Source organism: Chitinophaga sp. ARDCPP14 (assembly GCF_051362515.1).
GTDB lineage: Bacteria > Bacteroidota > Bacteroidia > Chitinophagales > Chitinophagaceae > Chitinophaga.
Genome location: NZ_JBKIXB010000004.1, coordinates 173,015 through 288,357 on the forward strand (window position 1 = coordinate 173,015; position 115,343 = coordinate 288,357).

Sequence of the window (115,343 nt, forward strand, 5' to 3'; positions counted from 1 at the left end):
CGGTAGATGAGGTGGTAAACTATATAGTAACAGAACTGGACCAGTTAGCGCCGGTGTTGCCCATCGATTATACCGATAACCCAGGGGAAACCGGGCGCATAACCCGTGGCGCCGCGATGTCATTAAAAGCTATTACGCTCGCATATGCTGCCAGCCCCTTGTTTAACGGGAATACCATGTACGCCGGCATAAAAAATACAGACGGCGCACAACTCTTTCCACAAACTTATGACAAGGAAAAATGGAAAAAGGCAGCCGATGCAGCAAAGGCAGTATTGGATATGAATGTATATGCGTTGAACAATCCCAATCCATCGAACCCGATAGATAACTATGCACGCCTGTTCTACTCCCGTGAGTATAAGGAAACCATTTTACCCTATTTGATAGGCTCCACCAGGGATTTGGACCAGACGATGCAGCCGAATGGGCAGGATGCACAATCGGCCGGCGGAAATGGTAAATTCAGCGTATTCCAGGAAATGGTAGATGCCTACGAAATGAACAACGGGCTGCCAATTACCGACGTCCATTCGGGTTATACTAAAGATGGTTTCTGGGATGGCCCTCTCTGGGACGGGAAAGCATACCGGCAGGCAAAAAATATTTCCAACATGTACAAAAACAGGGACCCGCGTTTCTATGCCAGCATCAATTTTCAATATGCCTTCTGGGATTCCGCCAACCACAGGCGCCCGTTAAAATATGCCTACTTTGGCAACAATGGCGGGGCTTCTGATGGATGGCCAAAATCAGGCACCAATTGCGAGAGCGGGTATAACTGGAGAAAATGGTGTGACCCTGGTGTAAACCTGAGGGGAGGGGGAAATGGCAACAGGAATTTCCCGGTGATACGACTGGCCGAAATTTATCTTATTTATGCCGAAGCAATGAATGAATACCTGGATGCTCCCAGCCAGGATATGTACGACGCCATCAATAAAGTAAGAGCCCGCGTATCGATGCCGGCATTACCGGTGAGCGGCACAAATGATAATACAAAAGCGGGAATGCGAAAACGAATCCAGAATGAGTGGCGCGTGGAGTTTGCCTTTGAAGGAAAACGTTTTTGGGATGTGCGCCGCTGGCTGATCGCTGAAAATGTAGATAATAGGGATGTGCATGGTATGAATGCCCGGCCCTCCTCAGGCGAACTACAGGCTACCGGATTTGATCCGGGTAGCGAAGAAGCAGGCCTCGCCGTGTTTTACAAGCTCACCACCATACAGCGACGCGTGTTTACAAAGCGGCACTATCTTATGCCAATTCCTCAAACAGAAATAGATAAGGGAGGTGGTAAACTGGTACAAAATTTTGGCTGGTAAAAACAAATAAAAAGCGCCGGTACCTTTGCAAAGATACCGGCGCTTTTTATTATCCTAAAAACGAAAAAAGCATATGCCTGAGCCGGAACTTTAAACGTTCCAGAGCTTTATGGATCTGGTTATCCACTGTTTTTTTGCTGATGTTCAGTGTTTGGGCAATCTCCCTTGAGCTCATTCCTTCTTCCCGGCTGTATTGAAAGATGAGCTTGCATTTTTCCGGTAACTGGTCTATTTCCTTATATACAAGTTCCAGTATCCTCCTGTTATGTACGGCATCACTGATTTCGGGTACTAATTCAGGATGGTTGTCCATAGCAGCATCCATGGTATATTTCCGGGCGTAAGCCTTCTTCCTGATCTGGGTGAGCACCTGGTATTTGACTGCCGTTACCAGGTAGTTTTCGAACTGGCCTATTTCCACCTTCTTCCTGTTGTTCCACAAACTTAAGAATACATCATGTACCACGTCTTCTGCTGCCACTGCATCTTTCAGGTGCTTATTGGCAACAATGAATAATTTTTCCCAATACCGTTTGTATAAGTCGTTAAATGAATCTCTATCACCGTTGGCTAAAAAAGTAGGTGATTCTTCAGACGTGGACATAAATGTAATAACCTATTTAATCACGAATAGATATACTGATCTGGATTTTAAAGAGCTCTTCGCTATAGCACAAATATAGTATATTCCGGGAGCATTATGGCTCCATCATGCGTTTTTTGGTAATGCGGATTTGGGGGAGATAAATAAAATCCGGTATACTTACTTGTCCATTCCCGTTGTTGCATGTGAAACGCCGGTAGATAGGTGGTGCTCCCATACGCCTGGGTAAGTAACCATTTTTTACCTCTTATTTTTGGGGCAACAAACCGGCCCGCTACTTAAAAAGCACTTGCGCAAAGTTGAACAGGTTATTCCGCCATACCGGCCAGGTGTGGCCGCCTGGATATTCGCTATAGGTATGCTTTATATTCAGGTCATCCAATTTTGCCAGCATCAATTGACAATTCTTGTAGGCGATATCTTCCTTTCCTCCCATTGCAATCCACAACGTTTTCAAATTATTGTTAATCGTGGCGGTATTGGCTTTCATAAAATCGTACTGCGCATCCGCAATACCAGCCTGCCGCGACTGTATCCAGCCTGAACTGAATACACCCAGGGAAGAAAACAGATCCGTGTTTTTAATACCTGTATAGAGCGTATGGATGCCGCCCATCGACAATCCGGCTAATGCCCTTTTCTTTGCCGTCGCTTCCACACGATAATTTTTTTCTACCAGGGGAATAATTACCTCCTTCAGTTCCGATTCAAATGTCTTCAAGGCGGATTCGTCGAAAGCAGTGCCACCTACATTGGCATCAGGCATCACCACCAGCATAGGTTCGGCTTTCTTTGCGGCAATCAGGTTATCCAGGATCAGATCCGTTTTACCCTGCGTAGCCCACCCGGTTTGGTCTTCGCCACCACCATGCAAAATATAGAGCACGGGATATTTTCCGTTTGTATTTGCATCATAACCAGGGGGAACGTAGATATACAACTGCCGCCATGAACCGGTAACCTTTGAGAAATATTTTTTGATACGGATATCTCCATGCGGCACATCTCTTAACGCATAATAGTTACCGCCGGCAAACGGTATTTCAATACCGCTTGCCATTCTTCCCATGCCGTAAAAGGTTTCACTGGCGGGGTCCGCAACGGCTACTTCATCTATCAGCAGCGAATAGTAATGAAATCCTTCGCCGATGGAATCTGTTGTTACGGTCCATACACCACCGGTGTCTTTCACCATGTCATATTTGCGGCCCAGGTCAACCTGGACTCTCCGGGCTTCCGGCGCTTTGACGCGGAAAACAACGCGATGGTCTGCCATTACCTGTGGATACTTTGCATTGCGCACATTGGTTGCTGCAGGGGCGCCTACCACCGGGTACTTTGGGAAGGTGGTAGTATCCACCGGTTTAAAGATCAGCTGCGAAAACATAAACAGCCCGTTCTTCCACACTTTAAAGTCATGTACTCCCGGTTCAATGTAATAGATATGCGGCACATCGTTTTTTTTCAGGTAATCATGTGTACGCTTGCTGAAAGAAATTAATCCGTCGCTGGCGCCGCAGGAGATCCAGAGTAGTTTTATTTTCTGCCTGGCACTGGCAGGATCCGGTACCAGTTGCTCCGGTACTTTCGTGTTTGGAGCAGACGAAAAACCGCCGATCCATGCAAATGTATCGAGGTTACCCAGTCCGAAATTCAGTGACTGCCCTCCTCCCATCGACAACCCGGCGATGGCCCGGTGATCCCTGTCGGTATAAACAGGATACTTCTTTTGTATATAGGGAATAAGATCGTTCAATAAATCTTTTTCAAAAGTGGCAAACGCCTGCACCTTATCGGGAGCCATTATATTACCCGTAGCCCGGTCGTCTTTCATGGCCCTTCCGTTAGGCATAACAACGATCATAGGCTCAATTTTCCCTTCGGCATACAGGTTATCGAGTATTACCTGGGGCGTGCCGCCGTTCAGCCATTCTTTTTCGTCGCCGCCAATGCCATGCAACAGGTATAACACAGGGTATTTATGCTTCCTCGAAAATCCCGGCGGCAGGTATATCAGCGCTTTGCGCGGATTGCCTACGGTTACGGAGCTATAGCTGATGGTATCGATCCGGCCATGCGGTATAGCTGCATGCAGGGTATCAAAACCAGGCGGTGCATGCTCAATAATGCCTTGCGTAAAAGCAGTGAGGGTAAACAATAGCAGAATGACAAGATTAAATACTTTCTTTTTCATGTTGAATGATTTTTCCTGTTACAAATGCGCGTAGTGGGTTAAAGCACCTGTTAATAAAACAAAAATACAGGGACCCGCTTTTAACCGATGGCTTATTTGTTGAAATTGATAGTATAATTGTCTTATGGACAATAATTTCCATCATAGGAAACAATTAAAGGGTTAGTGCGGCGTACATCTTAAGCGGGCGGCGTCTCATAGGATCTGAAGCACGCTGCCCGTCAACTGGTATTTGATATCCGTAGTTTTCGACAGGTTATCCATAAATTCCGGCAGCCCTTCTTTTTTGGTAAGCACCCCACTCACCGTGATGTTTTCCGCACCCGGCGCAGTGAATTGTACCTTCACATCAAACAGGCGCCTGATCACCACTGCAATTTCTTTCAGGCTGGTATTCCTGAAGTAATATTTTCCTTCCATCCAGGCAAGCGTATTCCTTGCATTGAATTCATCCACCCTGAAACCATTGCCTTGTTGAGGATTGTAAATGGCTTCATATCCCGGCGACAACTGTACCCTTTGATTACCGGTTTTACTTTTCAGGGAAACCTTACCCGAAGAAAGCGAAAGTCGGGGGCTGTTGCTGCTGTAGGTGTTGATATTAAAAGCAGTACCAAGTACGTTAACAGAAAACTGCCCGGTATGTACAATAAAAGGCCGGTTAATATCTTTGCGGACAGAAAAATAGGCTTCACCGCTTACAAACACTTCACGTGTGCGGCCATTGAACGATACCGGGAACCTGATTTCAGACATCGCATTTAACCATATTTCTGTACTGTCCGGCAACGTAAGTTTATAGTCTTTCCCTGCCGGCACCTGCAACAGGTTCATCGCAGTAGGTGCGTCGGTACCTGCGGCCTCGTATTGCAGGCTTTTGGACGACACCCGCATCTGCGCAGAGCCGATATTGAGCAACGATGACTGTGTGGTATCGGAAAGCACAATGGTTTGTCCGTTGGCCATCTGCAGGATAACACTGTTGGCCGGCGCGGCGCTTTTTATAGCAGCAACCGGTTGCTGCGGCTGTTCCCTGGGAAAAAGAAAGTACAAAGCACTTACAAGCAGCAACAATATGCCGGCAGCAGCCCAATACAATACCTGCATATTGCGGGTATTATTTTTCTTAAACAGGTGTTTTCTTTCTTCCCACAACTGCGATTCATCCATTTGATCGAGGTATTGTTTTGCAGCAGGCTCATTGAGTTGCTGTTGCAAACAACTGAACGCATCTTTCAATGCCGGATCGGCTGCCATGAGCTGCTGCAGCGCATGGTCATCTTCCCCGGAAATACTCCCGGTCAGCTTTTCCAGCATTAATTGATCAATATGTTGTTTATCAGAGGTCATTGATAGTAAACTTAAGAAGATAGGTGAACGCTTGCAGTACATTTCATTCCGACACTGGTGGATGCAGTTTGGTGCGCAGTGTTTTAACGGCCATTTTAAGATGGGTTTTCAGTGAATTGATGCTGATGCCCATATTGTCGGCCACTTCATGATACTTCTTTTGTTGCATGTACACCAGGGTAAATGCCCGCTGACGTTGGGCCGGAAGCTCGCTCAGCAATTCATGCAACTGCCGGTGAAGCTGCTCCTGCGCGCTCCACCGGTCTTCCATATCCCTTTCTTTAAGCATATTCGACTCGTGCTGATAAGACCGGTCAACCGTTTCCGCATACTTCTCAATCTTCTTCAATGCCCTTTGCTTCACCTTATGATAATCATTCACCTGGTTACGGACTGCGGTGAGCAGGTAATTTTTGAGACAGCCCTTGATATTCCGGTACAATTTCTTTTCCCACATACCGCTTAACACCAGCTGCACAAGATCATCCGCCGCCACCGGATCGCTGGTGCCGACATAGGCTTTCGCCCACATTAACCGGTAATATTTCTTGAAAATAAACTCAAAAGCATCACCGGTATTTCCAGTTTGTAATAACGCCAGTATGACTTCATCTCCCGGATATTCAGGCATAAAAATACTTTTTAGGCTGGTTGATCAGATAACGCGGACAATATTCATTTGGGACATAGAAATTAAATATAAGTCGTTTGTCTGATAAAATGTTAGTTTGACAATTATTAATTTTTTTAAGCAAGCGGGATAAAGGTTTTTTCATTCACCCGTTTTTAAAATGTGTCGTCTTAGTATAGTGCACCACAAAAAGCAGGCACCCATCGTTACCACGTTACAGTCATTGTCAACCAAACAAGGAAAATGAAAAGAAGTATCCCGTTATTGAATACTGGCCGGCGTTTTTTTGCCGGGTCCAGGGTGTGTATCACCATTTTTTTGCTCTTTTTTTTACACTTAAATGCACGAAGTCAGCAAATTCCTGCCTCCACGGTAACTATCAAAGGAAGTAATATGACGCTGGAAGGCATTTTCCAGGTGATTGAAAAACAAACAGACCTTACCTTTTTTTACAGCGACGACCTGCTGAAAAACGAGGTAATCAGCGGCCCTATTGACTATACGAATGCCAAAGTGGCCACCGTGCTGAACGAAATACTGAGAGGCCGCAGTTTGTTGTATGAAGTGAAGAAAAACGTGGTGCTGATTAAACGGGGACCCAAACCCGCTGCCGACGATGCCAGTCCGGCCGAAAAAAAGAATCCCGGCGCTGCGCAGGACCGCCAGGTAGCAGGCCTGGTACTTGCCGAAGATACGCGGACGCCTTTGCCCATGGCGACAGTGATGCTGAAAGGAACCACCACCGGCGCTAAAACAGACCAGGACGGCCGTTTTAAACTAAAAATCACCGGTGATAACAGAATATTGGTGGTGCAATACGTAGGCTACGTACCGAGAGAGGTACCCGTTAAAAATATCGTGGGCGATTACGAGATATTACTCTCGCCGAAAGACAACACCATTAAAGATGTGGTGGTAGTAGCTTACGGCACCCAGAAGAAATCCAGTATGGTCAGTTCCATTACCGCCATTGACCCAAAAGAACTGAAAGGACCTACCGGGAACCTCACCACGATGCTCGCCGGCAGAATTCCGGGCGTCATTTCCTACCAGCGCAGTGGCGAACCCGGAGCCGACAATGCACAGTTCTTTGTAAGAGGCGTGGGTACCTTTGGTGCAGGAAAAGTGGACCCGCTTATTTTAATTGACAACATAGAATCCTCCTCCAGGGATCTTGCCCGGCTGCAACCAGATGATATCGCCGGCTTTTCTGTGTTGAAAGACGCGACGGCTTCCTCGCTGTACGGAGCCAGGGGCGCCAACGGCGTGATACTGGTTACTACGAAAACAGGGAACCTGGGAAAAATGCGTTTCAATTTCCGCATGGAAAATTCCACTTCTGCCAACACACAAAATTTTAAACTGTCCGATAATATTACCTATATGAAGCTCGCCAACGAGGCGGTGCTAACCAGGAACCCGTTGGGCGTATTGCCATACTCACAAAATAAGATCGATCATACCGCTGCAGGAGACGACCCGCTATTATATCCTAACAACAACTGGATTCAACAGCTGATCAAGGACCGCACCACCAACCAGCGCTTTAACATCAATGCCAGCGGGGGATCAGACAAGGCAAAGTACTACCTGGCCATGACCTATAATATTGATAACGGTATCCTCAAGGAAAACGCACTGAATAATTTCAACAATAACATCAAACTCCGATCCTATTCCATCTTATCAAACGTTACTTTAAATCTCACCAAAACAACAGAAGCACTGGTGAGCCTGAAAGGGCAGTTCGATGACTATAACGGTCCTATCGGCGGCGGCGCCGCTACCTTTAATAATGCCATCTGGAGCAACCCGGTGGCATTTCCGGCAGTATACCCATCGGACCTCATGCCCTATGCCAAACACCCCCTGTTTGGAAATGCCCTGGTACCGGGTGGCGGCGGGTTATATGTAAACCCTTATGCCCAATCGCTTTCCGGATTCCAGGCCACCAATACCAGCACACTGACAGCCCAGCTCAGTTTGCGCCAGGACCTCGCAGCCATTACCCCCGGCCTTTCCGCAAGGATGATGGCATATACCGGCCGGTACGCAAATTTTGCCGTTTCCCGCCAGTATAGCCCCTATTATTACCAGGCAGGGTCACTGGACGGAAAATTTACCGGCTTAAACCTGATCAACGATGGTAGCGTGGGAAGCGTTGGAACAACTCCCACCGAGTACCTCACCTATACACCAGGCGATAAAAATGTAAACACCACTACCTACGCCGAAGCAGCCGTAAACTATTCCAGGATCTTCGATAAGGTACACAACGTAGGAGGTATGGTGATTGGTACCATCCGCAATTACCTGACCGGCAATGCCTCCACCCTGCAGCTTTCTTTGCCGGCCCGCAACCAGGGCATATCCGGCAGGTTCACCTATGGCTACGACAACCGTTATCTCTTTGAATTTAACTTCGGATACAACGGCTCTGAAAGATTTGCCGCCAACCACCGGTTTGGATTTTTCCCTTCTGTGGGAGGAGGCTGGATCGTATCTAACGAAAAATTCTTTCAGCCGCTGGCGAATACCGTTAACCAGCTGAAGTTCCGGTTCACGTACGGACTGGTGGGTAACGACCAGATAGGCAGCGCCACCGACCGTTTCTTTTATCTCTCGGATGTTAATTTAAACGGCGCTTCAACAGGATACTTCGGTACCAACTTCACCTACAACCGGCCTACCGTAGCCATCAACCGTTACGAGAACCGCGATGTCACCTGGGAGTTGTCGAAACAAACCAATATCGGGATGGATCTCACCCTGTTCAAAGATTTCACTATTACAGTAGATGCTTATGAACAAAACCGTTCCAATATCCTCATGGTAAGAGGCACGGTGCCCAGTTCCATGGGATTACAGGCAAATATTTCATCCAATGCAGGAAAGGCATACAGCAGGGGAATAGACCTGGCAGCCGATTACCGTAAAACATTTAATAATTCCCTCTGGATACAGGCACGCGGTACCTTTACCTATGCTAAAAGTAAGTTGCTGGTAAATGAAGAACCACAGTACGCAGAAAATAACCGGAACCTGTCGAAAGTAGGCAACTCGCTTGGCCAGATCTATGGCCTGATTGCAGAAAAACTGTTTATTGACCAGGCGGAAGTAAATAACTCTCCCCTGCAATATGGCAGTATTATGGGCGGGGACATTAAATACCGGGATATTAACGGAGATGGAAAAATTACCGATGCCGACTATGTACCGATCGGCTATCCTACCACGCCGGAAATTATATACGGTTTCGGTTTCTCTGTTGGATACAAAAATTTTGATCTGAGCACTTTCTTCCAGGGTTCCGCCAGGTCGTCTTTCATCATTAACGCCGCCAATACCACTCCGTTCTATCTGAACGGCGGCTACCAGAATGGTTTGCTGCAAGTTATTGCCGACAGCCACTGGTCGGAAGATAACCGCAACTCCTATGCTTTCTGGCCGCGGTTAAGTAATACCGTCTCCGAAAATAATACGCAACCATCTACCTGGTGGTTAAGGGATGGCTCCTTTTTACGCATGAAATCAGCAGAGATCGGGTATAACCTTACCGGTCAGCTTTTGAAGAAACTACACCTGAGCAGTGGACGCGTTTATGCCAATGGCCTGAATTTATTCAGCATCAGCGCCTTTAAGCTATGGGACCCGGAGATGGGCGCATCAGGATTGGGATACCCTGTTCAAAAGGTATATAACGTTGGGGTAGTTGCAGGTTTCTAACATTCAAATAAAGCATTTAATCATATGAACGATAATAAGTTTAATAGCAACAGCCTGGTAAGCACACCCGCTTACAGTAACACCGGGCATCGTATTGCCGCTTCCATCATCTGCCTGCTCATTATGATCATTTCCGGAATGGCCTGTAAAAAACCTTTCCTGGATGTAGTGCCGGATAATGTAGCCACCATCGATAATGCTTTTACTTCCAAAACGGAAGCAGAAAAATATTTGTTCTCCTGTTATGCATACATTCCTGTAAACTACGATCCTACTTACAACGTAGGGCTTTCGGCCAGTGATGAGGTGTTTGTGCTGGATCCAACCAATGCTATCAGGTCGACCAATATATTAAGGCTGGATTATGGGGACCAGAATACATCAAATCCTATCGCCAACTACATGACCGGCGACAGGGATGGAGTGAGCTGCTACAAGGCTATCAGGGATTGTAATATTTTCCTGGAGAATGTAAGCGATGTAAGTAAAGTAGTAGATCTCGACATCGACACCAGGAACAGGTGGGTGGCGGAAGTCACCTTCCTGAAAGCCTACTATCATTTTCTTATGTTCAGGGCTTATGGTCCTATACCGCTGATAGACAAAAATTTACCCATCAGCGCTTCTCTTGAGCAGATGTTTGTTAAACGCCAGCCGGTAGATTCGGTAGTAGATTATATCGCCGGTTTGCTCGACGCCGCAGCAGTGAACCTGCCGGTAAGTATCGCCAATGTCTCTTCAGAATTAGGGCGTGTTACAAAGCCCGCCGCATTAAGCTTAAAGGCCAAATTGTTAGTAACTGCCGCCAGCCCGTTATTCAACGGCAACTCCGACTACGGGTCTTTTAAAAATAAAGACGGGGCACAACTTTTTAATACTGTTTTCAACGCCGCAAAATGGCAACGCGCGGCAGACGCCTGTAAAGAAGCAGTAGACCTCTGCACTGCACAAGGCATCCGCTTGTATACTTTCCCCACGCAAACGATACCGCTGAGCGACACCACTATGACGCAGATGAGCGTCCGCAATTCCATGAGCGAACCCTGGAACAGCGAACTGGTATGGGGTTCTACCAGCGGTGTTACCTGGGGTTGCACCTTCCTGCAACGCTGTGGTATAGGGCAGTTTGATTTTGTAAATGCAGTGGCTTCAAAAACGGCAGGGCATCCTTTACTGGGACCCACCATCAAGATGGCTAAAATGTTTTACACGCGAAACGGCGTTCCGATTGATGAAGATAAAACGCTTGACTTTTCAAATATCGCTGCACTGCGGGTAGGTTCACATGCCGAAAGATTTAACATCAAGGAAGGTGAAACTACTGCCCGTTTAAATTTCGACCGGGAACCAAGATATTATGCCGACCTGGGATTTGACAGAGGCATCTGGTACATGGCCAACAGCCCGTCGAAAAGCGATGAGAATACCTTCTGGCTGATGGCCCGTGGCAGTGAACTGAGCCAGTCATCGCCGGTGCCCATAGCAGGATTTTATATGAAGAAAGTAGTGAACTGGCATATGGACTGGAACACAGTTACCTACCCGTCTTACCCGTATCCCGAAATACGCCTGGCAGATCTGTACCTGCTCTACGCGGAAGCGCTGAATGAAGCACAGGGGCCTACCGCAGATGTATATGATTATGTTAACAGGATAAGGGCCAGGGCCGGCTTGCAAACCGTGCAAAGCTCATGGGCCAGTTACAGCCGGAACCCTTCCAAATACACTACCAAAGAAGGAATGCGCTCCATCATCCAACGGGAAAGAGCTATTGAACTTTGTTTTGAAGGACATCGTTACTGGGATCTGCTACGCTGGAAAACTGCTGCACAGGAACTCAGCGGCAATATCACCGGCTGGGTAGTAAGCGGTCAAACGGCAGAACTGTATTACCGCGAAATTTCTTTTCTCTCCAGGCATTTCGTAGCCCCCCGCGATTACCTGTGGCCGATAAAAGAAAGCGACCTGCTGGCGAATCCCAACCTGGTGCAAAATCCTAACTGGTAACCTGCACACCGTGCGGATGTATTAACATTAAATCATTAAGAAGTGAAAACAATAAAACCAGGTACAATCTTATATACAGCCTTTTTCCTGATGCTGATATCAGGTTGTAAAAGAGATGAGCTCAACAAAGCCATTATTACCAATACCAATCCTCCCGGCGTGGTAACTGGAATAACAGTAGCGAACACAAATGGTAAGTCAGTGATCACGTATTCCCTGCCGCCCGATGCAGATCTTTCCTATGTAAAAGCCGTGTATGAAACTTCTCCCGGTCATCCGGCAGAGGTGAAAGCTTCGCACTATGAAAATAACCTGACGGTGGATGGTTTCGGCGATACGCTGGCGCACACTATTAAACTGTATTGCGTAAACTCCAGCGAGGTATCCTCCCCGGCCGTAACTGTTACGGTGAATCCCCTGACACCTGCTATTAACCTGGCTTACAGATCCCTGGATATAGAGGCCACGTTCGGCGGATTCAATCTTACCTGTAATAATCCAACGCTGGAAAACTTAGCGATCATTCCCCTGGTGGATACGTCCGGTACCGGGAAATGGGTACAAACATCGGGAATGGACAATGTATACAGCAATGACCCGGTGATCAAAAGCGCAGTGAGGGAACAACCTGCCGTTAAAAGAAATTACGCCTTTGTGGTAAGAGACCGGTGGATGAATTTTTCAGATACCTTGTTTGTATCACTCACCCCATTTTTTGAACAACTGTTACCAAAATCAGATTGGAGCAACTACGTATTGCCAAAAGATGCAGAGATCCTGGATAACGGTGGCAGAACAGATGTACGGTACATCTTCGATGGCGACTTACACCCGGGATGGCCACGTTGCCTGTTTACCGTGGAACAGGCCGGCAGTCCGCAAACAGTAACGCTGGACCTTGGCAAGGCGCACATCTTCAGCCGTATGCAGGTAAATCCCTACAAAGAGGTTGGCGACAACTACTATGTAAGAGGCAATGTGAAAGACTTTGAAATATGGGCTTCCAACGCCCCCAGCCTGAGCGGCGACCTGGATGAAAGCTGGACCAAACTAACTACCTGTCATGTTATAAAACCATCCGGATCTCCTTATGCCACTGAAACCGCATCGGACCAAACACTGGCTTACAACGGCTGGCAGTTTGATTTTCCTGCAGGACAAACCCCTTACCGCTACATCAGGATAAGGAGCTTGTCGAACTGGCAGGGATCTTACTTTATCAATATCGCGGAGTTCACATTGTGGGGTAACTAGTTATGATCAATCAACGAAATTTAAAACAAATGAAACAGCATCAACTTACAGCTTCCTGTATCATTCTGGCACTGGTGTTAATTATAAGCGCCTGCTCTAAAATGGACGATTACAGGGATAAATATATGACCGGCGGAGCCATCACCTATCCCGGAAAAATGGACTCCGTAGTGGCGTTTTCCGGTAAAAGCAGGGTGATGATTACCGGTCTTTTTACCTCAGATCCCAAGATTGCCGGTTACAAAGTATTCTGGAACAGCCGCCAGGATTCTATTGAAGTAGCCGTTAAAAGAACCGCCGGTGTGGACACCGCAAAGGTAATTATCCCCAATTTGCCGGAAGGACTGATGAACTTCGAGATCCGGACTTACGATGCCGCCGGTCACGTTTCTATCCCGGTAAATACTGCCGCCAACGTATACGGACAGCTATACGAAAGCGCGCTCATTAACCGGGGTATCGCCAATGCGGAAATGCAGCCCGACGGCTCCGCCCTGATCAGCTGGGCAGATGTGAATGCAGATGCCGGCGTGGTGAACATGCGGATAAAGTATGAAGATAACGCCGGTAACCTGCACGATACCGTGATTGTGTCCGGCAGTACCGCCTTCACCACTTCGTTGCCCGCTTTTAAATCAGGCAATGCAATCAGTTACCAAACGGCATACCTGCCCAATACAACGGCGTTTGACACCTTTTATGTCGCCTTCCAGGACCATAGCGTAAAAGCCGATGTAACCGTCCAATACCTTCAGAATACCGGTCCTTTTGCAAGGGCCACCTACGACGGCGGCAGATGGGGCACCCTGGCTGCGCCCTGGATCACCAGCGCCAACGTAATGAACCACTCCGGTTTTGGTGGCTACGCAGCAGATGCCGGCGGTTGCCTGGTAATGGAATCCGGATGGAGCGGAACTGCTAATATCATCAATGGTAAAATTTATCAAACGGTTACTTTACCTGCCGGCAATTATATTTTCCTGGTGAACTACTACACAGAAGCGCTTGACCCGGTATACGTGGTAGCCGCCGCCGGCAATACGCTGCCGGACATCAGTGACCTCTCCACTACAGCAGGATACACCGCATTTACCACCACCAGGTTCGTGAACGGAACCGCACAGTGCCAGTTTACCCTCGCCCAGCCACAAACCGTTTCGTTAGGCTTTCTGGCCACTATGACTTCCGGCAACCAATACTGGCGCGTGCCTTCGGTTAAACTGATAAAAAACTGATCCTTTTTACCTATGCCTAAAAGCCTGTTCCGGTAACGGACAGGCTTTTTTTTAAGACTTACTACAGCGGCAATCCACGGCAGGGTTTGTCTTGACCTGATTCGTCCGTAAAAATTACCTGATAAGGATAGTTATATAAAGATTTTTGTAAATTAGGTTTATATACCTATTATTTGTAGCACATGAAAAGAGTAATTCACTCATACTTTACTTCATAACCCCAGGACATAACTTATTGATGCCCGGCCTGTTTTAAAACAAGTGTACAAAACAATACAAAATAATAACCTCTGAAATTAACACCATGAAAAGATTTCTATTTGCATTAGCAGCATTATTCCCCTTAGCGGCTTTCTCCCAGAACGCACCAACAGTAATAGAACCCGGAACAAAACAAATGGCTGCGCAGGCCCTGGTGGAAAAAGGATATACTACTCCTTCCGGATGGACTGTTAAACCGGGCGATGAACTTAAGATAGGAAAGGGATCCATGCCCAATAAAACATTTTCGTTCATTTATCAGTCGCCCGCAGGATTTGCAACAGAAACTTCCGGAGACAATTATAGCAATAAGCGATATGCGGGTACAAATATGGCCGGTAAATCAACAAAGGTAAAATCATTGATTGCTTATGGAAATAAGAAAACAGGGTACACCATTGTTGCAAGGGTTGGCTTTGGAGAGCTGGTTAACTATTGGATCGAAATAGATAATGCCGTTGACGGCGGAGAACTCATTCCACCTGCTGCATATGCCAAAAAAGAGCAGGGTGGTACTTCAACAGGAGGCTCTATTGCCGATGAATTAAAAAAGCTAAAAGAACTTTTAGATTCGGGCGCCCTTACCCAGGAAGAATATAACGCGCAAAAGAAAAAGCTACTGGCACAATAACAACATTGGCTAAATGTATATAAAAAAGCCTGTTCCTTACCGGAACAGGCTTTTTTCGCTATTGGCAATCTCCGCTACAGGCACCCTCCAAAATAGGATAAGCCATAAATAAGCCATAGAAGGGTTCACATATCGGCAATTGCGAATATATCCGGAACACATCCTTAACAATTCCCTAACCCACACTTAACTTCCGTCTAACAATCATTTCCCATCTTGCCGCTGTTACCCCCGCCAGGAAATGCTATCCAATTGAAAAACCCGACTACGTTGTTTGTTTTAGCCATTATTGATGCAGAAGGAAGGAAGAGCAAGCGCCTTCCTTTTTTTATTCCGGCCACCAAACCCCTATCTTTACGTAATTTTTTACTGAGATACTATGGGAACATCAATTACCTGTCCCAGTTGCAAGCACCAGTTTGTCATGGAGGATGCTTTTGCAGCGGATATAGAAAAAGAAATGCGGGGAAAAATGGAAGATGAATGGCGCCGCCGCCTGAAATCTCTCCAGGAGGAAAAAGATACACTTCTTTCTGAAAGGAATAAGATGGCACTCGAACGCCGGCAGATAGAAACGTTAAAGCAGCAGCAGGAAGAAGAAGTGACCCGCCGCGTACTTGCAGAAAAAAAACAGCTCCAGGAGGCCATGGAGCAGGAACTGCGTAAATCCATCACCGCCGATTTCGGCAGCCAGCTGGCAGCACTAAAGGAAGCCAACCAGGAACAGGAGGAAAAGCTCCGGGAAGCCCGCAAACAGGAGCTGGAATTCCTCCGCAAGGAGCAGGACCTGAAAACCAAAGAACAGGAGCTGGAAATTGATCTGCAGAAAAAATTACTGGAAGCCCGGTCGGAACTGGCCGACCAGATACGAAAAGAAGAATCTGAACGTAACTCCCTGAGAGATACAGAACACCAGATGCGCCTCCGTGAGCTGGAAAAGCAACTGGAAGACCAACGCAAACTGGCGGAAGAAATGAAACGCCGGGCAGAACAAGGCTCCACGCAACTGCAGGGGGAGGCACAGGAACTGGTACTGGAAGAAATGCTGCGTCTTCATTTCCCGTTTGATGAAATAACATCGGTGGGCAAAGGCATCCGCGGAGCAGATTGTATACAGCTGATCCGCAATCAATACGGACAGGAATGCGGGCGCATCATCTATGAAAGCAAACGCACGAAAGAATTTATCAAAGACTGGGTAGAAAAACTGAAAGCAGACATGCGCAGCCAGGGAGTGGATGTGGCCATCCTTGTTACCCAAACCATGCCGAAAGACATGGAACGGTTTGGCGAAAAAGAAGGCATCTGGATCTGCACCTTCGCAGAAGTGAAAGCGCTGGCTTATGTGCTGAGAGATGGTATCATCAAAATTTCGGGTAAGCTCCGCTCACAGGAAAACAAAGGGGATAAAATGCATATGCTCTACGAATACCTTACCGGTGGCGAATTTGCAGAACAATGGAAGGCTATCCGGGAAGGGTTTATGTCTATGAAATTATCCATCCAACGCGAGCGCGATGCCATGGAAAAACTCTGGAAAGCACGCGAAAAACAACTCGAAAAAGTATTGCTCAACGCAGCGCATATCAAAGGCTCTATTGAAGGCATTGCCGGCAGCGACTCGGTAGACCTGCAGCTACTTGAAGATGCAGCCGATGAACTTCCTGAATAAATACTAACCTATGCAACACAAAAAGATCAACACAATTATATTTGACCTTGGAGCTGTATTGATCGACTGGAATCCCCGTCATTTGTACCGTAAAATTTTTTCTTCAGAAGAAGAAATGGAAACCTTCCTCCGCGATGTATGCAGCTCCGACTGGAACGAAACACAGGACGAAGGCAGAACCCTCGCAGAAGGCACTGAGCTGTTGGTGAAAACCTTTCCGCACCATGAAGAAAACATCCGCGCCTATTACGGCAGATGGAGTGAAATGCTCGGCGGGGAAATTGAAGGCACAAAAAATATATTGCATCAACTGAAAGAAAGCGGACAATACAAATTATACGCGCTCACCAACTGGTCGGATGAAACTTTCCCCATTGCCTGGGCCATGTATCCGTCCCTCCACTGGTTCGACGGTATCGTAGTGTCTGGCAAAGAAAAAATGCGCAAACCCGACCACGCCTTCTTCCAGCTGCTGCTGGACCGCTATAACGCAGATGCATATACGTCATTGTTTATCGATGATAATTTACGTAATGTAAAAGCTGCGCGTGAGTTTGGTATAGATACCATCCTGTTCGAAAATCCCGAACAGTTAAAAACAGCATTAGAAAACAGATCTATATTAATTTAATCCACTACATTACTTATTGTATTTGTTAACCCCTCGTCCACTTTAAGATTTCATTAACACTCCACAGATAAACTTTCTGTAACAATCAACCATCTAATCCGTTCAAGAAGCATACACGGAAACCGGAATGTCAGGATACCAATCTGCTTGGTTCATGACCGTTAGCCTGTATATTTTATTTTTTTAAATTAATACGCTAGGACATGAAAAGAACTTTGTTTTTATTCAGTGCCGCTGCCGCATTGGTAGCGATGGTTTCATTCAGTAGCTGCCGTAAAGATCCCCTGAAAGATATGACTAATGAAGAGTCGAGGATCTACATCACTAACCACGACAGCACCGCTAATTTCACCTCTTATTCCACTTTTAGCATAGTAGATTCAGTGGCCGTGCTGACACGTAGCAGCGACTCAGCTAAAAAAGAGCTGACTGACTACGACAAAAAACTGATTGCCTCCGTAAGCACTGCTATGCAGCAACGGGGCTACACCCTTGTGAGCAAAGCCGCCAAACCTGATCTGGCTGTCAACCTCACACGTATCGACAACTCCTATACCAACATCTCCTGGAACCCGGGATGGTGGGGCGGCGGCGGCTACTGGGATCCTGGTTACTGGGGATATCCGGGTGGCGGCTGGTACTGGCCTTCCTATTACACGGTTTACCAGGTGAACGAAAGACAGGTAGCCATCGATGTGTTTGACCTCAAAAACCCCAAGAACAATAAGCTGACAGCTGTATGGAATTCATTATGGCGAGGCTCAGGCGTATGGAGTATCGGTAACATCGATTCAATGGTGCAGGCATCTTTTGCCCAATCACCTTACCTGAGTAAAACCGCTAATTAATGTTGATTGACAACTTTTAAACTGACAGGAAATGAAAAAGATAAGAAACTGGATATTGATTTTTGCCGGATGTTTTGCTGCCCAGGCAGTATCCGCACAGGTTCGTCCCCCTTTATCCGTAGATGTGAATTATTCCATTGCACAACCCCTTGGCTCATTAAAGGACTATTCCGATAAAACCAGCTTCCGTGGCTGGAGTGCAGGGCTCCAATATCAATTGAACAACCAGTGGTCCGTAGGATTACGTTCCGGGTTCCAGGACTTTTACGAACGGCTTCCGCGTGCAGTATATCCCGATAAACAAGGCGATGTATCTGCTGTTCAGTCACGCACATTGCAGGTAATCCCGATCCAGGCAACGGTGAGCTATGCGTTCACAAAACCTGCTGCAGCCGTTATTCCATATGCTACCGTAGGTGTAGGTACCGCTAATATGAATTATGAAAAATACTGGGGTGAATTTGTAGAGAAAGATAACAGCTGGCAATTCCTCGTGAGCCCGGAAATAGGCATCAATGTGCCTTTTGGCAAGGCTTCACCGTTGATGTTCAATGCCAATGTACGGTATAACTACGCGCCTTATAAGTATGGCGATATCACCAATTACAATACCGTTCAGGGAAATATTGGATTGAAGTTCTCATTGAACTAAATCCTTTTGAGTCCATATTCTAGGAAGAAAGTGTGCGTGTGAGTCCCGTTCGTGAACCAGCGAACGGGACATTTTTTTTCAGAACTCCATATACGCCTTAAAGCCTTTACTAAAGGCTTCCTTAATGGCGCCATCTGTGCCTTTATAAATATAAATAGCTTCCAGTCCATACTCCGGATGCTGTGCAATATAGGCGAGCCCCTTTTCCACACCCATCAGGATAAGCGGGTTATCAAAAGCATCGGCAGTAAAACAATCTTTTGCAATTACCGTTACGCTGATAATATTATTATGCAGCGCTATCCCTGTTCCCGGATGGATTGTATGCGCAAAACGTGTACGCCCCTGGTCAAAAAAGCGGCGGTAATTTCCGCTGGTAGCGATGCCTTTACCAGGAAGCCGTACCAGCCCCTGTACCGGCTCATAGGTAGTATCGCCGGGCGATGGCCTTTCTATCCCTATACTCCATACTTTATGCTGATGGTTATGCCCTTTTGCACACAACTCCCCTCCTACATCCACCAGGTAATTATCGATTCCCTGTTGCGATAAAAAATGTCCGATCACATCTACCGTATATCCCTGGGCAATACCATTGCAATCGATCTGCACGCCTTTCTTTGCGGCATACAGCTGGTTGCCTTTTACACGGAGATAACGGTAACCAATATACGACATAGCGGCCTTGATACTGTCCGGTGGCGGCACGCCTTTAAAAGAAGGTTTGGTAACGCCAAATCCCCAGAGGTATACCAGCGGCTTTACCGTAATATCAAAGAGGCCATTGGTGGCTTTACTCGTAAACAAGGCTTTCTGGATAACCGCTTTCATGTGCTCATCCATCGTGATATGGCCGGTTTCATTAAACCGGTTGATGGCTGATCCGGGTTTATACAGGGACAACGACTGATCGATTACTCCAAATAAAGAATCAATGCGTTTATCCATTGACGTAGTATCGGCCGATAAATATTTCACGAGATAATAAGTGCCCTGTGCTTTCCCTTCGCAGGTGATCAGCTTCAGGGCAGGCGCCTGCTGCGCCCGGGTGTTGGCAGACCACAGGAGAATGGCCAGGAAAAAAAATCGTTTCATGTACAGCTGTTGGCAGTGAGTATAAGCGGCTAAACGCTTATACCGCTATTTAAATGCGTCTAACCCGGTAACATCCATACCGGTAATGAGTAAATGTATTTCGTGTGTTCCTTCGTAAGTCATTACGCTTTCCAGGTTCATCATATGCCGCATTACCGGGAATTCGCCGGTAATACCCATTCCACCGAGGATACTGCGGGCGTTGCGGGCAATATTGGCAGCCACTTCACAGGAATTGCGCTTGGCCATTGAAATCTGGGCAGCCGTGGCTTTCCCCTCATTTTTTAATACGCCGAGCCGCCAGTTGAGCAACTGCGCTTTAGTGATTTCAGTGATCATCTCCGCCAGTTTTTTCTGCGTAAGCTGAAATCCACCAATAGGACGATCAAACTGGATCCGTTCTTTCGCGTATCTGAGGGCCGTATCGTAGCAATCCATCGCCGCGCCGATCACTCCCCAGGCAATACCATAACGCGCAGAAGAAAGGCAGGTTAACGGGCCTTTTAGCCCGCGGGCTTCCGGCAGAATATTTTCTTTAGGTACTTTTACATTATCAAACACCAGTTCCCCTGTAGCGCTGGCCCGCAAACTCCACTTCCCTTTTGTTTCCGGCGTGGTAAATCCTTCCATCCCTCTTTCCACAATGATACCGCGGATCACACCACCTTCATCCTTTGCCCACACTACGGCGATATCTGCAAATGGCGCATTGGAGATCCACATTTTTGCGCCGTTCAGGATCACATGATCTCCTGCTTCCCGGAAGTTGGTAAGCATTCCTGCAGGGTTGGAACCGTGGTCGGGCTCAGTAAGGCCAAAACAGCCCATCATTTCTCCCGTAGCCAGTTTTGGCAGGTATTTCTTTTTCTGTGCTTCGCTGCCAAAAGTATAGATAGGGAACATCACCAGCGAACCCTGTACCGAAGCAGTAGACCGTATGCCGCTGTCGCCCCGCTCCAGTTCCTGCATCATCAGTCCATAAGCAATATGATCCATTCCGCCACCTCCGTATTCCACCGGGATGGTAGGGCCGAAGCAACCCAGTTCTCCGAGTCCTGCTAAAATCTGTGATGGAAAAGCAGCGCGCTGGCAGTAGTCTTCAATAATGGGGGATACTTCTTTCTTTACCCATTGGCGTACGGCGTCGCGGATCAAAAGGTGTTCTTCTTTCAGCAAATCATCAATGGCAAAATAATCAGGCGACTGAAACAGATCTTGTTGCATTAACTACGGGTTTAATACCCAATATAAGAAATTACCTGTTAGGAACCACGTCCACGGGGAGATTTCAGCCATGGAACCTATATTTTTTTCCTGCAAAATACCTGCACAACAATCACGTTTTTTCATGACAAGTTTGTACCTTTCCATCAAATTCGACAACTATGGCAAGCAAAGTTATACCTGCGCTTTTGCTATTGGGATTTTTAGTCATTGTGATGTTATCATTTCACCCCACACCATTACAATCTGTTGCACTAAGCAAAGTGCTCCCCCCAAAAGTCAAATCAGGCGCACCACCTGAATTAAAAAGGTATTGGATGGTTCTGCTAAAGAAAGGTCCCGTCCGGAACCAGGATACTGCCCTTGCGGCAAAAATCCAACAGGCTCACATGGACAATATCAATAAAATGGCAACTGCCGGCAAATTGCTGGTAGCGGGTCCTTTTGAAAATGATGAAGAACTGCGTGGTATTTTAATTATGGATTGTAAAGACAGCCTGGAGGTAGTGTCGCTGGTGAACAAGGATGCTGCTGTAATAGCGGGCCGGCTGAATTTCGAGGTAAAGCCGTGGTGGACCGTAAAGAACTGTATTTTCAAGTAAAAGATCAGGGAGATGCCGGTACCTGGCGCCTGCTGCAAACCGCAGCTGCCAGGTACCGGTATTAAAAAGTTATTTACACGGTAGCTACAATCTTGTTGAGATACCCGGCCATTTCCACCTGGTATTGTTTTGCTATGCGACGGGCGTCTGTAGCAAAATCGTCTCCATTACCTGCATAAATGATAGCGCGACTGGCGTTTACCAGCAGTCCGCAATCCTTATTCATGGCTTGTGTGGAAATTTCCTCGAGGCTTCCGCCCTGAGCGCCCACACCTGGTACCAAGAAGAAATGGTCAGGTACCAGTTTACGGATATATCCCAGCTGTGAAGACTGGGTAGCCCCGATCACGAACATAAGGTTGTCCGGAGTGCCCCATTCCATGCCGGCTTTCAGCACTTTTTCAAAAAGGAACTCATCTCCGATCTGTTGCATCTGGAAATCCTGGCTGCCTTCATTGGAGGTTAATCCCAGCAGGATCGCCCATTTTTCAGAGAACTGGAGAAAAGGCGTTACACTGTCTTTACCCATGTAAGGCGCAACAGTCACTGAATCGAACTTATAGGTTTCGAAAAATGTTTTGGCGTACTGGGTGGAAGTATTGCCGATATCACCACGTTTGGCGTCTGCAATAGTAAATATCCCGTCCGGGATATACTCAATGGTCCGTTGTAAACTTTCCCAGCCGCGCATGCCCATACTTTCGTAAAAGGCCGTATTAATTTTATACGCCACACAAAGATCTTTGGTAGCGTCAATAATCGCCTTGTTAAAGGCAAACACCGGATCTGCATGAGAAAGCAGGTGTTTTGGAATCTTTTGAATGTCCGTATCCAGTCCTACACACAGGTAAGACTGCTTTTCCTTAATCAGATTCACCAATTCCTGTCGATTCATAGTCGGTTAATTTGGGGCGCAAAGTTAAGAAAAACTTAAGCATTGACGCTTCTTTAAACATATTATGATTACCTGTAATTGAAAAACAACGCTATTTATTCACTGTGGTAGTTGTGGTTTACCGACAATGTTGGATATTTTTTTAACGCGGAAGATTAAAATAAAGATATTCCTTTTTGGGATTACGACCATCAACAAAAATAAAATGTTTCCGTCTATTTTTGGGTTGACCGGCGGGCTTCCATTTCTGCAGCCACACGTAATGAATTTTCATCGCCCAATGCCCGCAGATGAGCGATTACGCTGAAATAATCCGCATCTTTTTTATTCTGGCTGAGCTTATAATTGGCATTTACCTCGCGGATGCTCATTTCAAATCCCACAATAGCTTTTACATTGTTGCTGAGTGTTTTATCATCAATATCGCTGATATGCACCGGGCAGGCAGATGCCGCCTCGTAGTGATCCACCAGCGCGCCCAGCGCCTGTACTACTTCTGCTTCTTCCTGGATACGGATGGTACCGTGAATATGCACGGCCATGTAATTCCAGGTAGGTATCTTTTCCTTTTCATACCACGAGGAAGAAATATACGCATGATGTCCTGAAAACACCGCCAGCGTTTCATTTTTCTCAAACCATTCCCACTGGGGATTGATCCGTGCGATATGTCCGTGTAAAACAAATTCTCCCGGTGTTTTTTCCACCAGGGTCATGGGAATATGCGTAGCATGCGGGGTTCCGGCATTATCTGTATTGATCAGCAATCCAAAACCATTCTCCCTGATAAAATTGGCAATAGCATCCCAGTTGGTTTCCCGGGTGAGTTTTGGTGTATACATACGGAGTTGTTAGAGAAAAAAATTACGGATCACAGATATTCCTATCTGTAATCCGTAACGGATGATTCTTTTATACAATAATTTCTACAATCCTGGTGGGAGCAACATTGGCGTTGCGCATAGCGATGCTGCGTGCAGCTGCACCGGCAACATCCAGGAAAGCCTTGCGGGTTATTTTATCGTCGCCGGCCATAGCGGGCACACCGGCATCACCGCCTTCGCGGATGCTTTGTACCAGCGGAATCTGGCCAAGGAACGGAATATCCATTTCTTCTGCCAGTTGTTTTCCACCTTCTTTTCCAAAAATGTAATATTTATTTTCCGGCAGTTCAGCAGGGGTGAAATAGGCCATATTTTCCACTAATCCGAGAATTGGCACATTAATCTGCTGTCCCATGAACATGGAAATGCCTTTTTTGGCATCTGCCAGGGCTACATCCTGCGGCGTGGTTACAATCACAGCGCCGGTAACAGGCACCGTTTGTACCAGGGTGAGGTGAATATCACCGGTGCCGGGCGGCATATCGATAATGAGGTAATCCAGTTCATCCCAGTATACATCCGTAATAAATTGCTTCAAAGCACTGCTGGCCATAGGTCCGCGCCATACCACCGCCTGTCTTTCATCTATCAGCAAACCGATGGACATCACCTTGATACCAAACTTTTCAATCGGCTGGATCATGCCTTTGCCATCTACATTCACCATCAGGGGCCTTTCGCCGCGTAATCCGAACATAATGGGAACGGAAGGACCATAAATATCCGCATCCATCAGCCCTACTTTGGCGCCATCACGGCCCAAAGCCAGCGCCAGGTTGGCTGCCACAGTGGATTTACCCACTCCTCCCTTTCCGGAGGCCACCACAATGATATTTTTTACATTAGACAGGACACCCTGCCCGTTTGCTCTTTTGGTATTTACATTGGCCGTCATGACAACTTCCACTTCCGCATCCTTGCTTACCAGCATGTGAATAGCGTTCACACAGGCATTGCGGATGAGGTCCTTCAACGGACAGGCCGGCGTGGTAAGAATGACCGTAAATTTCACTTTATTGCCATCAATCTCTATATCTTTTACCATGTTCAGCGTAACGAGATCCTTGCCCAGATCCGGCTCTTCTACGTTGCTCAGGGCCTTTAAAACCTGCTCTTTCGTGATCATAAATTGTTGTTAATTTTGAATCCAGACAGCAAAGTTAACCCAATTGGGATTTAATTTACAATTTCTCTGAGCAGGTGATCAACTGCATGGAAACACGTAATTAAATTTTTATATCTTAGGGCCGGCATGCATCAGAAAAGATCCTACATACTGTCACTCATAATTGTTTTCGTTTTATCTCCTTTCCTTTTGAAAGCTCAGATCGCGGAATTCAGAGACAGCGTTATACAAATTTCGGGTATTACCATGACGGCAGACAGCCTGCGGGCCATCCCCGCGGTGAGCATCCTGGTAAAGGGGCAAAACAGGGGAACTATCTCCAACAGATCCGGTATATTCTCTATCGTTGTATTCAAAGGCGATACCCTGTCGTTCAGTGCAGTGGGTTTCAAGCATAAAAATTACCGCATACCTCCGGATATCAAAGGCAATAGCTTTTCCCTGATACAGCTGATGGTGGAAGATACCACCTATCTCCCTGTAACTATTATCAAACCTTATCTTTCCAGGGAAGAATTTGAAAGGGCCTTTGCCAATATGGACATTCCCGATGATGCCTATGAGGTAGCACGAAAAAATACCAGTAATGCCAGGCTTCGCGCCATGGCCCGTTATACACCTATGGACGGCACGGAAGGCACCAGTCAATACCTCAAAAAACAGGCACAGAGCCTTTATTATGCCGGTCAGCCACCTCCGCAAAATATCTTTAATCCACTGGCATGGGCCCAGTTTATCCAGGCCTGGAAACAGGGCGACTTTAAAAGGAAAGACGATAGTTATGGCAGTTACTAACTGTAACGCGTAATACCTTAAATTAGCGCCTTATTCAATTCCGACAAATCACTACACCATGCAAAAAATTGCGGTTATCGGCGCTGGTACTATGGGAAATGGTATTGCGCATGTATTTGCCCAACACGGCTACGCCGTAAACCTGATAGATGTTTCGGCCCCCGCACTGGATAAGGCGCTGCAAACCATTACCAAAAACCTGGACCGCCAGGTGGCAAAAGGCACTATTACCGAAGCCGTAAAAACGGATACCCTCCGTAATATTTCCCTGCAAACCGACCTGGCAACCGGCGTAAAAGAAGTATCCCTGGTAGTGGAAGCCGCCACAGAAAATATTGCACTTAAACTGAAAATCTTCCAGGACCTCGACCTCCATGCTCCTGCTGACGCCATTCTCGCTACCAACACCTCTTCTATCTCTATTACAAAAATTGCGGCAGTTACCAAACGCCCGGCAAAAGTAATAGGCATGCACTTCATGAATCCCGTACCGGTGATGAAACTGGTAGAAATCATCAATGGCTATGCAACTGATAAAGAAGTAACCAACACGATCGTGGCACTTTCCGAAAAACTGGAAAAAGTTCCCTGCGTAGTAAATGATTATCCCGGCTTTATCGCCAACCGCATCCTGATGCCCATGATCAACGAAGCTATCTGCTCCCTCTTTGAAGGTGTAGCCGGTGTAGCGGAAATTGATACGGTCATGAAACTGGGCATGGCGCATCCGATGGGACCACTGCAGCTGGCCGACTTCATCGGGCTGGATGTTTGCCTCTCTATCCTGCAGGTGCTGCATGACGGCTTTGGCAATCCTAAATATGCACCCTGCCCGCTGCTGGTGAACATGGTGACAGCGGGTTATCTTGGTGTTAAAAGCGGTGAAGGATTTTATAAATATACGCCCGGTAGTAAAGACCTTGTTGTAAGCGGGCGGTTTTAATAAGAAGGCCTTTAGCGATTGACTTTGTCAATTGCTAAAGGCCTTGTATAATGAGATTATATAAAAGGTCGAAATTTGTCAGCTATCATACTACATGCTACAGAGAATAAATGTAACATAACTCCCAAATGCTGTCTTTAGTAGCCTTCAGTCCAAATTTATCAAAGAATGCTTTCATCTCACCTTCCAGATTTGAAAACTCTTTTTCAATCACTGCTTCACATTTCGTTTTGCTCTTCAGCACTTTTACATCATTGTTTGTTACGGCTAAAATCTTCCTGAAAAAAGGTAACAGGTAAGCGGTATATACCTCATGTCTTCTGTTATTGACAGACGGATCTGCCAACTCTTTTTTTGAGGTAGCCAATAATGACGTTAAAGCTCCTTCTTCAATCAGGCGGATGATCTTCTTTTCACAATTCCGGAAAAAATTCTCATCAAGGACTTGGGTGTAGCCAATATCCACCTTAATGTGAGCCGAAAGGCTACTAAGCCCATCATCAGGCCTGTCAATAGGTCCAACCCATAAAGTGGTTTGCAGGGAACCATCCTCCTTATACACCCTGGCGATGACATAACAATAGAAAATATCTTCGATATGTTTACTCAATGCCACCAAATGGGAATACCATAATTTCTTCGGCTGTTTAAAATCAAATTGCTTAATCAGATCTTCAAATTCATTGACTACGCTAAAAAACTCAGACATACTATATCTCTTATTTTAGTGGTGACCAGGGTATGTTTTACCATGTGTACGCGTTATGCCGGCATCATCCATTTTCTTCAGTAAAGCCTTCATTTCTGTCGCTACACCTGGATCATGATCAAAATGCCAGTGCGGATCTGCTCTTCCGGCAACTTTGTTAGCAATATCTTTATCTATCTGTTTATCCATCCTGGCTAAAGATTCTTTTGATCTCGGGCCTTTGGAGAAGTTATCAGATTTGAACTCAATATCTTTGCCGTCGTAATATTTATCGTAGTTACGACCGCTTATAGACCGTCCCTTATTACCTGTTCCAAATATCTCATCGGCACGTTTATCATGCCATTGTTTGGCCCAGTTGAGCCAGCCCCTGCCTGATCCCGCTCCTGCACCACCAGCCAATCCATACACGTCTACCCAGCTATTCGGATCATGCACATAGCTGTAAAATTTCATACCTCCCAGCAATCCAATTGGATCCTGGGAAATATACATGCCGCTTCCGGAGTCGTAGTACCGGAACCTGTTATAACTTAACCCTGTTTCGGCGTCTTCATATTGTCCCTGATAAAGATAATTACAAAATGTTTTATCACCATGCAGGCGTCTCACTTTTCCGTAGCAATCAAGTTCGCGCTCCCAAACTTTATTTCCTGATGTATCAAATGCGTGCACCGGCGTACCAAGGTGATCTGCAACAATACTGTAAGATCCTGCTGCGGTGAGCTTCGCGCAGGGTACCAGGGAACTTTCTTCAAATACCCAGGTTACCAGGTTGTCTACCGGCTCCTGTTCAATCTGCAACGCCCCATCGGCTACTGCTTCCAGGTGTGGTGGATAATCACCCGTATACTGCCATTCATGCAATGGCACATTGCCATCCCATAACCAGCGGGTTACCTCCTGCTTCCGTTTATTTACCTTCGCAATACGCCTTCCCAGCGGATCATAACTGAATACAATTTCTCCTCCTGCCGGTGTGATCACTTTCCACAGCCATCCGTTTGCTTTCCACTCATATACCCAGCCGGTACGGCTTCCCTTCAACACTATTTTGTTTGCTCTGGCCCATGCCTGCTTATCTTCCGCTACCTGGTGGTTGTGACGGAATTCCTTGCAGATAAGATTTCCTTCTCCATCATAGTAATAGAAGTAATCCGGGCATTCCAGTAAGCGTCCGCCTTTGCCATACACGCGATCAGTTCGTGCAGGTGTTCTGAAAAGATGCCCCAGCTTATCGGGTATGCGATAAACGGTATCGACTGCGTTACTGTTTGACTGACCGTAGGAAGCACTTACCAGGTTATCAAATTCATCGTAGGAAAACTGCGCCTGCGCACCACTCAGTTCATTCACCATCCGCCGCAGCTTTGTATTTTTTCCCCATTCATAACGAATACGGCTCTGTTCTGCCTTATGAACCCCGATAGATTGCCTCACCACCTTTCCCTGCTTATCACGCTGTGTTTGCACGGTTACTCCACCGGATAACATCCGCAATACTTCCAATCCACTTTCATTATGTTTCCACTGCGCCTGCCAGGAATTATCGGTTCCATCAGTTGCCTGCATTCCATCTACATATCCTGCGGCATGGTGTTCCAGGTGAATAGCCGCGCCCAACGTACTTCCTACAAAAACCGGTTCTCCCCATTCATTATATTCGCGGGTTACTGCGTAAGCGCCTTGTATTTCACCGATAGTGTGCCCATACGCATCGCGTTGAATGGTAACTACGCCGTCTTCATTGAAGGCGCCTGTCAGCTGCCCGTCTTTGTTATATCCATATGCCGTTACGCTGCCGTCACTGTACTCCTCCCGCACCAGTAAACCGGTACCATCATATTCGCAGGCAGTCCAGCGATTGTCTGGCCGGAATATCTTTTTCACACGGCCTGCGGCATCCCGCTCGTAGTGGTAATGCACACCATCGAAGCCCCATTCATTAATGATATTCCCGTTTGCATCCGGCTCCTGCCGGTACAGCTCTCCACCTTCATTGGCAATACTGCGTAACTGCAACTCCTTGTCATAATTAAACCGGACATTTACGCCATGCTGACTTCTTCCCGTTAACACGCCCAGTGGTCCATAAGTAAAACTTACTTCCCGATGGCCGTCTCCTGCCTTTATCATGTTGTCAGCGGCGTCGTAGCTAAACAGATGAATACTGCCATCGGCTTCTTCCACGCGAATAACATTACCGGCAACATCATACTCATATGCGTACCAGTAACCCGTTTCAGTGGTTTCTTTTATCAACTGCCCCAATTCATCATACTTCCAGTGGCGTTGTGCATTTTCAGGTGACGTAATTTTGCTGAGGTTATGTTGCTCATCATATTCCAGCTCAAAGGTGCGGCCATTTTTATAGGTTACATGGGTAAGATAAGGGCCTGTATACCTGTATTTCGTTACCACTCCCTCCATGTTCTTTTTCCTCACTATCAGCCCTTCGTCGTTGAACATCCATTCCATTCGTTTGCCACCGGGCGTTTTAAGCCCTGTTAAGCGCTGCTCTTCATCAAAATAAAACAAGGTGGATTCCCCGTTACCATTGGTTTCTTTCACTTTATTTCCAAAGGCGTCGTATTCGTATTTCTCAGTGTTGCCGGCAGGATCTACCACTACTTCCAGTTCATCATACCTGTTGTAATGCTGCAGGGTAACACCGCCATTGCCATCAATGAATTTATAAATAAGCTGACGTTCGTCGTAATAGTAAGTTGTCGTGTGCCCGAGACCGTTAGTAACAATGGTTTTCCCTTTTTCATATCGTGCATGGTATTCCAATACGCCTTCATCTCCCCACGTATGCACACAGCGTGCATCATCTCCCTTACCTTCATATTCCCAGTAAAAATTCATTCCGCTCTGGTTCGTTAGCCGCACCAATAAGTGTCCTTTATAAAAAAAGTATTTGTTGACATCCCGCGCATTGGTAGTGCTGCTAAGATTACCGCCTTCATCAAAGGAATAACGTACCAGGTGAATAACTTCTGCTCCTTTGTGGGTGTAAATATCTTCAATGCGGCCATGGTCATCGGTGGTTACCTGTAACAGCCGGTTGCTGCTATCCACGATCCGTTGCAGATAGCCTTGCCCGTTATACCGGAACTGGATATGGAACCCGGCGGGGTTGCGGATTTCAGATAACATACAACTGCCATCGGGCCCGGGCCGGGCGTTGAAGCGATATTGAAGTTGTTCTTTATCTTCCAGGTAATAGCCGCTGCTGTCACGGCGCCACCATAACTGCTCTCCCCTGTTGAAATAGCTGCTGTTTGGCGGTATTGCCGGCATCACGGTTTCGCGGCCGTCTGCCAGGCGGATGCTGAAGTAACCGTTACGCAGGTCATACAGGCTGAGATTGTAGCTATGGTGCCAGTTGTACCCTAAAGGCCCCCGCACTTCTGCGTCGCTGTAATACGTGCGTTCCCATACCAGTGGGATAGGTCCGGGCAATTCAAAATCTATATTGTTGGAAACCACCCTGCCGGTTACGGCATCCACTGGTTCCCCAAATCTTTTACATTTAAAGTCCTGCAGCATACCAGCCAGTTTGGGAAACCGGCTTTCCATTTTATTGACGGTTTTCTGCAAAGCCGCGCCTGCTGCTTTGGACATTCCTTTCAGGCCCAGCTTAAACATCAGCTGAAACAGGTCGATGGTCGGCGGACCGCCTACCAATACCGGTTTTCCGGAGGATGTCATGATCAGCAACATGGACGTGGGCGCCATCAGCGCCATAGCCGTACTTTTTTTATTCAGCCTTGGCGGCGAAGGAAGTCCTACCAGGTTACACGACAATGCCGGATGGAACTGCGTAGAAAAAGGGCCGCCATCTGCCAGCACAGTAGAACTACCCATCCACATTTCAGAAGCCGCTTTGGGCTTCACGATCGGGAAGGGCAAATGTGCAATGATGGCGGGTAAATGCAGGATAGGTGTACCTGCATTGGCTACCCATTGGTTATGAACTTTTACGGAAGGGCTGAGCGCATGCACCAGCATTTGTGCGGTGGCTGCCAGCGAGAATGGTTCCGGTGCGGGTTCTTTCCCTTCCTCCACCGGTGGTGGTGGCGGCGGTAGTGGCACTACACTGGCAATAGCAGCCATAATAGCGCCTATGATATCGAACACCATACCGATGTGCGGCACCGGCAATAACGGCGAAGGAGGAAATACGGAATCGTGAAAGTCGATGCCTATGCCGAGGTCAAAATATTTTGCAGCGGGCATTCCCGGGAAAGCAGGTAAGATACTGGCCATTCCTTTCTGGATATGGTCCAGTGAGTTTTTCTTTTCTGCAAATAATGCCCCAAAGCCTTTGTTTTCTACAGCCATGATATGATTACTTTACTCCCTCTTGGGATAGGATCTTAGTTAAACTCAAACAAGGTTGATTTACGTCTTACAGTGGCTTTATCCATACCGTCTGCCTGTAACAATGTATGCCAGTCGTCGCCCAATAATTCCAGTAAGTTGCTTTCCAGTATTGCCAGATCTTCCGGCCCGCGGATCTTTTCACAGAGGTGTACTGCCATTGCTGCGGCATGCAGGAAAGTGGATTGCCTTCTTACTTCCCGTTCCAGGTAGCTGCCGCCGGTCATTGACAACAACAGGTTTTCAAAAGCCGTATTCATTTGCCCCAGTTCATAATGCAGGTGACCGCAAAGCCGGTATCCTTCCATGATCATAAAAGCATCGCCTTTATTCACGGCTTCCAGCGCCAGCGCTTCATAGAGTGCAATGGCCTGTTTTCGTTTCTTCTTGCCGGCCAATATAGCGGCGCGGATCATCACACAGGATTTCCAGGTGGGATACCCTGCGGGATCATTCCTGTCCATCAGCTGCCTCGACAACCGGATGGCTTTATCAGCGTAGCCTGCGCTCTTATCGGATTCACGCGCCATGAAATAAGCCTGTGCGGCTATCATCATACCAGCTACTTCATGAGGCTCGCCCCCCATTTTTTTGCTCAGTGAAAGCAGCACCGATATTTCCTGGTCCAGCGTGGGTGAATCGGGTTGTGTGGTACAATCCATCACTTTACGGATCTGTTTACGGAAACGTGCATCTACACTGATGGTGTCGGAATTGCCACCGCCTTTATCCATTTCATGGTTAATAGCGGCCACCATTTGCAGTGATGGCTGTAATATCTTTACCTGGTGGGCAAATGTTCTCGGTATGGTTATACGGGAATTAGCCGCTATATCTATCGTAACAAGCCGGATACCGTCCGGCAGTCCTTTTTTCAGTACATCGGCATACCAGGCGCCCGCATCGGGCTGCTCGGGTCTTAAGGGAGGGAAATAAATACAGCACCCGGTTTCTTCCAGTCCGCGCACACAGCCCATAAAACGTCGCAGTTCTTTCCAGATGCTTTGTACTGTTGGTGCGAGGTGGCGGTCGGGCTGATAATCTGTTTTCAGCAGCCCGTCTTTTTTCAGTGCACTGTAAACATCATATTCTTCGCGGGGTACGGGTTCAAACCATTCCAGGAATTCATTCCACAGCGACTGTTCATATGCCTCGTGATCTTCCTGGTAAGGGGAATCGAATCTGAAAAATATCTCTTTAAAAACACCAATGGCGGTACGTTCGGTTTCCAGGAATTTATCGATAATTTCCACATCCGCATACTGTATCAGCCAGATAGCCAGTTTCCATTGGTGATCACGGTCGGCGGCAGCCCATGTTTCCCTTACTTTATAAAACTCCTGCCCGATAGTTGGTGAGGTTGTCATAAGTGAGCTTTAAGGATCAGGAATTTATTTTCACCAGCCCGCCGGAAACTACTACGTCGCCATGCCCGGTCACGGTAACATCTTTTGTACCATTTACCGAAACGGAGGCGCCGGTAACGTTGGCATTTTTGCTTCCGGACGCCAGCAGGTCTTTCGATAACAAGGTGAGTGACTCTCCTCCTTTCACGATCGCGTCTTTACTGTTTACGGTTACCGTTTCGGTGCCTTCCAGGTAGATTCCTTTCTTGGCTGTGATAGAGCCCTGCTCGGAGGCTGCGATGCTGAATTTCTCTGAGGTTATTTCAACTTCTTTGGAAGATATGGACATTTTTGTTTTGGAGAAGAGAGACATTTTATCTGTGCCATCAATGAAGATGGTGTTACCGGCTTTATCTGAAACGGTAACGCTGCCATCGGCATCATTCAGCAAAATGGAGATGCCGGTGCGGGTACGGATGGCTTTCATGTCGTTGTTGGCAGTACCAAATCCCGACTTACCTTCCCCGTTATAAGTGGTTCCCAGCACGAAGGGAAGTTCGGGGTTCCCTCCTTCAAAATCCACTACCACTTCTTCCCCTTTTTCCGGTACCATGTACATGCCTTTGCTGCCACCGGCGTGCGGGCCAACCACCCTCATCCAGGGGGTCATGCCTTGTTGCTGCCATTTGAAACGGGCCCTTACCCTTCCCAGGTCTTTCGGATCATGATTGTCCACTACGATGGCGCTCTGCGCCTCACAGAAAGGCATATTTTCCAGGTTCACCGGCGGAGCGGCCGCATCTGCAGGGATACCTTCAAACTCGTTGTAATAGTCGCCGTTGCCGGTTACGTGATGGGTGAGGCCCCAGATCATGAATTTCCCATGATCATCTTTTGCATATACGTTCTCCTGGATAGAGATATGATCTCCTACGCGGAGCGCAGTATGCCTGCTGCTGCCTTTCAGTTGCACCATAGCGGCCATACGTCCTTTTTTCTGCCGGGTTACCAGCGTATCCAGTTCTGCTTTGGCATTGCTGGTAAAGGCGTGGGTCATTTTATAGGTGGATGTATTGCTGTATAATTTTTCGCTTAGTCCCTGTACATGCGAGGTATAGTCATTGACTTTCCCGGCGGGCTGTGCCACCGTGGTATTTTCCACTACTTTATTGTTCCGGTAGTCAAATCCGTTCAACTGCTGATTGTTGGGTTGCACCTTCATTTCGAGGTCGAAGCTCATGAGGTCAACCAGGTGAACCAACGATACTTCGCGGGGTTGGTATTTCCCAAAAACCAATTGTTGCCCGTTATAAAAAAACCATTCCCCGAACCGCTCGGAGAGCCGGTGGAGGAAATCAAATGATGTTTCTTTGTATTGCACTATATACTTCAGCGGCGATGTGGTATTGGGGTCTACCATCGGGCGTGCCACATATGGGCCGCAGGCTTTCAGCGTTGTGTTTACAATAGCGCCCAGGTCCTGGTTTTCAAAGGTCTGTACATGCAGGTCGTTACTCAGCAGAATAGTGGGGCTGTATCCGCGGATCACGCAAAAGCCGTGGGTGCCGTCACTTTCTTTGCCCGAGCTCACAGACATCACAATACCATTGAAAATAAGCGGTTCATACGTTTGTAATTGTTCAAAGGCCTGTATGGTAATGCTCACTTCTTTTCCCAGAAATGCTTTGGTAGCCGACACTATACCGGGGCCCAGTTCCTGCAGCCAGTCGTAGCCTATTTTTAGCTCAAAATGATGATGTCCCTGTAACTGTTGTTCCAGGCGCAGGGAATGAAATTGTTTAAACTGTTTGTCAGCAATAGATACGGTTGTTATGGTATGTAACATATACAGGGGGGCTTTTAAATTAATATGGTCCTATATCTGATCTGAAAAAGCTGGATGGGTGCTGCTGTATAAGCAACTCTCATCTCAAAAAATACCTGAAAAACGGGTTAAGGAAATCCTAGTTAACAAAATTAAATTTAAGGAAATTTATATTACAACCCCCTCATTTTATGGAAATGGGGAAAATATTTTCGGGGTCATTTTTGGGGGAAGATGATCCTGAAGTACGGATTCCTATCTACATGTTGTAACATCCGCCTGCTTACCAGGATCATCCATTCTTCTTATTAATTTTTTTGTGGTTGCACCTGCAACCCGTAAATATCTTTTAAGCGCAGCAGACAAAGTTCTTCGCCTGATTTCGGAACGCCTATCACCATTTCGCAGAACAACTGAAGTTCCTGTGAGATAACGGTGCAGTTATTTTGCTTTACCACCATCATCACGTCGTTCATGATGGTATAGTCGAAGCTGAGGTGGTATTTTGCTTCTATGTTTTTCTGGATCACGGGGATCAGTTGCAGCACCATAGCGGCGCTCATCTTATAAGCGTTGATAAGCCCCGGTACACCGAGCAGGCTGCCGCCGAAATAACGCACTACTACAATGAGCACATCCGTAATCTGTTTACTGTCTATTTGCCCCAGGATGGGCTTGCCTGCTGAGCCGGAAGGCTCTCCATCGTCGCTGGCGCGGAACTGGAGCCCCGCGGTGCCAAGGCGGTAAGCATAACAGTGATGGGTGGCCTTTGGGTGTTCTTTTTTCACCTCTGCAAGGCATTCTTTTACTTCCTCCGGCGATTTAACAGGAAATGCGTATGCGAGAAATTTGCTGCCCCTGTCTTTGAACTCTGCGACTGCTGTTTTATCAATTGTAAAATAAACCTCCATCAAAATAATTTAATACGCGCTTAAAGCTGCGCGGGATGATAAAAATCGATACGATCGCCCGCTACCTGCAGGGTATGTGTGAGCAATGCGTTGGTGAGTACCGGCGCTACCAGTCCTTCCGGTAGTGTACCCGTACCGGTTATAACACGCGCCTCATCCCACAAACCGGCCGCAATGAATTGCTGCAGCACCGCCTGGCCGCCTTCCACCAGGATGCTCTGGATCTGCCGCCTGTGTAATTGCTGCATCAGTTGCGGCAACAGGGCAGTATTGAAATCCAGTGGCAGGGTTTCGGTAAGACCGTGGGTTTCCGCCGATGCGGCAGTGATAAAGATGGTAGGAATGCTGCCATCCCACACATGATGGGACCGCGGCACTTTCAGATCCCGGTCAATGATCAGGCGTACCGGGTCTTTACCGGTCCACAGCCGGTTGTTGAGCCGGGGGTTATCATTTATGGCAGTGCGGGTACCTGCCAGGATGCCCATTTCTTCGCTACGCCATTTATGCACCAGGCGGTCGCTGTATTGATTGGATATCCGCACGGGCGCCCCGCCTGCGCCGGCGATCAGGCCATTGCTGGTTTGCGCCCACTTCAGTACAATATAAGGCCGTTGTTGTTCATGAAAAGTAAAAAAGCGGCGGTTGATTTGCCGGCAGGCTGCTTCCAGCACGCCTGTTTGCACCTGTACACCGGCTTTCTCCAGTTTTTCAATACCCTTTCCGGCTACTGCTGAAAAGGTATCCACGCAGCCAATCACCACCTGCCGGATGCCCTGTGATACGATAAGATCTGCGCAGGGCGGCGTTTTACCGTGATGCGCGCAGGGTTCCAGACTTACATACATGGTAGCCAGCGGAATGAGCGAACGTTCTTCCGGGGCCACGCTGTTCACACAGTTCACTTCCGCGTGGGCCTGCCCGTACTGCCGGTGATAGCCCTCCCCGATGATACGCCCCTGGTGTACCAGCACGGCGCCCACCATTGGATTAGGCGCTACCTGACCGGCTCCCATAGCAGCCAGTTCAAGGCAACGCTGCATATAAAATTCATTGAACGTGCTATTCATAATCACCGCGCGAAGTAATATTTTTGCAAAAGTATCGTTTTTAACGAATGGAAAATGCCGCTCCCCCAGGTTTGCACTTTTCCTGTCACATGCCTTAAACTGATTATATTGACTATACAAACGGCCTTTACCTATATTACAGGCGCCATCAGTGAACTATATGATGAGCGGGAAGCCGCCAACATCGCACATATCATAATGGAATATCTAACGGGTATGAGTAAACTGGACAGGATTGTCCACAAAACAAAAATCCTTTCCCCCGATCAGAAGCAACGTCTCCAGGCAGCCATAGAAGCGCTGCAACGCCATGAACCGGTACAATATATCACTGGCACCAGCTGGTTTTACGGCATGGAACTCATAGTTAATAAAAATGTACTTATTCCCCGCCCCGAAACAGAAGAACTGGTAGAATGGATGGTGCAGGACGCGGCACACCGCCACCGGCTTCACTTGCTGGACGTAGGCACCGGCAGCGGATGTATTCCGCTGGCACTGAAAAAATCACTGCCGGATGCGCAGGTATCTGCCATTGATGTAAGTGAAGGCGCGCTGGAAGTGGCGCGCAGCAATGCAGCACGCCAACGGCTGGAAGTGGAGTTCCTGCACCTTGATGCGTTGAACCCTGAACAGATGGCCGGTTTACCGGAGTTTGACATGATTGTGAGCAATCCCCCGTATATCACGCAGAGTGAGCAAACCTCCATGCAACAGTTGGTTTGGGGCTTCGAGCCATCACTGGCCCTGTTTGTTCCCGATAATGATGCCCTGCTGTTTTATCGACATATCTCCGAAATGGCACATTCCAGGCTGGTTCCCGGCGGCGCCCTCTATTTTGAAATCAACGAGGCGCTGGGAAAAGAAGTAGTGGCACTGATGGAAAGTATCGGGTTTACCGCAGTAACGCTGAAACAGGATATGTTCGGGAAAGACAGGATGGTAAAAGGAAAGAAGGCATAAAATAAAAAAGACCTGGTGGTATCGCACCACCAGGTCTGCTATACATTAAAGGCATTATTACTTATGAGCGGTGGCCAGTACTACTTTGGCTCCCATCTCCCTGGCCACTTCCATCACGCTCACTACATCTTCCACCGGTACAGATTTTTCCGCATTGATAACAATGGTGGGATCAATCTTTTCATTGCCGATAGAAGGCGCCAGCGCCTGTTTCAGGTGATCAAAGGTTACTTTATTGGTGCCTACAAAAAACTCGCGTTTATCGTTAATACTCACTACTACCGTTTGTTTCGACTTGGTATTGCTCTTTGCTTTTGGCAGCAGCAGTTTGATCACATTCGGATTAGCCAGGGTGGAAACAATAAGGAAGAACAACAACAGAATGAACAGGATGTCATTCAGTGCTGAGTTGTGCATTTCCACCTGTCTCTTATTTCGTCTGCGTAAATTCATGAGGGTGGTTTTAGCGGGTTGGTTCCTGCAAAATATCGATGAATTCAGCAGAAGCGCCTTCCATCTTGTTTACTACCTTGTCTATCTGGGCGTTCAGGTAACTGTAGCCGATAAAGGCCACGATACCGATAATTAAACCGGAAGCGGAAGTAATCATTTTTACATAGATACCGCCGGCAATGGTGCCCAGTGTGATATCAGAGGTGATGGAGATATTAAAAAAGGTTTGGATCATCCCTGCAATCGTACCGAGGAAGCCGAACATAGGGGCAATGCCTGCAATGATAGACAGGATCACCAGGTTCTTTTCCATCCGGTAAATTTCCAGCTTACCCACATTCTCCATGGATTTTTCAATATTCTCAATAGGCTTGCCTATGCGCTGAATCCCTTTCTCGATCATACGGGCGATTGGTCCGTAGGTATTTTTTGCCAGCGATCTGGCAGATTGCATGTTACCCGTGGTGATCTGATCACGGATCATGGGCATAAAGTTATCAGGCAACCGGCCGGCTTTACTGATGGTGATGGCCCTTTCCACGAATACATATACCGCTATCAGCGAAAGTATTCCCAGGGGGATCATCAGCACACCGCCTTTCATCAGCATATCTATCAGATGGATTTCCGGCGCCGGGGCTCCGGCAGCACCAGCTGCCAGGGCTGCTGAATCAGCCGGAAGAGACGATAAAGAATCCTGTAATAATGTAATAAAACCTAACAACATGAACTATATTTTAACGGGTGCATAAGTAGAACACTACTATAAACGGTTAAAGTAATAAAATATTTGCGAATGTGCGCGGCAATATTTTACGCCTTCTCTTCCCAAACCTGTGCCAGATACACAATTGTTTGCACGGCTTTCTGCATATCCTGTATGCTCACGTATTCATGTTTGCTGTGAAGCGCCATTTCACCGGTAAAAATATTGGGGCACGGCAGGCCCATAAACGACAGGCGGGAACCGTCGGTACCACCGCGGATGCTCATTCTCAGGGGCTGTACACCTGCACGGCGAATGGCTTCTGCCGCATTGGCCGTTACCTCGGGGTGATTTACCAGCACCTCTTTCATATTGCGGTATTGTTCTGTTACTTTCAGCGTGGCCTTTGCGCCATGGTGCTTTGCCAGCACCTTATCCATGATCCGGCGCAGGAAAGTTTCATGTGCTTCAAGGTGGTCAGTTTCAAAATCACGTATAATAAAATCGATCTCCGTTTTTTCCACAGTGCCCTGTATGCGAACCGGGTGAATAAAGCCCTCCCGGTCGTCGGTGGTTTCAGGGGAAAGACCGTCTTTCGGTAACGCATCTACGATTTCACCGGCTATTTTGATCGCGCTTACCAGTTTATCTTTTGCAGCACCCGGGTGGGCGCTGATGCCATACACTGTGATCCTGGCGCCGTCAGCCGAAAAGTTTTCATCTTCCAGGGAACCCAGTTCACCGCCGTCCATGGTATAACCAAAATCTGCGGCCAGCTTCTTCATATCCACTTTTTCCACACCGCGGCCCACTTCCTCATCCGGAGTAAACAGGATGCGGATAGCGCCATGCTTCACTTCCGGATGCGTCATCAGGAAGTTGGCGGCATCCATGATTTCGGCCACGCCGGCCTTATCGTCTGCTCCCAGGAGCGTGGTGCCACTGGCTGTAATAATATCGTCGCCTTTTTTGCTGGCCAGGTAAGGATGTTCTTTTGCACTGATCACCACTGTTTCATCGTCGGGCAACACAATATCGCCGCCATTATACTGGCGATGCACAATTGGCTTCACGCCGGTGCCGCTGCTGTCTGAAGAAGTATCCACATGTGAACAAAAGCAGATCACCGGCACTTTTTTGTCGGTGTTGGCCGGAATGGTGGCGTATACATAACCATGTTCGTCCAGTGCTGCATCGGTAATACCCATTTCCTGTAATTCCTTTACCAGCAACCGGGAAAGATCCTTCTGTTTTTCCGTGGTAGGAAAAGTGTTGCTCATCGGGTCCGACTGTGTATCTATCTGTGCGTAACGCATGAAGCGTTTATCTACTGTATATGAGTAATTTGTAAACATATTGCAAACGTAAGGAAAATCATCTTCACACTCCTGCCGTAGATTATTCTGTTTTACCATCTCTCACAATATCATCAACAGTAAATTATTCTTCAAAATGCTACTTTTTTAAGACAAAAAACCAAAATTAACCGGAATGATCGAACAAACACCTAATAATAATAGGTTTGTATAGAATAAAATACATCCTATATATGCTAACCAACATTCCAGGCTATCCGAGAATAGGTAGCCAGCGTGAGCTGAAAAAAGCCTGCGAAAATTACTGGGCCGGAAAAATTTCACTGGAGCGTCTTGAGCTAACGTCAAGGCAGCTACGAAAAGAAAACTGGAGCGGGTTACAGCAAGCCGGTATTGACCTGATCCCTTCCAACGATTTCTCCTGGTACGACCAGGTACTGGATATGTGCATGACCCTGGGCGTAATTCCTTCGCGCTTTAAAGCTTTGCAGCAAACATTTGCCAACCCGGGCTGCCCGGAGCTGTATTTCGCGATGGCAAGGGGTTACCAGAAAAATAACTTCGATATCACCGCCCTGGAAATGACCAAATGGTTTGATACCAACTACCATTACCTGGTCCCTGAATTTGAATCCGCTCAGCAATATACCCTTCACCAGCCCAAGTGTGTGGAAGAATTCAAAGAGGCGCTTAGTCATGGTATCACCACCAAACCTGTACTCATCGGGCCTGTTACCTTTCTCTTATGTGGAAAAATTAAGGGAGATGACCTTACGCACGCGCAGCTGCTGGAAAAACTGCTGCCCGTTTATATTGAATTGCTAAGATCTCTTCAACAGGCCGGCGCTACATGGATCCAGCTGGATGAGCCTTTCCTGGTGACCGACCTGGACCCCGCCACCAGAGACCTTTACCAGGCCGCATATACCGCTATCAGCCAGGCATTACCTGCGCTCAAAGTACTGCTCACCACCTATTTTGGGACGCTGGAAGACAATACCACCCTGGCTTTGCAGCTGCCGGTGCAGGCGGTGCATATCGACCTGGTAAGGGCTCCGGAGCAGCTGGACACCGTACTGGCGGCCCTGCCTGCAGATAAAATGTTGTCACTCGGTGTAGTGGACGGACGCAATATCTGGAAAAATGATTATGCCGCTTCCATTGCGCTGATTGAAAAAGCAATAGGGCAAATCGGCGAAGAACGGGTACTGCTGGGTACTTCCTGCTCCCTCCTGCATGTCCCCTATAACCTGGAAGATGAAACCGCATTAGACCCCGGAATAAAACAGTGGATGGCTTTTGCCAAACAGAAAGTAGCCGAGGTAATAGCGCTGAAACACATTATAGCCGGCGATACTTCCCTGCTTGTGGATAATGAAGCGGTGATGAACAGCCGCAAAACTTCCTCCCGGATACACCGGCCGGAAGTGAAAGCCAGGCTGGAAAGTATTACCACAGCGGATACACAGCGGCACAGCATCTTCCCGCACCGCCAGAAATTACAGCAATCGGTATTACAACTTCCCCTGTTTCCCACCACTACGATCGGCTCTTTCCCGCAAACCACGGAAATAAGGCAACTCCGCGCTGATCTTAAAAAAGGGATCATCACACCGGAAACTTACAACGCCGATATCCGCCATGCCATTACGGAAACCATTTACCGCCAGGAAAGCCTCGGACTGGATGTGCTGGTGCATGGCGAGTTTGAGCGGAATGATATGGTGGAATATTTTGGCGAGCAGCTGGACGGATTTGTATTTACCCAAAATGGTTGGGTACAGAGTTACGGTACACGGTGTGTAAAACCACCGGTTATTTTTGGAGACGTACAACGGCCGGAACCCATGACCATTGCCTGGAGCCGTTTTGCGCAGTCGCTGACCAATAAGCCGGTAAAAGGCATGTTGACCGGCCCCGTCACCATTCTGCAATGGTCGTTTGTAAGAAATGACCAACCCCGTATGCAAACCGCGATGCAAATTGCACTCGCTATCCGTGATGAAGTGAAAGACCTGGAAGATGCCGGTATTACGATCATACAGGTAGATGAACCTGCCCTGCGCGAGGGCCTGCCGCTGCGTAAAGCACAGCGCGCCGCCTATCTGGAACAGGCTGTGAAAGCTTTCCGCCTGGCCGTAAGCACGGTGGATGATTCCACGCAGATCCACACGCATATGTGCTATGCGGAATTCAATGATATTATTGAGCACATCGCCGCAATGGATGCAGATGTGATTACCATCGAAACATCGCGCTCACAGATGGAGCTGCTTGAAGCATTTGCAGGATTTAAATATCCAAATGAAACCGGTCCGGGTGTATACGATATCCACTCGCCAAGAGTACCGGCGGTGGCGGAGATGGAGGCATTACTGCACAAGGCGGCCGCGTTACTGCCGCTGCGCAATATATGGGTAAACCCCGACTGCGGATTGAAAACGCGGAAGTGGCCGGAAACGGAATTGGCGTTGCGTAATATGGTAACTGCTGCAAAGAATGTGCGGCAGGCGGTGAGCAACTAGCGCCGGGGGCGTTGGGTAAATGCAGCGAAAAATCATCTGCGCTGCATTTACTGAATGCTGTGTAAAATCCGTAATTTTAGGGATGGCATGTCATGAAACCGTAACCTGTCCGCGGTGCGAACGCACCTTTGAATGCCGCGTAGGCACTATTCTGCGCTGTCAGTGCCAGGATGTGGTGTTGAGTGAAGAAGAGCGATATTTCATCCAGCAAAAATACAGTGGTTGTCTTTGTGCCGACTGTTTACGTGATATGAAAACAATTTACCAGCAACCGGAAACATCGTCCTGAAACTGTTTCCCTTAATGGGTTTCCGCCGTTGTTCCATCTCCCTGAAAATCAGGCAGCAGCATAAAAAAATTTACGGATGCAAGGGTAGTGTTATCCACCGGTTCCTGCATCCGTAAATCAAAAAAATAACTGAATATTATGCGATTTCAACCAGTTCGAGGTCAAATACCAGGTCTTCGCCAGCCAGCGCGTGGTTAGCATCCAAGGTAATAAATTCGTCGCCGATAGCGGCTACTTTTACCTGGAAAACCTGTCCCTGAGGATTGCTCATCTGCAATTCCATACCTACTTCAGGATTCAGATCAGCCGGGATATTTTCTTTTGGAAAATCCATGATCATTTCATCACTTTTGGGACCATATGCCTGATCAACAGGGATATGAATGGTTTTCTTGTCGCCAACTTTCATGTCCAGCACACCATTCTCAAAACCTTTGATAACCATACCGGCACCTACCTTGAATTCGAGCGGAGCTCTACCTTCGGATGAATCAAAAGTAGTTCCGTTCGTTAAACGGCCATGGTAATGCACCTTCACTGTATCCCCGTTTTTAACAGTTTGCATAAAAATTAATTGTTTAGTGTTAATAATTACGCGCAAGATACAAAAAGCAGCCATAATCCGAGCTTTTTGATACAGTCAATAAAGCTTTGCATTATCTTAACGGTATGAACCGTATTCTCCTTCTTTGCATCTTCCTGGCAGGATGTATTTATGAAACCTCCGCGCAATATGCGGACCATGTATTGCCAGGCGCCACGCAAACAGCGCGTTACCTTCCACTGCTGAAAAACAAGCGGGTAGCGATGATGGTGAATCAAACCGCCACCATCGATAAAACGCACCTGGTAGATTCCCTGTTGAAACTGAATGTAAAAATCCAGAAGATCTTTAGTCCTGAGCACGGCTTCCGCGGCAATGCCGGTCATGGCGAAAAAGTGGCCAACAGTATCGATTCCGCTACCGGCATTCCCATTGTATCGCTCTACGGGCAACACCGTAAAGCTACCGCAGCCGATCTGAAAGATGTGGATATCCTGTTGTTCGATATCCAGGATGTGGGTACCCGCTTTTTCACCTACATTTCGTCCCTGCAGGAACTAATGGAGTCCGCAGCGGAAAATAAAAAAACACTCGTCATACTGGACCGCCCTAATCCCAACGGCGACTATGTAGACGGTCCCATCCTCGATACCGCCTACCGTTCCTTTATTGGCATGCAACCCATTCCTATTGTGCATGGCATGACGGTTGGCGAATACGCCCGGATGCTGAACGGCGAACGCATGCTTCGCAACGGCGTGCAGTGCGATATCAAAGTTATTCCCTGCGAAAACTACAGCCATAAAACATTTTACCGGGTACCTATCAAACCTTCACCCAACCTGCCCAATATGGCCGCTATCAACCTGTATTCCTCCCTCTGCTTTTTTGAAGGCACGGCACTTAGCCTGGGACGTGGTACCGACAAGCCTTTCCAGGTGTATGGCTCACCGGATTTTCCTAAAAAGGGTTACTCATTTACGCCCCGCGCCAGCGCTATCAATCCAACGCCTGTGCTGAAAGACCAGCTGTGCTACGGCTTCGACCTGAGCAATGCGCCTGAAGCCACGCCGCATGCCGGCCGTAAAATTGAATTGAAATGGCTGCTGGAGGCCTATCGCATGTTCCCTGATAAATCTAAATTTTTCATTCCTTTCTTCAGCAAACTTGCCGGTAACAACATACTACAGCAACAGATCGTGAAAGGGCTGTCTGAAGCAGAGATCCGCAAAAGCTGGGAACCCGGACTGGCGAAGTTTAAGGTTATAAGAACAAAATACCTGTTGTATTAAAAAGCAGAAGGGATAGCTTTCCGCTATCCCTTCGCTAAAATCCGCGAAAGGTCGTTATTTTTGCATCCTATGAGTAAAGATCTTCGCATTGTTTTTATGGGTACCCCTGATTTTGCAGTGGCCTCCCTCGATATATTAGTACAGAACGGATTTAACGTAGTGGGTGTGATCACAGCGCCCGATAAACCCGCCGGTCGTGGTTTACAGCTGCAGGAAAGCGCAGTGAAACAATACGCAGTAAGTAAAGGACTTACTGTTTTACAACCGGAGAAACTGAAAAATCCCGATTTTATTGCAGCCTTAAAAGACCTGAAAGCTGACCTGCAGGTAGTAGTGGCCTTCCGCATGTTGCCTGAAATAGTATGGAATATGCCGCCGGAAGGCACTATCAATGTACACGCCTCGCTGCTGCCCAACTACCGCGGCGCCGCGCCTATCAACTGGGCTATCATTAACGGCGAAAAAGAGTCCGGCGTTACCACTTTCAAACTACAGCATGAAATAGATACCGGCGACATCCTGTTTAGCGACAAAGTAGCCATCCGTGAAGATGAAACCGCCGGTGAACTGCATGATGCCCTCATGCAAACAGGCGCCCGCTTACTGCTGAGAACTGTACAAGCCATTGCTGCCGGCGATATCAAGGAAACACCGCAGGCCAATATTCCCGCGGCAGCAATAAAACATGCGCCAAAAATTTTCAAGGAAACCTGCCAGATCAACTGGCAGGAGCCATTAAATAACATCTACAACCTGGTACGCGGCCTTAGTCCCTACCCCGCTGCCTGGACTACCTTCCAGGGCAAAACGCTGAAGATATACAAAGCCCATAAGGAACTTACTACACCCGCAAAAGCACCGGGCGACTTCGACACCGATCAAAAAACCTATATAAAAATAGCAGCGCCGGACGGTTATCTCTACCTGGATGAAATCCAGCTGGAAGGCAAGAAGAAAATGGATGTGGAGTCGTTCCTCCGGGGTTATCGCTTCTAATCGCGCGGATTTTGTCTTGGCTCAGGATTACGCTGATTATACTGATTACTCGGATTTTTACTTTTGGATTTTTTTGGATTTTTAGATTAATAATTAAGGGAGATAAGAGCGAATATATCCGCTTCTATCTCCCTTAATCCTTTATAAAATCCAAAAGTAAAAATCCGAGTAATCAGTATAATCAGCGTAATCCTGAGAAAGACAAAATCCGCGATCATTAATCCTCGTAGCTCAGTTCGCAGTAGAACTTCGTTTCGTTGCTGCCGAGTGCCTGCATGGCGCTGTCGCTCAACTTGATGATGAGGCCTGCATTGGCTTTCATCTGTGGTATTACGTCCAGTACTTTGGCGTATACCGCTTTGCCGTTGAGAGGGTTGGTTACTTTGATGATGGTGCCGCGTGGTGCAGTGTTGTGCAGCGCATAGTATTTGCCTACCGCATTGCTCTTAAACCAGGTACCAGGGCCCTTTTCGGAAGTAGTTTTCTTGCCGTTATTGGTTTGCTGCTCATACAATTGTTCAAAATCAGTGCTGCTGCTAACAGGTGCAGTTTTAACCGGGGCAGGCGCAGGAGTTTCTGTTACTTCTGCTACGGGGCGTGTTTCAGGTTCTTTCTTAGCTGTTTCTTTTTCTACCGGAGGTGGGGGTGGTGGTGGTGCTTGTGTAACCACTGGTTCAGGCGCCGGTGTGGCTTTCTCCTTTACTTTTTCAGGGCGGGGAGTTGCTTCTGCGGCAGCTCCGCCGGCTTTCATAAAGCCCACAACTATGTAGCTGTTTTTTTTGAGTCCATCTCCGGAAAAATTATTCCATTGACGGATATTATCCAGCGGCACTTTATTGTAGTTTACGCTTACACGGTATAAAGTTTCTTTTTCGGATACTTTATGATATACGGGTTTGCCGGATGCATCCGCCTTTTGTGAGAAATTGGCGGTAGTGAGCGGGATGTGAAGCTTGTGGCCAAGCTGTAATCCCTGTTCCATATTCACTTTATTGGCCGCAGCAATTTCCTTCGGTGGTAATCCGTAAGCGCGGCTAAGGCTATAAAAATTTTCTCCTTTTTTAACAACATGGGATATATAGAGAGCGGGGGAAGTACCTTGTACTTCCAGCGTGTCCTGCGCCTGCGCCGCCGCTGCACTAAAACCAAACAAGACGATTGATAGAATCGATTTTATCATACTAACTCTGTTTATGATGGATATGCTGACTACTGCTCTCTTTCATTTTACGGAAACATCTGTTCCGCAAAGCATATTAATCCGGTATCACAGCAGCAGCAGATCCTGAATTTTTATCTGCTATTTCGGGCAACGAATATATGCGTTAAAATTGACAAAATTATTTAATAAACCAAACGGAGAAAATCCCTTTTTGTTGTGGCCACCGGTATAAACGGCGCCCCGTTGGCACTGTATTTCAAAGTTGGTATCATTCCCGGATAAATAGCGCCCGGCTGTTTTTTACACCCCGGTAATTTCTTTCAGGATGCGCAATTCTTTGGGGTAGTAATTGTTCATGCGGTTGGGTAAAATTTTCGCCCAGCCGAGGTTCATGTCCTCATATCTTACCAGTGCCCAGCCACGCACCCTTGTATTCACTCCCGGATCCTCCTTTCTCAGGTATTGTAATGCCTGGCGCAAATCCAGGGATACCACCGGCAGTTCATCGGATACCAATGTACTGGCTGCCAGCTGATGATCCGGAATTAATTCCTTCGCACTGGGATGCCCCGCTTTTACACCCGCCTTGCGAATATACAATTGTTGCCGCAACAATGGTATTTCTGTTGCCACCAAAGGTGGCAAAATAAATACTTCTTCCTGGTGCATGAAATACTGGTAGTTGTCGGGTATATCTATCCAGGGGGTAATCACTTCCTGCTGGCGGGCAGTTAATGCTGTTGATTTATGCTGCTTCGGTTTACGCGGAGTTTCGCTGCTGCGCTTACGGAAGGCAGCTATAAAAAACCCTTCTCCCTTCAGTTTGTCCGGGTAAAACCGGTAACCGGTACAATTTCGTTTGTGCGTTACCGTTGTAACAATACTCCATTCCGGGTTCAGGGTAACCGGGATATTTTCCAGTTCAAAATGATCCGCCAGCCAATCCAGGATCGCTTCATCTTCTTCTGCAGAAAAAGAACAGGTGGAATAAATGACAACGCCGCCTTCTTTTACACTTGGCAGCATATCTGCCATAATCCTTTGCTGCCGCTGGCTGCACAGCGTTACATTTTCCGGCGACCATTCCTCCACCAGTTCCGGATCGCGACGGAATAAACCGGAGCCGGAGCAAGGCGCATCCACTACTGCCAGGTCGAAATAACCAGGCAATCGTGAAAAGTCACGCGGATCATTATTACTCACCACTACATTCGCAGCGCCCCATTTTGTGAGATTGTCTGACAGCAGCGCAGCGCGTGGCTTAATTACCTCATTGGCTACCAACAGGCTATCCTGGCTGATCAGGGATTGCAGTAAAGTGGATTTTCCGCCCGGAGCAGCGCAAAGATCCAACACCTTCAGTGGTTGCGAAAGATCCACTGTTGCCCGCACCATTTGTTCCAGGAACATAGAAGATGCCTCCTGCACATAATAAGCGCCCGCATGAAAATAAGGATCAAAAGTAAAGGAAGGCCGCTCCGGTAAATAATATCCCTCCCTGCTCCAGGGGACCGGGGTGGCGCCGGTGACAGACAAGGATTGCAGTACGGCTGCCGCCCGTTCCGGCGTTTTTATTTTATTGGGATTCAATCGCAGTGAAGTAATCTTTTCGGCGGCGGCATGCACCTGCTCAAATGTTTCCCGGTTATAACCCGGAAGTCCCGCTAACGAATCTAATAGCGCTGCTGGTAATTGACTGGACAAAGGAAATTTTTTTCCGCAAATTTAGCAAAAATGCGGAGATATGAGCGTAGGTTGTCTTTCTCGCTGATTACGCTGATTTTACTGATTAACTGGATTTGATCACGTTGGATTTTAAAGGATTTGGGGAGATGGAAGCGGATTTTGTCTTTCTCAGGATTACGCTGATTTTACTGATTTAGGGATTTGATCACTTTAGATTTTAAAGGATTTGGGTAGATATAAGCGGACATATTCGCTTTTATCTACCCAAATCTTCTTAAATCCTTTATAAAATCCAAAAAGTAAAATCAAACAAATCAGTAAAATCAGCGTAATCCTGAGAAAGACAAAATTCGCGCGTTAGACCTCCTTGATAGCGGAAAGTAGCTCCTGCAACACCTTCTTGGCGTCGCCGAAAAGCATGGAGGTTTTGGGTTGGAAAAAGAGGTCGTTTTCGATACCCGCATAGCCAGGTTTCATACTGCGTTTATTGACTATTACCACTTTGGCGTTTTCAACTTCCAGGATAGGCATGCCGTAAATAGGGCTGGCGGGATCGCTTTTGGCTGCCGGGTTTACCACATCATTGGCGCCTAAGATCAATACTGCATCTGTTGTGGGGAATTCGGCGTTGGCATCTTCCATTTCCAACAACTTTTCATAGGGCACATCTGCTTCGGCCAGCAGCACATTCATATGCCCGGGCATACGGCCTGCTACCGGGTGGATCGCATATTTTACTTCCACACCTTTCTCTTCCAGCTGCTTCTCCAACTCGTGACAGGCATGCTGGGCCTGTGCCACCGCCAAACCATAACCCGGTACAATGATCACTTTATTGGCATATGCCAGTACTACGGCGGCATCATTCAAACTAATTTCTTTATAGTTGCCCTGCTCCTTTCCGGAGGCAGCAGCGCCGGTCGCACCACCGCCGAAAGAGCCTATCAGCACGTTTTTCAGGGAGCGGTTCATCGCCTTACACATGAGGATGGTGAGGATAGTTCCGGCTGAACCTACCAGGATACCACCGGTGAGCATTACTGGATTACTGTACAGGAATCCGCCGCAAGCTGCGGCTACGCCTGTAAATGAATTCAACAGGGAAATCACCACCGGCATATCCGCCCCGCCAATCGGCAGCACGAATAATACCCCATAGAACAACGCCAGCAGGAAAATAACATAAAATACAACGATGCCTGTTCCAGGCGACAAACCAAAGACACACACCAGCCAAACAGACAGCCCTACTATCAGCGCCAATATGCCCATGTTGAGGAAGTGCTGTCCATTGAAGGAAAAATCCTTCACCTTTCCGGTGAGCTTTCCCCAGGCAACAATGCTGCCTGCACAGGATACCGCGCCAATGATCAGGCTCAGCAAAATGATGATCACCATTCCTTTGGATGCAGACGACTCCAGTAACTGAAGTGCCAGATGATCGTCAGAAACAGGTGCATATAAATTCTTTATCAGCTTGATCAGGTGGTCAAATTCCACGATAGAAATAAGCGCCGCACATGCACCGCCCATCCCGTTGAACATGCTTACCATTTCTGGCATCGCCGTCATCTTCACTTTCTTTGCGGACAACACGCCTATTACACCACCGATGACCAGCCCGGTGAATATCCAGCCATAATTATGCAGGGGGGCATCATTTACCCGGTAGAGAAAGATAGTGCCGAGGATAGCCAGCGACATTCCTGCGGCAGCCACCAGATTGCCTTTTCGGGCAGTATCCGGTTTACTTAACATTTTCAGTCCGAGGATAAAAGTAACAGAGCCGATCAGGTAAATAATTGATAAAATGCTGGATCCCATAAGTATTATACTTTTAGCCGTTAGCTATTTCTTTTTGCCTTTGAACATTTCCAGCATACGGTCGGTGACTACAAAACCACCTACCACATTGATCGTACCCAGGATCACCGCCAGGAAGCCGATGATCAGCGCGGGATAATTATCCGCTTCGGCCTTCCCCATCACAATGATGGCCCCGATAATTACAACGCCGTGAATAGCGTTGGCGCCGCTCATTAATGGTGTATGCAATACAGACGGCACCCTCGAAATCACTTCTATTCCTAAAAAAACAGACAGGATAACGATGTAGATAAGATCGATATGCTGGTGAAGAAAAGTTAAAATATATTCCATATCAGACGGGTATTTTTACGATCTCGACTACTAAGCTGGCTGCATCAGGTTTTTCACACGGTCATTCACAATTTCACCGTTGTGCGTAATACAGGCGCCTTTCACAATATCATCTTCAAAGTTCAGGTGCAACGCTCCCTCTTTTGTTAATATCAGTTTCAGGAAATTGAATAGATTCTTTGCATATAGCTTGCTGGCATCCGCCGGCATAGTGGCAGGCAGGTTGGAATTCCCGATGATGGTAACTCCTTTGTACTGCACGGTTTCATTGTTCTTTGTAACGCCGGTGTTACCACCCGTAGCGGCGGCAAGATCTACGATCACAGAACCTGCACGCATGCGATCCAGCATTTCACTGCTTACCAGCACAGGTGCGGCTTTACCCGGAATCTGCGCAGTGGTGATCACAATATCTGCTTTCGCAATGCTCTCCGCAATACGTTGTTGTTGCTGCTGCTTATAGGTTTCGCTTTGTTCTACCGCATAGCCGCCGGCGGAGGAAGCATCTGCCGCTCCTTCCACTTCCACAAATTTGGCACCCAGGCTCATCACTTCTTCTTTTACCGCAGGCCTGGTGTCAAATACTTCCACTACAGCGCCTAAACGGCGGGCAGTGGCAATAGCCTGCAAACCAGCTACCCCGGCGCCTAATATCAATACTTTAGCGGGAGCAATACTGCCTGCTGCAGTCATGAACATGGGAAAGTAACGGGAATAGCTATACGCAGCCAGCAATACCGCCTTATAACCGGCTATATTGGCCTGGGAACTAAGCACATCCATTACCTGCGCACGGGTGGTGCGGGGGATGGTATCCAGGCTGAATGCGGTGATGTTACGGGAAGCCCAGTGCTCCACTTCGTTTACACGGTACAGCGGTTGCAGAATACCCGCGATAATTTTCCCGGAAGGGATCTGGTCTGTTATTTCTTTTGACGGAGGCTGCAGCGTAAAGATGATATCTGCCCCGGTGAGAATGTCCGCAGCTGTTTTTATTTCCGCACCCGCCTGCATATAGGCGTCGTCGTTATAAAAAGCATTGTCGCCGGCTCCCTGCTCCACCCACACGGTTACCGACATTTGCTGCAGTTGCTTTACTACTTCAGGGACAAGAGACACCCTGGTTTCGCCGTTTTTTTCTTTTAAAATTCCTGCAATCATCTGGTGGAAATTTATAATGGAATTTAAAGAAAAAACGGCAACAACGAACTATTTTTCTGTTTAATTTTTCTTCAGCGAAGCGGCCAAAGCAGCCGCATGTTGCAGTAAAGCCGGGATGGCTACGCCTTGCAGGTAGTTTCCTGCAATATGAATACCTGGATATTTTTTTTCAAAGTCTGTTACGGCATTCCGCAACTTAACATGACCAACATTCAACTGCGGGATAGCCTTATTCCAGGTGCTGAACCGCTGCATCACCGGCGGAGCCGACAGGTGCAGTAAAGTCTGTACTTCCGAAACCACCTGCTGTTGCAAGGCTTCCGGAGCCATCTGGTCAAACAGGCGCTCCTGCCTCGCTCCTCCCAGGAATACCGTAAACAGGATTTTTCCTGCAGGCGCCTTATCCGGGAAGATAGCAGAGTTGCAGATAGCACCGAGGAAATGCATATTTTCTGCATTCGGCACCAGGAAACCAAAGCCTTCCAGCGGCTGTGGCAGCGCAGCAGCGTCGAAGCCCAGGTGCAGCACGCCCATGCGGGGATAATGAATGTTGTTTAATAAGGCGGCGGTGGCCGCATCAAGTTGGGTGATGGTTTCTGCGGTGCTGTATGCGGGAGTGGTCAGTACAACTTTTGAAGCAGCATAACTTTCCGAAACACCGTTCTCCACAGCACTCACAATGTACCCGCCATTGGCAGCCGTGATGCCGGTTACGTTGCAATTAAAGCGTACAGGGGTAGTGAGCAACTGTTGTAAACGGTTTGTGAGCAGCTGGTTGCCGCCTTTAAAGCTGATAATTTTCCGGCCACCCATAGCGCCTTTATCTTTCATCAGTCCTTTCGTTACGCTGCCGTATTCCCGCTCCCACCGCGGGAGGGCAGGTAATACTTCCGCTACGCTCATCAGATCGGGATTACCGGCATAAATGCCTGATAATACCGGATCAAAAACATATTCAGCAATCTCTTTATTAAATCTTCTTGTTACAAAATCACTGACGGTTTCTTCTCCAGATACGGTTGCCGGTTTACGGAAGCGCTCTGTAAACAGCCGCCACTTGCTGCTCCGGCTGAGATACGGGGAAGCCATGATCTTAAAAGGGTGGGGAGAAACTGCATGCAGTTGTTTTCTTCTTACCAGGAAGCGGTTCTTGCTGGCGGCAGCAGCGGTCAGGATTTCCTTGTCCAGCCCCAGTTCTGTAAAGTATTGCAGCAATTCAGGAGAGGCTGCAATGGTATTGGCGCCTGCATCCAGCTCAAAACCATCTTCCCGTATAGATTTGATTACGCCCCCGCTATGATCGGAAACCTCCAGTACCTGGTAGGGCACCTGCAGTTTCTGCAATTCATATGCAATGCTCAGCCCGGACAGGCCGGCGCCGACAATCAATACGGGTTGATCGGACATATGTTAAATTTAAACGGCTTCGGTTGCGATTATCTGCGTGCAATATTTAACCACTGCTTTTACCCACAACGGGTGAATATTCAAACACGGAATCATGGTGAAGGATTCACCGCCGCTGTTCAGGAAAGAATGCTTCCCTTCTACTGCAATCTCCTCCAGCGTTTCCAGGCAATCTGATACAAAAGCAGGACACACGATCAACAGTCTTTTTTTGCCTTCAGCGGGCAATGTTTCCAGCAAACCTGCGGTGTAGGGCTTCAGCCACTCTTCACGGCCCAGCCTCGACTGGAAAGAGATGCCCCATTTTTCCCGCGGCAGTCCCAGCTTTTCCGCTACCAGCTCAGTAGTCACTGTAATCTGGTGACGGTAGCAGTAGTCATGTGCGGGCGATTTTACATGACAGCAGTCGTTTACCTTCATACAATGAGCGCCGGTAGGATCAGCTTTGCGCATATGCCTTTCCGGTAACCCATGATAACTGAATAATACGTAATCATAGTCCTGCTGAAGATATGGGCGCATGCTTTCTGTAAGTGCATGGATATAGTCCGGTTCATCATAAAACGGCGGCACTACCGATAGCTTGAATTTGTATTTTTTCTTTTTGTAGATTTCCTGTGCGTATTCCACTGCTGTTTCATAAGAAGACATGGCATAATGCGGATACAACGGCAACAGCACTACTTCTTTCAGGTCAGGATTTTGTTTGAGCAGGTTGTCGTAAGCTACCTGCGGATGCGGATTACCATAGCGCATAGCTATTTCCACCGGAATCTCCATGTCGTTCTGCACCGCCATCTGCAGCTGCTTTGTTAAAGCCACCAATGGTGATCCTTCTTCCCACCAGATAGATTCATAAGCCCGGGCAGATTGCTCCGCACGCTTAGGCACAATGATACCTTCAATTAAGATCTTGCGGAACAACCACGGATAGTCAATTACACGCTTGTCCATCAGGAACTCATTCAGATAACGCTTAACATCCGGCACGGCGGTAGAATCAGGCGATCCGAGGTTCATTAATACTATTCCAACATCAGATTTAGATACCATTTCTTTTAAATTGGTGCAAAAGTAAGCAAAAAGCCGAAAGCGAAAAGCATTATAGTCGCCACGCAGCCTGCACGATTAGTGTCATTCTTTTGTAAAGGCAAAACCTGATAAAAATCATTTTTTCGTCGTAATGATTACCAGTAGTAGAAATGACACACTAATGACAGCTAACCCCTTTTGTTTGGGACGTATGAAAGTACTTTTGCAACCGGAAGCTTATACAAAATCATGCAGGTCAGTCATTCAAAAGAAATAGCAAATTTTCATATCGTTGGCATCAACTATAAGAAAACAGACGCTGCTATCAGGGGATTATACGCCATCAATCCGGCTCAGTATCAACAACTCCTGGAGCATGCCAGGGTAGTGCAATTAGACGATCTTTTTGTGCTCTCTACATGCAACAGAACGGAAGTATACGGATTTGCAGCGAACCCGGGGCAGTTGTTGGATTTGCTTTGCAGGGAATCAAACGGCGACAGAAGCCAGTTGGAAGAATTAGCTTATACCAAATCGGGAGAAGAAGCTATCAGGCATTTGTACCAGGTAGGTACAGGCCTCGACTCCCAGATCCTCGGCGACTACGAAATCATAGGTCAGATACGTAACGCCACTAAATTTGCCAAAGCGCATCACAGCCTCGGCAGCTTCCTGGAAAGGCTTGTTAACAGCGTTTTACAGGTTTCCAAACTCATCAAAACTGAAACAGGACTCAGCAAAGGCACGGTATCAGTGGCTTTTGCCACCGTAAGGATGCTGGAACGCATTTGTCCTGATATAAAAGATAAAAAGATTGTATTGCTGGGTGTAGGCAAAATTGGCCGCAATACCTGCAAGAACATGATCGAATACCTCGGCGTAAAAGAAGTAACCCTTATTAACCGCACCCTGCAGGTGGCCGCCGAATTCGCCGGTCAGCACGGGCTGAAATACGCTCCTATCGAAGATATGGTCAGCGAAATGCAGCGGGCAGATGTGATCCTTGTTGCTTCCAATGCCCCGCATCCGACGGTATTGGCCAAACACCTTGGCAACACTTCTCCCAAACTCATCGTCGACTTATCCATTCCTTTCAATGTAGAAGCTGCAGTAGGTGAACTCCCGCATATCACCCTGGTGAATGTGGATGAACTCTCCAAAGTACAGGACGAAACCCTGCAAAACAGGCTGGGAGAAGTACCAAAGGCGATCTCCATCATCGATGAACATATGGAGGAATTCCTTTACTGGTATAAAATGCGCAAACACGCGGTAGTGTTGAAAGCCGTAAAAGATAAACTGCAGGAAATACATACCCGCGAAATACAGCAACAGAAAAACGGAGGACACTACAACATGGAGGATATCGAACTCGTATCTTCCCGTATCATACAAAAAATGATTAATCTCATGGCTGGTAAAGTACGCAAGGAAACAGACAAAAGTGACCAGTACATCGCCATGATCAACGATATTTTTGAGACCGGAGTTAACCAGGAATAAACAAATGGATAAAGTTATCAGGATAGGCACAAGAGAAAGTCAGCTGGCCTTGTGGCAGGCAAACCAGGTAAATGATCTGCTCACCGCACAAGGTTACCGTACAGAACTGGTACCTATCAAAAGCGAAGGAGATATAGACCTGGTAACACCCCTGTATGAAATAGGCGTACAGGGTATCTTCACTAAAAGCCTCGATCTGGCATTGCTCAATAACCGTATAGACATTGCCGTTCACTCCTTCAAAGACGTTCCCACACAACTGCCGAAACAAATTGTGCATGCCGCTATCCTGCAACGCGGACCGGTAAAAGATTTGCTGGTATACAAAAACGATACAAATTTCCTTTCACAACCCGGTTATATAGCGAACATCGCTACCAGCAGTGTACGCCGTAAAGCCCAGTGGCTGCGGAAATATCCACAACACCAGCTGCATAACCTGCGGGGTAATGTAAATACCCGCCTGAAGAAACTGGCGGAGGAAAACTGGGACGGCGCCATTTTCGCGGTAGCCGGACTGGAAAGAATTAACGTCCGTCCTGCCAATTCCATTGATCTCGACTGGATGTTACCGGCGCCTGCACAAGGTGCAGTGGTGACAGTTTGCAGGGAAGATGATCAGTTTTGCCTGGATGCCTGTGCAGCTTTTAACCACGCAGAAACCGCACTCACTACACATATTGAACGCGAATTTTTACGCACGCTGATGGGCGGATGCACCACCCCTATCAGCGCTTACGCATATATACAAAACAATCACATACATTTCAACGGCGAACTGTGTAGCCTCGATGGCGCCCGGTTCTTCTCTGTTTCACGCGAAGTGCCACTGGAACAAGCCAAACACCTCGGACAGGAAGCTGCGGAAGATATTATGGCCCAGGGCGGCGCTGAAATTGTAGCACAGATCAGAAATGCAAAATGATAAATACCGCATATTAAGCACCAGGCATTTAACAGACAGCTCTGTGGCTGTTGCTGGTGAAAGTGGTATTCACATAGATGTACAGGATTTTATACAGATAAAGCCGCTTAAAAATGAAATGCTGCTGGGCGAAGAGCGTTTGCTGCAGGTGTTCCGGCCGGAAACAGTACATGTGTTCACCAGTGCCAATGCAGCAAGAATACTGGATAAATACTATCTCCACCAGGATGATACGTTTTATGTGATCAGCGAGCCAAATATCTGCTGTATCTCCGGCAGCACGAGGAAAGCAGTGGAAAACGTGTTCACTGATTGCAACATCTTAGCGGAATCGCCCTATGGCAGCGAACTTGCCAGGATAATTATACAACTTGATATAACTTCCGTTAACTTCTTCTGCGGCAGTATCCGGAGAAACGAATTACCGGATACCTTACAGGAAGCCGGTATTGAAGTAAAAGAGTTCGTGATCTACGAGAATATTCCTGCGCCGGCCGTAATAGCGGACCATTACGACGGCATATTATTTTTCAGTCCCAGTGCGGTAAAAAGTTACCTGTCGGCCAACCGGCTAAACAGTAAAACCGTTTGCTTCGCTATCGGCAGAACAACTGCCACCGAACTGCGGGAACATACCGATAACAAAATTATTATCAGCACCGATATCAGCGAAGAAAGCATGGTGCAAACTGCTATATTTTATTTTAACAACATTAACTGCTACGAATGAGCGCATTGAAGAACGACTTATTGCTGAAGGCCCTTAAAGGCGAAACTGTTTCCCGCACACCGGTATGGATGATGCGTCAGGCTGGTCGCTATTTACCGGATTATATCAAACTGCGTGATAAATATACGTTCTTTGAACGCTGCGAAAACCCGGAGCTGGCAACGGAAATAACGGTGATGCCGGTAGACCAGGTAGGCGTTGATGCTGCTATTATCTTTTCCGATATCCTGGTAGTTCCCCAGGCAATGGGCATGGAAGTACAGCTGGTGGAAAAAGTAGGACCACTCCTGCCCGCTCCCATTAAAACCGCGCAGGACCTGCAGCGTTTATGCGTTCCCGATGTACAGGAAAGATTGCACTATGTATTTGATGCCCTGAAGCTAACTAAAAAAACACTGGATGGCAGGGTGCCGCTGATCGGCTTTGGTGGCGCTCCCTGGACCTTACTCTGCTACATGGTGCAAGGCAAAGGGTCCAAAACGTTTGATGAAGCAAAAGCATTCTGTTATCAGCAACCGGCTGTAGCACACCAGCTGTTGCAGATGATCACCGATACCACCATCGCTTACCTGAAAGCACAGGTGTCCGCAGGCGCCGATACCGTACAGGTATTTGACTCCTGGGGTGGATTACTCAGCCCGCAGGACTTCGAAGTATTCTCTTTACAATATATCCGCCAGATAGTAGCCGCGATGAAGGATGTTTGTCCGACTATCGTATTTGCAAAAGGCGCCTGGTTTGCCCTGGAAGATATGGCCGCTACCGGCGCGCATGGACTGGGCATCGACTGGTGTATTAAACCGGAACTGGCCCGCCAGTTTGCCGGCAGCAACATCACCCTGCAGGGAAATTTTGACCCGGCTAAATTGCTGGCGCCCATCCCTGAAATTGAAAAGGCCGTAAAGGAAATGCTGAAAGGCTTTGGCAGACAGCGTTACATTGCCAACCTGGGGCATGGTATCTTACCAAATGTTCCGGTTGATCATGCCAAAGCATTTGTGGAAACAGTTAAAGCACACGGATAATTAACCATGAGCATCAAAAATAACTTCATATCATTCATACATGGCCTGCAGGATAAAATCTGTGCCGCGCTGGAAAAAACAGACGGCAAAGCTACTTTCCTGGAAGACCGCTGGGAGCGTCCCGGCGGCGGCGGTGGCAAAACACGGGTGATTGCCAACGGGAATGTATTTGAAAAAGGCGGCGTAAATACTTCGGTCGTGCATGGCGAATTGCCGGAAGCAATGGCACAACAGTTCGGCGTTACCAACAGCCAGTTTATGGCATGTGGTATTTCGCTGGTGCTTCACCCGGTGAACCCTTTTGTACCCACCGTGCATGCGAACTTCCGCTATTTTGAATTGTATGACCAGGATGGAACACTGAAAGACAGCTGGTTTGGTGGTGGTGCGGATCTTACGCCCTATTACCTTGAGGAAGAAGACGGTATTCATTTCCACCGTACCTTTAAAGATGTCTGTGATCCTTTTGGAAAGGAATTGTATCCGGCATATAAAAAACACTGCGACGAATATTTTATCAATAAACACCGTAACAACGAAGCGCGTGGAATAGGCGGTATCTTTTATGATTACCTCCGTCCCAACGCGGAAAGAACCGCAGAAGAACTCCTGAATTTCTCAAAAGCAAATGGAAATGCCTTCCTCGAAGCATATCTTCCGCTGGTAGAGAAAACAAAAAACCTGCCTTATACCGATGCACATAAAAACTGGCAGGCGTATAGGCGCGGACGTTATGTAGAGTTTAATCTTGTTCATGACAGGGGAACTTTGTTTGGGTTGAAAACAAACGGCCGTACAGAATCCATCCTGATGAGCTTACCACCGGTAGCCCGCTGGGAGTACGACTTTCATCCTGCACCCGGCAGCCCGGAAGCGCAGCTGGAAGAATACCTGAAGCCCAGGGAATGGATAAAATAACAAGCAGGCAGACGACGATATAAAAACAATAAAATTTTTATAAAGATGATCAGAAGAAACAGAATATTAAGAGTATCTCCCGCTATTCGTGCAATGGTGGCGGAAACAATTTTAACACCCAGCGATTTTATAGCACCGTTATTTGTTACCGAAGGAGAAAATGTGAAGGACGCGATCAGCTCTATGCCAGGTTATTTCAGGTACTCCCTGGACCTTACTATTAAAGAAGCCAGGGAACTCTGGAGCCTGGGTATTAAAAGTGTACTGCTGTTTGTAAAGGCGCCCGACAGCGTAAAAGATAATAAAGGCACCGAAGCAGTAAACCCCAACGGGTTGATGCAGCGCGCCATCCGTGGCATTAAAAACGCCATCCCCGAAATGGTGGTGATGACTGACGTTGCCCTGGATCCCTATTCTTCCTACGGCCACGATGGTATTGTGGAAGGAACAGAAATTGTAAATGATCCTACTGTAGAAGTACTGGCACGCATGAGCCTGAGCCATGCACAGGCAGGCGCCGACTTTGTAGCGCCCAGCGATATGATGGACGGCCGCATCCTGGCTATCCGCAACATCCTCGAAGAAAATGGCTTCGATAAAACAGGCATCATGGCTTACAGCGCTAAATACGCTTCCTGCTTTTACGGTCCTTTCCGTGATGCACTCGACTCTGCTCCTGGCTTCGGCGATAAGAAAACCTACCAGATGGATTATGCTAATTCCCGCGAAGCAATCCGGGAAACACTGATGGATATTGAAGAAGGCGCCGACATAGTAATGGTAAAACCTGCTATGGCTTACCTCGACATTATGCGCATTATTAAAGATCGTGTAACCGTACCAGTTAGTGCTTATCATGTAAGCGGCGAATACGCCATGATCAAAGCAGCTGCAGAAAGAGGCTGGCTGGATGAAAACAAGGCCATCATGGAATCTATGACCAGTATGAAACGCGCAGGCGCGGATCTGATCGCTACCTACTTTGCAAAGGATGCGGTAAAACTGCTGAATGCATAATTCCCTATCTTGCGTAAAATAATAAACCACGAAACAGATGTACAGTAAAAGTGAAATGTTATTCGGGAAAGCAAAGCAGGTAATTCCCGGCGGTGTTAACTCTCCCGTACGTGCATTTAAAAGTGTAGGCGGCACGCCCGTATTTATGGAACGCGCCAAGGGCGCCTATATGTACGATGTAGATGGCAACCGTTATATCGACTACATCAATTCCTGGGGCCCAATGATCCTTGGCCACGCATATGAGCCGGTAGTAAAGGCTATACAGGAATATGCCACCTACTCCACATCTTTCGGCGCGCCTACAGAACTGGAAACAAAGATCGCAGAACTGATTACAGGCATGGTGCCTAATATCGATATGATACGCATGGTAAACTCCGGTACGGAAGCCTGCATGACAGCCATCAGGCTGGCAAGGGGTTATACCGGCCGTAATAAGTTTATCAAGTTTGAAGGTTGCTACCACGGTCACGCAGATGCGTTCCTGGTAAGCGCCGGCAGTGGCGTAGCCACCCTGGGCATTCAATCCGTGCCAGGCGTTACCACTGCAGTAGCAGAAGACACGCTTACTGCCCCGTATAATAATTTACCTGCAGTAGAACAACTGATTGCCGATAACATCAACCAGATTGCCGCTGTTATCATTGAACCGGTAGCCGGCAACATGGGCTGTATCCTTCCGCAGCCGGGCTTCCTGGAAGGGCTCCGCCAGCTTTGCGATGCCAACAATATCCTGCTCATCTTTGATGAAGTAATGACAGGCTTCCGTTTGGCCCGTGGCGGTGCACAGGAATTACTGGGCATCAGGGCCGACCTCGTAACTTTTGGTAAGATCATTGGCGCCGGTATGCCGGTAGGTGCAGTGGCCGGTCCGAAAGAAATCATGGAACATCTTGCCCCCGCCGGAAAAGTATACCAGGCAGGCACATTAAGCGGTAATCCGATTGCAATGATTGCCGGTTATACTTTATTGCAAACGCTGAACGATAATCCTGTTATTTACCAGCAACTGGAAGATAAAGCCAGCTACCTGGTGAATGGATTAAAAGAAGCATTTGGCGCTGCCGGCATTGTGCATAGCATCAACCAGATGGGATCAATGCTGAGTGCACATTTCACGGAGTATCCAATTGTGGATTTCACCGCCGCCTCTGCCGCCAACAACGAATTATTCAAACGTTTCTTCCATGCCATGCTGGAGCGTGGTATATATTTGCCGCCTTCCGCTTTCGAAAGCTGGTTTATGAGTAATGCACTCACTACCGAAGACCTGGATGAAACTATTGCTGCCGCTAAATCTGCCATGCAGGCAATAAAATAGTTAACAATTCAATCCTGTGCAGAGTGGAAAGGGCTGTCTCTATAAAACGAGACGGCCCTTTATTTTTAAAACAACCTTACCATCTATCAAAAAATAATCCCTTTACAATAAACTAATCTTCAAATAAACTAAAAACTATTAATTTTGCGGTTTAATGAATGATCGTACGTACATATTAAAACGTTGGACCCTCGTCTGCTTCCTGCTGTGCTTACAGCTGGCAACAGCCGTCCTGCCTTCGTTTGCGGCACATCGTCATTATTTCCTGTTGCCTGATCTTCACAAACAACAGGTAGAGCAGGACCGGTTATTAAGTCTTGTTAATAAAATCCCGGTACACCTCGAAGCGGATGATGATAGTGCTGAAATATGGCACGTCACCAAGCATCGCCGTAAAACACGGTGGTACCTTTCTGCTGCGGCTCCACAGGTAAGTACTGCCACCCGCATTGTATATCTTGATGCAGACAATACTGCATACAGTCTTATTCCTGAAAATAAAACCGGTGAGTATGGCAGCCAGAAATCCTTCCGGCCCGCCTACTATTCCTTTCTCTTCCGGTTCACGCCCTTTTGAATAGCAACACAGTTTCTATTGTAATCATTTTTAATTTTTCTTAGGGAGATGCCTGTCTTTTCTGCTACCATAGCGGATGGCCTCCTGATGTGTTGTATTCACCTATTCCGGTTATGCCGGGATCAATATCTTATTGCTATGCGTCAATATACAGGGATTTTAACATCGCTGATCGCTCTTTTCATGGCTGGTTGCGCCACCAAAGGAGAAAGCACCAACAAAGAGGATCTGAAAGTTTTGCCGGTTACCACACTGGTAACAAAAGATACAGTACTGCACCGTTCTTATGTAACAGATATTCAGGCAGTACAAAATGTGGAAATACGCGCTCGTGTCAACGGCTTTCTTGATAAAATATTTATTGACGAAGGACAGGAAGTAAAAAAAGGACAACTGCTTTTCGGGATCAATGACGCGGAATACCGGGCTGAACTGGCCAAAGCAAAGGCCGTTCTCAGCAGCGTGGTTGCAGAAAGCAAGGCCGCCGCACTGGAACTGGACCGCGTAAAATTACTGGTGGAGAAAAAAGTAGTAGCGCCCTCCGAACTGGAAGTGGCCAGTGCAAAGCTCGCCGCAGCCCAGGCAAAAATAGAAGAAGCCCGCTCTGCCGCCGCCAATGCGGAAATGCGGCTGTCTTATACCAGCATCCGCGCACCTTTTGATGGTATCATCGACCGTATCCCTTTAAAGAAAGGAAGCCTCATCAGTGAAGGCTCCCTGCTTACTACGGTATCGGATACACGCGAAATTTATGCTTACTTCAACGTATCGGAAACAGAATACCTCCAGTATAATAAAGCGCTGGCCAAAGGCGACAACAGCTACCGCCAGGTGGCGCTGGTACTGGCTGATGGCACCGATTATCACCATACCGGTAAAATAGAAACCATAGAAGGTGAATTTGAAGAAAACACCGGCTCCATTGCCTTCCGCGCCCGGTTCCCCAATCCTTCCAAGCTGCTGAAACATGGCGCCAGCGGTAAAGTTCGTCTTACCACTGAAATAGACAGCGCCGTGATCATCCCGCAAAAAGCAGTATTCGAAATGCAGGACAAAAACTATGTGTTCGTGGTAGATGGCAGTAACAAAGTGAAAATGAGAAACTTTACTCCACAGGCCCGCTTTGCACATTTTTATATTGTTCAGTCCGGACTTCAGCCCGGAGAACGTATTGTGTGCGAAGGTGTGCGCAACATCCGCGATGGTATCCGGATTTCACCACGCGGCGTTGCCATGGATAGTTTACTCAGTTTATAATCACACAGCTTTTGAGCTGAAATCACGGAACAATGTTTGAAACTTTTATAAAAAGACCAGTGCTATCACTGGTCATATCGCTTATTATCACACTGGTAGGCCTGCTTGCGCTATTCACCTTGCCGATCACCCAGTTCCCCGATATTGTACCGCCTTCGGTAACGGTAACGGCTAAATATACCGGCGCCAACGCCGAAGTATCCGCCAAAGCAGTGTCTACACCGCTGGAAAGAGCCATCAACGGGGTACCGGGTATGACGTATATGTCGTCTGTATCCAGTAACGACGGGATCACCGTGATACAGGTATTCTTCCAAGTAGGTACCGATCCCGACCAGGCCGCTGTTAACGTGCAAAACCGCGTGGCCACTATTATTGATGAACTACCGGAAGAAGTAATCAAGGCCGGCGTCACCACGGAAAAAGAAGTGAACAGCATGCTGTTGTACCTCAACGTAATGAGCGAGGACACTACCCTGGATGAACAGTTTATCTACAACTTTGCCGACATCAACGTACTACAGGAATTAAAACGTATCGACGGTGTAGGCCGTGCGGAAATCATGGGCGCCAAGGAATACGCCATGCGCGTATGGCTGAAACCCGATCGCATGCTGGCTTACAACGTATCTGCGGATGAAGTGATCCAGGCGATCCGCAAACAGAATATTGAAGCAGCGCCCGGTAAAACCGGCGAAAGCTCCGATAAAAACGCGATGATGCTGCAATATGTATTACGCTATACCGGTAAATTTTTTGAGCCGGAGCAGTACCAGCAAATTGTGCTGCGGGCAGGCCAGGATGGTTCCGTGCTGCATCTCAAAGATGTAGCCGATGTGGAATTTGGCTCGCTTACCTACAGCATGGTTTCCAAAACAGATGGCAAGCCTTCTGCTTCCATCATGCTCAAACAGCGCCCCGGCTCCAATGCGCGCGAAGTAATTAACAATGTGAAGGCAAAAATGGAAGAAATGAAGAATTCCTCCTTTCCTCCGGGCATGACCTTCAACTTCAACTACGATGTATCCCGCTTCCTCGACGCCTCTATCCACGAAGTGGTGAGAACTTTATTTGAAGCATTCCTGCTGGTATTTATCGTGGTATTTATTTTCCTGCAGGACTTCCGCTCCACCCTCATCCCGGCGCTTGCAGTACCGGTAGCGCTGATTGGTACGCTGGCGTTTATGCAGATGATGGGCTTCTCCATTAACCTGCTCACGCTGTTTGCATTGGTGCTGGCTATCGGTATCGTGGTAGACAATGCCATTGTGGTGGTGGAAGCCGTTCACGTGAAAATGAGCGAGGAACATCTGCCTCCGATGGAAGCCACGCTGGCCGCTATGAAAGAGATCAGCGGAGCGCTGGTGGCGATTACCCTCGTTATGTCCGCTGTGTTTATACCGGTAGCATTTTTGTCTGGTCCGGTGGGCGTATTCTACCGGCAGTTCTCCCTCACACTGGCCATTTCCATTGTGATTTCAGGTATCAACGCAGTAACGTTAACGCCTGCACTCTGTGCCCTCATGCTCAGAGATACGCATGGCAAACCCCGCAAAAAGAGCCTGCTGCAGCGCTTCTTTAACGGTTTCAACAAAGGCTATAATGCTACCGAAAATAAATATGCGAAGCTTATCAGCTTCATCGCCGGCAGGAGATTGATCACGCTGGCCTGCCTGGTGTTTTTCTTCACCGCTACCTGGGGTATTAGCGCCATCCTGCCTTCCGGGTTTATTCCTACGGAAGACCAGGGCATGATCTATGTAAACGTGACCACTCCCCCGGGCGCAACCGTGGAACGTACCGAAGCCATACTGGACCAGGTGCAGGCCATTGCCGCTGAACTGGGAGAAGTGGAATCTGTATCCACACTTGCGGGATACAGCCTGGTAAACGAAGTAGCCGGCGCCTCTTATGGTATGGGCATGGTGAACCTGAAACCCTGGGACGACCGCAAAGCATCTGTTCAGGATATCATTGAAATATTACAAAAGAAAACAGCCGGTATTGCAGATGCCAGCATAGAATTTTTCCCTCCGCCTACCGTTCCGGGATTCGGTAACTCCAGCGGGTTTGAACTGCGGCTGCTCGATCGCAGCGGCACCGGCGATCTCCGGCAAACGGCGCAGGTCACCAACCAGTTCATCGACGCGCTGAAAAAACGCCCGGAAATAGGCAGCGCCTTCACCAGTTTTGATGCGGAATTCCCTCAGTACCTGATCCACGTAGACCAGGCGATGGCAGCGAAAAAAGGCGTGAGTATTGAAAATGCCATGAGCAACCTTCAAACACTAATGGGCAGTTTCTATGCATCCAACTTCATCCGCTTCGGGCAAATGTATAAGGTAATGGTGCAGGCGGATCCTTCCTACCGCACCAAACCCGATGACCTGCTGCGCCTCTATGTAAAAAATGACCGCGGCGAAATGGTATCTTACTCCGACTTCGTAAAACTGGAACGTGTATACGGACCGGAACAACTGACACGCTATAACATGTACACTGCCGCTATGATCAATGGCGACGCCAAACCAGGATTCAGCAGCAGCCAGGCCATTGCCGCCGTACAGGAAGTAGCCGCCAAAGAGCTGCCCAGGGGGTATAGCTACGAATGGAGTGGTATGACGAGAGAGCAGATCCTTTCCGGTAACCAGGCCTTCTACATTTTCATCATCGTGCTGGTGTTTGTATACCTCTTGCTCGCCGCCCAATACGAAAGTTTCCTGCTGCCGCTGCCGGTATTGCTGTCATTACCGGCCGGTATTTTCGGTGCGTTCCTTTCCCTGAAGTTACTGGGCCTGGAAAACAATATCTACGCACAGGTAGCATTGGTAATGCTGATAGGGTTACTTGGTAAAAACGCCATCCTCATCGTGGAATTTGCGATCCTGAAAAACAAACACGGGGCTACCATCCTGGCCGCGGCTAAAGAAGGCGCCGTATCCAGGCTGCGTCCCATTCTCATGACGTCTTTCGCTTTCATTGCCGGGTTAATACCCTTGTGTATTGCCTCCGGTGCAGGCGCTATGGGTAACCGTTCCATTGGTACCGCCGCAGCCGGTGGCATGCTCATCGGAACCATTTTCGGTGTACTGATCATACCCGGATTATATGTGCTGTTTGCTTCCATGATCAGGAAAAAAACCGTTGAACTAAAAGATTACACCAATGAATAAACGAATATATCAATACACCTTATATGCGGCGATGGCCACTGCAACAGTGGCCTGCAGCACACAAAAAGAACTGGCGCTGCCGGAACGTATAAGCGTTCCCGTTGTATCAGGCAATAACAGTGATACCATTTCGCTGCACAATTTTGCACAGGTGTTCAATGATCCGAACTTGCGAAGCCTTATTGATACCGCATTGCGTAACAACTACGACCTGCTCTCCGCCGCACAGCGTGTAGCTACGGCACAGGCCAACCTGATGATGGCTAAAAATGCCTGGCTGCCATCGCTGAACCTTGCCTTGTCGGCCGGTGTGGATAAGTATGCGGATTATACGCTCAATGGCGTTGGTAATTTCGATACCAACCTGTCGCCCAATATCAGTAAAGACCAACGCATTCCCAGTCCCACACCTGAATATTTTGCCGGCCTGAGAAGCAGCTGGGAAATAGATCTCTGGGGGAAACTGAAAAGTCAGCGCCAGGCCACTTATGCACGCTTTCTCAGCAGTGAACAGGGACGCCGCCTGCTCACCACGCAAATAGTGGCAGGCGTTACCGGGCTGTATTACGAGCTCACTGCGATGGACAACGAGCTGGCTATTATACAACGCAATATCAAATTGCAGGAAACGGCGGTAGCTACCGTGCATATTCAAAAAGCCGGCGGACGCGCCACCGAGCTGGCAGTGCAACAATTCACCGCCCAGTTGCTGAGTACACAGGCATTGGAATATGGCGTAAAACAGGAAATCGCTTCCCTGGAAAACCAGCTCAACGCCCTGCTGGGGAGGCTGCCACAGCCAATTGTACGCAGCACGGTAAAAGACGCGCAGGCGTTGCCGGAAGCGATTAAAAAAGGGATATCCGCCAGCCTGTTATTGCAACGCCCGGATATACAGCGTGCAGAGCTGGAGCTGGCTGCTACAAAAGCAGATGTAAAAGCTGCGCGTGCTGCCTTCTTACCCGGACTTACCATCACACCGTATGCGGGCTTTAACGCTTTCAAAGCAGGACTGTTGTTCCAGTCACCCGCGTCTATCGCATGGGGCGCTGTAGGCAATTTAACCGCCCCCATCTTCAATAAAAAACAGATACAGGCACAATACAATATCAGTACCGCCAATGCCTGGACGGCATTCTACGAATACCAGCAGGCAATTGTAAATGGCTACCAGGAAGTAGCTTCCGCCTTAAATAAAGTGGAAAACCAGCAGGAAGCCTATGCGCTGAAAAGCAAGGAAGTACTGGTATTGCAGGAGGCTGTGTCTACCGCTAACATTCTTTTTACCACCGGATACGCCAATTACCTGGAAGTGATTACTGCACAGAAGAGTGTACTGGAAGCGGAGCTGGCGCTGGTTACTACGCGCCGGAATGTGTACCAGGGAATGGTATCGTTGTATCGTGCGCTCGGAGGCAACTAATTCTTTCTTTTAAACACAGCGGATCGCTTTACGAGGCGATCCGCTGTATATTTTATTTTTTACGGTGCTGAAACAACCACGGCATTACGCCTGGTTCCACAAACATATTATCCCAGCTATTGTGACCCACGCCGGGGTATTCTGTATATTTTTCTTCTGCACCAAGCGTTTTCAGTTTGGCGTCATACGCCCTGGAGGCTTCTACCGGTACTACTTTATCATCGCCGCCATGAAAGATCCACACCGGCACTTTTTTAGCAAACCTGTCCGCCGCCTCTACGTTGCCGGCGCCACAGATAGGAAATGCAGCTGCAAATATATCGGGGCGTTTGGTGATTTCGTAGAAGGTGCCCATTCCACCCAGCGATAAACCTCCGATGTATACCCGTTTGGTATCCACTTTTCCGCCGGCCAGTAAGCTATCCACCAACTGGTTGAGTAAAGCCGTGGGCGGTGTAGGATCGCCATCCAACGGAAAATCTGCCTGGATTACCTTACCGGTGCTGTCGCGCACAAATTTCATGGGCGCCCAGGTTTGATTGGCAGGGCATTGCGGGAAAACAACGAATGCCGGGTAATTGGCGCGGATGGTATCACGCAGGAACATGGCGCCGCCATGCAGCAGCTGCGCGTTATTATCACTGCCTCTTTCACCGGCCCCATGCAGGAAAACGATCAGCGGATATTTTTTGTGACGGTTATAGTTGGCTGGCAGCAGCAGGCGGTAGCGGAGGGTATCACCCTTACGGATAAACGATTCCCTGCTGTACTGGGAAAGACTATCCTGTGCAGCGGCTACCAGGCTACCGGTGAGCGCGCAGGCCAGGAAGAATAATTTAAGGTAACGCATAACGGGGTATTTTTGTTCCCAATATACTACGGCAAAGTCAGTATTTCAGCGTGAAATGCTGCTTGACTTTAAAATCTTTCCGGAAAAATACCAGCCCGATAAAAAAGAGGTCGATGGTCATGGTTACCTGCGGATGTTCCTGTATCGTATGCCAGGCGGCTTCCATATCAGGCGTCCAGTGGATATCGTCGAAGATAAAAACAGAGTATTCATCTGCAAACTGCAGGCACTGCTCAAAATAGGCCAGCGTGGGTTCCTTGCGGTGGTTGCCATCGATATACACCCAATCAGGCAACTGCATTTGTTTCAATACATCCGGTAACACGGTATCAAAATTTCCGGTTACCTGCGTGATGTTTTTGATATGAAGCGCTTCGAAATTCTTGGCGGCCCTGGCTGCTATATTCGGGCATCCCTCAATGGTATAAATACGCGCGTGCGGTGCGGCCTTTGCCATATACGCTGTAGAAAGCCCCATAGAAGTACCCAGTTCAAGAATACGGGCCGGCTGGAGGTATTGTATCAACCGGTAGAAGAATTGCCCGAATTTAGGCTGTTTTGCCGCGTAGCGGGTAATATCCCTTACACGGCGTTCATTACCGGCCGATATCAGCGACCCCGCGCCCAGGTCGGTTACCTGGAGCGTTTCATTACTTTGCAGCAACTGTTTGCGCAACTGTTCTATTTCCCGGAAAGCCGGCTGCCGTTTTTTATCCAGCAACACATCCTCAATCAGTGAAAATACAAAGGGAGAATGTACGTCGTGACGATTGCCTGAAGTAAAATAATACTTCAGGTACTTTCCGGCTAAATTATACTGTTGCGCTAAACCCACTGCTAAATTATTTTTTAATAGATCTTTCCTTTTACGATGCCCCACATATGCAAACGATGCTGCAGTGATACTCTCAAAACACCCAACCCGTAAATGGCGCTGCGTTTGAAATTGATACTGGAGGCCTCGTCGAAGTATTTGGTAGGACAGGTAATTTCTGCAATATCGTATCCTTTCATAAATATCTGCGAAACCATTTCATTATCAAATACAAAATCGTCGTTATCAGCCATGTAGTTGATGTTACGCAATACTTCCGATGAAAAAGTCCGGTAGCCGGTGTGATATTCACTCAGCTTCTGACCAATCAGGATGTTTTGTGTCAATGTTAAGAAACGATTAAATATGTATTTGTACATCGGCATGCCCCCTTTCAGGGCGCCTTTTCCCAGAATCCTGGACCCGAAAACCACCGGGTACACCTCATTGGCAATAATACTGCACATCGCAGTAATGAGCTTTGGCGTATACTGATAATCGGGATGCAGCATCACCACAATATCAGCTCCCAGGTCCAGTGCTTTGTTGTAGCATGACTTCTGATTACCGCCATAACCCTTGTTGTTGTCGTGGCGTATCAGGTGCTGAATCCCCAGCCGCTTGCCGACTTCAAGGGTATCGTCTCTGCTGGCATCATCTACCAGCACTACATCATCAACTATGTCAAAAGGGATTTCCCGGAATGTTTTTTCCAGCGTAAGTGCTGCGTTGTAGGCCGGTAATACAACCACTATCTTTTTGTTATTAAGCATGAAAGTGGATCAAATTTGGCAGCAAAGGTAACTCACCTGCTGATAATTCAAAATATATCCGGAAAATGCATTCCGGACACCACCTATCATGATTTAATTTTAACTGTTATTAATTATTTATCTTTGCCTGATGATGTTTTTGGCATCATATTTTCTTAAATTTTTGTTAACAAAAAGCAAAAACAATATGTTAAAACACCTACCAACGGAAATGAGGCACGATAAACGCTTGACCAGCAAGCCCGATGAGTCATTACCGTTAGTACACCTGGCTCAAAAATTCCTGACGACCAGATGGATTAAAGTGCTACCAGCCCCTCTTGTTTTACTTTTTACTTTCCAGACAGCTTACGCACAGGACCCGGAACTGAAAAGCACCACGTCTCCTGTCATTAAAACTCAGGATACCACCATCCGCAAACTGCTGGAAGATGTACAACGGATCACCGACAATGACAAACAAAACTCTACCGCTATACAGGCCCTGTTACAGGGAAAGGAAATAGATAATATCACGAAGTACGAGCTGATAAAAAATAATATCATCAATGCCAGTGAAACGTATTATCTGCTGAATAAGAAAATTATCGATCTGAAGTCGCGTACTACGACCAATAACCTCGATGTTTTCATCACCTCCCTGAATAACCCGGAAAGTAAAGCGCTGGGCTTTTCTTTGAGCGACCGCATTGTAGAGCTGGTAGAAAAGATCATCCTGAAAAATAAAGGAGATAAAGGAGAGAAGAATTCTAAAATTGTAGAGTCTACCAAATCCATCATCAACAGTCCTATTTTCCAGAGCTTTACCTCCCTCACTCCTCCGCTGGCGATTGCCAACTCAGTAATGAACTTTCTGCACAGTGTGAGTGTGAATAACAAACAGATTAACCAGAAGTCATTACAGGATTTCGAAAAAGAGCTGAACAAATATGTAGTGTATTACACCGCATTGAATGATGCCAACCAGAAATTTGAATATGGCCTGAACTTCAATAAAGATCAGCTAAGCCTTTTACAGGATAACCTGTTTGATCATCTTTCGTTTACCGCCACTTCCCTTAAATTTCCTGCTCCGCAGAAAGGGAATCAGGGTTTGAGCCAAACGATGAATGAATACTTTTTTGATTTTAAGAAAGAAAAGGTAGTTGATTACTTCGCTAAACTGGAAGAGAAATATACCAAAGGCAAACGGATCGATTATGAATCCCTACTGCGCGAAAACTCTTCCCTGAAAGAAGTAAACAACCAGCTGGAAGACCTGGTTTTGCAAACCAAGCGATTCGAAAATCTTTACAACGAATATTTCACGCTGCTGGATTCTTACTATACCAAAGTAAACAACTCGCTGAAAATAGCCCAGGATAATGGATTGGCAGATAAAAGCATCATCGATGCCAAACAGGCGGAATTCAGGAACCTGAAAACAGAAGCAGTAGGAGAAATCCAGGCGTCTATCAATATCAGGGAACTGTATAGCAATACAGAAAAAATCAAGTACCGTTACAGGATATTCTAGTTAAACATATTACTATAAAAGCAACAGGCGGTAGTGAAGGATTTCACTATCGCCTGTTGCTTTTATAGGTTTTAACGTCTTCCTATAGATTTTATTTATACCTTTGCTGCACAATCTTAGAGGAAATGACGACAGTTCAATTGGAGTACATTGTTGCGGTAGATACCTACAGAAGTTTTGTACTGGCAGCAGAGAAGTGCTTTGTAACCCAGCCAACGCTGAGCATGCAGATTCAGAAGCTGGAAGATGAGTTAGGCATTAAATTGTTTGATCGCAGCAAATTACCGGTAGTCCCTACTGAAATAGGTATATCCGTGGTTGCCCAGGCCAGGATCATCATTAAGGAAAATGCACGCATCCGTGAAATTATAGCAGACCAGAAAAAGGAAGTACAAGGCAATCTGAAAGTAGGCATCATTCCTACACTGGCGCCTTACCTGCTTCCCCGTATCCTCACCGGGTTCATGAAAAAATATCCGAAGGTGCGCCTGGAAATATGGGAATATCCTACAGAGCAAATTATGCAGCAACTGAAACAGGAACTGCTGGATTGTGGTTTGCTGGCCACTCCCCTGCATAACCCGCACCTGGAAGAACATCCTTTATTTTATGAGTCCTTTGTGGTGTACACTGCTAAAAGCAATCCTTTATACGAGAAAAAAATCGTAAAAACAGACGAGCTGGATATCAAAGATGTGTGGCTGCTCAATGAAGGGCATTGTATGCGTAACCAGGTGTTGAATATCTGTAAGGATAAATTTACCATGGGCGATAACAAGAACCTGGAATACAATACCGGCAGTGTGGAAACGCTGAAAAGAATGGTAGATCTCAACGAAGGCTATACAATTTTACCGGAGCTGTCATTACAGGATCTCTCCTCCCGGCAACTGAACATGGTCCGCTATTTCAAGGCGCCGGAACCGGTAAGGGAAATCAGCCTGGTAACCCATCGTCACTTTATTAAACAGGCGCTGATAGAAGCCTTTAAAAAAGAAATCCTGGCACATGTGCCGGAGAAGATGAAGGTGCAGAAAAATAAGAAGGTAATTGAGATTCTAACGGAATAAGGGAAGATATAAGGAAAACGGGCTGGTAATACTACATTACCAGCCCGTTGCTTTTTAAAGACCTTATGCTTTCGCCGGTGTATAATACTTCATTGCTTCCGGCATCAGCTGTTGTAATTTTTGTACGCGGGTAGCGTCGCTGGGGTGTGTGCTCAGGAGTTCAGGTGGTTTCTGACCTTTACTCATACTGGCCATGCGTTGCCAGAAAGGAATTGATTCCTGCGGATTGTAACCGGCCATCGCCATGAATATTACTCCCAGGTGATCGGCTTCCAGCTCATTACCACGGGAGAAGGCGAGTGTACCTAAGTTGCCGCCTACGCCAAATGCCTGGTTAAAAAGGTTTACCGCGGTAGGGTTCTTGTTCAGCGCTACAGCGCCGGCTACCTGGATACCCTGCATTACCAGTCCCTGGCTCATACGTTCGTTACCATGACGTGCAATGGCATGTGCTATTTCATGTCCCATTACACAGGCCAGGGCAGTTTCATTCTGGGTTACGGGCAGCAAACCTGTATACACCACTACTTTACCGCCGGGCATACACCAGGCATTTACTTCTTTGTTATCTACCAGGTTAAATTCCCATTTATAGCTGGATATTTCACCCCCCATATTATTTTGGTTCATGTACCTGGTAACAGCCGACGCAATGCGCTGCCCCACTCTTTTCACCATCTCAGCGTCTTTACTGGCAGTTTGCGCCACTACTTTGTTTTCAGACAAAAATGATTGGTATTGTTGCACAGCCATTGATTGCATCGTGCTTTCAGGAACGAGGTTCAGCTGACTACGGCCGGTGATGGGTACACGAGAACAGGCCGCCAATGCGAGGCTTGCAGTAAAGAATAAAACATACTTTTTCATGGGAGCATCAATTTAAATATGCGAAAACGCAAAAAGCAAAAAGCAAAAAGCATGCACATTTTTATGGCTGTCGCTTTTTGCTTCCTGCTTTAATATATAACTGTAACTAGTTCTTGTCTTTTCTGTTCTTGAATAACGGCACTTTACTTTCTACACCTTTCAACAGCCGCGTGATATTCTTCTGATGGGTTAACACCACCATTAAAGCTACAGCAATAGCAAATATGCGATAAAAGATTTCAGGTTCATTGAAGATATAGAGGATCAGGATCGGGAAAGCGATACTGGCAATAATAGAACTGAGAGAAACGTATCTCGTTAAAAAAAGGATCATTAAAAATACACCCACACAGCATAAAGCTACCAACGGCTGTATGGCAAGCACCAGCCCGAACAGGGTAGCAATTCCTTTACCACCCTTGAAGTTTGCCCAGATAGGGAATATATGACCTACCACTGCAGCGAGCCCCAGACCGATCTGGAGGTTCACCAATTGAGTAAGATGTTCAGGATCAAGATAATAAGGAGCCAGATAAGCTAAACGTACTGCTAACACACCTTTCAGCATGTCTACTACCATTACAAAAGTACCCGCTTTAGGCCCCAGCACCCGGAATGTATTGGTGGCGCCGGCATTGCCGCTGCCATACTCCCGGATATCCATACCAAAAACGCCTTTACTCACCCAAACAGCTGTAGGAACAGATCCTATCAGATAAGCACAAAAAAGCAATAAAATTTCTATCATCACTACAAGTTAGGAATGCTAAGATAACAAATTCTGTGTTAAAATAGAGAGAATATTAGAAAAGATTATAACACAAAAGTTGGATTATCAACGCTATTTATATGTAAGTTTTAATCTATTTTGAGTCCGGTACAGAAAATTGGAGCGCCAGCCAGTTGTCTTTTTCGATCCGTTTCTCCATGATAAATCCTTTTGAAACCGCGGCCGCTGCAATGTTTTCTTCATCCGTAGGTAAGATGCCGCTCAATAGTAATTTGCCCCCCGGCACTAACAAATGCCCCATATCTCCCATAAATTTCAGTAAAATGTTATAGTTGATATTTGCCAGCAATATATCATATTTTCCGGTAATTGCCTCAAGGTTGTCCGCCTGCCATACTTTTACCTTGTTCATCCCGTTGGCAGCAATGTTCTCCAACGTATTATTTACGGACCATTCGTCGTAGTCAATTGCATCCGCTGTATCAGCCCCCATCATCTCCGCCAGGATGGCGAGGATACCGGTTCCGGTGCCAAAATCAAAAACCTTTTTGCCCTTAAAATCCAGCGGCTCCATGAGCTTTATCATAGAGGCCGTGGTAGCATGATGCCCCGTACCAAAAGCCATCTTAGGCGTAATAATAATTTCATATGCAGGCTGCGGATCAAATGGCGGATGAAACTCCGCCCGGATACCACAAAAATTATCTACCTGCACCGGTTGGAAATTGCTTTCCCACAGGGCATTCCAGTTCACCGGTAAAATCGTTTCTTTTGTATAGGTTACCCCGTAGGCTTCCAATTGCTGCTGCAATGCGGCCTCGTCAAAGTCGGTGGCAGGAATATAAGCAATCAGCGTATCCGGCTGCTCCTCAAACCCTTCATATTTCAGCTCAGATAATTGGGCAATCAGCAGGTCTGTTTGTGCGGCGCCGGCCCGCATGGTAATAGCAATGTAAGACATAGGCCGCAAATATAGCCATTAGCTGCTAGCTTTCAGCGTTTTGACACCCCATCCGCAGCTAAAATCATCACTCAATATTAAAAATTGTTATATTTGATTAATAAATCATATCATATATCCTATGAAAGCACTGTTCCTCCTGCTCACCGGCGTGGCGTTGTCCCTGTCGGGAATGGCCCAGGTAATTAAAGTACGGCCTCCTGAACCTATCACAGATTCCATCATTTACCAGACTGAAAATGTAACATTGATCTTTGACCGGAAGCATCTCACGGAATATATGACGGGTATGGATTCCACCCTGCGCAACAGTAAATACAGTAACAAGGTATTTAACAGCGTGCAGTTTGCACACCTGAATGCCATAGATATGGGCAACCATTTCCGCAAGGCTTATTGCTACCTGGAAGACACTGCCAACAAGGACTTCAGCTACAGTACCGGTAAAATGAATATGTTGTGGGCAGAAGATGGCGGTATTATGCTCCCCTACGTGGAAGAAATTATGCCGGACCTGCTGGCTGGCGGGGAAGTACGGGTGATAGACAGGAGTACCAAAGCGCTGCAACCTGCTTATAAGATGATTGCCGAACCGGTGGATGGCAATAATTACCGGGTGTTTCGCCTGAACAGCGGCCGCGAAATTTTCAGGGAAAGCACTTTCCGTGTAGAGCAACTGACCAGGAGATAAACCACCTTGTCATAAAAATAAGAAAGCAGCCACCAGGGTGACTGCTTTCTTTTGTATTTAATTCCAGTTATCTGCTAGCTATAACAGCGCCTATTCGGCATCAAAGGTAGGCTCCTGAGGTTTATCAGGACCGGCGTTGTAATTTCCGCCACCACGGTTACCGTCGCGGTTGAAATCACGTCTCTCGCCGCCACCGCGTCTGTCATCACCGCCACGTCTGTCGTCACGGGGACCACGTCTGTCGCCACGATCACCGCCGCGGTCTCCACGATCTCCACGATCACGGAAGTCGCCTCTGTCGCCACGCTCTTCACGTTCTGGTCTTTCCACGTAACCTTCCGGTTTAGGCATGAGCACTTTGCGGCTCAGCTTAAACTTACCGGTTTTAGGATCGGTACCAGTCAGTTTTACTTTTACTTTTTCGCCTTCTGTCAGCACACCTTCCATTGTTTCCAGGCGTTTCCAGGAAACTTCGGAGATGTGGAGCAAGCCTTGTTTACCAGGCATGAACTCCACGAAAGCACCGTAAGGCATGATGGATTTTACAACGGATTCATATACTTCACCTACTTCAGGTATTGCAATGATTCCTTTCACCCATGCAACTGCTTTATCGAGACTTTCTTTCTGCGCGGAGAAGATACTTACTTCGCCGGTTTCACCAACTTCTTCGATGTTGATGGTAGTACCGGTTTCGCGTTGGATCTCCTGTATAATTTTACCACCGGGTCCGATAACAGCGCCGATAAATTCACGGTCGATGATGATCTTCTCCATGCGTGGTGCATGTGGTTTTGGTTCAGGACGTGCAGCCGGCATTACTTCGTACATGGCTTCCACGATATGCAGGCGGCCTTTCCTGGCCTGAGCCAGTGCAGAGCGCATTACATCCATGCTTAAACCATCTACTTTGATATCCATCTGTATACCCACAATACCATCGCGGGTACCGGTTACTTTAAAGTCCATGTCACCCAGGTGATCTTCATCACCGAGGATGTCGGTTAATACTGCCCATTTACCATCGGAAGCGCGGGAGATAAGACCCATTGCCACACCTGAAACGTGTTTAGGCAGGGGCACACCAGCGTCCATCAGTGCCAGCGAACCAGCACATACGGTAGCCATGGAAGAGGAACCATTTGATTCGAGGATATCAGAAACCACCCTTACAGTGTAAGCGTAGTCGCTGCCTGGCATCATTTGCTTCAGGGAGCGCATGGCCAGGTTACCATGTCCTACTTCACGACGGCCGGGACCGCGCATCATTTTCACTTCACCTGTAGAGAATGGAGGGAAATTGTAGTGCAGGATGAATTTGGAATAATTGGAAACGGCTGCGCTTTCGATCAGCAGTTCATCTTCCGGAGTACCCAGTGTAACGGTAGTCAGCGACTGTGTTTCACCACGGGTAAACAGGGCGGAACCGTGAGGAGAAGGCAGGATATCTGCTTCCATTGCCAGCGGACGAACCTGATCCAGTGCACGGCCATCCAGACGAACGGATTCATCCAGGATCATGTTGCGGATCACTTCTTTTTCCAGGTCATGCAGATATTCTTTTACCAGCGGCTGGTCTTCTTCCGGTAATTCACCCAGGTGTTCTTTCAGTTCAGTGCCAATGGCAGCAAACGCATCGCTGCGATCGTGCTTGGCTGAAGCTGACTTGGCTACCTGGTAAATTTTATCTTTTGCAAAAGCTTCAATTTTCGCTTTCAGTTCTTCGTTCTGATGAGGTTGTGCGTATTCACGTTTGCCGGTTACACCTTTCAGGTCACGCAGTTCTTCCTGTGCTTTAACCTGCACTTTGATCGCAGCGTGTGCTGCTTCAATAGCAAGGATCAGGTCTTCTTCCTGGCACTCTTTACTTTCACCTTCCACCATCATGATGTTCTTATCGGTAGCACCGATGATGAAGTCCATGTCGGCTTTAGCCAGTTCAGTACGGTTAGGGTTGATCACGAATTTACCATCGATGCGCGCTACGCGGCATTCAGAAATAATTTCCTGGATGGGAACGTCGGATACAGCCAATGCAGCAGATGCAGCAAGACAGGCCAGTGCATCGGGCATTACTTCGGGATCAGATGAAATCAGGGACACCAGTACCTGTACTTCACATAAATAATTATCGGGGAACAGGGGACGCAGAGCGCGGTCAATCAAACGGGAAATAAGTACCTCGGAATCAGACAACCGGCCTTCACGCTTGAAAAAAGAACCAGGGATACGGCCGGCGGATGCAAACTTTTCCTGGTAATCAACTGTAAGGGGGAAGAAAGACTGGCCTGGTTTGGGTTCTTTATTTGCTACCACAGTGGCCAGCAATATTGAATTCCCTAAACGCACCGTAACGGCACCGTCAGCCTGACGGGCCAACTTGCCGGTTTCGATGGTCACCATACGACCGTCTCCTATATCGAATTTCACTGAAATAGGTGTCAGATTCATAATAAAGTGAGGATTAAAAATAAAATTATTCTTTTTTGATCGCTAAAGAATAACAAAAGGTATACATACAAAAAAACTATTCCCAACCATATAAGTTGGGAATAGCGCTATAATTAAGTCATGGTTATTTCCTGATACCTAACTTCTCAATGAGGGCACGGTAGCCTGTGAGGTTGGTTTTAGATAAATAGGAAAGCAAACGCTTTCTCTGGCCAACCATCTTCATCAAACCACGGTGGGTAGAAAAATCTTTTTTGTTTTGTTTCAGGTGACCGGAAATGCTGTTGATACGCTCAGTCAGCAGTGCGATTTGTGCTTCCACAGAGCCTGTATTTTTTTCGCTTCCACCAAATTCCTTAAAAATATTGGCTTTCTTTTCAACAGTTAAGTAAGACATCTTTAAAAATAATAAGTAATAATAATGTTTTTTGTCGCTATTTTTCCGGTGCAAAGGTAATTTAAAAAATAGGAATTACCAATTAACGGGAAATTAATAATAAATGAAGGATAATGTACATCCGTAATATTTTCTTTCTCAACAACTCCTAAGAAGAAAAATTCACAGCTGCATTATCCGTTACATGCCCGTTTTCTGTACGCAGTACTCTCGACGGGAATTTCTGTAATACTATGTAATCGTGTGTGGCCATCACTATGGCGGTTCCTTCACGGCAAATACGGAACAACAGCTGCATAATACCATCGGAAGTTTCCGGATCCAGGTTACCAGTGGGCTCATCCGCCAGGATCAGTTTTGGCGAATTCAGCATAGCACGGGCAATATCCACACGCTGCTGCTCTCCTCCCGATAACTCGTACGGCATCTTAAAGCCTTTGGTACCCAATCCCACCTTTTCCAGTACATCGTTGATCTTATTCTCCATTTCCTTAGGATCCTGCCAACCGGTAGCCCGGAGCGCAAATTTCAGGTTATCATGCACGTTGCGGTCGGTTAATAACTGAAAATCCTGGAATACCACACCCAGATTCCGGCGAAGATACGGCACTTTTTTCCAATCCATCTTCTTAAGATCAAAACCAACTACCTGTCCCGTGCCATCATTTAAAGGTAAATCTCCATACAATGTCTTTAACAAACTGGATTTCCCGGTACCGGTTTTACCAATGAGATACACAAATTCACCCTTGTTCACCGTGATATTCACATCAGCTAATATCAATGAATGGCCCTGGTATATACTGGCGTTTGTTAATTGTATGATAGGTTGTTCAGGCGTCATGTCCTTTCTGTTTTTTACGGTCTGTGCGGACAAAAATAACTAATTAAAAAATAACTCGTTGTGATAATATGTCAAATATCCATCTCTCTGAAACTAAAAAAATAGTTGTCAAACTAAACTATTAGTTATAACTTGGTTTTACAAACGAGCAATATGAAACAACTCACCAAAGCAGAAGAACAGATCATGCAGGCACTCTGGGAAACCGGCCCGGCCTTCGTGAAAGATATCATAGAAGTAATGCCCGAACCCAAACCGCATTACAATACGGTGTCCACCCTTGTGAAAATACTGATTGAAAAAGGGTTTGTCGACTTTAAAGCTTACGGTAAATCACACCAGTATTTTGCCCTTGTAACCAAAGATGCTTACAGCCACAAAACAGTCAACAATATCGTGAAAGGCTATTTCGACGGCTCCTTCAGCAACATGGTTTCTTTTTTTGTGAAAGAAAAAGAACTGAGCATCGCTGAACTGGAGAAACTGGTACAAAAAATTAAAGCAGCCCAAAAATCTTAACCATGACAGTTCTGCTCACCTATCTCTCCAAAGTGATCATCTGTTCAGCCGTTTTATACGGCTACTACTATATCGCCCTGCGTAATAACCGTTTCCACCAATGGAACCGGTACTACCTGGTGCTCATCACCCTGGTTTCCCTGCTCACCCCCCTCCTGAAAATTCCGCTGCCAGGCCAGGCCGCCGAATCTTCCACGGTGCTGTCTTATACAACACGCATTGTGAACATCCGCGAAACCGTGATACCGGCCAACCCCGGGATCAGTTCCGGCATGGTGCTCAACATCCTGTACATCGTGGTGATAGCGTTGCTGCTGACACGAACACTGATCAGTCTTTTCAGGATTAAGAACCTCATCCGCCGCAGCCAGGTGCAGGAAATTCCTCCCTACCGGTTTGTAAAGAACAAGGACATCAAAGCGCCTTTTTCTTTCTTCCGCTATATTTTCTGGGATCAACAAACATCATTGAATTCGCCCGAAGGGCAACAGATATTTAAACATGAACTGGTACACCTGCAGGAGAAACACAGTACGGATAAACTATTCATGGAACTGGTTACCGCGGTATGCTGGATCAACCCCTTCTTTCACCTGATTAAAAGGGAACTGGCACTGGTACATGAATTCCTGGCCGACAAAAAAGCAGCCGGGGAAGAAATAGCCGGCTACGCGCAAACCATCCTCCAGATGGCCTTTCAAAGCAAACAATTCAGTATTACAAACGACTTTTTTCATCCGCCAATAAAAAGAAGAATCCTTATGCTGACACAATTCCACACTCCCAGATTCAGTTACCTGCGACGCATCATGGTATTGCCGCTGGCTACCTTCATTTTTTGCTCCCTTGCATTTGTGGCCGATAAGCGTCCGTCCGCCATTCCGGCGCTTACCACCACTGCCGCTGCTATTCCTTCGGCCACCATCGCAGTGGATACCACACCGGTTAAAAAGGTAACCACCAGGAAAGACAACGTTTATACTTCGGTAGACCAGCCTCCCACTTTCCAGGGCGGAGAAGAAGCGCTTGCAAAATATCTTTCCAAAAACACCCGGTATCCTAAAGCTGCACAGGAAAAAAACATTTCAGGTACGGTGTACGTAAATTATGTGGTAGACGAGGAAGGTAATATTACAGATGTTCGTACGGTGGGAAAAAACCCGGGCTTTGGTCTTGCTGAAGAAGCGATGCGTGTAGTAAAAGGAATGCCGCAATGGATACCCGGCAGGCATCAGGGCCGGGCTGTTTCCGTACAGTTTAACCTGCCTATCCGCTTTATGCTGGATGCTGGCAAACAGACACCGAAAACCGGTGATCATACCGTCAATTTCCCGCCACCTAACGATAAAGAAGTATTCACCTTTGTGGAACATCCACCGAAATTCCCCGGCGGCGAAAATGCCCTTGGATTATATCTTAGTAAAAATATCCGTTACCCCAAACAGGCACAGAAAGCGAATGTAAGCGGTACCACCTTTGTGCAGTTTATTGTGGATGCAGATGGCAGCATCCATGATGTGAGAACAATAGGCGCAAAGAAAGGTTACGGCCTGGAAGATGAAGCGATAAGGGTAGTGAAAGCCATGCCGAAATGGGAACCAGGTGTGCAAAATGAACGCCAGGTGGCGGTGCAGTTTAATCTTCCTATCAGGTTTAGTCTGCAAAACTAACACAACTATAAATGATCAATAAGGGCAGGCCACGGTTTTACACTGTGGCCTGCCCTTATTCTATTCATCATCCTCAGCTTGGAATTACTTCTGGGGTACTTCGCCAATGCCTCATACCTGGGTATACCATGGATCATCCATGGACTCTCCATGCACTTCTGATGGACTCCTCATGCACTATCAATGCACTCTCCATACACTCCCTATACACTATGACCTAATATTCAAAGGTTCCAGCCGGCGCTTTCACGGTTACTTTCTTCTCTTCTGCGGCTTCTACCCTGCCTATGATCTGTGCATCGATATTAAAACTTTTGGAAATGCTGATAATATCAGCTGCTATTGCTTCCGGCACATACAGTTCCATTCTGTGTCCCATGTTAAACACCTGGTACATTTCCTTCCAGGGAGTACCGGACTGCTCCTGGATAAGACTGAACAACGGAGGCACCGGGAACAGGTTGTCTTTGATCACGTGCAGTTTCTCAATGAAGTGCAGCACTTTGGTTTGAGCACCGCCGCTGCAATGTACCATCCCGTGTATCTGCGGCCGGAATTGCTCCAGCACTTTCTTGATCACAGGGGCATAGGTACGGGTGGGCGATAATACCAGTTTACCTGCATCCACCGCGCCAAAGCCAGGAATATTTATTTTATCTGTCAGCGATTTTTTACCGCTGAACACCAGTTCATAAGGAATATTGGGATCAAAGCTTTCAGGGTATTTTTCCGCAATAGCTTTGCTGAAAACATCATGACGCGCGCTGGTGAGGCCATTGCTGCCCATACCGCCATTGTATTCCGTTTCGTAAGTGGCTTGTCCGTAGGATGCCAGCCCTACCACCACATCGCCTGCCTGGATCCGGTCGTTGGAGATCACGTCTTCACGTTTCATGCGGCAGGTAACAGTAGAATCCACGATGATGGTGCGTACGAGGTCGCCTACATCAGCGGTTTCTCCACCGGTAGAGTAAATGCTGATACCGTGGTTCCGCAGTTCTGCCAGGATTTCTTCTGTGCCATTGATGATGGCAGCAATTACTTCACCCGGCAGCAATTGTTTGTTGCGGCCAATGGTGGAAGAAAGAAGGATATTGTCTGTAGCGCCCACGCAAAGCAGGTCGTCCATGTTCATGATAATCGCGTCCTGGGCGATGCCTTTCCAGACACCCAGATCACCGGTTTCTTTCCAATAAATATAAGCCAGGGAAGATTTGGTGCCGGCGCCGTCTGCATGCATAATATTGCAATAAGCTTCGTCGCCTCCTAAAATATCAGGTACAATTTTGCAGAATGCCTTTGGGAAAAGGCCCTTGTCAATGTTTTTAATGGCATTATGCACATCTTCCTTGCCTGCTGAAACACCGCGTTTGGCGTAAATATTATTATCCACCGGGAAATAAATAAATATGTAAATAAAAAGTAAACTAAATAAAGATGCTCTTCAGGCTGCAAAAGTAACAGATTCCATGCAGAATGCCCGCCGAATGTGTTAGATTTGCACGGCGATTTTGATAGTTATTGATTTATATGCAGGTTCACAGGGACTTAGACCATTTACCGGAATTCCGTAATGCTGTTATCACGATAGGCACTTTCGACGGAGTACATGCAGGCCACCGCTTCATTATTGAGCAATTGGAGCAGGCTGCCAACACCTGCGGCGGCGAAACCGTGATCATTACCTTTGATCCGCATCCACGGGAGGTATTACAACCCAAACCGAATAATATCCGGCTGCTGACTACCCTGCCTGAAAAAATTGCCTTGCTGGAGCGTGCCGGCATTCATCACCTGGTAGTAGTGCCTTTTACGAAAGAATTTTCTGAGATGCCCGCCCGCAGTTACCTGGAAGACTTCCTGGTAGCGCGCTTCAGGCCGCACACCATTATTATAGGCTACGACCACCGGTTTGGCCACAACCGGGAAGGCGGACTGGAACTGCTCGAAGCAGAGCAGCAGCAGTATGGCTTTACCCTGATCGAAATTCCGCAGCAGGTAGTACATGATCTTACGGTGAGTTCTACCAAAATCCGTAAAAGCCTGCAGGAAGGCGATATCCGGCTGGCCAATGAATTGCTGGATTACACCTATTTTTTAACCGGCACCGTAGTGCATGGCGATAAAATGGGCCGGCAGCTGGGTTATCCCACCGCTAATCTGCACCTCACCGACGAAAGAAAGCTGATTCCGGCTGAAGGTATTTACGCCGTAAACGCCCAACTCAGCGGCCGCAGCGAATTATTACCTGCCGTGATGAGCATCGGCTTCCGCCCTACTTTTAATGGCACCGATCTCCGTCTGGAAGTACACATCTTTGATTTTCATGAAGATATTTACGGGCAGGAATTAACGGTTCATTTTGTAGCATACATCCGCTCCAACCTGAAATTTGACAATATAGATGCGCTGATAGTACAAATGGATAAGGATTCTGCGCAGGCAAAGGAGATACTGGCGAAGATTTAGAATTCTTCTCCCAGGAGTTCCGTTTTTTGCTCGTCCTTTTTAGGGGGCTTCATTAAACGAACCCCACGCCATAGAAAAAAGGCAGACGCGATTACATAAAAACACATGATCATAGCCGTATTGGTGCTCATGCTAAGATCCAACCCGATCGCTCCACGATGAAGAGTGATGATGTTCATCAGCACAATTAAAGCGCAGCAACTACTTAAAACGAAACACAGCAGGCCAAACAGCAATCTGAATATCTTCTTTACCCCAATAGCCATAAAAAAACAGCATAATTAATTAATTCATCACCTTATACATCAGTTCTTTCATCAGTTCCCCGTCTTCCACGCCACTATCGTTAATGCCTATACTCCGCAGGTTATATTGGTGCAGCAGCAAAATAGCTTTCTCGGTTCCTTCGGGTCCGTATTGACGGGCAGCGTTCATATAGTCCTTTACAAAAAACGGATGTACACCCAGCGCCGTGGCCACCTCCTTTTCGCCCCCTTTTACGCTGAAAATGAGGTTTACTTTAGCGAAGAAATTATAGAGTGCGGGCAATGTCATCTGGATGGGCGCTGCTTTGGGATTGGCGGCAAAGTAAGCGATGATCCGGAATACTTTAGCCGTATTCTTCTGTCCCAGGGCGTTTTGTAGTTCAAATACATTGTACTCTTTACTGATGCCCACATACTTTTCAATATCCGCTTCGTCGATCTTTTTCTGGGCGGGAAGGTTTACCAGCAACTTATCTATTTCATTGGAGATACGGGAAAGGTCGTTCCCGATATGATCTACCAGAAGGATAGCCGCTTTTTGTGAGATGGCCAGTCCGCGGCTGCTCACATAGCTTTCAACCCACGTGGGCAGCTGGTTATCATATAATTTTTTGGTAGACAGGAGTACGCCTTTTTCCTTTATGAGCTTGGCCATTTTACTCCTGCCATCTATTTTGCCCTGTTTATGCGCCACTACAAACACCGTAGAAGTAAGCGGGTTATCGATATAGGTTTCCAGTTTCAGCAGATCGCGCATGGCCTGCGCCTCTTTGAGCAGTACCACCTGTCTTTCAGCGAACATCGGGTACCTGCGGCAGGCGTTGATCACCTGGCTCCAGTCAGTATCCTTTCCATAAAGGACCGTGAGGTTAAAGCCTCTTTCTGATTCAGGTAACAGCTCATGTTCTGCATAGCTGGTCACCTGGTCAATAAAAAAGTCCTCATCTCCTTCCAGCCAGTACAATGATTTGAATTTTTGCTGCTTCCAATCCCTGATGATATCCTGGTACTCCATTACTAGAATGCTTTTTGTCTATTTTTTTACGATAATAATATCTTCCTGTGTCAATGCCGGTAAACGTTTGAACTTCAGCAGCAGCTGTGCTACCGCCAGTACATCCTTCTGGCAATAGGCGGCAATACGTTCCAGATCTTTTTCCTCCCAGTATACCTTGCCTACCATGCTGCCGTCTATATCGTCTTTGGGCGTATCAATACCCATAACGGCCGTTAGAAGTTTCAGGGAAATATAATGTTTAAAGTCCCCGAAGCGCCACAGATGCAGGGTATCGAGCATGGGAATTTCCCAGGGTTTAAATCCGTGCAGCTGTAAAGGCTGTGGCAAAGATAATTGATGGATAACAGACCTCCTGCAAATAAAAGGAATATCAAATTCTTTGATGTTATGCCCGGCAAACTGGAACCGGGGATATTTCGCATAGAATTTATTGATTAATTCTAAAAATCCTGACAGCACAACTGCTTCATCATCATTACAAAATGATTTCAGCCTTAGCTGGTACCTGTTATTTTCAAGACTAAAGAAGCCGGCCGAAATGCACACAATTTTCCCAAATTCGGCGTAGATGCCAGCCCTGTCAGCGTATGCTGAATCTTCATTTCCGGAAACTGGCGCAGTTTTTGCAATTTTGTCACGCCAGAGCTGTTGCATGTCTTCGGATAAGTGCTCTATAGCAGGAGCCGCGGGTGTTGTTTCTATGTCCAACAGTAATAATTGATCTAACGCAATATTTGGAAGCACGATTGAAAAACAGTTTTATAGCTATTTATAAAATAGGAATATTATAAGTACTTTTGAATAACAATTTTTAACCATATAACAATAAACATAAAACTCACAACTATGACGGAGAACACTTTTAATTCACCTGCACCGGGATCACCCGGACCAGAAAAACCACGTAGCCGCAACGGTCTAATTTACGGTATTTTAATTGCAGCATTAGCCGGTACCTGGATATATATGTTGTATGATAAAAATAAATCCAACGAGCAAATTGTTCAAAAAAGCACCCAGATAGATTCGATCTCTTCGTCACGTGACGCACTGCAGCAGGAATACAATGCGGCCAATGCCCGCCTGGATGATCTGGTTTCACAGAACACCCGGATGGATAGCCTGGTTAAAACAAAAGATAAGGAAATACAGGATATGAAAGCCAGGATCTCTACTATCCTGAACAACAAAAATGCTACACAGGCGCAACTGGCGGAAGCCCGTCGTTTGATTGAGCAACTGAAATCCAATATTGAAGGTTATTCAGAAACTATTGAACGCCTGGAAGGTGAAAAAATAGTATTGGCTGGTGAAAGAGATTATGCACGTAAAGAGCGCGACTCTGTGTCTGTGGTAAAGGACAGTCTGAATAAAAAAGTGGACCTGGGTTCCGTACTCCATGCTTCCAACATTAAACTGTTACCGATCCGTGTAAAGAATAACGGTAAAGAAGTAGAAACCAGCAAAGCAAAACGCGCTGATATGATGCGGGTTACTTTTGACCTGGACGACAACCGTATTGCACCAACCGGTGATAAAGAAATTTTTGTGGCCATTACTGCTCCGGATGGAGCGCCACTGGCTGTAGAAGCGCTTGGTTCCGGCCGTTTTACACTGGAAGATGGTACTGAAAAATTATATACTGCCAAGAAAACAGTTGCTTATACTACTGGTCAGAAACAAACTGTAAGCATGGACTGGAAACAGAACTCCGATTTCAAGGTAGGCGATTATGCAGTTGAAATCTATCACAACGGTTTCAAAATAGGACAAGGTAAAGTAACACTGAAAAAAGGCGGCTTGTTTTAGTAACAATCAGCATTCAGGATAAAGTCGATGGCCGGAGCAAAGATTATTCTTTCACTCCGGCCATTCGCTTTTGTGGCGGTTTTATAGCGGATTCATGGTATTTTTTTCGCTTATCTCATTTGTTAATGATTAGTTATTGACAAAAAGATATATATAAAAATAAAATTAAATTAACGTTCTTTGCTGCACAATTAAAGATAGCCGGAGGCCACTGCACTCCCCTGACCAATGCTTAAGAAGAAGAATGTGACAGGCATATGATGCCGGTTTAGCCCGTGATTCATTCTTTAACATCGTCTTATGTGCGCCTTTTGTTATTATTGGATAAGATCAGAAGCCCAATTAAAACCGAAGCATGGAAGACATGAATAAAATAGTGTACGTTGTAGATGATGATGAAATATTTCATTTTATCATCAAAAAAATGTTGGGGCACCAAAGCAATCACCTGATAGTTACCTCTTTTCTCTGTGCAGAAGAGGCCCTGGAGCAGCTTTCCAGTACCCCGCAAACTACCTTACCCTCTCTTATCATTCTTGATATGAATATGCAGCGAATGAATGGCTGGGATTTTATTGAGGCCTACAGAGGATTGAAAACTTCTCTGAAAAATACCATCCCGATTATAATGTGTTCTTCCTCTGTGGATGTACGCGACATGCAAAAAGTGCAGCATACGCCGGAGCTGATGGCGTACATTACCAAGCCGCTCGATAAAAATAAATTAAAGGTAATAGAGGAGTATCTGTAAGATATAAAACACCATTAAAAAAAGAAGCGAATGATCGGCAGACCATTCGCTTCAATTATTTTCAGTTATCTTACTTTTACGCTAAAACCGCGCTGCCGTACATTTCTTCGCGCAGTGCTTTCACACGCTCATCTGCCAGGTACTCATCAAAGGTCATCAGCCTGTCGATAATGCCTTTAGGCGTCAGCTCAATAATACGGTTGGCTACTGATTGCATGAAGGTATGGTCATGGGTGGTGAACAACACCACGCCTTTGTAGTTGATCATACTTTCGTTGAAAGACTGGATAGATTCCAGATCCAGGTGGTTGGTAGGCTCATCAAGTATCAGCACATTGGGATCCTGCAGCATCATGCGGCTGATCATGCAACGTACTTTTTCACCACCACTCAGCACCGAAGTTTTCTTCATGATCTCATCTCCGCCGAATAACATCTTACCCAGGAATCCACGCAGGAAAGGCTCATCCACATCTGTTACATGTGGTGGTACGTATTGACGCAGCCAATCCATCAGGTTCAGGTCTTTATTGGTAAAGAACGCGGAGTTGTCGTTTGGCAGGTAGGCACTGGTAACAGTGGTACCCCATTCAAACTTGCCACCATCGGCTTTTGCTTCATTGTTGATCACTTCAAAGAAAGTAGTGAGGGCCAGGTGATCTTTAGACAGGAATGCGATCTTATCTCCCTTGTTAACGGAGAAAGTAACATCTGTAAAGAGTTTACGGCCATCCACCAGTTTTTCCAGTTTCTCTATGTTCAGGATCTGGTTACCTACTTCGCGCTGTTGCTTGAAGATGATACCCGGATACTTACGGTTAGAAGGCTGGATATCTTCCACCACCAGTTTTTCGAGGGCTTTCTTACGGGAAGTGGCCTGCTTGCTTTTGGAGGCGTTGGCGCTAAACCGGGCGATAAAGTCCATGAGGTCTTTACGCTTATCTTCCATTTTCTTATTCTTATCTGCCATCTGGCGGGCCATCAGCTGGGATGATTCGTACCAGAAGGTGTAGTTACCACTGAAGATCTGGATCTTTGCACGGTCCACATCTGCCACATGCGTACATACGGCATCCAGGAAGTGACGATCGTGGGATACCACGATCACGATATTTTCGTAATCGGCCAGGAAGTTTTCCAGCCAGCCGATGGTTTCCACGTCAAGGTCATTCGTAGGCTCATCCAGCAGCAGGATATCAGGATTACCGAACAGCGCCTGTGCAAGCAGTACCCGCACTTTAAGGCTACCGGCAATGTCTTTCATGAGCACTCCATGCATTTCTTCCTTCACACCCAGATCGCTCAGCAGTACTCCTGCATCGCTTTCTGCGGTATAACCACCCATTTCGCCATATTCAGCTTCCAGTTCGCCTGCGCGCATACCGTCTTCTTCGGTAAAATCTTCCTTGGCGTAAATAGTGTCCCTTTCGTGCGCTATTTCCCAAAGCTTCTTATTACCCATCAATACGGCATTCAGTACGGTAACCTCATCAAACCCAAAGTGGTTCTGCGTGAGCACGCTCATGCGCTCACCGGGGGTGATTTCCACAGTACCTTTATTCGGTTCTATTTCACCGGACAATATCTTCAGAAAAGTAGACTTACCTGCTCCATTGGCCCCAATCACACCATAACAGTTCCCTTTTGTGAAATTGAGGTTTACTTCGTCAAACAATACTCTCTTACCAAAAGAGAGCGTTACGTTTTTAACACTGATCATGCTGGCTATGTAAATTTTGAAGCTGCGAAGGTACAGATTTTATGCGGGGTTTCCAAGAAGGCGTCCTCCCAGGCATATCAATAAAAAGTACTCGTTAATCCATTCATCATGAAAGGGTTGTCTGCATATATCTTTCTATGCGTATCTTTAGCGCATAAAAATGGAACCGCATGACAGCATATAACGAGATATTTGAGAACAATAAACGTTGGATAGCTTCCAAAACGGCCACAGACAAGGAGTTTTTCGAAAAAATGGCCGACTCCCAGAAACCAGACTATCTGTATATTGGTTGCAGCGACAGCCGCGTTCCCACCAACGAGATCATGGGGCTTGAAGCAGGTGAAGTTTTTGTACACCGCAATATAGCCAACCTTGTTCCCAATACCGACCTCAACGTAATGGGCGTCATCAATTATGCGGTAGTACACCTGGAGGTAAAACACATCATCGTATGCGGGCATTATAACTGCGGCGGCGTAAAGGCAGCCATGCAAGCGAAAGATCTCGGCATCCTGAACCCATGGTTACGCAACATCCGTGATGTTTACCGGCTGCACATGGACGAACTCAACGCTATCGCCGACGAACATGCACGCTACAACCGCCTCGTTGAACTCAATACGCAGGAACAATGTATTAACGTAATCAAAACCGCTGCGGTACAGAAGTCGTACGTAGGAAAAGGATTCCCTACCGTACACGGCTGGGTGTATGACCTGAAAAACGGCTTGCTGAAAGACCTCCAAATTGATTTCGAAGGCGTACTGCACGAAATTCAAAAGATCTATGACTTAACAGGTTCCGGCCTGATGCAAAAAGATACCGAATAATCATGGGTCCGATCGGCATATTCGACTCCGGCTACGGCGGATTAACCGTACTCAGGGAAATAGTAGCGGAACTCCCGCAGTACGATTACATCTACCTGGGCGACAACGCCCGCGCACCTTACGGCAACCGTGGCTTTGATACCATTCACGCTTATACGCTGGAATGTGTACAAAAACTGTTTGCAATGGGCTGTCCGCTGGTCATCCTGGCCTGTAACACCGCCTCTGCCAAAGCGCTGCGCACCATCCAGCAAAAAGATCTGCCCAATATAGCTCCCGACAACCGGGTACTGGGCGTGATCCGTCCTACTTCAGAAATGGTGGGTACCATCACGCAAACCGGTGAAGTAGGCATACTGGCTACCAATGGTACGGTGTCATCTGAGTCTTACCCGCTGGAAATCCATAAGTTTTTCCCGCATGTAAAAACACATCAGCTGGCCTGCCCCATGTGGGTACCGCTGATTGAAAATAACGAACATGAAAGCGAAGGAGCAGACTACTTTGTAAAGGAATACCTGGATAAGATATTATTGGGCTCACCAGGTATCGATACCCTGGTACTCGGTTGCACCCACTATCCCCTGCTGATGAAAAAGATCAAACAGTTTTTACCCGGCGGTATTACTGTTTTGTCGCAGGGTAAAATTGTGGCGCACAGCCTGAAAGACTACCTGAAACGTCATCCTGAAATGGAAAGCAGGCTGAGTAAGCAACAGCAGCGTAGTTTTTATACAACAGATGATCCCGGAATTTTTGATAAGATGGCGGAGATCTTTTATGGGCAAACAGTAACATCTGCAAAGATGCTCACCAAATAAAAAAGCCTGCCGGCATCATGTACCGGCAGGCTTTAATTTTTTATCTCCTTCCTTACTTCCCTTCAAGCTTCAGCAGGAATGAATACTCCAACGCCACTTCCTCCAGCGCTTTAAACCTTCCGGAGGCGCCACCGTGGCCAGCTTCCATATTGGTATGCAACAGCAGTAAATGATGATCTGTTTTCATTTCCCTTAATTTCGCCACCCATTTTGCCGGCTCCCAGTATTGTACCTGTGAATCGTGCAGCCCGGTAGTTACCAGCATATTCGGATACGCCTTATGCTCCACGTTATCGTAAGGAGAATAGGATTTCATGTAATCGTACGAGTCTTTATTTTTTGGATTGCCCCACTCATCAAACTCACCGGTGGTAAGCGGAATACTTTCATCCAGCATGGTGGTAACCACGTCCACAAAAGGTACCTGTGCCACGATGCCATTGAACAAGGTAGGCTCCATATTAGCTACAGCACCCATCAGCAGGCCACCTGCACTGCCTCCCATCGCATAAAGATGCGCGGTATCCGTGTAATGTTGCTGTATCAGGAAGTTGGCGCAGGCAATGAAATCGGTGAAGGTGTTTTTCTTTTTAAACATCTTGCCATCTTCGTACCATTGCCGTCCCATTTCCTGGCCACCGCGGATATGCGCGATCGCAAAAGCAAAACCACGATCGAGTAAACTTAACCGGGTAGAACTGAAAGTGGCATCCATGCTGTTGCCATAGGAACCATAGCCATACAGCAATAACGGCCCCTTGCCATTTTTTTCAAACGTTTTCTTATATACAATGGACACCGGAATTTTAGTACCGTCTGTGGCGGTGGCAAACAACCGCTCTGTTGCATAATCTTTCGGATCATAGCCGCCCAGTACTTCCTGCTGACGCTTCAGTTCATTGGCGCCCGTTTCCATATTGTAATCATACACCGAGTTGGGTGTGATCATGGATGTATAGTTATACCGCAGTTCCTTGCTGTCCATTTCCGGGTTGCTGCTCACGGAAGCAGTATACGCTGCTTCTGAAAATGGCAGATACTTTTCCGTGTGTGTTTTATCATTGATGATCCGGATATGGGTTAAACCGCCCTTTCTTTCTTCCAATACCGTAAACTCTTTAAACAGCTCCACTCCTTCCAGCAATACATCGCTGCGGTTAGGGATCAGTTCTTTCCAGTTTTCACGGGAAGTTTTATCCAGCGCGGTTTCCATCAGGCGGAAGTTGAGCGCGTTCCAGTTGGTGGTGATGTAGAATTTATCATCACGGTGATCCACATGGTACAGCATATCTTTTTCACGCGGTTGGAAAATGCGGAATGCTTCGTTAGGTTTAGCCGCATCCAGTATCCTGCTTTCAGATGATAAGGTGCTTTCGCTGTTGATGATAATATACTTGCCGGATTTTGTTTTAGATACATCTACATCAAACGTTTCATCTGCTTCGTGATATACTTCTTTGTCGGCTGCGATACCCAGTGAATGCCGCATGATACGATCGGCCCGGAGGGTAACGGTATCTTTGCGGGAGTAGAACAGGGTTTTGTTATCACTGGCCCAGGTGCTGCCGGCGGTGGTTTCATGAATTTCGTCTGTGAGCAGTTCGTTTGTTTCCAGGTTTTTGATCCGGATGGTATAACGTCTGCGGCTGACCGTATCTATCCCGTAGGCGAGTAATTTTGCATCGGGGCTTACACTCAGGCCGGCCACGTGGCAATAGGCATGACCTGCAGCCAGTTCATTCACGTTCAGCATTACCTCTTCAGGTGCTTCCAGGCTGCCTTTTTTACGGCAATGCACCGGGTACTCCTTTCCTTCTTCATAACGGGTATAGTAGTAATAACCGTTTTTAAGATAGGGCACACTCATGTCTGTTTCCTTGATCCGGGATTTCATCTCGGTAAAGAGTTTTTCGCGGAGCTTTTTTTCGGGCGACAGGATCGTGTCGAGGTAAGCGTTTTCTGCGTTCAGCCAGGCCAGTACTTTCGGATTTTCCCGGTCATTCATCCAGTAGTAATTATCGATCCGTTTGTCGCCGTGGATGCTGAGTTCTTTAGCTATCTTTTCTGCTACCGGAGGTTTTATATCAGCCTGGTCGTTCATAGTATTTTTCTTTTGATTACAAGACAAAAGCACCGTTCCCAAAAGCAACCAACAATTACCCTGGAAGTTTTTAAACATAGGAGATAGATTTAAATAGTAAGGTTTTAACTCAAAAGCATTACAAATTACGAATTCTCCCTACACTATTTTCATATTTACCGGGTCCCAGTTGATCAGTTTTTTGCTGAAGTAACTTTCATTTGTAACCAGGGCTGGTCCTGCGGCGCGCAGACCGAATACGGCATCTTCCACAACGGGTTTACCGGAGCGCATGGATTCAAAGAAATTGGTGAAATGTTCCAGCCGGTCGTCGTATCCTTTAGGGGGAGCGTAGGAGTTGGATGTTTCGATGGCATTGCGTTTATCTGCCGGGTATTTGGCATTATATTCTTTCACATATTGCGCCTGTTGTGCTTTGGTGAAAGTGTTATAAGTGTCCCAGCCACCGTAGCCTGGCGCTTCGGGCAGCTTGTGTTTTTTGATTTTAAAGTCGTTCCAGCCCAGTTCCAATACACCTTCGGTGCCAATAAAACGGGTGTATTCCCCACCGCCGCTGCCGTCGGCGAAATTCACGCGGAGTGTCATCTGGAACGCGGGATGTTCTTTAGTTTCGGGATAGTCAAAAATGGCCACTACCACATCCGGCACATCGCGGCCATCTTTCCATTGTACCAGGTTGCCACTGGCATAAATAGATGTGGGGCCAAGCGATCCGGTAATAAAATGCAGGCCGGAAATCAGGTGTACAAACAGGTCGCCGGGGATGCCGGTTCCATAGGCGCGGTAATTACGCCAGCGGAAAAAGCGCACCGGGTCGAAGGGCACCTTGGAGGTATCTTTCAGGAAGGTATCAAAATCCACGGTAGCAGGGGATGCATCCGGCGGGATGGAATATTGCCAGGCGCCGAGTGCGCTGTGGCGGTCCATCCGGGCTTCCACTACGTTCAGCCGTCCAATTTCACCCGCCTGGTAACGTTTACGCGCCTCCGCAAGCGCTACGCTGCTAACGCGCTGGCTACCCACCTGGAAAACGGCTTTGGTGCGTTGTTGTGCGGCAATTACTTTATGGCCTTCTTCTATCTGCTGTACCATCGGCTTTTCGCAATACACAGCTTTACCGGCTTCCATTGCAGCGATGGCAATCGTATCGTGCCAGTGATCGGGTGTAGCTACAATAATGGCATCTATATCTTTTCGTTTGAGTAATTCGCGGTAGTCGCGGGTAGTATATACCTGCGGGCCAAACACTTCCTTCACTTTGTCGAGGTGACCGGTGTACAGGTCGGCAGCGCCCACAAATTCCACTCCCGGCACTTTGATAGCAGTTTCCACATCTCCGAATCCCATAATACCCATTCCTACACATGCGATACGGATTTTGTCGCTGGGAGCGATCCTTTTTTCGGGCTGCAGGATTTCTACATGTTCCTTTTCATTTGCGAGGGCCGCCAGCTGGCCTATTCCGAGCAGTGCGGCAGTGCTGCCGATGTGTTTGATAAACTTTCTGCGTGATTGTTCTGACATATGTTCTCTGTTTTACATTGCGTGGAAAAAACACATGATAGTAAAAAAATTTAGAAAGATAAAGTTCGATGGATGAGCGGGGGGAGCGGAGGTTGTCTTTCTCAGGATTACGCTGATTTGGGGGATTTTATTTTTTTGGATTTTGTAAATGATTAAAAAAGTTTGGGGAGATGATAGCGGTTTTGGATTTTTTTGGAAGATTTTTAGTTTTTAGGAGAGATAAAAAGAAAGGAGATAAGAATGAACAAGCCATTCTTATCTCCTTAATATATTAAAAGAAAAAATCAAGGTAATCAGCTTAATCAGCGTAATCCTGAGTAAGACAAACTCCGCGCGCGCTTATTTCTCAGAAGAAAATCCTGCTCCAATAAACTCCCTGTTGAGGCGGGCGATATTGGTGAGGGAAATTTCCTTCGGGCATTCTGCTTCGCAGGCGCCGGTGTTGGTACAGCTACCAAAGCCTTCCTTATCCATTTGCGCTACCATGTTGAGGGCGCGGGTTGTTCTTTCAGGCTGACCCTGTGGCAGCAATGCCAGCTGGGATACTTTGGCTGATACGAACAGCATGGCGGAAGAGTTCTTACAGGCGGCTACGCAGGCGCCACAACCGATACAGGCAGCAGCTGCGAAAGCCAGGTCGGCTTTATTTTTATCTACCGGTAAACAGTTCGCATCCTGTGCGTTACCTGTGTTTACGGAAATATAACCACCTGCTTCGATGATGCGGTCGAAAGCTGATCTGTCTACCGTCAGATCTTTAATTACCGGGAATGCGCCTGCTCTCCAGGGTTCAACCGTAATGGTATCGCCATCTTTGAAAGCGCGCATGTGCAGCTGGCAGGTAGTAGTACCATCCCACGGACCGTGTGCGCGGCCGTTGATATGCATGGAGCACATACCGCAGATACCTTCGCGGCAATCGTGGTCAAATGCTATTGGTTCTTTGCCTTCATTGATCAGCTCTTCATTCACTACGTCAAACATTTCCAGGAAAGACATTTCAGAAGAAATGTTTTTTGCCTGTAAAGTTTCAAATCTACCCTGATCGTTTTTGTTTTTCTGCCTCCACACTTTTAATGTGAGGTTCATGTTATAATGTTCCATATACCTTGGACAATTATTTGATTTATAATCCTGGCTAACCGTTAAACGGTTTACCAATAACCATTATTTGTAGCTACGCTGTGTTGGTTTACATTCAACGAATTCCAGCGGTTCTTTGTGCAGTTCATACTGGCCATCGCCTTTGTATTCCCATGCAGATACGTAGCTGAAGTTTTCGTCATCACGTTTGGCTTCTCCTTCCTCTGTTTGTGATTCTTCGCGGAAGTGGCCACCACATGATTCGCGGCGGTTCAGTGCATCGATACACATTAATTCGCCCAGTTCCAGGAAGTCGGCCACGCGACCGGCTTTTTCCAGTTCGGGGTTGAACTCATTGGCTTCACCGGGAACACGCACATCTCTCCAGAACTCAGCACGCAGCGCTTTGATTTCTTCGATCGCTTCTTTCAGGCCCTGTTCATTACGCGCCATACCACATTTGTCCCACATGATTTTACCAAGTTTCTTGTGGAAGAAATCGACTGATTTGGTGCCTTTGATGTTGATGAGCTTATTAACGGTTTCCCTTACTTTATTTTCTGCTTCCACGAAAGCGGGATGGTCGGTAGGGATTGCCTTTGTGCGGATTTCATCTGCGAGGTAGTTACCTACTGTGTAAGGAATCACGAAGTAACCGTCGGCCAGGCCCTGCATCAGTGCAGATGCACCCAGGCGGTTAGCGCCGTGATCGGAGAAGTTAGCTTCTCCCAGGGAATATAATCCCGGAACGGTGGTACCCAGTTCATAATCCACCCAGAGGCCACCCATTGTGTAGTGTACTGCAGGATAGATACGCATAGGCAGTTCGTAAGGATTTTCACCGGTGATTTTGGCGTACATGTCGAACAGGTTACCATATTTCTCGGCTACTACTTCTTTACCCAGTTTAATCACTTCTTCTTTGGAAACATTGGAGAGCTGGCGTTTACCCACTTCAATATTACCATAACGTTCGATGGCTGCGGCAAAGTCGAGGTATACTGCCTGTTTGGAAGTACCTACGCCATAACCGGCATCGCATCTTTCTTTTGCTGCACGGGAGGCCACGTCGCGGGGAACGAGGTTACCGAATGCAGGATATCTTCTTTCCAGGTAGTAATCCCTTTCATCTTCAGGAATGTCGCTGGCTTTGCGGGTATCGTTTTGTTTTTTAGGCACCCAGATACGACCATCATTACGCAGTGATTCTGACATGAGGGTCAGTTTCGACTGGTGATCGCCGGAAACCGGGATACAGGTAGGGTGGATCTGTGTGAAGCAGGGGTTAGCGAAGTAAGCGCCGTTTTTAGTTGCTTTCCAGGCGGCGGTTACGTTAGAGCCCATGGCGTTGGTAGACAGGTAGAACACGTTGCCATAACCACCGCTGCAGATCAGTACGGCATGACCGAAATGGCGTTCCAGTTCGCCGGTGATCAGGTCGCGTGCAATGATACCGCGTGCTTTACCATCGATTTTCACGATGTCGAGCATTTCGTGGCGGTTGTACATTTTCACGTTGCCGAGTGCTACCTGGCGTTCCAGTGCGGAGTAGGCGCCGAGGAGCAGCTGCTGACCGGTTTGACCGGCGGCATAAAAAGTACGCTGTACCTGTGTACCACCGAAAGAGCGGTTACTTAACAGGCCACCGTATTCACGTGCAAAGGGAACACCCTGTGCCACGCACTGATCTATAATATTACCGCTCACTTCTGCCAAACGGTGTACGTTAGCTTCGCGGGCGCGGTAGTCACCACCTTTTACTGTGTCGTAGAACAAGCGGAAAACAGAGTCACCGTCATTCTGATAATTTTTGGCCGCATTGATACCACCCTGGGCAGCAATACTGTGTGCGCGGCGCGGACTATCCTGAAAGCAGAATGCTTTTACTTTATATCCCAACTCTCCTAATGAAGCCGCTGCTGAAGCGCCGGCCAAACCAGTACCAATGATAATCACTTCCAGGTTGCGCTTATTGGCAGGGTTCACCAGTTTACAGTGTCCTTTATAGTCTTCCCATTTGGAATTTAATGGTCCGGCAGGAATTTTTGCGTCAAACATATATCCTTACTTTACAGAATTATTTGAAATAGATTACAACGGGGATGATAGCAAAACCGATAGGAATTGCGATACCAAACAACCATATGCCAATGAAGCTGAGTAAGCCGTTGTATTTTTTATGATTTAAACCAAAGGTCTGACAGGCGCTTTTAAAGCCGTGGATCAGGTGGAAAGACAAACCGATCATCCCGATCACGTACAATGCAACCAGCCAGCCATTCTTAAAGGTTTCATAAGATAAAGCGTACAGGTCTTTCAACGGTTCAATGCTGCCTTCATAAGTACGGATGGGCATTTCCGCGTAGTGGAATTGTCCCCAGAAATTAACCAGGTGGATAACAATGAAGATTAAAAGGATACTTCCCATAATGGCCATCTGACGACTGAACCAGGAAGATGTCTGATTACCCGGGTTGATGGTATATTTCACCGGACGGGCTGCTCTGTTGCTGAACGTGAGCTGGAGCGCAATGATGGCGTGCAGCAGTATCACAATTTTCAGCCCCCAGGCAATAAACTGAATCAGGCTGTTGTGTCCCATAAACGCAGCATATGCGTTAAAGGCCTTGCCTTCGTCGTTGTACAACAGCTGGAAATTACCTGCCAGGTGTACAATAACAAAACTGCAAAGAAACAAGCCGGTAGCACCTACCAATAACTTCTTACCGATAGAGGTATTAAAAAACTGTGACCACTTCATAAGTAAAATTCTAAGCTTCCTAGTATAAAAAGATGTTTGAAATGTCGGGCAAATTTAACGCAGGAAAAATAAAAACCAAATGATATTTATCAGGTTTTTATACGCATATATTATTATTCATATGCACTATGTATTCATAATCATACAAACACGCATAATATCTTTCATTTTGTAATGAAAATTAATATTATTCCAGCCGTTTTAACATGATATTATCCACCATATTGAACAGGTGTAATGGTTGATATGTCCGCCATTTATCATCATCGAGCAGGTGAACATAGTAGTGCAGGCGGGCTCTTTCAAACTCTTCACGGGTTTGTACCGGCATGTTCAGGCTTACGATCCAGCCGCCTTCATCGCGGATATCTTCCCACCATTCTTCATAATAACAATCATCGGAGGAATGGAAGTTCATCACATTTTCCGTGATGAGAATATATTTTGTGATGCCCTGGGCGATGAGGGTATCGATGATGTTACGCTTCATGGTCATGATGTCGTTATCAATGGCATCATTCCATTCTCCCAGTAATTCTATGATAGCGAAGTTAAACTGGTAATCGATGAAGAGGATTTTCATGTACAGGTTGCGTGAGCCAAATTCATCCCACTGTGGATGTATATAATAGTTATACACCGAATTGGAATATTCAAACTCACTGTATTCCCTTCCATAAAAGGGAGAGTACTCATCTTCTTCGGCGGTGTACAAATGCCGCCAGTTATAATATGGCTCTATGTTGTGCATACCTGGTTTATGGGTGCAAAGGTTTTTAAATCATTTCCCGGTGAAGTCGTCCACCGCTTTTTTCACGCTGCCGGCCTTTAACAGCAGTTGTTGCGCCTGTTCATAATCGGTGAGCGATAATTGTTCCATGAGCATTTTCACGCCCCGGTCTACCAGTTTTTCGTTGCTGAGCTGCATGTTCACCATTTTATTATCTTCTACTCTCCCGAGCTGGATCATTACGGCTGTAGACAGCATGTTCAGCACCAGTTTCTGCGCAGTGCCGCTTTTCAGGCGTGTGCTGCCCGTTACAAACTCCGGTCCTACCACTACCTCCACGGGGAAGTCGGCCGCCGCAGATACCGGCGTATCCGGGTTACAGCTGATGCTGCCTGTAACGATACCGTGCTTGCGGCATTCATTGAGCGCGCCTATTACATAAGGCGTGGTACCGCTGGCAGCGATGCCCACTACCACATCTTTACCGGTGATATTGTATGCCTGCAGATCTTCCCAGCCCTGCGTGCGGCTGTCTTCCGCAAACTCCACGGCTTTGCGTATGGCCGTATCGCCGCCGGCAATCAATCCTACTACCAGGCCTTGCGGCACGCCAAAAGTAGGCGGACATTCAGAGGCATCTACCACGCCCAAACGGCCGCTGGTACCAGCGCCCATATAAAAGAGGCGACCACCTGCCAGCATTTTATCGGCTACGGCTGTTACCAGTTTCTCTATTTGCGGGATGGCTTTTTCCACGGCTAACGGAACGGTCTGATCCTCTTTGTTCATATTGGTCAGCAGTTCCTGCACGCTCATCTTTTCAAGGTGACGATAGTGTGAGGCCTGTTCCGTTACTTTTACAAATGACATATTGAATGCTTAAAAATGATTAACGATGATATTCCAGCAAGCCTTCCATGGGCGTGCGCAGCACTTTGCCCATAGGCAATTCATACAGTTCACACAATTCGCTGATGATGTCGCGGAAGTGCCAGGCAACGCCACCGGTAAAATGCAGTGCCGTAGTCCAGCTTTCCCGGTATTTATAAATATGATTAAAGAAGAAGTCGTTCAGCCCGTCCTCCAGGATGTTCTGGATCATATAATGCTCGCGGTTTTCCGACAGGAACTCTGTAAACCCTGCCAGGTAACGGTTGGCTAACGGCTTCCGGTATACGCTTTCCAGGATCTCATCTTTATTGGTATGGTACTTATATTCGAAGCGGGCGTGCAGGTCGTCATCAAAACTATGATAGAGGTAATACTGAAGCACCTTACGCCCGAGGTAGGCGCCACTGCCTTCATCGCCCAGGATAAAGCCCAGGCCCGGATTATTTTTCACCACTTCTTTACCATCATAGTAACAGGAATTGGAGCCGGTGCCTAAAATGCTAACCACTCCTCCCTGCGTGCCGCAAAGTGCGCGGGCCGCGCCCATGAGGTCGTGCTGCACATCAAATGCGGCCGCCGGCCATACTGCCTTTATTGCATCGGATACCAGTTGCAGGTTCTTGGGCTGCGACAGGCCTGTCCCATAAAAGTATACGTCCGTTACCGGTTGGCCGGCAGGTAACTGGGGAACCAGTTCCGTTTCGAAGATGGCCTTGATCTGTTCCGCAGATTGAAAATACGGGCTCACACCCTGCGTTTTCAATACCAGCGGTTCCGCCGCGCCCAGCAAGCCCCATTCCGTCTTCGTAGATCCGCTGTCTGCTATTAACTTTATTCCAGCACCCATATCCGGTTATTTATGAAATTTAAGAATCCTAAAAGTTTGCACCCGATTTATGCTATTTTTGTCACAATTTAAACAAAAGGGGTTCATAAAAACAAATGGCCCCTTTAAGTTTAGGTGATGATGATACATGTATGCAGCAGATTGCTTTCCGCCAGGTGCTTTTGCTACATGGATATAAAGATTGGTCATATAAATTAGCGGGATAATAATCTGATTATGTCTAACAGGAAGTTGAATGTTTTTTTACCTCTTCTCTTTGCAGTTGTATTAGCCCTGGGAATGTTCCTCGGACATAAAATGCCTGGATCGAACAACGGAGGGGCGACTGTATTTTTTACCAAACCCAACAGGGGCCCGTTACAGGAAGTAATGGACCTGATCAAAGCGAAATATGTAGATTCACTCAATACAGACGATTTACAGCAGGAAGCGATAGAAGGATTATTAACCCACCTGGACCCTCACTCCATATATATACCTCCTTCCGAACTGCAGCGGGTGAATGAAGATATGGAAGGTAACTTTGAAGGGATCGGGGTAGAATTCAATATCACGGCAGATACAGTGAACGTGGTGAGTGTGCTGAGCGGCGGACCGTCTGAAACTGCAGGTGTGCAAACCGGCGATAAGATCCTGAAAGTGAACGACAGCCTCGTAGCCGGCAACAGCATTACTCCTGAAAAGATCCGCAAACTGCTGAGAGGCCCCGCAGGTTCTACTGTGAATACCATTGTGTTGAGACAGGATAAAAAGATTACCATTCCCATCAAAAGAGGCGTTATTCCTTTGTATAGTGTAGACGCCAGCTACATGGCAGCTCCGGGTGTAGGTTATATCAAGATCAGTAAATTCTCCGCTACCACCTACGATGAGTTTATGAAAGCTATCCGTCAGCTGGAAAAACAAGGCATGGAGAAACTGGTCATTGACCTCAGGCAGAACCCCGGCGGCTACCTGGATGCAGCCACCCGCATAGCCGATGAACTTATCGACGACCAGAAGCTGATTGTATACACGAAGGGCAAAGATTTCCCGCGTACGGATTATAAAACGAAACGGCCGGGCCTTTTTGAAAGAGGCGCCCTCGCGGTACTTACTGATGAAGGCTCTGCATCCGCCAGCGAAATTCTTGCAGGCGCCATACAGGACTGGGACCGTGGCACCGTTATTGGCCGCCGCACCTTTGGTAAAGGCCTGGTACAGGAACAATATGACCTGGACAACGGAGGCGCACTCCGTCTTACCGTAGCCCGCTACTACATTCCTTCCGGCAGAAGTATTCAGAAACCCTATGGAAAAGGACATGATGATTATGATGATGACATCATTGAACGTTACCACCATGGCGAAATGGTAAACAAAGACAGTATCAAAATAATAGATACTGTGCTTTATAAAACAGCAGCAGGCCGCCCGGTTTACGGCGGTGGCGGTATTACACCGGATATTTTCATTCCGTTTGATACCTCCCGCTTTACACCTACTTTAACAGCCATTTATACCCGTAATACGTTCAGTAACTTTGCGTATCAATATTATACCACGCACCGGGAAACCTTCAAGTCCTATAAGAATGCAGAAGCTTTCACCAAAAATTTCCAGACCACGCCAGAACTGATCAGCGACTTTAAAGCGTACGCCCAAAAAGACAGCGTACCTGGCCTGGATCATCTTACTGCCCGTGACGAAACAGAAATCCGTACAAGGCTCAAAGCCATGCTGGCCCGCCAACTGTACAGAACAGAGGGTTTCTACGAAGCCATTAACGCCGAAGACCCTATGGTAAAGAAAGCCCTCGAAGTAGTGGGCAAGGAAAAAGGCGCCTCTGACTAATCGCCTTCGGCGATGCGGAGTTTGTCTTTCTCAGGATTACGCTGATTATACTGATTCTCTGGATTTTTATTCCTTGGATTTTTTTAGATTTTTATTTAGATTTTTTTATAAATAATTAAGGGAGATAGAAGTGAATACTCACTTTTATCTCCCTTAATCTTTTAAAAATCAAATATGATCAAATCTTAGTAATCAGTATAATCAGCGTAATCCTGAGAAAGACAAACTCCGCATCGCCGAAGGCGATCTTCTACTGGTTCTTACGCTGCATCTTAGGCAATGACTGAACAATCAGGTCGTTCATTACGTTCACGGCTTCATCGAGATAGATGTCTTTGGTTCTGATCCTGATCCAGTCCTTGTTACGGGCTATCTTGGAAGAGTCGCTGCCAAATTTCTCCATGTCGGATTTGATGTTTACGATATTGAGTTCTTTTACTTTATCGTTTACTGCATCATATTTCTTGAGTGCAGCGGTGTTTGTTTTTTGTTCTGTTTTGTAAGTCTGCAGGTTCAGGGAATAGGTTTCCTGTTTTTCCAGCTTCTTTAAAGTGTTCAGGTTTTCATTGAGCAGTTTAAAGGCTGGGCTGGTGGCCATTCTTTTTTCGCTGTTCTTTTTCAGTGATTCTGCATTTACCGGGTTATACCATGCGGTGAAGCTTGCGCGGGGAATTTCATCCCATGCCAGTGCGTCAGAGTCTTTGCGTTCAGCTATTTCGTAGTATGGATCCGGCAGTACAATATCGGAAGCCACACCTTTCAGCTGGGTAGAGCCGCCATCGGCACGGTAGAATTTCTGCTGGGTAAGTTTCAGGGCGCCGAGGCTGCCACCGTCTTTTACAGGGTAGAAATCATCCAGGTTGAAGAGACGCTGTACGGTACCTTTACCGAATGTTTGGGTGCTGCCGATAATAACGGCACGTTTGTAATCCTGCATGGCTGCGGCCATAATTTCGGAGGCGGAGGCGCTGTATTCATTCACCATGATGGCTAGTGGTCCTTCGTATTGTACATTCTTATCGCGGTCGCGCAGCACTACAGCGTCGCCACCACGGGAACGTACCTGTACCACGGGGCCTTCCGGAATAAACAGGCCGGCCATTTGCACTACATCCTGGAGGGAGCCACCGCCGTTGAAGCGGAGATCGAGGATGATACCTTCTACGTTTTCTGCTTTCAGTTTAGCTACTTCTTTGGCAACGTCTTCCGCGCTGCGGGCGCCGTTACGGTCGTTGAAGTCGGCGTAGAATTCCGGCAGGTAGATATAGCCTATTTTATGTTGTCCGTTGATGATCGCTGATTTGGCGAATGTTTCTTCGGTAACAATTTCATCACGGATGATGGTTATTTCTTTGGTGGTACCATCTACGCTTCTCACGGTCAGTTTAACGGGGGTACCTTTTTTACCACGGATCAGTTTCACCGCATCTTCTACGGGGTAACCTGTAATATCCACTGGTTCGGTATTTCCCTGTGCTACTTTCTGGATTACATCGTTGGCTTTCAGTTGTCCCTGTTTCCAGCTTGGACTTCCGGTAACGATGCTGATTACGCGGATTTTGTCGCCTTCTTCTTTCAGCTGTGCACCGATACCAAAGAATTTACCGGCCATCTGTTCTTCGAACGCGCGTTTTTCATCCGGCGGGAAGTAGTCGGTATGCGGATCCATGGTAGTGGTGATCGCATTTACGTAGAGATTAAAGCGATCATTATCGTTCTGCCTGTTTTTCAGACGTTCAAAATAGCGGTCGTACAGTTGTTTTACCTTTACGCGGGCTTCTGCTTCCAGTTCCACATCGGTTTTGGTTTTAATACTGTCCTTTCCTTTATCTTTTTCCCTCATTTCCTGGAGGTCCGTCAGTTTTTCCAGCGTACGATATTTCAGTACTTTGCGCCAGGCTTCTTTACGGGCATTTTCGTCTGCAGGGAAATCCACTTTATCCGGATCCAGTGTTACCTTTTCATCTACGGTGAAATCAAAAGGTTTGGACAGGATTTCAGGATAGATCGCTGCTGCTTCAGCCACCCGTTGTTTGATCAGGGTGTTGATGCTGCGGAAACAGTCGATCGGTGCGCCTTTCAGTTCATCATCAATATGAACGGCGAGCGGCATGAGCTTATCCACATCTGTTTTCAGGAAAAATTTCTTTTCCGTATCCAGGCTACGCAGGTATTTATTAAAAACTTCGGTGGAGAATTTATCATCTATTGCTTTAGGTTGATAATGCCCTTCTTTCAGCATCTGCCCTACCAGGTTCATGATCACCTCGTAACGACCGGGAGGATCGTCATTATGTCCGAGCTTATTAAAAGCCAACACGCCTGCGGAGATGCTAAGCAGCACAACCGGTATAATCACTTTCAGTCTCATATGTATCTCAATTGAACTTAAACGTTGTCAAATCAAATATAAAATAAAATCACCCGTCGGTCGTGCAATTTATTTCCTTTTAACAAAAAATTGGGCCAAACGGGCACCAGGCGAGATACATGGCTGAAAAGCGTTGCTTTTCCCGCTCGCTACAGTACCTGTAAGGGTGTTGTTGCCGGTCCTTTTATACGGTTCCATGACGGGAGTATACCCTAAGTATACGGGGAGTATCCTGGGAGTATCCTCCTATGAAGGGTGGACCTAGTGTAAACGATTAAGGTGGCTGGAATGTTGAAATAATTATTCTTTTACCAGCTTATACACGGCTCCTTTAAAGCCACTGCTGCCGGAAGTGCTGGCAAGCATATAAAGTTCGCCCTGTTCATCCTCTCCCCAGCTGAGGATCTGGAGGTTATCGGCAGGGCGGCCGGTGAGTTCCAGGGGAGCGCTGTCCCATTTTTGCCCGTTGGGCCTGAGTACAAAGGTTTTCCCGTTATAATCGCCGAAAACATATAATCCTTTCAGTGCCGGGATGGCGCTTCCGCGATATACATAGCCGCCGGTGATACTTATCCCCACATCGTGGCTGTATTCGTGGATAGGTGCAATCAATGCCGACTTATCAGCACCGGCAGGCACATTATAATCGTGGTTGCCTTCCAGGATGCGCCAGCCGTAGTTACCGCCCTTGGTGATGATGTCTACTTCTTCATACTTATTCTGTCCAACGTCGCCCGCAAAGAGCATCCTGGTGGTTTTATCGAAAGAAAAGCGCCAGGGATTCCGAAGGCCGTAGGCCCATATTTCAGGCCGGGTGTCGGGCCGGTTAACGAAAGGATTATCCGGCGGGATGGAATAGGGTGTTCCATTGACATTTATTCTTAATATTTTACCCAGTAAAGTATTGAGGTTCTGACCATTACCGATAGTACCGTGTTTGTCGCCGCCACCACCGCCATCGCCGAGTCCTATATACAGGTAGCCATCGGGACCAAACTGCAGCTGGCCGCCGTTATGATTGGATTCCGGTTCATCCACTTCCAGCACGATCCTTTTGGAAGCCGGGTTGGCCAGGTTGGGATTTGCTGCTGTAGTGGTAAACTCTACCAGGCGGCTGGTGTGGTCGAAGCCGGACTTTTTGGTGGGCGAGCTGTAATACACATAAAATTTATGGTTCGATTTAAAATCGGGATGAAAGGCCATTCCCAGCAGGCCGCGTTCATCATACCCGGGATTTACGGAGATCATATCGCTGCTTACATCCAGGAAAGGGGTGGGAAGGAGTTTATTTTGCTGCACGATCCATACTTTCCCTTCTTTCTGACAGAAAAATAACCTGCCGGTACCATCCCCTGGCACGGCCATATTTACCGGAGATATGAACTGGTCTGTTACCAGCTGCAGCTTCGCTTTCCGGGGCGCATTAGCCGGAGGCTCCGGGCCATCATCGTTGGAATTGTTGCCGGCACAGGCAAACTGTATGAATATCGCCGGCAATAAAGCCCGGAAAATGAGGGTATGTATTTCCATAGAACTGCGGTATTAATGCAGAATAAATATAAACCAGAAATGGGAAAAGAAGAAGTGATTGTGGTGGGCGGTGAAAGCGGATTGTCCGATATTCTGCTGTCGCCGTTTGTGATTTTTGTACCTTCGCAAAAAACTCATCAGGTTGGACACTACGGCACCGAAAAAGAACGACCCATACGCTTCGCTACGCTTTCCGGAATTCAATTATTACCTGGTAATCCGCTTTGCGCTTGTATTTGCGCTGGCTATGCAGTTTGCCATTATAGAATGGAAAGTATATGAAATTTCAAAAGATCCCTTCTCACTGGGATTGATAGGTTTGGCAGAAGTAATTCCAGCCGTGTTGCTGGCGCCGTTTGCCGGTCATATGGTGGACAAACGGGAGAAGCGGGGCATGCTGCTCAATTGTGTGATTGCTTATTTGTTTATCAGCTCGGGATTATTCCTCTTAACCTGGGACCGTGCCGTAGCCGGTGTTTCAAAGCACTGGGTGCTGAACCTCATTTACCTGCTGGTTTTCCTGGGCGGCATTGTGCGGGCCTATACCAGTCCTTCCAACTTTACCCTGATGTCGTTGCTGGTACCGCGTGAGTTGTATGCCAATGCCTCTACCTGGAGCAGTTCCGCCTGGCAGATAGGCGGTGTACTGGGGCCTGCGCTGGGCGGGCTTTTCATTCACTGGTTCGGCGTGCACTGGTCGATGTTGATGGTGGTATTCGTTTTCCTGGCTCCTTTATACAGCTTGCTGAAGATAAAGCCCAAGCCGGTTTATTATAAACCGAAGGGTGAGAGTTTTGTGACCGGTCTTACTGAAGGGATGCGGTTTGTATGGAAAACCAAAGTAGTTTTAAATGCGATGGCACTTGATATGTTTGCAGTATTATTTGGCGGCGCGGTAGCGATGTTACCGGCATTTGCCACGGATGTGCTGCATGTGGGTTCCCTGGGATATGGGTTGCTGCGTTCTGCTCCTGCGGTGGGCGCATTAGTAACCATGTTTATACTTGCGCACCGGCCATTGGTGAACAAACCGGGTATTAAGCTGCTGGCGGCGGTATTCGGCTTTGGTTTAACCATTATATTGTTTGGTCTTTCCACGAGCTTTTACCTGTCGATGTTTGCGCTGCTGATCAGCGGTGCGCTGGATGGTATCAGCGTGATCATACGGCAAACGATTTTGCAGTTAAAAACGCCGGACGACATGCGTGGCCGGGTGGCATCGGTAAGTTCGATGTTTGTAGGTTCTTCCAATGAGCTGGGGGCGTTCGAAAGCGGCTTTATGGCCAGGGCAATGGGACTGGTGCCGTCGGTGGTATTTGGAGGGTGTGTTACATTGGGTGTGGTGATCACCACTTATATTATTTCACCGGCTATGCGTAAGCTGGATCTGAAGCCGTAGTGGGGCGGTCAGCGCTGTGAAGCACCAACCGCTTCCGGCACTTATCTTTATAAATCCATCTTTTCCTTTAACTTTTCCAGTACATAATAAACGGCCGGGCAAACGGTGCTGTTTTCGTAAGTGATCTTCGGGCGTTTAAAGAAGTCGTAACTATCTGTGTAGGGATAGTTGGCGCAATCGCCGGGACGTACATCATAGATGCCGCAGTAGTTGTCGGCGCCCAGGAAAGGGCACGGTGTGAACTTCACCACATAGTCCTCATCCTTATCCAGCCGCAGGTAGGTTTCAATGAAATCGCCTTCCTTCATGCCCAGGTGTTTGGAGATGCGCCTGATATCGGGTCCTTTGAAGCGGGGGCTGATGGTTTTGCAGCAGTTACCGCACTGGAGGCAGTCAATTTTACTGAATGCTTCCTCATGCAGGTCCGGTAAAAGTTTCTCTACTCCTTTTCCACGGCGGGTTTGCAGTTTTGCGAGAAACTGTTTATTCGCTTTTTGCTTGTCCTGGGCCTTCTGTTCCCAGTCTTCTAATATTTTGCTCATTTGGTGCAAAGATAGGTAATTAGTCTGTGGACAAAATTATGACATATACGCCCATCCCTGAAGTATCATTTATCACTGTTTTCCCCCGCCAGTATTGATTGTTTGGCCGTTGCTTAAAATCTGCATAGCTTTGCGCATTCTATTTCAAATTACCTGCTTACATCATGAATCTTTTTGATATTCAACAAAATGAATTCGTGCACCGTCACATAGGGCCGAATGAAAGAGAGACCAACCAGATGCTGGAAACCATCGGGGCCTCCAACCTGGACCAGCTGATCAGCAAAACCGTTCCGGGCGCCATCCGTATGCAACAGCCACTGGCTATTCCTGCAGCGATGGGTGAAAGCGATTATCTCCGTCATCTGAAGGACATATCGCTGAAAAACAAAGTTTACCGCAATTACATTGGCCAGGGTTATTTTGATACGATTACGCCGAGTGTTATCCTGCGTAATGTATTTGAGAATCCAGGATGGTATACCCAGTATACTCCCTACCAGGCAGAAATTTCCCAGGGCCGCCTGGAAAGCCTGCTGAACTACCAGACGATGGTATGTGACCTGACAGGGCTGCCAATTGCCAACGCTTCCCTGCTGGATGAAGCCACTGCAGCGGCAGAAGCCATGACGATGTTCTTCAATGCGCTGAACAAGGATCATGACCATGTAACCAGGCCTAAATTTTTTGTAGATAACAACGTATACCCGCAAACGCTGGATGTAATTTATACCCGTGCTACCCCGCTTCAGATTGAAGTGGTAGTAGGCGATTACAAAACTGCTTCCTTCGACGAATTATACTTTGGTGCGTTGATCCAGTATCCCGACAACGTGGGTGCTGCGGCCGACTACCGTAGTTTCATTGACCAGGTACATGCCGTGGGTGCATTTGTAGGTGTGGCAACAGACCTGCTGGCACTAACCCTGCTTACTTCTCCCGGCGACATGGGCGCTGATGCGGCCTTTGGTTCTGCACAGCGCTTTGGTGTTCCATTAGGCTTTGGTGGTCCGCACGCTGCTTTCTTTGCGGTAAAAGACGACTTTAAACGTTCTATCCCGGGTCGTATCATTGGCGTGAGCATTGATGCCAACGGCGGCCGTGCGCTGCGTATGGCACTGCAAACCCGTGAACAGCACATCAAACGTGAAAAAGCAACTTCCAATATCTGTACTGCACAAGCTTTGCTGGCCAATATGGCCGCTATGTATGCCGTATATCATGGACCGGAGGGACTGAAAAATATTGCCACCCGCATTTCGCTGCTGGCCAATACACTGGCCGGTAAGCTGAAGACGAAAGGGCTGAAACTGGCGTCAGACAGCTTCTTCGACACTATTGTAGTGGAAGGCGCGGCCGCTGATGTTAAAGATGCTGCAGAAGCATTGGGCATTAACTTCCGTTATTTCGCCAATGGCAATGTAGGTATCTCTCTCGACGAAACCACTACCATTGCTGATGTAAATGATATCCTGCACGTATTTGGCGCAGGTACTACAGATGCAGCAACCGTTTCCAACGGTACCACCGGTGTTCCTGCTGATCTGCAACGTACCTCTCCCTACCTGCAATACCCGGTATTTAACAGCTATCACAGCGAATCACTGATGATGCGTTACCTGAAGATGCTGGAAAACAAGGATCTTTCCCTGAACACTTCCATGATCTCCCTGGGTTCCTGCACGATGAAGCTGAATGCAGCTACCGAGATGATTCCTCTGAGCTGGGCACACTGGAGCAAAATGCATCCGTTTGCCCCTAAAAACCAGGTAGGCGGCTATTTACAGATGGCGGACGAACTGGGAGAATACCTCAGCAAAATTACCGGCTTTGACGCATGCAGCCTGCAACCCAACAGTGGTGCACAGGGCGAATACGCCGGCCTGCTGGTGATCCGCGAATACCAGAAGAGCAGAGGTGAAGGCCACCGTAATGTAATGCTGATCCCGATCAGCGCACACGGCACCAACCCTGCATCTGCAGTAATGGCGGGCTACAAGGTAGTCATTGTAAAAGCGCTGGAAAACGGCTACATCGATGTGGACGATCTGAAAGCAAAAGCAGCGGCAAACAGTAAAGACCTCGCCGGTATCATGATCACTTATCCATCTACCTATGGCGTATATGAAGAAAGTGTGAAAGATATCTGCGCAACTATACATGAACACGGCGGACAGGTGTATATGGATGGCGCCAATATGAATGCCCAGGTAGGTTTAACCGCACCCGGACTGATTGGCGCAGACGTTTGTCACCTGAACCTGCACAAAACTTTCGCTATCCCTCACGGTGGCGGCGGTCCCGGCATGGGCCCTATCTGCGTAGCCAAACACCTGGCGCCATTCCTGCCAGGACACGTTACGCTGAACGACGGCAAACCATCCAACGCAGTATCTGCAGCGCCGTTTGGTTCTGCCAGCATCCTGCTGATCTCTTACGCTTACATCCGCATGCTTGGATTTAAAGGCGTTAAACTGGCGTCTGAATTTGCGATCCTGAATGCCAATTACATGAAAGCACGACTGGAAAAAGCATACGACATCCTGTATACCGGTGTTAACGGCACCTGTGCGCATGAATTCATTGTAGATCTCCGTCCGTTTAAAGCAGCTGCCGGTATTGAAGCGGAAGATGTGGCCAAACGCCTGATGGATTACGGTTTCCACGCTCCTACCATGAGCTTCCCGGTTCCGGGTACGATCATGATTGAGCCTACCGAAAGTGAGGATAAAGGTGAGCTGGATCGTTTCTGCGATGCAATGCTGGCTATCCGTGAAGAGATCCGTGCGGTAGAACAGGGTCAGAGCGATAAACAAAACAACGTACTGAAAAATGCACCGCATACCCAACAGGTGATCACTGCTGATGAATGGACCCGTCCATACAGCCGCCAGCAGGCAGCATTCCCACTGGAATATGTTAAGGCAAATAAATTCTGGCCTTCTGTAAGCCGTATCAACAATACATTCGGCGACAGGAACCTGATCTGTACCTGCGAACCTGCAAGTGCCTATGAGGAAGCAGCAGTATAAGCTGTTGGTTTAATATTAAAAGAGAAGGGGATAGACATGGCGTCTGTCCCCTTCTCTTTTTTATGCAGATATATAACAGTTATTGTAAGACAGGCTCCAGTACTTCCAGGCGCCCGTCGATAGGCTGTGTAATATCCAGGCCAAGTATTCTTGCTACTAACGGGTACACATGTACGTTTTCAAAAGTGGCAATACGGGTATGGGGTTTAAAGGCCGGGCCCCAGGCCATGAATATAGCGTTCATGTTGGTGAGGTTATTATCATAACCATGATGACCGGGATGTGCTTCTTTTGCCGGTGTAAATATATAGTTGGCTTCTGCCAGCAGGACAATATCACCAATACGGTTGTAAATATCTTCCTGGCCATAGTGCCATCTTTCCGGTGTTTCCTTTTTCAGGTAAGCGGTATAATGATTTTCGTGTTGTTTGAGATAATCGTAAGCGGTTTTGATTTCCTCATCGGTTTTACCGTATAGCATTACCTTTTCGTTCCCTGGCATACTTTTCAGGGGTTGCAGAGCGGGTACATCTGGCAGGGTGATGGTGTGAGTGGTGTCTGCCTGCATCATGCCGTGATCGGATACCACGATAAAATTTACCGGCAGGTTCAGCTGTGCTACAGCTGTCACCATTTTACCGATGGCGGCATCCACGAATTGTACGGCGCTGCGTAGGCTGTCGGCGTCCGGTCCCCAGGAATGCCCCATGTGATCCACTTCGGGGAAGTAGAAGGTAATGAAGTGCGGCCGTTGGTCTTCCGGCAGGCGGAGCCAGTTTACTACTGTTTGGATGCGCTGATCGATACCTGTTTTTTCCTGATACTTAAAATAGTAAGTAGGACGTATATTTTGAATGGCGCTTTCTGATCCAACCCAGAAATAGCTGGCGCTGAGCATTTCCTGTTTCTCTGCCAGCACCCATAATGGCACGCCATTGTACCAGGTACCATCCTCCACGGCATCGCGGTTGCCTACTTTATAAACGGCATCCCGTTTACGGTCGTAAAAAAGATTATCCACCAGGCCGTGATGAGCCGGGTAAAGCCCGGTGGCCAGGGAATAATGATTGGGAAAAGTAAGTGATGGAAATGCCGGCTGCATGGCGGTAGCGCGAACGCCCGCTCCTGAAAGGCGCAGCAGGTTTTGTGCGTTGTATTTTTCGGCGTAATCATACCGGAAGCCATCAATAGAAATCATGATCACATAGGGCCTCGATTGCTGTGTTGCGCTGTTCTTCCTTCCTTCCACCACCAGTTGGGCAGTATCCTGGGCATAGCCGGCAAAGCTGATCGATAACAGGATGGCGGCTAATAAAAAAATCCTTTTCACTATTTACGATGTTTATGATTGCATAGTAATAATTGGGGAAGAATAACAGATGATGGGTTATAATGCGGGGCAAATTAGAAAACTATTTCCATTCAAAACGGGATCAGCAATTATATATCCGTTAAAAAAGGACAGTTGTGAGTTACCACAACTATTAAAATCTCCATAAACATGTAATAATATTTTAACACATATTTTCTCAAAACAGCTATATATCAGCAAAATGATAATCACTAAATAAAAAATTATATATATAATTTTAATTAATTAATTGTTTATCTATATATTAGCCTACTGAAAAACCATCTAACAACTATGTCTGATTACACCTTTATTACAACTGAGGAACATTTTTTATTACAGGATGCGCTGAAGAGGAACAAGCAACAGTTAACAAAATTCACCCTTATCGGTTTTGGGCTATTATTGATTGCTGCAGTGATACCGCAAATTTATTTGTACACCCACAACAACCTGGGTGATGCGGATGATTCGCTCCTGTCGTTCAAAAACCTTTGGTTCTGGGTATGGCTGTTATGCTTTGTGATAGCGTTGATATTTGCGTTGATAAAAGTAACGGATATACGCTACTGGGCTATTAAAAAGGATTTGTCGGCCTTGCAGAAAGGCACTTTACAGGCGCCGATGGAAGCGGTATACCTGGAAAACAATGATACGCAAACCAATATTATGATCCTGCTGGAGAATAAAAAGAAACGCCTGTTTTACTGGATGCGTGGGGCATTGGAAGGGTACAGGGCCGGGCAGGAAGTGGAAATCACCTATGCCCGTTATTCCCGCGTAATTATCAGTATCAACAAGAAATAATTTACCACCGTTTTGAAATGCCGGCCCTGTGCGTGAGCTTAACAGCTGACGTGCAGGGCTGTATTATTTGCAAAATGTAACATTTAGCCGGTAAAAGCGTTTGTATCATAAACCCTGTACCCGTGGGGGATGCGCTTGATAATTTGATGTTGTTTTTCTCCGGGAAACTATCTATAAAACAGTATTTTTAACCAGGTTGTTAATGCGTTTACTTTTGCTACATCCAATAAAAATCCTACTGTATTGTACTGCGCTGTTGCTATTCATCATAGCGCCCGCCTGCCAATGCAAAAAGGATAATAGTG

The 115,343-nt window shown here is 47.2% G+C and carries 96 protein-coding genes (2 of these 96 running past the window's edge); 44 read left to right on the top strand and 52 right to left on the bottom strand.

From position 1 onward, the window contains the following. Window positions 1–1,325, top strand: partial view of a RagB/SusD family nutrient uptake outer membrane protein gene (locus tag ACLHR0_RS13120; RefSeq protein WP_436487154.1) — the 3' portion only. 550 nt of this gene lie to the left of the window's left edge; only the last 1,325 of its 1,875 coding nucleotides appear in the window; the start codon falls outside the window, past its left edge; it ends in the stop codon at window positions 1,323–1,325. A 49-nt stretch (window positions 1,326–1,374) separates the two neighbouring features. On the opposite strand, the gene ACLHR0_RS13125 is transcribed toward ACLHR0_RS13120, so the two are convergent. The 4 genes from ACLHR0_RS13125 to ACLHR0_RS13140 all read right to left on the bottom strand — a co-directional run bounded on the left by ACLHR0_RS13125 (window position 1,375) and on the right by ACLHR0_RS13140 (window position 6,104). Further along, complete coding sequence (locus ACLHR0_RS13125; RefSeq protein WP_436487156.1) at window positions 1,375–1,929, bottom strand: RNA polymerase sigma factor; 555 nt, start codon at window positions 1,927–1,929, stop codon at window positions 1,375–1,377. A 274-nt stretch (window positions 1,930–2,203) separates the two neighbouring features. After that, window positions 2,204–4,123 (bottom strand): alpha/beta hydrolase-fold protein, encoded by a 1,920-nt coding sequence (locus tag ACLHR0_RS13130; protein WP_436487158.1) that lies wholly within the window; start codon window positions 4,121–4,123, stop codon window positions 2,204–2,206. A 195-nt stretch (window positions 4,124–4,318) separates the two neighbouring features. Then, window positions 4,319–5,473: a FecR domain-containing protein gene (locus tag ACLHR0_RS13135; protein ID WP_436487160.1), complete on the bottom strand. Its 1,155-nt coding sequence runs from the start codon at window positions 5,471–5,473 to the stop codon at window positions 4,319–4,321. Window positions 5,474–5,516: 43 nt separating this feature from the next. Next, a complete protein-coding gene (locus ACLHR0_RS13140; RefSeq protein WP_436487162.1) occupies window positions 5,517–6,104 on the bottom strand; it encodes a sigma-70 family RNA polymerase sigma factor in 588 nt (195 codons plus the stop codon). 243 nt (window positions 6,105–6,347) lie between these two features. On the opposite strand from ACLHR0_RS13140, the gene ACLHR0_RS13145 reads away from it, so the two are divergent. The 9 genes from ACLHR0_RS13145 (at window position 6,348) to ACLHR0_RS13185 (ending at window position 19,021) form a co-directional block, all read left to right on the top strand. After that, a complete protein-coding gene (locus ACLHR0_RS13145) occupies window positions 6,348–9,830 on the top strand; it encodes a SusC/RagA family TonB-linked outer membrane protein (protein ID WP_436487164.1) in 3,483 nt (1,160 codons plus the stop codon). A 24-nt stretch (window positions 9,831–9,854) separates the two neighbouring features. Next, complete coding sequence (locus ACLHR0_RS13150) at window positions 9,855–11,837, top strand: RagB/SusD family nutrient uptake outer membrane protein (RefSeq protein ID WP_436487166.1); 1,983 nt, start codon at window positions 9,855–9,857, stop codon at window positions 11,835–11,837. Window positions 11,838–11,879: 42 nt separating this feature from the next. Beyond that, the gene (locus ACLHR0_RS13155) at window positions 11,880–13,091 is read left to right on the top strand and encodes a DUF5000 domain-containing lipoprotein (protein WP_436487169.1); all 1,212 of its coding nucleotides are present in this window, start codon (window positions 11,880–11,882) and stop codon (window positions 13,089–13,091) included. Window positions 13,092–13,120: 29 nt separating this feature from the next. Continuing rightward, entirely contained in the window at window positions 13,121–14,326 is a 1,206-nt protein-coding gene (locus ACLHR0_RS13160; protein WP_436487171.1) for a DUF4998 domain-containing protein, read from the top strand. A gap of 304 nt (window positions 14,327–14,630) precedes the next feature. Further along, window positions 14,631–15,218 (top strand): SHOCT domain-containing protein, encoded by a 588-nt coding sequence (locus ACLHR0_RS13165; RefSeq protein ID WP_436487173.1) that lies wholly within the window; start codon window positions 14,631–14,633, stop codon window positions 15,216–15,218. Between the two features lie 379 nt (window positions 15,219–15,597). Further along, window positions 15,598–16,890 carry a DUF2130 domain-containing protein gene (locus tag ACLHR0_RS13170; RefSeq protein ID WP_429050799.1) on the top strand — a complete coding sequence of 431 codons (1,293 nt, stop codon included), beginning with the start codon at window positions 15,598–15,600 and terminating at the stop codon, window positions 16,888–16,890. 10 nt (window positions 16,891–16,900) lie between these two features. Continuing rightward, the gene (locus ACLHR0_RS13175) at window positions 16,901–17,521 is read left to right on the top strand and encodes an HAD family hydrolase (RefSeq protein WP_370908374.1); all 621 of its coding nucleotides are present in this window, start codon (window positions 16,901–16,903) and stop codon (window positions 17,519–17,521) included. A gap of 203 nt (window positions 17,522–17,724) precedes the next feature. After that, on the top strand, window positions 17,725–18,369 hold the full coding sequence (locus ACLHR0_RS13180; RefSeq protein ID WP_429050800.1) for a DUF4136 domain-containing protein: 645 nt from the start codon (window positions 17,725–17,727) through the stop codon (window positions 18,367–18,369). Window positions 18,370–18,400: 31 nt separating this feature from the next. Then, window positions 18,401–19,021: an outer membrane beta-barrel protein gene (locus tag ACLHR0_RS13185; protein WP_436487176.1), complete on the top strand. Its 621-nt coding sequence runs from the start codon at window positions 18,401–18,403 to the stop codon at window positions 19,019–19,021. Between the two features lie 78 nt (window positions 19,022–19,099). Here ACLHR0_RS13185 and ACLHR0_RS13190 read toward each other — a convergent pair whose 3' ends face one another. Together ACLHR0_RS13190 and ACLHR0_RS13195 are read right to left on the bottom strand one after the other, a co-directional pair. After that, on the bottom strand, window positions 19,100–20,116 hold the full coding sequence (locus ACLHR0_RS13190; protein ID WP_436487178.1) for an FAD:protein FMN transferase: 1,017 nt from the start codon (window positions 20,114–20,116) through the stop codon (window positions 19,100–19,102). A gap of 45 nt (window positions 20,117–20,161) precedes the next feature. After that, complete coding sequence (locus tag ACLHR0_RS13195; protein WP_370908378.1) at window positions 20,162–21,340, bottom strand: acyl-CoA dehydrogenase family protein; 1,179 nt, start codon at window positions 21,338–21,340, stop codon at window positions 20,162–20,164. Window positions 21,341–21,657: 317 nt separating this feature from the next. On the opposite strand from ACLHR0_RS13195, the gene ACLHR0_RS13200 reads away from it, so the two are divergent. Beyond that, window positions 21,658–21,942, top strand: coding sequence for a YciI family protein (locus tag ACLHR0_RS13200; RefSeq protein ID WP_370908379.1), 285 nt, complete (start codon window positions 21,658–21,660; stop codon window positions 21,940–21,942). A gap of 73 nt (window positions 21,943–22,015) precedes the next feature. Here the strand turns inward: ACLHR0_RS13200 and pyrF are convergent, their stop codons facing one another. The 3 genes from pyrF to ACLHR0_RS13215 all read right to left on the bottom strand — a co-directional run bounded on the left by pyrF (window position 22,016) and on the right by ACLHR0_RS13215 (window position 24,847). Then, entirely contained in the window at window positions 22,016–22,837 is an 822-nt protein-coding gene (gene pyrF, locus ACLHR0_RS13205; protein WP_429050804.1) for an orotidine-5'-phosphate decarboxylase, read from the bottom strand. Between the two features lie 215 nt (window positions 22,838–23,052). Further along, the gene (locus ACLHR0_RS13210) at window positions 23,053–23,679 is read right to left on the bottom strand and encodes an FMN-binding negative transcriptional regulator (protein ID WP_436487181.1); all 627 of its coding nucleotides are present in this window, start codon (window positions 23,677–23,679) and stop codon (window positions 23,053–23,055) included. A gap of 70 nt (window positions 23,680–23,749) precedes the next feature. Continuing rightward, window positions 23,750–24,847: an Mrp/NBP35 family ATP-binding protein gene (locus tag ACLHR0_RS13215; RefSeq protein ID WP_370908382.1), complete on the bottom strand. Its 1,098-nt coding sequence runs from the start codon at window positions 24,845–24,847 to the stop codon at window positions 23,750–23,752. Between the two features lie 189 nt (window positions 24,848–25,036). Between ACLHR0_RS13215 and ACLHR0_RS13220 the strand changes: the two genes are divergently transcribed. After that, window positions 25,037–25,642: a carboxypeptidase-like regulatory domain-containing protein gene (locus ACLHR0_RS13220; RefSeq protein WP_370908383.1), complete on the top strand. Its 606-nt coding sequence runs from the start codon at window positions 25,037–25,039 to the stop codon at window positions 25,640–25,642. A gap of 58 nt (window positions 25,643–25,700) precedes the next feature. Then, entirely contained in the window at window positions 25,701–26,585 is an 885-nt protein-coding gene (locus ACLHR0_RS13225) for a 3-hydroxyacyl-CoA dehydrogenase family protein (protein ID WP_436487184.1), read from the top strand. A gap of 97 nt (window positions 26,586–26,682) precedes the next feature. Here the strand turns inward: ACLHR0_RS13225 and ACLHR0_RS13230 are convergent, their stop codons facing one another. The 6 genes from ACLHR0_RS13230 to ribD form a co-directional block, all read right to left on the bottom strand. Further along, window positions 26,683–27,294, bottom strand: coding sequence for an Imm25 family immunity protein (locus ACLHR0_RS13230; protein WP_429050808.1), 612 nt, complete (start codon window positions 27,292–27,294; stop codon window positions 26,683–26,685). Between the two features lie 15 nt (window positions 27,295–27,309). Further along, entirely contained in the window at window positions 27,310–31,641 is a 4,332-nt protein-coding gene (locus tag ACLHR0_RS13235) for a DUF6531 domain-containing protein (protein WP_436487186.1), read from the bottom strand. Window positions 31,642–31,676: 35 nt separating this feature from the next. Then, entirely contained in the window at window positions 31,677–33,047 is a 1,371-nt protein-coding gene (locus ACLHR0_RS13240) for a hypothetical protein (RefSeq protein WP_436487188.1), read from the bottom strand. 16 nt (window positions 33,048–33,063) lie between these two features. Further along, window positions 33,064–34,872: a type VI secretion system Vgr family protein gene (locus ACLHR0_RS13245; RefSeq protein ID WP_370908388.1), complete on the bottom strand. Its 1,809-nt coding sequence runs from the start codon at window positions 34,870–34,872 to the stop codon at window positions 33,064–33,066. A 287-nt stretch (window positions 34,873–35,159) separates the two neighbouring features. Then, window positions 35,160–35,762 (bottom strand): IMPACT family protein, encoded by a 603-nt coding sequence (locus ACLHR0_RS13250; RefSeq protein WP_370908389.1) that lies wholly within the window; start codon window positions 35,760–35,762, stop codon window positions 35,160–35,162. A 20-nt stretch (window positions 35,763–35,782) separates the two neighbouring features. Beyond that, window positions 35,783–36,805 carry a bifunctional diaminohydroxyphosphoribosylaminopyrimidine deaminase/5-amino-6-(5-phosphoribosylamino)uracil reductase RibD gene (gene ribD, locus ACLHR0_RS13255; protein ID WP_436487190.1) on the bottom strand — a complete coding sequence of 341 codons (1,023 nt, stop codon included), beginning with the start codon at window positions 36,803–36,805 and terminating at the stop codon, window positions 35,783–35,785. Between the two features lie 135 nt (window positions 36,806–36,940). On the opposite strand from ribD, the gene prmC reads away from it, so the two are divergent. Next, window positions 36,941–37,795 carry a peptide chain release factor N(5)-glutamine methyltransferase gene (prmC, locus tag ACLHR0_RS13260; RefSeq protein ID WP_429050812.1) on the top strand — a complete coding sequence of 285 codons (855 nt, stop codon included), beginning with the start codon at window positions 36,941–36,943 and terminating at the stop codon, window positions 37,793–37,795. A gap of 57 nt (window positions 37,796–37,852) precedes the next feature. Here prmC and ACLHR0_RS13265 read toward each other — a convergent pair whose 3' ends face one another. The 3 genes from ACLHR0_RS13265 to pepT all read right to left on the bottom strand — a co-directional run bounded on the left by ACLHR0_RS13265 (window position 37,853) and on the right by pepT (window position 40,309). Beyond that, entirely contained in the window at window positions 37,853–38,248 is a 396-nt protein-coding gene (locus ACLHR0_RS13265) for an ExbD/TolR family protein (protein WP_079470398.1), read from the bottom strand. 10 nt (window positions 38,249–38,258) lie between these two features. Continuing rightward, window positions 38,259–38,975, bottom strand: coding sequence for a MotA/TolQ/ExbB proton channel family protein (locus ACLHR0_RS13270; protein ID WP_079470399.1), 717 nt, complete (start codon window positions 38,973–38,975; stop codon window positions 38,259–38,261). 86 nt (window positions 38,976–39,061) lie between these two features. Beyond that, window positions 39,062–40,309: a peptidase T gene (gene pepT, locus ACLHR0_RS13275; RefSeq protein WP_370908392.1), complete on the bottom strand. Its 1,248-nt coding sequence runs from the start codon at window positions 40,307–40,309 to the stop codon at window positions 39,062–39,064. A gap of 194 nt (window positions 40,310–40,503) precedes the next feature. On the opposite strand from pepT, the gene metE reads away from it, so the two are divergent. Continuing rightward, window positions 40,504–42,795 (top strand): 5-methyltetrahydropteroyltriglutamate--homocysteine S-methyltransferase, encoded by a 2,292-nt coding sequence (gene metE / locus ACLHR0_RS13280; protein ID WP_436487194.1) that lies wholly within the window; start codon window positions 40,504–40,506, stop codon window positions 42,793–42,795. Between the two features lie 82 nt (window positions 42,796–42,877). Next, a complete protein-coding gene (locus tag ACLHR0_RS13285; RefSeq protein ID WP_429050815.1) occupies window positions 42,878–43,084 on the top strand; it encodes a cysteine-rich CWC family protein in 207 nt (68 codons plus the stop codon). Window positions 43,085–43,220: 136 nt separating this feature from the next. On the opposite strand, the gene ACLHR0_RS13290 is transcribed toward ACLHR0_RS13285, so the two are convergent. Continuing rightward, entirely contained in the window at window positions 43,221–43,649 is a 429-nt protein-coding gene (locus ACLHR0_RS13290; protein WP_089904439.1) for an FKBP-type peptidyl-prolyl cis-trans isomerase, read from the bottom strand. 104 nt (window positions 43,650–43,753) lie between these two features. On the opposite strand from ACLHR0_RS13290, the gene ACLHR0_RS13295 reads away from it, so the two are divergent. Then, window positions 43,754–44,920, top strand: a complete 1,167-nt coding sequence (locus ACLHR0_RS13295) for an exo-beta-N-acetylmuramidase NamZ family protein (protein WP_436487197.1) — start codon at window positions 43,754–43,756, stop codon at window positions 44,918–44,920. 69 nt (window positions 44,921–44,989) lie between these two features. Then, window positions 44,990–45,916: a methionyl-tRNA formyltransferase gene (gene fmt, locus ACLHR0_RS13300; protein ID WP_436487199.1), complete on the top strand. Its 927-nt coding sequence runs from the start codon at window positions 44,990–44,992 to the stop codon at window positions 45,914–45,916. Between the two features lie 217 nt (window positions 45,917–46,133). Here fmt and ACLHR0_RS13305 read toward each other — a convergent pair whose 3' ends face one another. From ACLHR0_RS13305 to hemH, 7 genes are all read right to left on the bottom strand, one after another. Continuing rightward, window positions 46,134–47,096 (bottom strand): LysM peptidoglycan-binding domain-containing protein, encoded by a 963-nt coding sequence (locus tag ACLHR0_RS13305; RefSeq protein WP_436487201.1) that lies wholly within the window; start codon window positions 47,094–47,096, stop codon window positions 46,134–46,136. Window positions 47,097–47,378: 282 nt separating this feature from the next. Next, a complete protein-coding gene (locus ACLHR0_RS13310) occupies window positions 47,379–48,782 on the bottom strand; it encodes a methyltransferase RsmF C-terminal domain-like protein (RefSeq protein WP_436487203.1) in 1,404 nt (467 codons plus the stop codon). A gap of 339 nt (window positions 48,783–49,121) precedes the next feature. Beyond that, complete coding sequence (locus tag ACLHR0_RS13315) at window positions 49,122–50,588, bottom strand: NAD(P)(+) transhydrogenase (Re/Si-specific) subunit beta (protein WP_436487205.1); 1,467 nt, start codon at window positions 50,586–50,588, stop codon at window positions 49,122–49,124. Between the two features lie 24 nt (window positions 50,589–50,612). After that, the gene (locus tag ACLHR0_RS13320) at window positions 50,613–50,924 is read right to left on the bottom strand and encodes an NAD(P) transhydrogenase subunit alpha (RefSeq protein WP_079470407.1); all 312 of its coding nucleotides are present in this window, start codon (window positions 50,922–50,924) and stop codon (window positions 50,613–50,615) included. 30 nt (window positions 50,925–50,954) lie between these two features. After that, window positions 50,955–52,085, bottom strand: a complete 1,131-nt coding sequence (locus ACLHR0_RS13325; RefSeq protein WP_436487207.1) for a Re/Si-specific NAD(P)(+) transhydrogenase subunit alpha — start codon at window positions 52,083–52,085, stop codon at window positions 50,955–50,957. A 60-nt stretch (window positions 52,086–52,145) separates the two neighbouring features. Then, entirely contained in the window at window positions 52,146–53,492 is a 1,347-nt protein-coding gene (gene hemG / locus ACLHR0_RS13330; RefSeq protein ID WP_436487209.1) for a protoporphyrinogen oxidase, read from the bottom strand. Between the two features lie 9 nt (window positions 53,493–53,501). Next, window positions 53,502–54,545 (bottom strand): ferrochelatase, encoded by a 1,044-nt coding sequence (gene hemH / locus ACLHR0_RS13335; protein WP_429050822.1) that lies wholly within the window; start codon window positions 54,543–54,545, stop codon window positions 53,502–53,504. Window positions 54,546–54,773: 228 nt separating this feature from the next. On the opposite strand from hemH, the gene hemA reads away from it, so the two are divergent. From hemA to ACLHR0_RS13390, 11 genes are all read left to right on the top strand, one after another. Then, on the top strand, window positions 54,774–56,027 hold the full coding sequence (gene hemA / locus ACLHR0_RS13340; protein ID WP_436487211.1) for a glutamyl-tRNA reductase: 1,254 nt from the start codon (window positions 54,774–54,776) through the stop codon (window positions 56,025–56,027). A 4-nt stretch (window positions 56,028–56,031) separates the two neighbouring features. Next, a complete protein-coding gene (gene hemC, locus ACLHR0_RS13345) occupies window positions 56,032–56,952 on the top strand; it encodes a hydroxymethylbilane synthase (RefSeq protein ID WP_370912430.1) in 921 nt (306 codons plus the stop codon). Beyond that, entirely contained in the window at window positions 56,942–57,682 is a 741-nt protein-coding gene (locus ACLHR0_RS13350; RefSeq protein WP_436487213.1) for a uroporphyrinogen-III synthase, read from the top strand. Before hemC ends, ACLHR0_RS13350 begins: the two co-directional genes overlap by 11 nt. Then, entirely contained in the window at window positions 57,679–58,707 is a 1,029-nt protein-coding gene (gene hemE, locus ACLHR0_RS13355) for a uroporphyrinogen decarboxylase (protein ID WP_436487215.1), read from the top strand. Before ACLHR0_RS13350 ends, hemE begins: the two co-directional genes overlap by 4 nt. Before the next feature lie 6 nt (window positions 58,708–58,713). Then, window positions 58,714–59,625 (top strand): oxygen-dependent coproporphyrinogen oxidase, encoded by a 912-nt coding sequence (hemF, locus tag ACLHR0_RS13360; protein WP_436487217.1) that lies wholly within the window; start codon window positions 58,714–58,716, stop codon window positions 59,623–59,625. Window positions 59,626–59,670: 45 nt separating this feature from the next. Further along, window positions 59,671–60,642, top strand: coding sequence for a porphobilinogen synthase (gene hemB, locus ACLHR0_RS13365; protein WP_370912427.1), 972 nt, complete (start codon window positions 59,671–59,673; stop codon window positions 60,640–60,642). A gap of 37 nt (window positions 60,643–60,679) precedes the next feature. After that, on the top strand, window positions 60,680–61,966 hold the full coding sequence (hemL, locus tag ACLHR0_RS13370) for a glutamate-1-semialdehyde 2,1-aminomutase (RefSeq protein WP_370912426.1): 1,287 nt from the start codon (window positions 60,680–60,682) through the stop codon (window positions 61,964–61,966). Between the two features lie 154 nt (window positions 61,967–62,120). Further along, on the top strand, window positions 62,121–62,543 hold the full coding sequence (locus ACLHR0_RS13375) for a hypothetical protein (RefSeq protein WP_429063071.1): 423 nt from the start codon (window positions 62,121–62,123) through the stop codon (window positions 62,541–62,543). 138 nt (window positions 62,544–62,681) lie between these two features. Further along, window positions 62,682–63,800, top strand: coding sequence for an efflux RND transporter periplasmic adaptor subunit (locus ACLHR0_RS13380; RefSeq protein ID WP_436487221.1), 1,119 nt, complete (start codon window positions 62,682–62,684; stop codon window positions 63,798–63,800). Window positions 63,801–63,832: 32 nt separating this feature from the next. After that, complete coding sequence (locus ACLHR0_RS13385) at window positions 63,833–66,973, top strand: efflux RND transporter permease subunit (RefSeq protein WP_436487223.1); 3,141 nt, start codon at window positions 63,833–63,835, stop codon at window positions 66,971–66,973. Next, the gene (locus ACLHR0_RS13390) at window positions 66,966–68,396 is read left to right on the top strand and encodes a TolC family protein (RefSeq protein WP_436487225.1); all 1,431 of its coding nucleotides are present in this window, start codon (window positions 66,966–66,968) and stop codon (window positions 68,394–68,396) included. Before ACLHR0_RS13385 ends, ACLHR0_RS13390 begins: the two co-directional genes overlap by 8 nt. A 52-nt stretch (window positions 68,397–68,448) precedes the next feature. Here ACLHR0_RS13390 and ACLHR0_RS13395 read toward each other — a convergent pair whose 3' ends face one another. Genes ACLHR0_RS13395 through ACLHR0_RS13405 form a run of 3 tightly spaced genes read right to left on the bottom strand, consistent with a single transcriptional unit; the run spans window position 68,449 to window position 70,833 of the window. Then, window positions 68,449–69,246 (bottom strand): alpha/beta hydrolase-fold protein, encoded by a 798-nt coding sequence (locus tag ACLHR0_RS13395; RefSeq protein ID WP_436487226.1) that lies wholly within the window; start codon window positions 69,244–69,246, stop codon window positions 68,449–68,451. 37 nt (window positions 69,247–69,283) lie between these two features. Then, on the bottom strand, window positions 69,284–70,081 hold the full coding sequence (locus ACLHR0_RS13400; protein WP_436487228.1) for an O-methyltransferase: 798 nt from the start codon (window positions 70,079–70,081) through the stop codon (window positions 69,284–69,286). 14 nt (window positions 70,082–70,095) lie between these two features. Then, complete coding sequence (locus tag ACLHR0_RS13405; RefSeq protein ID WP_370912419.1) at window positions 70,096–70,833, bottom strand: glycosyltransferase family 2 protein; 738 nt, start codon at window positions 70,831–70,833, stop codon at window positions 70,096–70,098. A 211-nt stretch (window positions 70,834–71,044) separates the two neighbouring features. Here ACLHR0_RS13405 and ACLHR0_RS13410 point away from each other — a divergent pair, with 211 nt between their 5' ends. Continuing rightward, window positions 71,045–72,349: a hypothetical protein gene (locus ACLHR0_RS13410; RefSeq protein ID WP_436487230.1), complete on the top strand. Its 1,305-nt coding sequence runs from the start codon at window positions 71,045–71,047 to the stop codon at window positions 72,347–72,349. 125 nt (window positions 72,350–72,474) lie between these two features. Continuing rightward, window positions 72,475–73,419, top strand: coding sequence for a LysR substrate-binding domain-containing protein (locus ACLHR0_RS13415; RefSeq protein WP_436487232.1), 945 nt, complete (start codon window positions 72,475–72,477; stop codon window positions 73,417–73,419). A 63-nt stretch (window positions 73,420–73,482) separates the two neighbouring features. Here the strand turns inward: ACLHR0_RS13415 and ACLHR0_RS13420 are convergent, their stop codons facing one another. The 3 genes from ACLHR0_RS13420 to prmA form a co-directional block, all read right to left on the bottom strand. Continuing rightward, complete coding sequence (locus ACLHR0_RS13420) at window positions 73,483–74,286, bottom strand: M48 family metallopeptidase (protein ID WP_429050837.1); 804 nt, start codon at window positions 74,284–74,286, stop codon at window positions 73,483–73,485. Window positions 74,287–74,392: 106 nt separating this feature from the next. Further along, on the bottom strand, window positions 74,393–75,034 hold the full coding sequence (plsY, locus tag ACLHR0_RS13425; protein ID WP_429050838.1) for a glycerol-3-phosphate 1-O-acyltransferase PlsY: 642 nt from the start codon (window positions 75,032–75,034) through the stop codon (window positions 74,393–74,395). A gap of 115 nt (window positions 75,035–75,149) precedes the next feature. Next, window positions 75,150–75,977 carry a 50S ribosomal protein L11 methyltransferase gene (gene prmA, locus ACLHR0_RS13430; protein WP_436487235.1) on the bottom strand — a complete coding sequence of 276 codons (828 nt, stop codon included), beginning with the start codon at window positions 75,975–75,977 and terminating at the stop codon, window positions 75,150–75,152. A 121-nt stretch (window positions 75,978–76,098) separates the two neighbouring features. Between prmA and ACLHR0_RS13435 the strand changes: the two genes are divergently transcribed. Beyond that, on the top strand, window positions 76,099–76,668 hold the full coding sequence (locus tag ACLHR0_RS13435) for a hypothetical protein (RefSeq protein ID WP_370912413.1): 570 nt from the start codon (window positions 76,099–76,101) through the stop codon (window positions 76,666–76,668). Between the two features lie 90 nt (window positions 76,669–76,758). On the opposite strand, the gene ACLHR0_RS13440 is transcribed toward ACLHR0_RS13435, so the two are convergent. The 3 genes from ACLHR0_RS13440 to ACLHR0_RS13450 form a co-directional block, all read right to left on the bottom strand. Next, a complete protein-coding gene (locus tag ACLHR0_RS13440; protein WP_436487238.1) occupies window positions 76,759–79,119 on the bottom strand; it encodes a polyribonucleotide nucleotidyltransferase in 2,361 nt (786 codons plus the stop codon). 124 nt (window positions 79,120–79,243) lie between these two features. After that, window positions 79,244–79,516: a 30S ribosomal protein S15 gene (rpsO, locus tag ACLHR0_RS13445; protein WP_079470431.1), complete on the bottom strand. Its 273-nt coding sequence runs from the start codon at window positions 79,514–79,516 to the stop codon at window positions 79,244–79,246. 148 nt (window positions 79,517–79,664) lie between these two features. Further along, a complete protein-coding gene (locus ACLHR0_RS13450; RefSeq protein ID WP_370912411.1) occupies window positions 79,665–80,360 on the bottom strand; it encodes a cell division ATP-binding protein FtsE in 696 nt (231 codons plus the stop codon). A 153-nt stretch (window positions 80,361–80,513) separates the two neighbouring features. Here ACLHR0_RS13450 and ACLHR0_RS13455 point away from each other — a divergent pair, with 153 nt between their 5' ends. After that, window positions 80,514–80,879, top strand: a complete 366-nt coding sequence (locus ACLHR0_RS13455; protein WP_436487241.1) for a BlaI/MecI/CopY family transcriptional regulator — start codon at window positions 80,514–80,516, stop codon at window positions 80,877–80,879. Between the two features lie 2 nt (window positions 80,880–80,881). Next, window positions 80,882–82,549 (top strand): TonB family protein, encoded by a 1,668-nt coding sequence (locus ACLHR0_RS13460; RefSeq protein WP_436487243.1) that lies wholly within the window; start codon window positions 80,882–80,884, stop codon window positions 82,547–82,549. 217 nt (window positions 82,550–82,766) lie between these two features. Here the strand turns inward: ACLHR0_RS13460 and ACLHR0_RS13465 are convergent, their stop codons facing one another. Beyond that, the gene (locus ACLHR0_RS13465; RefSeq protein ID WP_429050843.1) at window positions 82,767–83,942 is read right to left on the bottom strand and encodes an AIR synthase related protein; all 1,176 of its coding nucleotides are present in this window, start codon (window positions 83,940–83,942) and stop codon (window positions 82,767–82,769) included. 137 nt (window positions 83,943–84,079) lie between these two features. Here ACLHR0_RS13465 and ACLHR0_RS13470 point away from each other — a divergent pair, with 137 nt between their 5' ends. Then, a complete protein-coding gene (locus ACLHR0_RS13470; RefSeq protein WP_370912408.1) occupies window positions 84,080–85,018 on the top strand; it encodes a bifunctional riboflavin kinase/FAD synthetase in 939 nt (312 codons plus the stop codon). Here the strand turns inward: ACLHR0_RS13470 and ACLHR0_RS13475 are convergent. The 3 genes from ACLHR0_RS13475 to ACLHR0_RS13485 all read right to left on the bottom strand — a co-directional run bounded on the left by ACLHR0_RS13475 (window position 85,015) and on the right by ACLHR0_RS13485 (window position 87,010). Next, entirely contained in the window at window positions 85,015–85,197 is a 183-nt protein-coding gene (locus tag ACLHR0_RS13475; RefSeq protein ID WP_429050845.1) for a hypothetical protein, read from the bottom strand. The two genes, ACLHR0_RS13470 and ACLHR0_RS13475, sit on opposite strands and share 4 nt — an antisense overlap. Window positions 85,198–85,303: 106 nt before the next feature. After that, the gene (holA, locus tag ACLHR0_RS13480; protein WP_429050847.1) at window positions 85,304–86,299 is read right to left on the bottom strand and encodes a DNA polymerase III subunit delta; all 996 of its coding nucleotides are present in this window, start codon (window positions 86,297–86,299) and stop codon (window positions 85,304–85,306) included. Window positions 86,300–86,317: 18 nt separating this feature from the next. Then, entirely contained in the window at window positions 86,318–87,010 is a 693-nt protein-coding gene (locus ACLHR0_RS13485; protein ID WP_370912405.1) for a ribonuclease H-like domain-containing protein, read from the bottom strand. Window positions 87,011–87,148: 138 nt separating this feature from the next. On the opposite strand from ACLHR0_RS13485, the gene ACLHR0_RS13490 reads away from it, so the two are divergent. Next, a complete protein-coding gene (locus tag ACLHR0_RS13490; RefSeq protein WP_370912404.1) occupies window positions 87,149–88,111 on the top strand; it encodes a hypothetical protein in 963 nt (320 codons plus the stop codon). Between the two features lie 355 nt (window positions 88,112–88,466). Further along, window positions 88,467–88,862: a response regulator gene (locus ACLHR0_RS13495; RefSeq protein ID WP_429050849.1), complete on the top strand. Its 396-nt coding sequence runs from the start codon at window positions 88,467–88,469 to the stop codon at window positions 88,860–88,862. Between the two features lie 76 nt (window positions 88,863–88,938). On the opposite strand, the gene ACLHR0_RS13500 is transcribed toward ACLHR0_RS13495, so the two are convergent. After that, a complete protein-coding gene (locus ACLHR0_RS13500) occupies window positions 88,939–90,582 on the bottom strand; it encodes an ABC-F family ATP-binding cassette domain-containing protein (protein ID WP_370912402.1) in 1,644 nt (547 codons plus the stop codon). Between the two features lie 170 nt (window positions 90,583–90,752). Between ACLHR0_RS13500 and ACLHR0_RS13505 the strand changes: the two genes are divergently transcribed. Further along, window positions 90,753–91,415, top strand: coding sequence for a carbonic anhydrase (locus ACLHR0_RS13505; protein ID WP_436487247.1), 663 nt, complete (start codon window positions 90,753–90,755; stop codon window positions 91,413–91,415). Window positions 91,416–91,417: 2 nt separating this feature from the next. Then, a complete protein-coding gene (gene murI / locus ACLHR0_RS13510) occupies window positions 91,418–92,236 on the top strand; it encodes a glutamate racemase (protein ID WP_370912400.1) in 819 nt (272 codons plus the stop codon). A 52-nt stretch (window positions 92,237–92,288) separates the two neighbouring features. Here the strand turns inward: murI and ACLHR0_RS13515 are convergent, their stop codons facing one another. From ACLHR0_RS13515 to ACLHR0_RS13550, 8 genes are all read right to left on the bottom strand, one after another. Next, on the bottom strand, window positions 92,289–94,337 hold the full coding sequence (locus tag ACLHR0_RS13515; RefSeq protein ID WP_436487250.1) for a S9 family peptidase: 2,049 nt from the start codon (window positions 94,335–94,337) through the stop codon (window positions 92,289–92,291). A 138-nt stretch (window positions 94,338–94,475) separates the two neighbouring features. Beyond that, window positions 94,476–95,861, bottom strand: a complete 1,386-nt coding sequence (locus ACLHR0_RS13520) for a Gfo/Idh/MocA family protein (protein WP_429050856.1) — start codon at window positions 95,859–95,861, stop codon at window positions 94,476–94,478. Between the two features lie 339 nt (window positions 95,862–96,200). After that, window positions 96,201–96,965: a succinate dehydrogenase/fumarate reductase iron-sulfur subunit gene (locus tag ACLHR0_RS13525; protein ID WP_370912397.1), complete on the bottom strand. Its 765-nt coding sequence runs from the start codon at window positions 96,963–96,965 to the stop codon at window positions 96,201–96,203. 63 nt (window positions 96,966–97,028) lie between these two features. Further along, window positions 97,029–99,002, bottom strand: a complete 1,974-nt coding sequence (locus ACLHR0_RS13530; RefSeq protein WP_370912396.1) for a fumarate reductase/succinate dehydrogenase flavoprotein subunit — start codon at window positions 99,000–99,002, stop codon at window positions 97,029–97,031. Between the two features lie 19 nt (window positions 99,003–99,021). After that, window positions 99,022–99,705, bottom strand: a complete 684-nt coding sequence (locus ACLHR0_RS13535) for a succinate dehydrogenase cytochrome b subunit (protein ID WP_436487253.1) — start codon at window positions 99,703–99,705, stop codon at window positions 99,022–99,024. Between the two features lie 187 nt (window positions 99,706–99,892). Continuing rightward, window positions 99,893–100,456 carry a hypothetical protein gene (locus ACLHR0_RS13540; RefSeq protein WP_370912394.1) on the bottom strand — a complete coding sequence of 188 codons (564 nt, stop codon included), beginning with the start codon at window positions 100,454–100,456 and terminating at the stop codon, window positions 99,893–99,895. 30 nt (window positions 100,457–100,486) lie between these two features. Beyond that, entirely contained in the window at window positions 100,487–101,305 is an 819-nt protein-coding gene (gene murQ / locus ACLHR0_RS13545) for an N-acetylmuramic acid 6-phosphate etherase (RefSeq protein WP_370912393.1), read from the bottom strand. Window positions 101,306–101,324: 19 nt separating this feature from the next. After that, window positions 101,325–102,173 (bottom strand): BadF/BadG/BcrA/BcrD ATPase family protein, encoded by an 849-nt coding sequence (locus tag ACLHR0_RS13550; RefSeq protein WP_370912392.1) that lies wholly within the window; start codon window positions 102,171–102,173, stop codon window positions 101,325–101,327. Between the two features lie 216 nt (window positions 102,174–102,389). Between ACLHR0_RS13550 and ACLHR0_RS13555 the strand changes: the two genes are divergently transcribed. Next, a complete protein-coding gene (locus tag ACLHR0_RS13555) occupies window positions 102,390–104,006 on the top strand; it encodes a S41 family peptidase (protein ID WP_436487256.1) in 1,617 nt (538 codons plus the stop codon). 250 nt (window positions 104,007–104,256) lie between these two features. Here ACLHR0_RS13555 and ACLHR0_RS13560 read toward each other — a convergent pair whose 3' ends face one another. Next, on the bottom strand, window positions 104,257–106,377 hold the full coding sequence (locus ACLHR0_RS13560) for a carboxy terminal-processing peptidase (protein ID WP_429050864.1): 2,121 nt from the start codon (window positions 106,375–106,377) through the stop codon (window positions 104,257–104,259). Window positions 106,378–106,677: 300 nt separating this feature from the next. Next, a complete protein-coding gene (locus ACLHR0_RS13565) occupies window positions 106,678–107,907 on the bottom strand; it encodes a PQQ-dependent sugar dehydrogenase (protein WP_429050865.1) in 1,230 nt (409 codons plus the stop codon). 142 nt (window positions 107,908–108,049) lie between these two features. Between ACLHR0_RS13565 and ACLHR0_RS13570 the strand changes: the two genes are divergently transcribed. Then, entirely contained in the window at window positions 108,050–109,306 is a 1,257-nt protein-coding gene (locus ACLHR0_RS13570) for an MFS transporter (RefSeq protein WP_429050867.1), read from the top strand. Between the two features lie 47 nt (window positions 109,307–109,353). Here the strand turns inward: ACLHR0_RS13570 and ACLHR0_RS13575 are convergent, their stop codons facing one another. Further along, window positions 109,354–109,848 carry a YkgJ family cysteine cluster protein gene (locus ACLHR0_RS13575; protein ID WP_079470457.1) on the bottom strand — a complete coding sequence of 165 codons (495 nt, stop codon included), beginning with the start codon at window positions 109,846–109,848 and terminating at the stop codon, window positions 109,354–109,356. 164 nt (window positions 109,849–110,012) lie between these two features. Between ACLHR0_RS13575 and gcvP the strand changes: the two genes are divergently transcribed. After that, window positions 110,013–112,880: an aminomethyl-transferring glycine dehydrogenase gene (gcvP, locus tag ACLHR0_RS13580; protein ID WP_436487259.1), complete on the top strand. Its 2,868-nt coding sequence runs from the start codon at window positions 110,013–110,015 to the stop codon at window positions 112,878–112,880. 79 nt (window positions 112,881–112,959) lie between these two features. Here the strand turns inward: gcvP and ACLHR0_RS13585 are convergent, their stop codons facing one another. After that, on the bottom strand, window positions 112,960–114,210 hold the full coding sequence (locus ACLHR0_RS13585) for an ectonucleotide pyrophosphatase/phosphodiesterase (RefSeq protein ID WP_429050871.1): 1,251 nt from the start codon (window positions 114,208–114,210) through the stop codon (window positions 112,960–112,962). A 315-nt stretch (window positions 114,211–114,525) separates the two neighbouring features. On the opposite strand from ACLHR0_RS13585, the gene ACLHR0_RS13590 reads away from it, so the two are divergent. Both ACLHR0_RS13590 and ACLHR0_RS13595 read left to right on the top strand, forming a co-directional pair. Continuing rightward, entirely contained in the window at window positions 114,526–115,038 is a 513-nt protein-coding gene (locus tag ACLHR0_RS13590; RefSeq protein ID WP_370912384.1) for a hypothetical protein, read from the top strand. Between the two features lie 202 nt (window positions 115,039–115,240). After that, window positions 115,241–115,343 carry the start of a hypothetical protein gene (locus ACLHR0_RS13595; RefSeq protein ID WP_436487262.1) on the top strand. It continues 821 nt past the right edge of the window, so 103 of the gene's 924 nt are visible here — the first part of the coding sequence; the start codon lies at window positions 115,241–115,243; its stop codon lies off the right edge, out of view.

Bases quoted from the DNA above. Each gene is read 5' to 3' on its own strand.
- ACLHR0_RS13410 (WP_436487230.1), top strand. From the start codon at position 71,045: ATGAGGCACGATAAACGCTTGACCAGCAAGCCCGATGAGTCATTACCG.
- ACLHR0_RS13575 (WP_079470457.1), bottom strand. From the start codon at position 109,848: ATGAGCAAAATATTAGAAGACTGGGAACAGAAGGCCCAGGACAAGCAA.
- ACLHR0_RS13415 (WP_436487232.1), top strand. From the start codon at position 72,475: ATGACGACAGTTCAATTGGAGTACATTGTTGCGGTAGATACCTACAGA.
- ACLHR0_RS13500 (WP_370912402.1), bottom strand. From the start codon at position 90,582: ATGATCAGTGTTAAAAACGTAACGCTCTCTTTTGGTAAGAGAGTATTG.
- murI (WP_370912400.1), top strand. From the start codon at position 91,418: ATGGGTCCGATCGGCATATTCGACTCCGGCTACGGCGGATTAACCGTA.
- ACLHR0_RS13525 (WP_370912397.1), bottom strand. From the start codon at position 96,965: ATGGAACATTATAACATGAACCTCACATTAAAAGTGTGGAGGCAGAAA.
- ACLHR0_RS13170 (WP_429050799.1), top strand. From the start codon at position 15,598: ATGGGAACATCAATTACCTGTCCCAGTTGCAAGCACCAGTTTGTCATG.
- ACLHR0_RS13225 (WP_436487184.1), top strand. From the start codon at position 25,701: ATGCAAAAAATTGCGGTTATCGGCGCTGGTACTATGGGAAATGGTATT.
- ACLHR0_RS13315 (WP_436487205.1), bottom strand. From the start codon at position 50,588: ATGGGATCCAGCATTTTATCAATTATTTACCTGATCGGCTCTGTTACT.
- rpsO (WP_079470431.1), bottom strand. From the start codon at position 79,516: ATGTCTTACTTAACTGTTGAAAAGAAAGCCAATATTTTTAAGGAATTT.
- ACLHR0_RS13435 (WP_370912413.1), top strand. From the start codon at position 76,099: ATGAAAGCACTGTTCCTCCTGCTCACCGGCGTGGCGTTGTCCCTGTCG.
- ACLHR0_RS13395 (WP_436487226.1), bottom strand. From the start codon at position 69,246: ATGCGTTACCTTAAATTATTCTTCCTGGCCTGCGCGCTCACCGGTAGC.
- hemG (WP_436487209.1), bottom strand. From the start codon at position 53,492: ATGTCCGATCAACCCGTATTGATTGTCGGCGCCGGCCTGTCCGGGCTG.
- plsY (WP_429050838.1), bottom strand. From the start codon at position 75,034: ATGATAGAAATTTTATTGCTTTTTTGTGCTTATCTGATAGGATCTGTT.
- ACLHR0_RS13180 (WP_429050800.1), top strand. From the start codon at position 17,725: ATGAAAAGAACTTTGTTTTTATTCAGTGCCGCTGCCGCATTGGTAGCG.
- ACLHR0_RS13195 (WP_370908378.1), bottom strand. From the start codon at position 21,340: ATGCAACAAGATCTGTTTCAGTCGCCTGATTATTTTGCCATTGATGAT.
- ACLHR0_RS13325 (WP_436487207.1), bottom strand. From the start codon at position 52,085: ATGATTGCAGGAATTTTAAAAGAAAAAAACGGCGAAACCAGGGTGTCT.
- murQ (WP_370912393.1), bottom strand. From the start codon at position 101,305: ATGTCATTTGTAAAAGTAACGGAACAGGCCTCACACTATCGTCACCTT.
- ACLHR0_RS13185 (WP_436487176.1), top strand. From the start codon at position 18,401: ATGAAAAAGATAAGAAACTGGATATTGATTTTTGCCGGATGTTTTGCT.
- ACLHR0_RS13215 (WP_370908382.1), bottom strand. From the start codon at position 24,847: ATGATCACGAAAGAGCAGGTTTTAAAGGCCCTGAGCAACGTAGAAGAG.
- ACLHR0_RS13175 (WP_370908374.1), top strand. From the start codon at position 16,901: ATGCAACACAAAAAGATCAACACAATTATATTTGACCTTGGAGCTGTA.
- ACLHR0_RS13440 (WP_436487238.1), bottom strand. From the start codon at position 79,119: ATGAATCTGACACCTATTTCAGTGAAATTCGATATAGGAGACGGTCGT.
- ACLHR0_RS13150 (WP_436487166.1), top strand. From the start codon at position 9,855: ATGAACGATAATAAGTTTAATAGCAACAGCCTGGTAAGCACACCCGCT.
- ACLHR0_RS13160 (WP_436487171.1), top strand. From the start codon at position 13,121: ATGAAACAGCATCAACTTACAGCTTCCTGTATCATTCTGGCACTGGTG.
- ACLHR0_RS13250 (WP_370908389.1), bottom strand. From the start codon at position 35,762: ATGGAGGTTTATTTTACAATTGATAAAACAGCAGTCGCAGAGTTCAAA.
- pyrF (WP_429050804.1), bottom strand. From the start codon at position 22,837: ATGAATCGACAGGAATTGGTGAATCTGATTAAGGAAAAGCAGTCTTAC.
- metE (WP_436487194.1), top strand. From the start codon at position 40,504: ATGCTAACCAACATTCCAGGCTATCCGAGAATAGGTAGCCAGCGTGAG.
- hemB (WP_370912427.1), top strand. From the start codon at position 59,671: ATGATCAGAAGAAACAGAATATTAAGAGTATCTCCCGCTATTCGTGCA.
- ACLHR0_RS13540 (WP_370912394.1), bottom strand. From the start codon at position 100,456: ATGCACAACATAGAGCCATATTATAACTGGCGGCATTTGTACACCGCC.
- ACLHR0_RS13565 (WP_429050865.1), bottom strand. From the start codon at position 107,907: ATGGAAATACATACCCTCATTTTCCGGGCTTTATTGCCGGCGATATTC.
- ACLHR0_RS13210 (WP_436487181.1), bottom strand. From the start codon at position 23,679: ATGTATACACCAAAACTCACCCGGGAAACCAACTGGGATGCTATTGCC.
- ACLHR0_RS13460 (WP_436487243.1), top strand. From the start codon at position 80,882: ATGACAGTTCTGCTCACCTATCTCTCCAAAGTGATCATCTGTTCAGCC.
- ACLHR0_RS13420 (WP_429050837.1), bottom strand. From the start codon at position 74,286: ATGAAAAAGTATGTTTTATTCTTTACTGCAAGCCTCGCATTGGCGGCC.
- ACLHR0_RS13245 (WP_370908388.1), bottom strand. From the start codon at position 34,872: ATGTTACATACCATAACAACCGTATCTATTGCTGACAAACAGTTTAAA.
- holA (WP_429050847.1), bottom strand. From the start codon at position 86,299: ATGGAGTACCAGGATATCATCAGGGATTGGAAGCAGCAAAAATTCAAA.
- ACLHR0_RS13455 (WP_436487241.1), top strand. From the start codon at position 80,514: ATGAAACAACTCACCAAAGCAGAAGAACAGATCATGCAGGCACTCTGG.
- ACLHR0_RS13285 (WP_429050815.1), top strand. From the start codon at position 42,878: ATGGCATGTCATGAAACCGTAACCTGTCCGCGGTGCGAACGCACCTTT.
- hemF (WP_436487217.1), top strand. From the start codon at position 58,714: ATGAGCATCAAAAATAACTTCATATCATTCATACATGGCCTGCAGGAT.
- pepT (WP_370908392.1), bottom strand. From the start codon at position 40,309: ATGTTTACAAATTACTCATATACAGTAGATAAACGCTTCATGCGTTAC.
- hemA (WP_436487211.1), top strand. From the start codon at position 54,774: ATGCAGGTCAGTCATTCAAAAGAAATAGCAAATTTTCATATCGTTGGC.
- ACLHR0_RS13125 (WP_436487156.1), bottom strand. From the start codon at position 1,929: ATGTCCACGTCTGAAGAATCACCTACTTTTTTAGCCAACGGTGATAGA.
- ribD (WP_436487190.1), bottom strand. From the start codon at position 36,805: ATGCAGCGTTGCCTTGAACTGGCTGCTATGGGAGCCGGTCAGGTAGCG.
- ACLHR0_RS13535 (WP_436487253.1), bottom strand. From the start codon at position 99,705: ATGAAGTGGTCACAGTTTTTTAATACCTCTATCGGTAAGAAGTTATTG.
- ACLHR0_RS13265 (WP_079470398.1), bottom strand. From the start codon at position 38,248: ATGAATTTACGCAGACGAAATAAGAGACAGGTGGAAATGCACAACTCA.
- ACLHR0_RS13450 (WP_370912411.1), bottom strand. From the start codon at position 80,360: ATGACGCCTGAACAACCTATCATACAATTAACAAACGCCAGTATATAC.
- ACLHR0_RS13550 (WP_370912392.1), bottom strand. From the start codon at position 102,173: ATGGGTGCTGGAATAAAGTTAATAGCAGACAGCGGATCTACGAAGACG.
- ACLHR0_RS13230 (WP_429050808.1), bottom strand. From the start codon at position 27,294: ATGTCTGAGTTTTTTAGCGTAGTCAATGAATTTGAAGATCTGATTAAG.
- ACLHR0_RS13190 (WP_436487178.1), bottom strand. From the start codon at position 20,116: ATGAAACGATTTTTTTTCCTGGCCATTCTCCTGTGGTCTGCCAACACC.
- ACLHR0_RS13515 (WP_436487250.1), bottom strand. From the start codon at position 94,337: ATGAACGACCAGGCTGATATAAAACCTCCGGTAGCAGAAAAGATAGCT.
- ACLHR0_RS13390 (WP_436487225.1), top strand. From the start codon at position 66,966: ATGAATAAACGAATATATCAATACACCTTATATGCGGCGATGGCCACT.
- ACLHR0_RS13385 (WP_436487223.1), top strand. From the start codon at position 63,833: ATGTTTGAAACTTTTATAAAAAGACCAGTGCTATCACTGGTCATATCG.
- ACLHR0_RS13140 (WP_436487162.1), bottom strand. From the start codon at position 6,104: ATGCCTGAATATCCGGGAGATGAAGTCATACTGGCGTTATTACAAACT.
- ACLHR0_RS13350 (WP_436487213.1), top strand. From the start codon at position 56,942: ATGCAAAATGATAAATACCGCATATTAAGCACCAGGCATTTAACAGAC.
- ACLHR0_RS13505 (WP_436487247.1), top strand. From the start codon at position 90,753: ATGACAGCATATAACGAGATATTTGAGAACAATAAACGTTGGATAGCT.
- ACLHR0_RS13530 (WP_370912396.1), bottom strand. From the start codon at position 99,002: ATGTTTGACGCAAAAATTCCTGCCGGACCATTAAATTCCAAATGGGAA.
- ACLHR0_RS13490 (WP_370912404.1), top strand. From the start codon at position 87,149: ATGACGGAGAACACTTTTAATTCACCTGCACCGGGATCACCCGGACCA.
- ACLHR0_RS13470 (WP_370912408.1), top strand. From the start codon at position 84,080: ATGCAGGTTCACAGGGACTTAGACCATTTACCGGAATTCCGTAATGCT.
- prmA (WP_436487235.1), bottom strand. From the start codon at position 75,977: ATGTCTTACATTGCTATTACCATGCGGGCCGGCGCCGCACAAACAGAC.
- ACLHR0_RS13305 (WP_436487201.1), bottom strand. From the start codon at position 47,096: ATGATAAAATCGATTCTATCAATCGTCTTGTTTGGTTTTAGTGCAGCG.
- ACLHR0_RS13320 (WP_079470407.1), bottom strand. From the start codon at position 50,924: ATGGAATATATTTTAACTTTTCTTCACCAGCATATCGATCTTATCTAC.
- ACLHR0_RS13200 (WP_370908379.1), top strand. From the start codon at position 21,658: ATGGTTCTGCTAAAGAAAGGTCCCGTCCGGAACCAGGATACTGCCCTT.
- ACLHR0_RS13135 (WP_436487160.1), bottom strand. From the start codon at position 5,473: ATGACCTCTGATAAACAACATATTGATCAATTAATGCTGGAAAAGCTG.
- ACLHR0_RS13235 (WP_436487186.1), bottom strand. From the start codon at position 31,641: ATGGCTGTAGAAAACAAAGGCTTTGGGGCATTATTTGCAGAAAAGAAA.
- ACLHR0_RS13295 (WP_436487197.1), top strand. From the start codon at position 43,754: ATGAACCGTATTCTCCTTCTTTGCATCTTCCTGGCAGGATGTATTTAT.
- ACLHR0_RS13520 (WP_429050856.1), bottom strand. From the start codon at position 95,861: ATGTCAGAACAATCACGCAGAAAGTTTATCAAACACATCGGCAGCACT.
- ACLHR0_RS13555 (WP_436487256.1), top strand. From the start codon at position 102,390: ATGTCTAACAGGAAGTTGAATGTTTTTTTACCTCTTCTCTTTGCAGTT.
- ACLHR0_RS13145 (WP_436487164.1), top strand. From the start codon at position 6,348: ATGAAAAGAAGTATCCCGTTATTGAATACTGGCCGGCGTTTTTTTGCC.
- ACLHR0_RS13375 (WP_429063071.1), top strand. From the start codon at position 62,121: ATGAATGATCGTACGTACATATTAAAACGTTGGACCCTCGTCTGCTTC.
- ACLHR0_RS13165 (WP_436487173.1), top strand. From the start codon at position 14,631: ATGAAAAGATTTCTATTTGCATTAGCAGCATTATTCCCCTTAGCGGCT.
- ACLHR0_RS13590 (WP_370912384.1), top strand. From the start codon at position 114,526: ATGTCTGATTACACCTTTATTACAACTGAGGAACATTTTTTATTACAG.
- ACLHR0_RS13240 (WP_436487188.1), bottom strand. From the start codon at position 33,047: ATGACAACCTCACCAACTATCGGGCAGGAGTTTTATAAAGTAAGGGAA.
- gcvP (WP_436487259.1), top strand. From the start codon at position 110,013: ATGAATCTTTTTGATATTCAACAAAATGAATTCGTGCACCGTCACATA.
- ACLHR0_RS13495 (WP_429050849.1), top strand. From the start codon at position 88,467: ATGGAAGACATGAATAAAATAGTGTACGTTGTAGATGATGATGAAATA.
- ACLHR0_RS13130 (WP_436487158.1), bottom strand. From the start codon at position 4,123: ATGAAAAAGAAAGTATTTAATCTTGTCATTCTGCTATTGTTTACCCTC.
- hemL (WP_370912426.1), top strand. From the start codon at position 60,680: ATGTACAGTAAAAGTGAAATGTTATTCGGGAAAGCAAAGCAGGTAATT.
- ACLHR0_RS13270 (WP_079470399.1), bottom strand. From the start codon at position 38,975: ATGTTGTTAGGTTTTATTACATTATTACAGGATTCTTTATCGTCTCTT.
- ACLHR0_RS13290 (WP_089904439.1), bottom strand. From the start codon at position 43,649: ATGCAAACTGTTAAAAACGGGGATACAGTGAAGGTGCATTACCATGGC.
- hemE (WP_436487215.1), top strand. From the start codon at position 57,679: ATGAGCGCATTGAAGAACGACTTATTGCTGAAGGCCCTTAAAGGCGAA.
- ACLHR0_RS13405 (WP_370912419.1), bottom strand. From the start codon at position 70,833: ATGCTTAATAACAAAAAGATAGTGGTTGTATTACCGGCCTACAACGCA.
- hemC (WP_370912430.1), top strand. From the start codon at position 56,032: ATGGATAAAGTTATCAGGATAGGCACAAGAGAAAGTCAGCTGGCCTTG.
- ACLHR0_RS13475 (WP_429050845.1), bottom strand. From the start codon at position 85,197: ATGAACATCATCACTCTTCATCGTGGAGCGATCGGGTTGGATCTTAGC.
- ACLHR0_RS13380 (WP_436487221.1), top strand. From the start codon at position 62,682: ATGCGTCAATATACAGGGATTTTAACATCGCTGATCGCTCTTTTCATG.
- ACLHR0_RS13560 (WP_429050864.1), bottom strand. From the start codon at position 106,377: ATGAGACTGAAAGTGATTATACCGGTTGTGCTGCTTAGCATCTCCGCA.
- hemH (WP_429050822.1), bottom strand. From the start codon at position 54,545: ATGGTATCTAAATCTGATGTTGGAATAGTATTAATGAACCTCGGATCG.
- fmt (WP_436487199.1), top strand. From the start codon at position 44,990: ATGAGTAAAGATCTTCGCATTGTTTTTATGGGTACCCCTGATTTTGCA.